General features: G+C 69.5%; 108 protein-coding genes and 1 tRNA gene (1 of these 109 cut by a window edge). 48 read left to right on the forward strand and 61 right to left on the reverse strand.

The window, feature by feature from the left end; all coding sequences use genetic code 11:
* Positions 1–475, forward strand: a 475-nt coding sequence (locus tag ACWDAK_RS15665; RefSeq protein WP_449806470.1) for a tyrosine-type recombinase/integrase, incomplete at its 5' end; no start/stop codon positions are given.
* 89 nt (positions 476–564) lie between these two features.
* A complete protein-coding gene (locus ACWDAK_RS15670) occupies positions 565–1,071 on the forward strand; it encodes a hypothetical protein (protein WP_427393514.1) in 507 nt (168 codons plus the stop codon).
* Here the strand turns inward: ACWDAK_RS15670 and ACWDAK_RS15675 are convergent.
* From ACWDAK_RS15675 to ACWDAK_RS15685, 3 genes are all read right to left on the reverse strand, one after another.
* Positions 1,008–2,108: a hypothetical protein gene (locus ACWDAK_RS15675; protein WP_427393513.1), complete on the reverse strand. Its 1,101-nt coding sequence runs from the start codon at positions 2,106–2,108 to the stop codon at positions 1,008–1,010. The genes ACWDAK_RS15670 and ACWDAK_RS15675 overlap by 64 nt on opposite strands.
* A gap of 106 nt (positions 2,109–2,214) precedes the next feature.
* Positions 2,215–3,132: an NAD(P)H-binding protein gene (locus tag ACWDAK_RS15680; RefSeq protein ID WP_427393512.1), complete on the reverse strand. Its 918-nt coding sequence runs from the start codon at positions 3,130–3,132 to the stop codon at positions 2,215–2,217.
* On the reverse strand, positions 3,116–4,447 hold the full coding sequence (locus ACWDAK_RS15685) for a PP2C family protein-serine/threonine phosphatase (RefSeq protein WP_427393511.1): 1,332 nt from the start codon (positions 4,445–4,447) through the stop codon (positions 3,116–3,118). Before ACWDAK_RS15685 ends, ACWDAK_RS15680 begins: the two co-directional genes overlap by 17 nt.
* Before the next feature lie 311 nt (positions 4,448–4,758).
* Between ACWDAK_RS15685 and ACWDAK_RS15690 the strand changes: the two genes are divergently transcribed.
* Together ACWDAK_RS15690 and ACWDAK_RS15695 are read left to right on the forward strand one after the other, a co-directional pair.
* On the forward strand, positions 4,759–6,153 hold the full coding sequence (locus ACWDAK_RS15690; RefSeq protein ID WP_449806471.1) for an MFS transporter: 1,395 nt from the start codon (positions 4,759–4,761) through the stop codon (positions 6,151–6,153).
* A gap of 11 nt (positions 6,154–6,164) precedes the next feature.
* Positions 6,165–6,761: a cysteine hydrolase family protein gene (locus tag ACWDAK_RS15695; protein WP_427393509.1), complete on the forward strand. Its 597-nt coding sequence runs from the start codon at positions 6,165–6,167 to the stop codon at positions 6,759–6,761.
* A gap of 76 nt (positions 6,762–6,837) precedes the next feature.
* Here the strand turns inward: ACWDAK_RS15695 and ACWDAK_RS15700 are convergent, their stop codons facing one another.
* Positions 6,838–7,287 (reverse strand): MarR family winged helix-turn-helix transcriptional regulator, encoded by a 450-nt coding sequence (locus ACWDAK_RS15700; RefSeq protein ID WP_387630563.1) that lies wholly within the window; start codon positions 7,285–7,287, stop codon positions 6,838–6,840.
* A 77-nt stretch (positions 7,288–7,364) separates the two neighbouring features.
* Entirely contained in the window at positions 7,365–8,189 is an 825-nt protein-coding gene (locus ACWDAK_RS15705; protein ID WP_427393508.1) for a MerR family transcriptional regulator, read from the reverse strand.
* 123 nt (positions 8,190–8,312) lie between these two features.
* On the opposite strand from ACWDAK_RS15705, the gene ACWDAK_RS15710 reads away from it, so the two are divergent.
* Positions 8,313–8,699 (forward strand): nuclear transport factor 2 family protein, encoded by a 387-nt coding sequence (locus ACWDAK_RS15710; protein ID WP_387630566.1) that lies wholly within the window; start codon positions 8,313–8,315, stop codon positions 8,697–8,699.
* A 14-nt stretch (positions 8,700–8,713) separates the two neighbouring features.
* Positions 8,714–9,040: a putative quinol monooxygenase gene (locus ACWDAK_RS15715; protein ID WP_427393507.1), complete on the forward strand. Its 327-nt coding sequence runs from the start codon at positions 8,714–8,716 to the stop codon at positions 9,038–9,040.
* A 234-nt stretch (positions 9,041–9,274) separates the two neighbouring features.
* On the opposite strand, the gene ACWDAK_RS15720 is transcribed toward ACWDAK_RS15715, so the two are convergent.
* From ACWDAK_RS15720 to ACWDAK_RS15730, 3 genes are read right to left on the reverse strand one after another with little or no spacing between them, the layout of a single operon-like run.
* Positions 9,275–9,751: a hypothetical protein gene (locus ACWDAK_RS15720; RefSeq protein WP_427393506.1), complete on the reverse strand. Its 477-nt coding sequence runs from the start codon at positions 9,749–9,751 to the stop codon at positions 9,275–9,277.
* Positions 9,748–10,665 (reverse strand): metallophosphoesterase family protein, encoded by a 918-nt coding sequence (locus ACWDAK_RS15725; protein ID WP_449806472.1) that lies wholly within the window; start codon positions 10,663–10,665, stop codon positions 9,748–9,750. Before ACWDAK_RS15725 ends, ACWDAK_RS15720 begins: the two co-directional genes overlap by 4 nt.
* 8 nt (positions 10,666–10,673) lie before the next feature.
* Positions 10,674–11,213 (reverse strand): cupredoxin domain-containing protein, encoded by a 540-nt coding sequence (locus ACWDAK_RS15730; protein WP_427393504.1) that lies wholly within the window; start codon positions 11,211–11,213, stop codon positions 10,674–10,676.
* Positions 11,214–11,587: 374 nt separating this feature from the next.
* Between ACWDAK_RS15730 and ACWDAK_RS15735 the strand changes: the two genes are divergently transcribed.
* Together ACWDAK_RS15735 and ACWDAK_RS15740 are read left to right on the forward strand one after the other, a co-directional pair.
* Positions 11,588–12,121 (forward strand): RNA polymerase sigma factor, encoded by a 534-nt coding sequence (locus ACWDAK_RS15735; RefSeq protein ID WP_427393503.1) that lies wholly within the window; start codon positions 11,588–11,590, stop codon positions 12,119–12,121.
* Positions 12,118–12,855 carry a Rieske (2Fe-2S) protein gene (locus ACWDAK_RS15740; protein ID WP_427393502.1) on the forward strand — a complete coding sequence of 246 codons (738 nt, stop codon included), beginning with the start codon at positions 12,118–12,120 and terminating at the stop codon, positions 12,853–12,855. Before ACWDAK_RS15735 ends, ACWDAK_RS15740 begins: the two co-directional genes overlap by 4 nt.
* A gap of 76 nt (positions 12,856–12,931) precedes the next feature.
* On the opposite strand, the gene ACWDAK_RS15745 is transcribed toward ACWDAK_RS15740, so the two are convergent.
* Positions 12,932–13,519 (reverse strand): TetR family transcriptional regulator, encoded by a 588-nt coding sequence (locus ACWDAK_RS15745; RefSeq protein ID WP_427393501.1) that lies wholly within the window; start codon positions 13,517–13,519, stop codon positions 12,932–12,934.
* Positions 13,520–13,614: 95 nt separating this feature from the next.
* Here ACWDAK_RS15745 and ACWDAK_RS15750 point away from each other — a divergent pair, with 95 nt between their 5' ends.
* From ACWDAK_RS15750 to ACWDAK_RS15760, 3 genes are all read left to right on the forward strand, one after another.
* The gene (locus tag ACWDAK_RS15750) at positions 13,615–14,598 is read left to right on the forward strand and encodes an aldo/keto reductase (protein WP_427393500.1); all 984 of its coding nucleotides are present in this window, start codon (positions 13,615–13,617) and stop codon (positions 14,596–14,598) included.
* A 67-nt stretch (positions 14,599–14,665) separates the two neighbouring features.
* Positions 14,666–15,583, forward strand: coding sequence for an MBL fold metallo-hydrolase (locus ACWDAK_RS15755; RefSeq protein ID WP_427393499.1), 918 nt, complete (start codon positions 14,666–14,668; stop codon positions 15,581–15,583).
* 45 nt (positions 15,584–15,628) lie between these two features.
* Positions 15,629–16,585 (forward strand): SDR family NAD(P)-dependent oxidoreductase, encoded by a 957-nt coding sequence (locus ACWDAK_RS15760; protein ID WP_427393498.1) that lies wholly within the window; start codon positions 15,629–15,631, stop codon positions 16,583–16,585.
* A 102-nt stretch (positions 16,586–16,687) separates the two neighbouring features.
* On the opposite strand, the gene ACWDAK_RS15765 is transcribed toward ACWDAK_RS15760, so the two are convergent.
* On the reverse strand, positions 16,688–17,971 hold the full coding sequence (locus tag ACWDAK_RS15765) for a vanadium-dependent haloperoxidase (RefSeq protein ID WP_427393497.1): 1,284 nt from the start codon (positions 17,969–17,971) through the stop codon (positions 16,688–16,690).
* 906 nt (positions 17,972–18,877) lie between these two features.
* Here ACWDAK_RS15765 and ACWDAK_RS15770 point away from each other — a divergent pair.
* The gene (locus ACWDAK_RS15770; protein WP_387625590.1) at positions 18,878–19,381 is read left to right on the forward strand and encodes an ATP-binding protein; all 504 of its coding nucleotides are present in this window, start codon (positions 18,878–18,880) and stop codon (positions 19,379–19,381) included.
* 253 nt (positions 19,382–19,634) lie between these two features.
* Here ACWDAK_RS15770 and ACWDAK_RS15775 read toward each other — a convergent pair whose 3' ends face one another.
* Both ACWDAK_RS15775 and ACWDAK_RS15780 read right to left on the reverse strand, forming a co-directional pair.
* Positions 19,635–20,435, reverse strand: a complete 801-nt coding sequence (locus ACWDAK_RS15775; protein WP_427393496.1) for an anti-sigma factor family protein — start codon at positions 20,433–20,435, stop codon at positions 19,635–19,637.
* Positions 20,436–20,460: 25 nt separating this feature from the next.
* Positions 20,461–21,063, reverse strand: coding sequence for a sigma-70 family RNA polymerase sigma factor (locus tag ACWDAK_RS15780; RefSeq protein ID WP_427393495.1), 603 nt, complete (start codon positions 21,061–21,063; stop codon positions 20,461–20,463).
* A 723-nt stretch (positions 21,064–21,786) separates the two neighbouring features.
* Between ACWDAK_RS15780 and ACWDAK_RS15785 the strand changes: the two genes are divergently transcribed.
* Together ACWDAK_RS15785 and ACWDAK_RS15790 are read left to right on the forward strand one after the other, a co-directional pair.
* Positions 21,787–22,089, forward strand: coding sequence for a cupredoxin domain-containing protein (locus ACWDAK_RS15785; protein ID WP_449803951.1), 303 nt, complete (start codon positions 21,787–21,789; stop codon positions 22,087–22,089).
* Positions 22,090–22,190: 101 nt separating this feature from the next.
* Positions 22,191–22,652: a hypothetical protein gene (locus ACWDAK_RS15790; RefSeq protein WP_427393494.1), complete on the forward strand. Its 462-nt coding sequence runs from the start codon at positions 22,191–22,193 to the stop codon at positions 22,650–22,652.
* Between the two features lie 511 nt (positions 22,653–23,163).
* On the opposite strand, the gene ACWDAK_RS15795 is transcribed toward ACWDAK_RS15790, so the two are convergent.
* Complete coding sequence (locus ACWDAK_RS15795; protein WP_427393493.1) at positions 23,164–23,331, reverse strand: hypothetical protein; 168 nt, start codon at positions 23,329–23,331, stop codon at positions 23,164–23,166.
* A gap of 4 nt (positions 23,332–23,335) precedes the next feature.
* On the opposite strand from ACWDAK_RS15795, the gene ACWDAK_RS15800 reads away from it, so the two are divergent.
* From ACWDAK_RS15800 to ACWDAK_RS15830, 7 genes are all read left to right on the forward strand, one after another.
* A complete protein-coding gene (locus tag ACWDAK_RS15800) occupies positions 23,336–23,584 on the forward strand; it encodes a cupredoxin domain-containing protein (protein WP_427393492.1) in 249 nt (82 codons plus the stop codon).
* The gene (locus tag ACWDAK_RS15805; RefSeq protein ID WP_427393491.1) at positions 23,581–24,534 is read left to right on the forward strand and encodes a metallophosphoesterase family protein; all 954 of its coding nucleotides are present in this window, start codon (positions 23,581–23,583) and stop codon (positions 24,532–24,534) included. The genes ACWDAK_RS15800 and ACWDAK_RS15805 overlap by 4 nt, the downstream gene beginning before the upstream one ends.
* Positions 24,535–24,545: 11 nt before the next feature.
* Positions 24,546–24,959 carry a hypothetical protein gene (locus ACWDAK_RS15810; protein WP_427393490.1) on the forward strand — a complete coding sequence of 138 codons (414 nt, stop codon included), beginning with the start codon at positions 24,546–24,548 and terminating at the stop codon, positions 24,957–24,959.
* Positions 24,960–25,331: 372 nt separating this feature from the next.
* Entirely contained in the window at positions 25,332–26,555 is a 1,224-nt protein-coding gene (locus ACWDAK_RS15815; RefSeq protein ID WP_427393489.1) for a low temperature requirement protein A, read from the forward strand.
* A gap of 306 nt (positions 26,556–26,861) precedes the next feature.
* Positions 26,862–28,211 (forward strand): tyrosine-type recombinase/integrase, encoded by a 1,350-nt coding sequence (locus ACWDAK_RS15820; RefSeq protein WP_427393488.1) that lies wholly within the window; start codon positions 26,862–26,864, stop codon positions 28,209–28,211.
* A 748-nt stretch (positions 28,212–28,959) separates the two neighbouring features.
* The gene (locus ACWDAK_RS15825; protein WP_427393487.1) at positions 28,960–29,868 is read left to right on the forward strand and encodes a hypothetical protein; all 909 of its coding nucleotides are present in this window, start codon (positions 28,960–28,962) and stop codon (positions 29,866–29,868) included.
* Between the two features lie 350 nt (positions 29,869–30,218).
* Positions 30,219–31,253, forward strand: coding sequence for a hypothetical protein (locus ACWDAK_RS15830; protein WP_427393486.1), 1,035 nt, complete (start codon positions 30,219–30,221; stop codon positions 31,251–31,253).
* A 562-nt stretch (positions 31,254–31,815) separates the two neighbouring features.
* Here ACWDAK_RS15830 and ACWDAK_RS15835 read toward each other — a convergent pair.
* From ACWDAK_RS15835 to ACWDAK_RS15845, 3 genes are all read right to left on the reverse strand, one after another.
* Positions 31,816–32,706, reverse strand: coding sequence for a hypothetical protein (locus ACWDAK_RS15835; RefSeq protein WP_427393485.1), 891 nt, complete (start codon positions 32,704–32,706; stop codon positions 31,816–31,818).
* The gene (locus tag ACWDAK_RS15840; RefSeq protein ID WP_427393484.1) at positions 32,703–33,221 is read right to left on the reverse strand and encodes a hypothetical protein; all 519 of its coding nucleotides are present in this window, start codon (positions 33,219–33,221) and stop codon (positions 32,703–32,705) included. The genes ACWDAK_RS15835 and ACWDAK_RS15840 overlap by 4 nt, the downstream gene beginning before the upstream one ends.
* Before the next feature lie 210 nt (positions 33,222–33,431).
* The gene (locus tag ACWDAK_RS15845; protein ID WP_427393483.1) at positions 33,432–34,211 is read right to left on the reverse strand and encodes a hypothetical protein; all 780 of its coding nucleotides are present in this window, start codon (positions 34,209–34,211) and stop codon (positions 33,432–33,434) included.
* 274 nt (positions 34,212–34,485) lie between these two features.
* Here ACWDAK_RS15845 and ACWDAK_RS15850 point away from each other — a divergent pair, with 274 nt between their 5' ends.
* The 6 genes from ACWDAK_RS15850 to ACWDAK_RS15875 all read left to right on the forward strand — a co-directional run bounded on the left by ACWDAK_RS15850 (position 34,486) and on the right by ACWDAK_RS15875 (position 41,595).
* Positions 34,486–35,160 carry a hypothetical protein gene (locus ACWDAK_RS15850; RefSeq protein ID WP_427393533.1) on the forward strand — a complete coding sequence of 225 codons (675 nt, stop codon included), beginning with the start codon at positions 34,486–34,488 and terminating at the stop codon, positions 35,158–35,160.
* 111 nt (positions 35,161–35,271) lie between these two features.
* Entirely contained in the window at positions 35,272–36,699 is a 1,428-nt protein-coding gene (locus ACWDAK_RS15855; RefSeq protein WP_427393482.1) for a transcriptional regulator, read from the forward strand.
* A 134-nt stretch (positions 36,700–36,833) separates the two neighbouring features.
* A complete protein-coding gene (locus ACWDAK_RS15860; protein ID WP_427393532.1) occupies positions 36,834–38,531 on the forward strand; it encodes a DEAD/DEAH box helicase in 1,698 nt (565 codons plus the stop codon).
* Positions 38,532–39,231: 700 nt separating this feature from the next.
* Positions 39,232–40,104 (forward strand): HNH endonuclease, encoded by an 873-nt coding sequence (locus tag ACWDAK_RS15865; RefSeq protein WP_427393481.1) that lies wholly within the window; start codon positions 39,232–39,234, stop codon positions 40,102–40,104.
* Between the two features lie 67 nt (positions 40,105–40,171).
* The gene (locus ACWDAK_RS15870) at positions 40,172–41,131 is read left to right on the forward strand and encodes a NaeI family type II restriction endonuclease (protein ID WP_427393480.1); all 960 of its coding nucleotides are present in this window, start codon (positions 40,172–40,174) and stop codon (positions 41,129–41,131) included.
* Positions 41,062–41,595 carry a very short patch repair endonuclease gene (locus tag ACWDAK_RS15875; protein WP_427393479.1) on the forward strand — a complete coding sequence of 178 codons (534 nt, stop codon included), beginning with the start codon at positions 41,062–41,064 and terminating at the stop codon, positions 41,593–41,595. Before ACWDAK_RS15870 ends, ACWDAK_RS15875 begins: the two co-directional genes overlap by 70 nt.
* Before the next feature lie 91 nt (positions 41,596–41,686).
* Here the strand turns inward: ACWDAK_RS15875 and ACWDAK_RS15880 are convergent, their stop codons facing one another.
* The 5 genes from ACWDAK_RS15880 to ACWDAK_RS15900 form a co-directional block, all read right to left on the reverse strand.
* Positions 41,687–42,964, reverse strand: a complete 1,278-nt coding sequence (locus tag ACWDAK_RS15880; RefSeq protein WP_427393478.1) for a DNA cytosine methyltransferase — start codon at positions 42,962–42,964, stop codon at positions 41,687–41,689.
* Between the two features lie 354 nt (positions 42,965–43,318).
* Positions 43,319–44,566 carry a tyrosine-type recombinase/integrase gene (locus ACWDAK_RS15885; RefSeq protein ID WP_427393477.1) on the reverse strand — a complete coding sequence of 416 codons (1,248 nt, stop codon included), beginning with the start codon at positions 44,564–44,566 and terminating at the stop codon, positions 43,319–43,321.
* 161 nt (positions 44,567–44,727) lie between these two features.
* The gene (locus tag ACWDAK_RS15890; RefSeq protein WP_449806473.1) at positions 44,728–45,222 is read right to left on the reverse strand and encodes a helix-turn-helix domain-containing protein; all 495 of its coding nucleotides are present in this window, start codon (positions 45,220–45,222) and stop codon (positions 44,728–44,730) included.
* On the reverse strand, positions 45,219–46,196 hold the full coding sequence (locus ACWDAK_RS15895; RefSeq protein ID WP_427393475.1) for a TRM11 family SAM-dependent methyltransferase: 978 nt from the start codon (positions 46,194–46,196) through the stop codon (positions 45,219–45,221). The genes ACWDAK_RS15890 and ACWDAK_RS15895 overlap by 4 nt, the downstream gene beginning before the upstream one ends.
* A 47-nt stretch (positions 46,197–46,243) precedes the next feature.
* A complete protein-coding gene (locus ACWDAK_RS15900) occupies positions 46,244–47,020 on the reverse strand; it encodes a hypothetical protein (RefSeq protein WP_427393474.1) in 777 nt (258 codons plus the stop codon).
* 408 nt (positions 47,021–47,428) lie between these two features.
* Here ACWDAK_RS15900 and ACWDAK_RS15905 point away from each other — a divergent pair, with 408 nt between their 5' ends.
* The 11 genes from ACWDAK_RS15905 to ACWDAK_RS15955 all read left to right on the forward strand — a co-directional run bounded on the left by ACWDAK_RS15905 (position 47,429) and on the right by ACWDAK_RS15955 (position 61,234).
* Positions 47,429–48,223 (forward strand): sigma-70 RNA polymerase sigma factor region 4 domain-containing protein, encoded by a 795-nt coding sequence (locus ACWDAK_RS15905; protein WP_427393473.1) that lies wholly within the window; start codon positions 47,429–47,431, stop codon positions 48,221–48,223.
* Between the two features lie 257 nt (positions 48,224–48,480).
* Positions 48,481–48,846: a pilin gene (locus ACWDAK_RS15910; RefSeq protein ID WP_427393472.1), complete on the forward strand. Its 366-nt coding sequence runs from the start codon at positions 48,481–48,483 to the stop codon at positions 48,844–48,846.
* Positions 48,847–49,157: 311 nt separating this feature from the next.
* Positions 49,158–50,810, forward strand: coding sequence for a hypothetical protein (locus ACWDAK_RS15915; RefSeq protein ID WP_427393471.1), 1,653 nt, complete (start codon positions 49,158–49,160; stop codon positions 50,808–50,810).
* 9 nt (positions 50,811–50,819) lie between these two features.
* Positions 50,820–51,785, forward strand: coding sequence for a PrgI family protein (locus ACWDAK_RS15920; protein WP_427393470.1), 966 nt, complete (start codon positions 50,820–50,822; stop codon positions 51,783–51,785).
* Positions 51,782–53,572 (forward strand): VirB4 family type IV secretion system protein, encoded by a 1,791-nt coding sequence (locus tag ACWDAK_RS15925; protein WP_427393469.1) that lies wholly within the window; start codon positions 51,782–51,784, stop codon positions 53,570–53,572. Before ACWDAK_RS15920 ends, ACWDAK_RS15925 begins: the two co-directional genes overlap by 4 nt.
* Positions 53,569–55,983 carry a type IV secretion system DNA-binding domain-containing protein gene (locus tag ACWDAK_RS15930; RefSeq protein ID WP_427393468.1) on the forward strand — a complete coding sequence of 805 codons (2,415 nt, stop codon included), beginning with the start codon at positions 53,569–53,571 and terminating at the stop codon, positions 55,981–55,983. The genes ACWDAK_RS15925 and ACWDAK_RS15930 overlap by 4 nt, the downstream gene beginning before the upstream one ends.
* 6 nt (positions 55,984–55,989) lie before the next feature.
* The gene (locus ACWDAK_RS15935; protein WP_427393467.1) at positions 55,990–56,949 is read left to right on the forward strand and encodes a replication-relaxation family protein; all 960 of its coding nucleotides are present in this window, start codon (positions 55,990–55,992) and stop codon (positions 56,947–56,949) included.
* A 13-nt stretch (positions 56,950–56,962) separates the two neighbouring features.
* Positions 56,963–57,907, forward strand: a complete 945-nt coding sequence (locus ACWDAK_RS15940) for a C40 family peptidase (protein ID WP_427393466.1) — start codon at positions 56,963–56,965, stop codon at positions 57,905–57,907.
* 255 nt (positions 57,908–58,162) lie between these two features.
* Positions 58,163–58,882 (forward strand): hypothetical protein, encoded by a 720-nt coding sequence (locus ACWDAK_RS15945; protein ID WP_427393465.1) that lies wholly within the window; start codon positions 58,163–58,165, stop codon positions 58,880–58,882.
* A gap of 185 nt (positions 58,883–59,067) precedes the next feature.
* Positions 59,068–60,315, forward strand: a complete 1,248-nt coding sequence (locus ACWDAK_RS15950) for a hypothetical protein (protein WP_427393464.1) — start codon at positions 59,068–59,070, stop codon at positions 60,313–60,315.
* 244 nt (positions 60,316–60,559) lie between these two features.
* Positions 60,560–61,234, forward strand: coding sequence for a protein kinase family protein (locus ACWDAK_RS15955; RefSeq protein WP_427393463.1), 675 nt, complete (start codon positions 60,560–60,562; stop codon positions 61,232–61,234).
* 117 nt (positions 61,235–61,351) lie between these two features.
* On the opposite strand, the gene ACWDAK_RS15960 is transcribed toward ACWDAK_RS15955, so the two are convergent.
* The 20 genes from ACWDAK_RS15960 to ACWDAK_RS16055 form a co-directional block, all read right to left on the reverse strand.
* Positions 61,352–62,197, reverse strand: a complete 846-nt coding sequence (locus ACWDAK_RS15960) for a hypothetical protein (RefSeq protein ID WP_427393462.1) — start codon at positions 62,195–62,197, stop codon at positions 61,352–61,354.
* 116 nt (positions 62,198–62,313) lie between these two features.
* Positions 62,314–62,625 carry a hypothetical protein gene (locus ACWDAK_RS15965; protein ID WP_427393461.1) on the reverse strand — a complete coding sequence of 104 codons (312 nt, stop codon included), beginning with the start codon at positions 62,623–62,625 and terminating at the stop codon, positions 62,314–62,316.
* A 47-nt stretch (positions 62,626–62,672) separates the two neighbouring features.
* Positions 62,673–62,978 carry a hypothetical protein gene (locus ACWDAK_RS15970; RefSeq protein WP_427393460.1) on the reverse strand — a complete coding sequence of 102 codons (306 nt, stop codon included), beginning with the start codon at positions 62,976–62,978 and terminating at the stop codon, positions 62,673–62,675.
* 166 nt (positions 62,979–63,144) lie between these two features.
* The gene (locus ACWDAK_RS15975) at positions 63,145–63,594 is read right to left on the reverse strand and encodes a hypothetical protein (RefSeq protein ID WP_427393459.1); all 450 of its coding nucleotides are present in this window, start codon (positions 63,592–63,594) and stop codon (positions 63,145–63,147) included.
* A 252-nt stretch (positions 63,595–63,846) separates the two neighbouring features.
* Positions 63,847–64,653: a DUF317 domain-containing protein gene (locus tag ACWDAK_RS15980; protein WP_427393458.1), complete on the reverse strand. Its 807-nt coding sequence runs from the start codon at positions 64,651–64,653 to the stop codon at positions 63,847–63,849.
* An 854-nt stretch (positions 64,654–65,507) separates the two neighbouring features.
* Complete coding sequence (locus ACWDAK_RS15985; RefSeq protein WP_427393457.1) at positions 65,508–68,348, reverse strand: LysM peptidoglycan-binding domain-containing protein; 2,841 nt, start codon at positions 68,346–68,348, stop codon at positions 65,508–65,510.
* Positions 68,345–68,767 (reverse strand): pilus assembly protein TadG-related protein, encoded by a 423-nt coding sequence (locus tag ACWDAK_RS15990; protein WP_427393456.1) that lies wholly within the window; start codon positions 68,765–68,767, stop codon positions 68,345–68,347. The genes ACWDAK_RS15985 and ACWDAK_RS15990 overlap by 4 nt, the downstream gene beginning before the upstream one ends.
* Positions 68,764–69,204, reverse strand: coding sequence for a TadE/TadG family type IV pilus assembly protein (locus tag ACWDAK_RS15995; RefSeq protein WP_427393455.1), 441 nt, complete (start codon positions 69,202–69,204; stop codon positions 68,764–68,766). The genes ACWDAK_RS15990 and ACWDAK_RS15995 overlap by 4 nt, the downstream gene beginning before the upstream one ends.
* Before the next feature lie 27 nt (positions 69,205–69,231).
* Positions 69,232–69,633 (reverse strand): TadE/TadG family type IV pilus assembly protein, encoded by a 402-nt coding sequence (locus tag ACWDAK_RS16000; protein ID WP_427393454.1) that lies wholly within the window; start codon positions 69,631–69,633, stop codon positions 69,232–69,234.
* Between the two features lie 8 nt (positions 69,634–69,641).
* A complete protein-coding gene (locus ACWDAK_RS16005; RefSeq protein WP_427393453.1) occupies positions 69,642–69,848 on the reverse strand; it encodes a hypothetical protein in 207 nt (68 codons plus the stop codon).
* A 31-nt stretch (positions 69,849–69,879) separates the two neighbouring features.
* The gene (locus tag ACWDAK_RS16010; protein WP_427393452.1) at positions 69,880–70,770 is read right to left on the reverse strand and encodes a type II secretion system F family protein; all 891 of its coding nucleotides are present in this window, start codon (positions 70,768–70,770) and stop codon (positions 69,880–69,882) included.
* Positions 70,767–71,621 carry a type II secretion system F family protein gene (locus ACWDAK_RS16015; RefSeq protein ID WP_427393451.1) on the reverse strand — a complete coding sequence of 285 codons (855 nt, stop codon included), beginning with the start codon at positions 71,619–71,621 and terminating at the stop codon, positions 70,767–70,769. Before ACWDAK_RS16015 ends, ACWDAK_RS16010 begins: the two co-directional genes overlap by 4 nt.
* Entirely contained in the window at positions 71,618–72,937 is a 1,320-nt protein-coding gene (locus ACWDAK_RS16020) for a CpaF family protein (RefSeq protein WP_427393531.1), read from the reverse strand. Before ACWDAK_RS16020 ends, ACWDAK_RS16015 begins: the two co-directional genes overlap by 4 nt.
* Positions 72,937–73,758, reverse strand: coding sequence for a hypothetical protein (locus ACWDAK_RS16025; RefSeq protein ID WP_427393450.1), 822 nt, complete (start codon positions 73,756–73,758; stop codon positions 72,937–72,939). Before ACWDAK_RS16025 ends, ACWDAK_RS16020 begins: the two co-directional genes overlap by 1 nt.
* Before the next feature lie 7 nt (positions 73,759–73,765).
* A complete protein-coding gene (locus tag ACWDAK_RS16030; protein ID WP_427393449.1) occupies positions 73,766–74,440 on the reverse strand; it encodes an SAF domain-containing protein in 675 nt (224 codons plus the stop codon).
* 49 nt (positions 74,441–74,489) lie between these two features.
* Complete coding sequence (locus tag ACWDAK_RS16035; RefSeq protein ID WP_427393448.1) at positions 74,490–75,131, reverse strand: hypothetical protein; 642 nt, start codon at positions 75,129–75,131, stop codon at positions 74,490–74,492.
* Between the two features lie 236 nt (positions 75,132–75,367).
* Complete coding sequence (locus tag ACWDAK_RS16040; RefSeq protein ID WP_427393447.1) at positions 75,368–75,868, reverse strand: hypothetical protein; 501 nt, start codon at positions 75,866–75,868, stop codon at positions 75,368–75,370.
* A gap of 512 nt (positions 75,869–76,380) precedes the next feature.
* Positions 76,381–77,136 (reverse strand): methyltransferase domain-containing protein, encoded by a 756-nt coding sequence (locus ACWDAK_RS16045; protein WP_427393446.1) that lies wholly within the window; start codon positions 77,134–77,136, stop codon positions 76,381–76,383.
* Between the two features lie 58 nt (positions 77,137–77,194).
* Positions 77,195–77,902, reverse strand: coding sequence for a 2'-5' RNA ligase family protein (locus tag ACWDAK_RS16050; RefSeq protein WP_427393445.1), 708 nt, complete (start codon positions 77,900–77,902; stop codon positions 77,195–77,197).
* A gap of 15 nt (positions 77,903–77,917) precedes the next feature.
* The gene (locus ACWDAK_RS16055; protein ID WP_427393444.1) at positions 77,918–79,309 is read right to left on the reverse strand and encodes a helix-turn-helix domain-containing protein; all 1,392 of its coding nucleotides are present in this window, start codon (positions 79,307–79,309) and stop codon (positions 77,918–77,920) included.
* 335 nt (positions 79,310–79,644) lie between these two features.
* On the opposite strand from ACWDAK_RS16055, the gene ACWDAK_RS16060 reads away from it, so the two are divergent.
* Positions 79,645–80,232: an HD domain-containing protein gene (locus tag ACWDAK_RS16060; protein WP_427393443.1), complete on the forward strand. Its 588-nt coding sequence runs from the start codon at positions 79,645–79,647 to the stop codon at positions 80,230–80,232.
* A gap of 44 nt (positions 80,233–80,276) precedes the next feature.
* Here ACWDAK_RS16060 and serS read toward each other — a convergent pair whose 3' ends face one another.
* The 8 genes from serS to ACWDAK_RS16100 all read right to left on the reverse strand — a co-directional run bounded on the left by serS (position 80,277) and on the right by ACWDAK_RS16100 (position 90,089).
* A complete protein-coding gene (gene serS / locus ACWDAK_RS16065) occupies positions 80,277–81,509 on the reverse strand; it encodes a serine--tRNA ligase (protein ID WP_427393442.1) in 1,233 nt (410 codons plus the stop codon).
* A gap of 89 nt (positions 81,510–81,598) precedes the next feature.
* Entirely contained in the window at positions 81,599–82,417 is an 819-nt protein-coding gene (locus ACWDAK_RS16070; RefSeq protein ID WP_427393441.1) for a shikimate dehydrogenase, read from the reverse strand.
* Positions 82,418–82,441: 24 nt separating this feature from the next.
* Positions 82,442–83,980, reverse strand: a complete 1,539-nt coding sequence (locus tag ACWDAK_RS16075; protein ID WP_427393440.1) for a hypothetical protein — start codon at positions 83,978–83,980, stop codon at positions 82,442–82,444.
* 22 nt (positions 83,981–84,002) lie between these two features.
* The gene (locus ACWDAK_RS16080) at positions 84,003–85,622 is read right to left on the reverse strand and encodes a radical SAM protein (protein ID WP_427393439.1); all 1,620 of its coding nucleotides are present in this window, start codon (positions 85,620–85,622) and stop codon (positions 84,003–84,005) included.
* A gap of 122 nt (positions 85,623–85,744) precedes the next feature.
* Entirely contained in the window at positions 85,745–87,454 is a 1,710-nt protein-coding gene (locus tag ACWDAK_RS16085) for a carbamoyltransferase family protein (protein ID WP_427393438.1), read from the reverse strand.
* 12 nt (positions 87,455–87,466) lie between these two features.
* Positions 87,467–88,600 carry a Gfo/Idh/MocA family protein gene (locus ACWDAK_RS16090; protein WP_427393437.1) on the reverse strand — a complete coding sequence of 378 codons (1,134 nt, stop codon included), beginning with the start codon at positions 88,598–88,600 and terminating at the stop codon, positions 87,467–87,469.
* Positions 88,597–89,400: a sugar phosphate isomerase/epimerase family protein gene (locus tag ACWDAK_RS16095; protein WP_427393436.1), complete on the reverse strand. Its 804-nt coding sequence runs from the start codon at positions 89,398–89,400 to the stop codon at positions 88,597–88,599. Before ACWDAK_RS16095 ends, ACWDAK_RS16090 begins: the two co-directional genes overlap by 4 nt.
* A 206-nt stretch (positions 89,401–89,606) precedes the next feature.
* A complete protein-coding gene (locus ACWDAK_RS16100) occupies positions 89,607–90,089 on the reverse strand; it encodes an ATP-binding protein (protein ID WP_449806474.1) in 483 nt (160 codons plus the stop codon).
* Between the two features lie 289 nt (positions 90,090–90,378).
* On the opposite strand from ACWDAK_RS16100, the gene ACWDAK_RS16105 reads away from it, so the two are divergent.
* The 3 genes from ACWDAK_RS16105 to ACWDAK_RS16115 are packed head-to-tail and all read left to right on the forward strand — an operon-like array spanning position 90,379 to position 93,026.
* Entirely contained in the window at positions 90,379–91,596 is a 1,218-nt protein-coding gene (locus ACWDAK_RS16105; protein ID WP_427393434.1) for a helix-turn-helix domain-containing protein, read from the forward strand.
* A 28-nt stretch (positions 91,597–91,624) separates the two neighbouring features.
* Complete coding sequence (locus ACWDAK_RS16110; protein ID WP_427393433.1) at positions 91,625–92,098, forward strand: NUDIX domain-containing protein; 474 nt, start codon at positions 91,625–91,627, stop codon at positions 92,096–92,098.
* On the forward strand, positions 92,031–93,026 hold the full coding sequence (locus ACWDAK_RS16115; protein ID WP_427393432.1) for an NAD-dependent epimerase/dehydratase family protein: 996 nt from the start codon (positions 92,031–92,033) through the stop codon (positions 93,024–93,026). Before ACWDAK_RS16110 ends, ACWDAK_RS16115 begins: the two co-directional genes overlap by 68 nt.
* A gap of 20 nt (positions 93,027–93,046) precedes the next feature.
* On the opposite strand, the gene ACWDAK_RS16120 is transcribed toward ACWDAK_RS16115, so the two are convergent.
* The 7 genes from ACWDAK_RS16120 to ACWDAK_RS16150 all read right to left on the reverse strand — a co-directional run bounded on the left by ACWDAK_RS16120 (position 93,047) and on the right by ACWDAK_RS16150 (position 100,146).
* Positions 93,047–93,259 (reverse strand): hypothetical protein, encoded by a 213-nt coding sequence (locus tag ACWDAK_RS16120; protein WP_427393431.1) that lies wholly within the window; start codon positions 93,257–93,259, stop codon positions 93,047–93,049.
* Between the two features lie 363 nt (positions 93,260–93,622).
* The gene (locus ACWDAK_RS16125; RefSeq protein ID WP_427393430.1) at positions 93,623–94,861 is read right to left on the reverse strand and encodes a NaeI family type II restriction endonuclease; all 1,239 of its coding nucleotides are present in this window, start codon (positions 94,859–94,861) and stop codon (positions 93,623–93,625) included.
* Positions 94,862–95,425: 564 nt separating this feature from the next.
* Positions 95,426–95,499: transfer RNA gene (locus tag ACWDAK_RS16130), tRNA-Pro, on the reverse strand.
* 161 nt (positions 95,500–95,660) lie between these two features.
* The gene (locus tag ACWDAK_RS16135; protein WP_427393530.1) at positions 95,661–96,905 is read right to left on the reverse strand and encodes an MFS transporter; all 1,245 of its coding nucleotides are present in this window, start codon (positions 96,903–96,905) and stop codon (positions 95,661–95,663) included.
* A gap of 246 nt (positions 96,906–97,151) precedes the next feature.
* Entirely contained in the window at positions 97,152–97,937 is a 786-nt protein-coding gene (locus ACWDAK_RS16140; RefSeq protein WP_427393429.1) for a DUF1684 domain-containing protein, read from the reverse strand.
* A gap of 322 nt (positions 97,938–98,259) precedes the next feature.
* Positions 98,260–99,126 carry an acyl-CoA thioesterase gene (locus ACWDAK_RS16145; RefSeq protein ID WP_344638246.1) on the reverse strand — a complete coding sequence of 289 codons (867 nt, stop codon included), beginning with the start codon at positions 99,124–99,126 and terminating at the stop codon, positions 98,260–98,262.
* Positions 99,127–99,441: 315 nt separating this feature from the next.
* Positions 99,442–100,146 (reverse strand): alpha-ketoglutarate-dependent dioxygenase AlkB family protein, encoded by a 705-nt coding sequence (locus tag ACWDAK_RS16150; protein WP_344638247.1) that lies wholly within the window; start codon positions 100,144–100,146, stop codon positions 99,442–99,444.
* 248 nt (positions 100,147–100,394) lie between these two features.
* On the opposite strand from ACWDAK_RS16150, the gene ACWDAK_RS16155 reads away from it, so the two are divergent.
* The 3 genes from ACWDAK_RS16155 (at position 100,395) to ACWDAK_RS16165 (ending at position 103,500) form a co-directional block, all read left to right on the forward strand.
* On the forward strand, positions 100,395–101,198 hold the full coding sequence (locus ACWDAK_RS16155; RefSeq protein WP_344638248.1) for an MBL fold metallo-hydrolase: 804 nt from the start codon (positions 100,395–100,397) through the stop codon (positions 101,196–101,198).
* 264 nt (positions 101,199–101,462) lie between these two features.
* Positions 101,463–102,320, forward strand: a complete 858-nt coding sequence (locus tag ACWDAK_RS16160) for a hypothetical protein (protein ID WP_425557726.1) — start codon at positions 101,463–101,465, stop codon at positions 102,318–102,320.
* A gap of 409 nt (positions 102,321–102,729) precedes the next feature.
* Complete coding sequence (locus ACWDAK_RS16165) at positions 102,730–103,500, forward strand: hypothetical protein (RefSeq protein ID WP_425557722.1); 771 nt, start codon at positions 102,730–102,732, stop codon at positions 103,498–103,500.
* A gap of 272 nt (positions 103,501–103,772) precedes the next feature.
* Here the strand turns inward: ACWDAK_RS16165 and der are convergent, their stop codons facing one another.
* The 3 genes from der to ACWDAK_RS16180 all read right to left on the reverse strand — a co-directional run bounded on the left by der (position 103,773) and on the right by ACWDAK_RS16180 (position 107,352).
* The gene (gene der / locus ACWDAK_RS16170; protein ID WP_344638250.1) at positions 103,773–105,230 is read right to left on the reverse strand and encodes a ribosome biogenesis GTPase Der; all 1,458 of its coding nucleotides are present in this window, start codon (positions 105,228–105,230) and stop codon (positions 103,773–103,775) included.
* Between the two features lie 162 nt (positions 105,231–105,392).
* The gene (gene cmk / locus ACWDAK_RS16175) at positions 105,393–106,106 is read right to left on the reverse strand and encodes a (d)CMP kinase (protein WP_344638251.1); all 714 of its coding nucleotides are present in this window, start codon (positions 106,104–106,106) and stop codon (positions 105,393–105,395) included.
* Positions 106,107–106,266: 160 nt separating this feature from the next.
* Positions 106,267–107,352 (reverse strand): prephenate dehydrogenase, encoded by a 1,086-nt coding sequence (locus ACWDAK_RS16180; RefSeq protein ID WP_344638252.1) that lies wholly within the window; start codon positions 107,350–107,352, stop codon positions 106,267–106,269.
* A gap of 542 nt (positions 107,353–107,894) precedes the next feature.
* Here ACWDAK_RS16180 and ACWDAK_RS16185 point away from each other — a divergent pair.
* The 3 genes from ACWDAK_RS16185 to ACWDAK_RS16195 all read left to right on the forward strand — a co-directional run bounded on the left by ACWDAK_RS16185 (position 107,895) and on the right by ACWDAK_RS16195 (position 112,144).
* On the forward strand, positions 107,895–110,132 hold the full coding sequence (locus tag ACWDAK_RS16185; RefSeq protein ID WP_427393428.1) for a DUF4139 domain-containing protein: 2,238 nt from the start codon (positions 107,895–107,897) through the stop codon (positions 110,130–110,132).
* A 3-nt stretch (positions 110,133–110,135) separates the two neighbouring features.
* Positions 110,136–111,719, forward strand: coding sequence for a mucoidy inhibitor MuiA family protein (locus tag ACWDAK_RS16190; RefSeq protein WP_344638254.1), 1,584 nt, complete (start codon positions 110,136–110,138; stop codon positions 111,717–111,719).
* Between the two features lie 62 nt (positions 111,720–111,781).
* Positions 111,782–112,144, forward strand: coding sequence for a DUF952 domain-containing protein (locus ACWDAK_RS16195; protein ID WP_344638255.1), 363 nt, complete (start codon positions 111,782–111,784; stop codon positions 112,142–112,144).
* 215 nt (positions 112,145–112,359) lie between these two features.
* Here ACWDAK_RS16195 and ACWDAK_RS16200 read toward each other — a convergent pair whose 3' ends face one another.
* A complete protein-coding gene (locus ACWDAK_RS16200; RefSeq protein WP_427393427.1) occupies positions 112,360–113,340 on the reverse strand; it encodes a helix-turn-helix domain-containing protein in 981 nt (326 codons plus the stop codon).
* A 243-nt stretch (positions 113,341–113,583) separates the two neighbouring features.
* Positions 113,584–114,019, reverse strand: the final stretch of a protein-coding gene (locus ACWDAK_RS16205; RefSeq protein ID WP_344638257.1) for a pseudouridine synthase. 788 nt of this gene lie beyond the right edge of the window; only the last 436 of its 1,224 coding nucleotides appear in the window; the start codon falls outside the window, past its right edge — the gene reads right to left on this strand; it ends in the stop codon at positions 113,584–113,586.

Consider the following 114,019-nt stretch of genomic DNA (forward strand, 5'->3'; position numbering starts at 1 on the left):
GACGGCCGTGAACAACGGGAAGATCCACCTCGGCGAACCCAAAACCGAAGCCAGCCGCGCCTGGATCAGCCTCTCCCCCAGAGCCATGGCCGCCCACCACCGCCAAGCCGCCCTCCAGATGGCCGCCCACCCCGACGGCCGCCTGAAAGGCCTCGTCTTCACCCGCCCCGACGGCGACCCACTGCGCCCCCAGTGGCTCCTCGACCAACTCCGCAAACGCACCGCCGAACTCGACCTACCCAAGATCGGCCTGCACGACCTGCGCCACACCGCCGCCAGCATCATGATCGCCGCCGGCATCCCGCTCGCCATCGTCTCCAAAACCTTGCGCCACTCCCATCTCGCCATCACCGCCGACCTCTACGGCCACCTCCTCAAGAACTCCGCCGACGAAGCCGTCCTCGCCCTGGCCAAAGCCCTCGACCACGCAGACAGCACCCCCACGGTCATCCCGAACGCATGCCTGGCCGCGTAGACCCGTGCTGGCAGGACGACTTGGTCGAGGCCGGGGGCCCGCCGAAATTCGGATGGTCTGTCCGGAATCGCAGGTATGCTCCCGTTACGGTGACCGATACATCACCCCACCTGGTCGATCTGCGGGCCAGCCTGTTCGAGCGGACCACGCACAGCGTCGCGCTGACCCCGGCCGGGACCGTGCTGCTCGACCAGGCCCGGATCGCGCTGGACGCCCTGGACGCCGCCGCACGACGAGCGCAACGCGCGGCCGGCGAGGAACCGAAAGTGGTCCTGGCGGTCAAAGCCAACGCCGACGCCGGACGTCTGGAGGCGATCCTGGAGCGCTACGCGGCCGGGCCCGGGGCTGTGCCGGTGGAGATACGGCTGTGCGGATGGGGTGAGCAACCAGGACTGCTGCGCCGGGGCGAAGCCGACGCCGCCCTGGTCTACGAACCGTTCGACCACACCGGTCTGGACACCGAGCCGGTGGCCGTCGACGCTAAACGGCCCCGCCCACGGGCAGACATGCGACCTCATCGGGGGCTAATGCCTCACCCGCCGAACCGGTGCCACCGGAAACCGTGTTCGAGCAGCGGTGTCAGGGTCCCGCGGTGAAGCGCGCTGAAGCCCACGATTGCCTCGTCCTCGTCGCCGCTGACGCGGGCGAGAAGTCCCGGCGCCGCGAAAAACCGCTCGGCCGCGTAGGTCGGCATGAAGGGACTGAGGGGTATGGGGCGCAGCAGCTTCCACAGCGCGTCAAGGCGCGCGGTCGGCATGCAGTAGGTGCGAGCGCCGTAGGGGGCGACACTCATGGCTCCGTTGAGGGTGAACTGCAGGAGGAAGCGGCTCAGCGGTTCCTCTTCAAGGGTCGTCTCCGGGTTCGGATCATCGGGGTCTTCGGTGAACCACACACGTGGATCGGGCTCGTCCGGCTTATTCAGCGGCCAGGGGATGGACCAGTCCCTGCTGGCCCCGTTCCACATCGCGAAGATCAGTCGGTCGCCCAGTGGCCCGGATGCACGCCTGGGCTTCTTCAGTACTGGGTCGATGAATCTGTGGATGGCCGGTCGGAGGCGGGCCAGGCGGTGGAAGGCGGCCAACGCCTCTGGCAGGTTGTCCAGTTCGTTTGCCGTGGTCTCGTCGTCAGCCGACTCCGCTTCGGGAAACCAGCCGAGGACGAACGACTCCAAGGCCCGGCTCGGATCTGATTCCACGAGGTCGATCCAGTCCACGCCTGGCACCGGCCCAGGTGACGGGACTGGCCGGACCGCATCCAGCATCTCGCGGGTCAGCGGTTGGCTGAGCCTCAGTTCGGCACGGTCGAAGTAAGCCGGTGCCGACGGCATCGCCCTGCACTGGGCGGTGCCGAGCGGGAGGCAGCCCTCTTCCAGTCGCGCGAAGACGTGAATGGGCAAGGCACCTCGGAACTCGAACCTGGAGTGGAGTTCTGGAATCCGATCCCCGCGCAGAAGTACCCAGAGGGAGTCTTGGACGCCGCTGACCTTCGGATTGTCCCCGGACTCGACAATGACGACGGTTGCGTCAGCTCCCGCCCCGATCAAGGCCGGCCCCATTGCGTACCGAAGGAGGCCAGCTCCAGCGACAGACAGGGCCGCCTTCTCGGTGATCAGGGACGGAAGCGTTCGCAACATGCCGGTCAGCCTATCCGCGAGGACAGACAGGGCAGATTGATCGGGACTCGATACAGGCCCTAGTGGATCGGCAGGTCCAACTTGGCTGTTCAGGGCCCTTTGGCGGTCAGCTCGATTTTGGGGGCATGAAGTTCGAACCGTTGCGATCGAAGTCGTGCCTCCTGTCGATGACGAACTCCTCCACGGTCATGGGAGAGCGGTTGCCGATGACCTCGATGAGGTTGTTCGTGCCCTGGAAGATGCCGTGCTGGTAGTCGGTGGCGACATTACTCAGGTGCTGGATCAGGTGGGACGGCTTGCCCAGGCAGGCCAACCCGTCCGCGAACTCCTCGATGCTGATGGGTTCGTACGTAACGGGGATCCCGAGTGCTCGCGAGACCGCCATGGCGATCCCGTAGTGGTCCATCTCAACCGGGCCGTGCAGAGGGTAGGTCTGGCGATCGTGCGGCTCCGGCTTCTCAAGGATGGCGGCGATCACGTACGCCTGGTCAACCCCGGCCACGGGAGCGTGACGGCCGCTTCCGAACGGAAGGCGGAGCACGCCCTCGTCTCCCTGACGGCCCCACCACCAGCTGATCCATTCGGCGAAGAACGTCGGACGCAGGTGCGCGGTGAGCATCGTCGTGCGGTCGAGCAGGCGCTCGCCGAGCCAGTGCTGGCGCGCTTGGTTGCTGACGGCTTCCCGGCGGGCGGAGATCTGCGACATGTCGACGACCGATCGGACGCCAGCCTCGGTGGCCGCCTGCGCGAACGTGACCGTGGCATCGAGCAAGCCCGGGGCGATCGGGTAGCAGAAGTAAGCTCCGCTCACTCCTCGCATGGCGGAGCTCACGTCGTAGAGGTTGAGCAGGTCGCCCACGGCGATTTCGGCGCCTGTGGCAGCGAGCTGCCGCGAGCGGTCGTCCTCCCGGTGCACGAGAGCACGCACCCGGTGCCCTCGTTCCAGGAGCAGTTGCACGGTGGTCTTCCCGGTGTTCCCCGTCGCGCCGGTGATCAGGAAGAGCCGGTCATCGTTCTTCGTCATGCTCGTCGACCTCCTTGCGGATCACGCCCGTCTCGGCGGCGAAGTGGTCGCGCCAGGGGGATGGTGCGCGTGTTCCGAAGCGCTCCGGGTGGACGGCTGGAGTGTTGTGAGAGGCGGCCTGCGACCTGCGGGTGTCGGGGTGCCATTCGACGAGCAGGATGGTGGCGTCGTCACTGAGGTCGTTGCCCTGGTGTTCGAGGATCGCGTGGATGAGCAGTCGCAGGACCTCGCTTGGGTGCTGGCCGGCCGTGGAGGAGCGGATGATGAAGTCGGTGAACCGGTCCCGGCCGAACACCTCGCCGTCCTCGCTGCGGGCTTCGGTGACGCCGTCGGTGTAGAGCAGCACCCGGTCGCCGGGTTCCAGCGTCGTCTCGTGCACCTCGCGGTGGGTGGGCCCGAGCCGGAACGGCAGGCCCATCGGCGGCTGAGGGGGGCTTTCCAGGGCGTGCTCCAGCACGCGTTCGTTGCGGATCAGCAGGGGCGGCGGGTGACCGCAGTTGCACCACTGGAGCGTGCCGGTGTCCACGTCCAGCCGGCACAGCACGCCGGTGCAGGACTGTTCGGGGAGCCATTCGGCGAGCGCCTGGTCCACCGCCTCGATCGTGTTCGGCAGGTCGGCACGGGAGCGGCGGGCGTTGCGGCAGCCGGCCATCACCATCGCGGTGGTCAGCCCCGAAGAGAGGTCGTGGCCCGTCGCGTCGAAGATGTCGGCGTGCAGGATGTTCCTGGTCATCGAGTGGTCGAAGGCGTCGCCGCCGAGCGCGTAGGCGGGTTCCAGCACGGCGGTGGAGATCACGCCGGGGCGGCCGACGCTGCGTGGCGGCAAGAAGGCGCGCAGCATCTCGGTGGGCAGCGTCGTGGGCTGCGTGCGGGTGCGGGCAACGAGCCAGTCGCTGTAGGTGCGCTTGGAGGTGACCACCGTGGCCAGTATCCGGCAGCGGCGCAGCCGCACCCCGTCCAGGACGCCGGCCCGCACGCCCAGTACGCCGATACGCTCCGCGCCATCCACCATCGGTAGCCACGCCGTCCCGCCGCCCTGGGAGTCGTGGACCCGTGGCGACATTGTGCGGTAGGCCCAGCTTGCCTCGCTGGAGTCCACGGGCAGCCGGTCGGTCTGTTCGTCGAGGGGGATGAGCAGATGCTGCTGGAGGTCGGCGAGGTAGATCGTGGCACTGTCCAGGCCGAGCGCCTGGGCGCACCGGTCCACGAGCGCGGGCAGACGGTGGGGGACGATCGCATTGGCCTCGGCGAGCAGCTGTTCCAGCAGCCGCTCGTCCGCCCCGGTGGCGGCCGCCCGGTCGTCCTCGTCGGCCATGACACCACCTCCGCCTTCTCAGTCTTGCACCCATCCGTCCGGATCTCATTCCGGCCGCGCAGCGGCGGCGCTCGCCGGTGGACGATCACGATCGACGTACAGCCGCATGTCGTGTGCGGCGCCGAATATAGGCAGGCTACCTGCTAACCTGTTCGTCAGGCAGCCTGCTTACTTTCTTGGTGAGGCGTCTCCTGGATAGCCGGCCGCCCGGACACACAGAGGAGTCGCGTATGAATGTCACAGGTAGTGCCGACCCGGTGGGCCGGCGCCCGGCAAGTGACGCGGACCGGAAGCCTTTCGGTGCACGCTTCGTGACACCGCTGTACGTGGGCGCCGCACTGAACCCGGTGAACAGTTCGATGATCGCGACGGCGCTGGTGCCCATCGCGGCCGCGATGCACATAACCGTCGGCCAGACCGCGGTGCTGATCTCGACCCTGTACCTGACCAGTGCGATAGCGCAGCCCGCCGCCGGACGGCTCGCTGAGGAGTTCGGCGCGCGGCGGGTATTCCTGGCCGGCACCCTCACCGTGCTCGTGGCGGGATTCCTCGGCGGCTTCGCATGGGGCATGACCCCTTTGATCGTCGCCCGCGTTCTGATCGGCGCCGGCACGTCCGCCTGCTACCCCTCGGCGATGCTGCTGATCCGCCGGCGTGCCGCGACAGCGGGACTGCAGGAGCCGCCCAGCAGCGTTCTCGGCGGCCTGGCGGTCGCCGGTGCGGCCACCGTGGCGATCGGTCCGGCAGTAGGCGGCCTCCTCGTCGGGTGGTTCGGTTGGCGGACCGCGTTCCTGATCAACGTCCCCGCCGCCCTGCTGGCGTTGGTGATGGCTCTGGCGTGGATCGGCAAGGACCCCGCCCGTGAACGGGGGCGTTCCCCGCACACGATCGCCCAGCGCCTCGACCTGCCAGGCATGATCGTCTTCGCCGGCACCCTGATCACACTCCTGCTCTTCCTCAACGACCTGCAGCAGCCCAACTGGGTCCTCCTGGTCGCGACCGTCGTGCTGACGGGCGTGCTCGTCGCTTGGGAGCTCAGGGCGGCCAATCCGTTCCTGGACGTCCGCCTGCTGGCCTCGAACCCCGCTCTGGCCAGCACCTACCTGCGCAACGGCCTGACCCTCCTGGGTACGTACGTGATCCTCTACGGGCTGACCCAGTGGCTCCAGGCCGCTCGCGGCCTGCCCAGCTTCCAGGCGGGCCTGATCCTCATCCCGATGGGCGCCCTGTCGGCCATCACGGCACGGATCGCCTCCCGCCGCAGCGGGGTCCGGGGCTGGCTCATAGCTTCCGCGGCTCTGCTGCTGGTGGGAGCCGTCGCCACCTTGCCTCTGACCACCGGGACGCCGATCATCGCCCTGGTTGCCGTCACCGCGCTGTTCGGCCTCACGTCAGGGGCCAGCACCGTGGCGAACCAGACCGTCCTGTACCGGGAGGCCCCGGCCGAGAGCATCGGCACCGCCTCAGGGCTGCTGCGCACCTTCGGGTACGTCGGCTCCATCGCCTCGGCGGCCATCACCGGCATGGCCTTCCACAGCCGGGTCGACGACACCGGCCTGCACCACATCTCATGGGCCCTCGTCGTCATCGGCGCCGCCGTCCTCCTCATGACGGTCCTCGACCGACGTCTGGCCGACCCCACCCGTAAAGAACCCGCCGGCCAGGAGCCTCAACCGCTCACAACCACCACTGCCGACGCCCCTTAGGAACACAGGACATGACCACACCCATCCCGCCCATCATCCCCTCCCGTACCGCCCTGCTGCTGATGGACTTCCAGCCCGCGGTCCTGGCCGCGGTCCCCCACAGTGCGCACGCACTCTCGCGCGCGCAGGCGGGCCTCGCCTGGGCCCGCTCGCACGACGTCCGCGTCGTCTACGTCCGTGTCGCCTTCGCACCGGAAGACTTCGCGGCCGTACCCAGGCGCAACAAGACATTCGCCGCCGTCGCGCAGCACGGCTTCCTTGCCGACGGAAGCCCCGACACCGACCTGCACGACTGCCTCGATGTGCGGGACGACGACATCGTGGTGCGCAAGACCCGCATCGGCGCGCTCTCCGACGCCACCGGTCTCCACGAGAGCCTGCAAGCCCAGGGCATCGACACGCTCGTACTCGCCGGACTCTCCACCTCAGGCGTCGTCCTGACAACGCTCCGGCATGCCGCCGACGAGGACTACCGGCTCTACGTGCTCAAAGACGCGACCGCCGACCCCGATCCGGAGGTCCACCGGCTCCTGATCGAGAAGGTCTTCCCGCAGCAGGCAGAGATCATCGACACCGACGACCTGTGGACGCTCGGCAAGGCTGTCTGAGTTCCGTTCCGGCGGGAACGAGCGACCATTCCCGCCGGAACGACGCCGACGCCTGCGGCCAGTCAGCACCGGCCCGTCACGAGGCGCCGTCGGCGAGCCGGTTCATGAGTGCGGCGGCCTTCAACAGGGTCTTGCGCTCATCCGCCCTGAGCTGCGTTCTCAGTGCCACCTCGAGCCAGGCCTCACGGGCCGCCGGCATCGTCTCGACCAGCGCCCGCCCCTCGGCCGTCGCGTGGATGAGCGCCTTGCGCCGGTCGGTGGGATCCTCGCTGGCAGTAACCAGGCCATCGGCGCGCAGGGTCGAGAGCGTCTCAGCCATCGACTGGCGACGTACGTGCTCCGCTGCTGCCAGCGCACTTGCCGTGGTCGGACCTTCGGCGACCACTCGCGCCAAGGTGTTGACCTGCGACCAGGTCCAGCGCATTTCCTCAGGCGCCGATTCGGTACGCAGCCGGGCACGCAGGCGAGTCATCGCCTTCATCAACTCGGCGGCGATCTCTGCTTCCGGTGTTGCTGCGCTCCCCACCCGGCAAGACTAGCCGGTGAGCAGGCCGCCTGCCATTTCACCGGTATCGCGTCCAGGTCAGGCCCTTCTCGTGGCGGTCATCGGGTGGGGCGGGTGCGGAAGATCGGCCAGCCCACCTCGGTTCGCCACAGGCTGTCGTCCGCCGTGTCGGTCGGGCCGACCAGGTAGTACTCCCGGATCGGTCCTTCCACCGCCAGGGCGTGGCGGGTGACATACGCGCCGAGCGCGCCGTAAGCCCGGTCGATGTCTGCATGGGAGCCGGCGTGGACGACGGTGGCCAGCTCCACGGACGGGACGGCCAGCAGTGCGACCCGGCCCATGAGCCTGGGGGAAGGGTCACAAGGCAGGAAGACCGTGGCCTGGCCGCGGCCGTCGGCGAACAGCTCGTTGGAGAAGATCCCTCCAGCCGGGCCCGTCGGGGCGATCCCCTGGGCCGTGACCGTGGCTTTCAGCTCGCCGAGCGCCCCCTGGTACCAGGTCAGGGCGTCGCCGACGTCGACCGTGTCGGTGATCGCCGCAGCGAGGGTGACCGGCACGTAGCGGTGCTGTACCGGTCCCTCGGCTGCCGGGTGGTCCAGCAGGTTCCGCAGCGACGACACCGCCTCCTCGGTGCGGGCCAGGTTGGCCTCCAGACGGGCCAGGTGGCCGGAGATGAGCCGGTTGCGGGCTTCCACGTCCGGGGCGGTCAGGACCTTGTGGATCTCGTCCAACGGCATGTCCAGGTCCCGGAACCGGCGGATGATCTGAGCCGTGGAGATCTGATCGGAACCGTAGCGACGGTAACCCGTGTCCGGATCCACCGCGACCGGCTCCAACAAACCGATCTCGTGGTAGTGGCGCAGCATCTTGACGCTCAGATGCGTCGCCCGTGAGAAGTCACCGATGGCCAGCGTGGAGATCACCCTCCCAGTCTGAAGCCTCCCACGGTGGGAGGGTCAATCGGCGAAGCGGCCCTTGCCCCTCCCACCGGGGGATCCCGGAACCTGGGCGCAGACACCACGAGGGACCGAGAGAGGACCGAGCCCGTGCCCAGCCAGCCATCCCCGAGCGAGATCATCACCGAGCTGCCCCCGATCGTCGCCGAACACATCGCCGCCGTGAACGCCTTCGACACCGACCGCATCGTCGGCACCTTCGCCCCCGGCGCCTACGTCAACGACAACCGGCGCGAGATCTGGGGCGCCGACGCCATCCGGACGTTCATGGACAAGGAGTTCGTCGGGGACCACGTGACCATGGAAGTCCGAGAGATCTTCGACCACTACGGCGACCTCATCGTCCGGGCCAAGTACGACGGCACCTACGACAAGACCAACCTCCCCGAGGAGCTGGTCATGACCAGCTACTTCGCCATCCGCGACGGCAAGATCGTGAGCCTGACCGTCATCCACAACCAGCCCTCGCCCTACTGAGCCGGAGCCGATCCATGAGCACACTGGTCATCACCGAGCTCTTCTCCCAGCCCGGCCGCGGCGACGACGTCGCGAACCTGCTGCTGGACATCCTGGGAGAGAGCCTCAAGCACGAGGGCTGCGAAGACATCCGCATCCTGCGCGACCAGAACGACGCCAACCATGTCGCGGGCCTGACCCAGTGGACCGAGGCACACAACTACACCGACTACCTCGCCTGGCGCACCGAACACGGCTTCACCGCCACCTTCGAGGCCATGCTCACCCGCCCCCTGGTGATCCACTACTACGACGAGGTCTACCACGGCAAGGGCATCGCAGCGCGCACGGAGGAGGTCTGACAGCCGGACCGCGCAGAGGATTCGGGCACCGCACCGCCGAGTCGAAGTCCTCACCCGGGCGGACGCCCGGCAAGGCTGTCCGAGTTCCGTTCCGGCGGGAACGAGCGACCCGTTCCCGCCGGGTCGGCGCCGACTGCCTCCGGCGGTCAGCGCCGACCCTCACGAGGCGCCCGCAGCGAGCCGGTTCATGAGTGCGGCGGCCTGCAACAGGGTCTTGCGCGGCGTCGTTCGTCTTCAACTCGCGGCCGGTGGAAGGGATGCAGGTAGCTTTCCGTGCCGCACGGTGAGGTATCCGGCTGCGAGGAGCGCCAGCACGGTCGCGCATTCGGTGACGATGCTGATGAGTGCCTGCGGCGCGGGTTGCAGGCCGTGCTCGATGAATCCGAAGACCCCTGTGGTGCGTGAGGCGGCGAATCCGGCGAGCGCGCCGAGAGCGGTGCCAGCTGCGGCGAGTTGGATGAGCGCGGGCGGCCGGAGGAGGGCTCCGGCCAGCAGCGGGCCGAAGCCAAAGGAGGCCGCGGCTTGGAGCAGGAACAGCATGCCGACGGCGTGCAGGTAGCGGTAGCCGTCGAGGTAGAGCTGAGCGTGGACGACGCCGCTGGCGATGAGCGTGGCCCCGGCGGCCACGGTGAGCGCTCTCGCCGCTGCGGGCGGGCGGGCTGCGGTCATCGCGAGGATGCGCCTGGATACAAACGCGGGGGTGTCGTTCATGTCAGTTCCTGATCGGTGATCGCCAGTGAGGTGGTGCCCTCTCGGTATTCGACGCTGCGGATGCCGAGGGCGGTGTGCAGTTGCCGGGCCGGCAGCACCTGCGGGGTCGGCGCGGGGGCCTGGCCGGGCTTGGGCAGCGGGTAGGCGGTCGTGGTGGCCGAGTGGAAGGTGACGTTGCCTTCGACTCGGCTGAACAGCTGGTGGACGTGCCCGTTGAGTGCGGTGACGGAGGAGAACCGCTTGAGCAGGTTCAGCACCTGCAGCGAGTCGTCGGTGGACCACCCCCACTGCGGGTACATGGCGAACAGCGGGATGTGGCTGAACACGACGATCGGGGTGTCGGAGGACAGGCCGGCGACGTCGCGGCGCACGAAGTCGATCTGATCGGCGCCGAGGTGTCCGAGCTTCTCCAGGCTGAGGGTGTTGACGAGCGCGATGAAGTGCACGCCGTGCGTGTCGAAGCTGTACCAGCCGTCGCCTTCGGTGCCGCGCCCGAAGGCCTGCTGGTAGGCGCGGCCGTGGTCGTCCACGGAGTCGTGCTCGCCGGGGACCGTGAAGACGCGCTCGGTGCGCAGCCCGCTCATCATCTGCTTGACCTGGTCGAACTGTGCCGGGGTGGACAGGTGGGTCAGGTCGCCGGTGTGCAGGACGAAGTCCGGCCGGAATCCCAGGTTGTTGACCTGGTCGATGGCGTGGGCGAAGGAGCCGGTGACATCCGTGTTGGCGGGCCCGGTGAAGCCGATGTGGCTGTCGGAGATCTGCACGAAGCGCAGGGTGTCGGCATCGCCGGTCGCCGCGGAGGCGATGCTGTCGCGCGTGTTGGCGATGCGGCTGATGACCTCGCCACCGGTGACGCTCAGCACCACGGCGGCGCCGAACCAGCCGGCGTGCCGTGCGAGCTGGCGTCGGGTCATGGGGGCGGTCACTGGGTCACCGTCACCGTGGCCGTCATGAACGGGTGGATGGTGCACAGGTAGCCGTAGGTGCCCGGGGTGGTGAAGGTGTACGAGTAGCTCTGCCCGGTGTTGAGCGCCTGCGAGTTCAACGCTCCCGCCTTGTTCTGGCTGGTGACGGTGTGCGCGTCGGTGTCCTGGTTGGTCCAGGTCACCGTGGTGCCGGCCTTCACCGTGATGGCGGCGGGCGCGAAGGCGAAGTTCTTGATGGCCACGCTGTCGGTGGCGGCCGGTGCCCCGGCCGGCGTCTGCGCGGCCGCGCTCGCCGGCATCGTCATCGGCGGCATGGAAGCGGTTGCGGTCGGCGCCGTGGACGGCTGCGCGGCGCCGGTTCCGGTGGCGCCGGGCATCCCGGCGAGGCTCGACTGGCCGGAGCCGGCCGTGAGGGCGGTGGCCGTGGCCGACGCGGTGCCCTGCGTGGGGCTGGAGCATGCGGCCAGGGTCAGGCCCGCCGCCGCGAGCAGCGCGGCCGCGGCGCCGGCCCGGCGCCGGGGGAAGGACTTGTCCATGGTTCGGCTTTCTGATCGGCCCTGGACGGGCGCGGATGAAGACCTCGAGCTGGATTCGGCGGGTGTGGACCAGGCGATGCGCCACGGCCCGCCGCCGTCGCAAGGGGATACGGACGGGGGTTACACCCGCACCGCTTTCGCAAAGGGGATACGGACGGGGGTTACACCCGCACCGCGCACCGCTGTAACCCCGGCCCGTATCTCTGGGCGAGAAGAATCGACGAAGGGTCTATCGATGCCGAGGCAACGGGTCTGGTGTACGCCGCGCTCTATGATGAGTTGTGGTCGGTCGCGACAGGTTCGCAGCGCTCAGACGGGTCGGCCTGGGCATGGCCAGGCGGGCTGACACCGCGGTGCCGGCGACTCGCCCCCCGGTGGTGCTGCCGTCGGCGGCGTATCCCGACTGGGATGCGATCTACACCGACAACGTGGGGCGGATCTACCGGTTGATGTTCGCGAAGGTCGGCAACCGTCCCGACGCCGAAGACCTGACCTCGCAGGTGTTCACGGCCGCGTTCGGGCCGTTGCACGCCAGCGCCGAGATCGGCCAGGTACGCGCCTACCTGACGGCGACCGCGCGCACCGTGCTCGCCGAGCACTGGCGGCGCACGCTGGGCCACCAGGTCACCGAGATCGACCCCGACGCCACCGACCTGGCCGATCAAGCGCCCGGCGCCGAGGAGGCCGACAACGAGGCCGCCGGCGCGCGTGCCCAGCAAATCCTGGACGCGCTACCGGAACGGTCCCGGCAGATCCTCGTGCTGAGATTCCTGCGCGGGTACACCATCCGGCAGGCCGCGGCGGAACTCGGGGTCACCGTCGCGAACGCGAAGGTCATCCAGCACCGCGCCTTGCGCGCGGCCGCCGACGTGGAGAAGAAGGCCGAGATGGAAGGGGAAGCGCCATGAGGCGGCAGGCGGTAGACCGCTACGTGGAACGGCTGCTCGGCCGGCGCCGCCCCAAGCCGTTCGCGGCCACCGAGGAAGAGCTCGCCGTCGTGCGCACCGCCATCGATCTGGCGGCCGCCGGACCGGACGCCCAGGGCCCCACCCCGGCGTTCGTCGACCGGCTGCGCCAGCAGTTGCGCGAACAGGAGCAGGCGCAGGCTGCCACGCCCGCACCGCAGCCGGCGTGGCGCACCCCGCCGCGTCGCCGGGTGTTGGCCGCGGGCGCGCTCACCGCCACCGGCGCCGTGGCCGGCATGGCCGCGGAAAAGCTCCTGGTAGGGCCCGACGCGGGCGCGCAGGCACAGCAGCCCGGCTCGTCCGAGGAAATCGTCCCGGACATCGGCAGCTGGCAGCCGGTCGCCCGCACCGCCGAGGTTGCCGAGGGCGCCGTCGTCGCCTTCGACCTGGGCACGGTGACCGGATTCGTCCGGCGCACCGACGGGCGCGTCCGGGCCGTCTCGGGCATCTGCACCCATCAGGGTTGCCGGCTCGGCCTCGACAGCGCACGCGACCGACTCGCCTGCCCGTGCCACGGCGCGACCTTCAGCCTCGCCGGGGTGAACCTGACGCGTCCGCACCAGGCCGGGGAGCCCCTGCCCACGCTGCCGCGACTCCCCGTGCGCGAACTCGACGGCACCATCCAGATCTACGCCCCGGCGATCAGCCAGTCCCAGTCCCCGCAGTCCAGCGCGTGACGTCCGGCAGGAGACCGGCTGTGAAGGGAGCCATGCGCTGCGCAGCTGGGTCAGACCGTGCGCTGACTGGGGGCTGCTACTGGTGTGCCGCCCGTGGCTCGGTCATCCGGCGGGCGGCCTCGACGACTGCCGAGCGGTGCAGGGCCTGCAGCTCGGGTGACCATGCCTGGCCGCCCTCCCCCGCGTCGCGGCCTTCGGCGGCGAAGAACCATGCCTGGGCCACGGCGAGCACCATGGTCAGCAGATCGTCGGGCACCAGCTCCCGGGCGAGGTCACCACGCTGCTGCGCTTCGGCCACTTCAGCGGCCTTGCGCCGGAAAGCGTCGGGCTCGAGTCCGGTGGCGGAGGGGCGCTCCAGCAGTTTCCATAGCCGTAGGCGCATGAGGTCCGGCCGGGCGACGAGGTGGTCGAAGATCGCGCCTGCGTACCCGGGCAGGTCGTCGACGTCGAAGGGCACCGACTCGGCCCCCTCCGTGAGCGCCCGTCGCAGGACCTCGTCGAACAGCTCCTCCTTGTTGCCAAAGTAGACGTAGATCAGCCGCTTGTTCGCCCCTGCGGTCTCGGCGATCCGGTCCACCCGGGCCCCGGCGATGCCGTAGGCGGCGAACTCGGTGAAGGCGGCATCGAGCAGCCGGGCCCTGGTGGCTTGGGAGTCGCGTGGCATGGCCACCACCCTACCAAGTAACTATCTAGTTATTGACATTGGTGGATCAGAGCCATACGGTCATGTATCTATCCAGTTAGTTATGGAGGAATCCCATGGAACGCCACACACTCGGCCGCCAGGGTCTGACCGTCAGCGCCCAGGGCCTGGGCTGCATGGGGATGAGCGCCTTCTACGGCGCCACCGATGAAGTCGAATCGCTCGCCACCATCGACCGTGCGCTGGAGCTGGGCATCACCCTGCTGGACACCGCCGAGAGCTACGGCCCATTCGTCAACGAGCAGCTCCTCGGCAAGGCGCTGGCCGGGCGCCGGGATGCAGCCGTGGTCGCCACCAAGACCGGCGTGGAGATCACCGACGACGGCCGCGTGCTCGACCTGAACGGCCGGCCCGAGTACGTGCGCCGGGCGCTCGAACGCTCACTGCGGCACCTGGGCGCCGACCACGTCGACCTGTACTACCTGCACCGCATCGACCCCAAGGTGCCGATCGAGGAGACCGTCGGCGCGCTGGCCGAGCTGGTAACCGAAGGCAAGGTCCGCCACATCGGCGTATGCGAGGCGTCCGCGCAGACCATCCGACGCGCCCACGCGGTCCACCCGCTGACCGCCGTGCAGACCGAGTACTCGCTCTTCGAGCGCGGCATCGAACACGACGGGGTGCGCGACACCCTGGAGGAGCTGGGAATCGGCCTGGTGGCGTACTCCCCGCTGGGGCGCGGCTTCCTGTCCGGTGCCATCACCAGCCCGGACGACTTCGCCAAGGACGACTGGCGCCGTACCGACCCCCGCTTCCAGGGCGAGAACTTCGACCGCAACCTCGCGGTTGTCCGCGAGGTCCACCGTCTCGCCGCCGACAAGGACGTCACCCCCTCCCAGCTGGCACTCGCCTGGGTGCAGCACCAGGGCGCCGTCGCCATCCCCGGCACCAAGCGCCGCCGCTACCTGGAAGAGAACACCGCCGCGACCGAGCTGACCCTCACCGACCGGGACATCGCCGCGATCGAGGCGGTCGCCCCGCACGGCGTGGTCACCGGCGAGCGCTACGCGCCCGAGCTGATGCGAACGCTCAACGGTTGAGTTCACGCAAGCGCGCGGCGGTGGGCAGCCGACACCTCACACCAGTGCATCACGAAAGGACATTCCCATGCCCCGAACGGCCGATCGGATCACCATCGGCGAGACGTCGATCACCTATCTCCTGGACGGACACGGTGTACACAATCCGGACACCATGATGCCGGGGGTGGACTGGTCGGCACACCCCGGCTCCCTCGAAGACGGCCAGCTCGTCCTCACGTTCGGAGCTTTCCTCATCCGCGCCGGGGACCAGAAGATCCTCGTGGATCTCGGTCTCGGCGAGATGGACGTGAATCTTCCCGGACTCGCCCATGTGCAGGGCGGCCGGCTCCTGCAGAGCCTCGCCGCCGAAGGACTGTCCCCCGACGACATCGACACGGTGGTGTACACCCATCTGCATCTCGACCACATCGGCTGGACCAGCGATGTCGCGCCGGTTCCGAGCGCACCCGAGCCGAAAACGCCGAGCAGCCTCACCTTCGCCCGGGCACGGCATCTCATGGCGGAAGCCGAGTGGCGGCACTGGACAACTGAGGCGGCAGGCGAGCTGGGCGGGCCGGACGCCGAGGCCACGATCAAGCCACTCAAGGGTGTCGTCGAGTTCATCGGGAACGGCGACACCATCGCACCCGGCGTCGCTGTCGAGGACACGTCCGGTCACACCCCCGGTCACCTGGCGGTCGTCGTGCGGGACCCGTCGGGCGCCAGCACCGAATCGGTGTTCATCGCGGGAGACATCTTTCATGCTCCGGTGGAAATGGCCGACCCGGCCTGCGTGTTCTCTTCGGACGTCAATCCGGACCAGGCCCGAGCGGTGCGCAACCGCGTGCTCCGGCGACCGGACACCGTGATCGCCGCCGGGCACTTCACCAACGGCGTGTTCGGCCGGGTCACGCCGACCGGCGGCACGTACACCTGGACTCCCGTCGGCCACCCGCCGACTATACCCGTGACGCCGGGGAGACCGACCACCATCGGCACGTGAACCGCACGTTCGGACACCCGGCGCCCGCAGATCAGGAGCCCCCTCATGTCAGTACCTCAGACGCCCCGCACATTCGGGGCGAGCACCACCGCCGCCGAGGTGATCGGCGGCGTGGACCTGCACGGCCGTCGGGCCGTGGTGACCGGTGCCAGTTCCGGGATCGGGGTGGAAACGGCCCGGGCGCTCGCCGCGGCCGGCGCCGACGTCACCCTGGCCGTGCGGAACACCGACGCCGGTGCGCGTGTGACGGCCCGTTTGGAGGCCGAACTGCCGACCTCATCAGGCACATTGACCGTGGCACGCCTCGACCTGGCCGACCGGTCCACGGTCGAGGCGTTCGTGGCCGCCTGGGACGGCCCGTTGCACATCCTGGTCAACAACGCCGGGGTGATGGCCCTTCCGGAGCTCACCCGCACCCCTGACGGCCGGGAAGCTCAGTTCGCCGTCAACCACCTCGGGCACTTCACGCTCGCCGTCGGCCTGCGCCCGGCACTCGCGGCGGCGCAGGGCGCGCGGATCGTCTCGGTCAGCTCGATCGGCCACCTCTTCTCACCGGTCGTCTTCGACGACCTGGACTACCGCTTCCGCCCGTACGACCCCTGGACCGCCTACGGGCAGTCGAAGACCGCCAACGTCCTGTTCGCCGTCGGGGCCGCCGAGCGGTGGGCCGACGACGGCATCACCGCCAACGCACTGATGCCGGGCAACATCGCCGACACGTCGCTGGCCCGGTACATGGGCGCGGAGCAACTGGCCGGCTTCATCGACACGACCGGACTCGCACTGCCCCCTCAGAAGACCGTCGAGCAAGGCGCCGCGACTACGGCGCTGCTGGCCGCCTCGCCGACGGTGGAGGGCCTCACCGGCCGCTACTTCGAGGACTGCGCACAGGCACAGACGGTCACCGAACGAGCCGGTGCCATCGCGGGCGTGGCACCCTACGCCCTGGACCGGGAGAACGCCACCCGACTGTGGGCCGTGTCCGAAGCCCTCGTCCACTAGCCAGGCCCCAGGTACGCGCGTATCGGCGGCCGGCTGTACCCGACGTGTCGGGTACAACCGGCTCCTGGTCACGGCGCCCTGACGCCGCGCAGGTGCGGGCGGTCAGAGGTGGTGCGCCACGAAATCGGCCACCTGCGTGCCGAGTTGCTGACCGGCCTGGTTGTCGATGGCGGTGTGCTGGCCGGACCAGATCCGGCTGAGCCACGCTTCGGTGGCGGCGTCCTGGAAGCCGGCGAAGGTCCGCGTGACACCTTTCGACGTCACCGTGATCTGGTGGTGCGTGCCGTAGAACCCGGCGAGCGTCGTCGCCGCAGCTTGGCTGAGCGCGCCGTGAGCGCCGGGGTATGACGGATCCGGGGCGGTCGGCAGCAGCGGGGTCCAGCTGGGATCGCCGACGATGCCCCGGTTGTAGTGCGTGTCGCCGAGCCGGATCGCGGTCACCGGCCGCCACACGTGGTAGGCGTACTTGGCGTCGTACATCGCGATCGCGGTGTCGGCGAGCGACAGGTCGAGCCGGGCGAAGACCTTCACCGCCTGCTGCAGGCTTGCGTTTTGGGAGGTGACGAGGCCCTGCGCGACCTGGTTCCACACGTTCCAGACGGGCGCCGCCGCCCAGAACTTCGCGGCCGCGGTCTGATCGTGCGTGCGGGTGGTACTGGTCTTGCTGCCCAGGCCCTTGACCTCGTTCAGGGCACTCGCGTACGCGGCGCTGCTCACGGCCGGCGGCGCTGCCGGGCGGAACTGGCTCCCGCTGGTCAGCACGAACGGCTTGACCGCACCCCAGTCGCTGAACACCGGCATGGGGAAGGCGGGCGGCGTGGGCCGGTAGTCGCCGGGCAGGCTGCCGGGAGTGAACTGCGGCGGCTTGGTTGAGGACCCGTCAGTGGACCGCAGGCTGATCAGCTGGCGCGCGACCGCTGCTCCCACGCCGATGCCTGCCTGCTTGCCGGCGCTGTTGGCGATCGCGGACAACTGGCCGCTCAGCTGCTGGTCCACGCTTGCGCGCTTGGTGGGGTACAGGGCGGCCAGCACATCGTGAGCTGCCTGGTCCGCCGCGACGTCCGCACGTGCACCCTGAGGTGCCGGCACCGAGAACGCGTACACGGGGTCCGCGTGGGTGATCGAGGCCACCGCGTCGTACTCGGCGGCCTGGAGCAGCGCGAAGCTACGCGTGGGCTGGACGGTGGCCGGTTGGGCCTTGGGATCGCTCAGGATGCCGATGAGCTCGCGGTTCCACGCCACGACCGACCTGCCGGACCCCGCAGCGGCGGTGCTCGTGGTCGGCGACTGGGCGACGGCGGCGGTGGCCCCGAAAGCCGGGCTGGTGAGTCCGGCTGCCAGCACCGTTCCGATCAGGACGGCGAGTGTCTTCTGCTTTCCACTCATTTCGGTGGCTCCTTCTCGCTGGTGGCGGGTCGCGGCAACAGGCGGCAACGCTCGGACCACTCGGGTGCATCACGTGGGCCGCTGCGGACCAGGGAGTCCAGGTACATGGGTGTGTGCTCTCTACTGATCAGCCCGCGAGGCGGGCCGGGTGGGGGTCGGTCATTCGGTTGGTGTTTTCCGTGCCGGGCCCCGGCCTTGAAGACGTGCACAGCTTCCGGGTCAGCGCGGACGTCGTACTGCCGTACGCGGGTGGGCCGGACGTGGGGTGTCGGCTGAACAACGGGTCGGTGGCGTAGCGGAGCCCGGTGAACGGGACGTGCGCCGGTAGCTGGACGCGGGCGGGACCGGCCGCGCGGCGGGGAAGGCCCTGAGGGGCGGCGGAACCATCTCGGTCATCTCGGCTCACTCCTTGCCGGATGGAGCGAAGGAGGGGATCCCGGGGATCGGGTGCTCGTCAGATTCCACGGTTCCGGGGTCCGTGCGGTTCGGCCCGTAAGCACCTTTTGCGAGATTTCATTGATTTGTGGCATATGCGATGAGCGGCCGGGAACGCAGAGACCCGGGTGCTCCGACAGCAACTCGCTCGACCAGGTCCGCAGGCGCAGCGCCGAGACGAGCTCCACCTGCCCGAGATCGGCCTTCACGGCCTGAGGCGCACCGCTGCCACCAGCGTGATCGCCCCGCGCCATCTCCCGAACTGCCCGGACGCCTCGTGGGCACACATCGACCCTTGAGGTCGCCGCAGGTCACGGCTCCGCTGAGCGCCGTGTGCCCACCAACTGGCGAACTCTGGAGACACGAACGGGCCGAACCACATGGCGCCTGTCGCACGTGAAAGTAGACAAGCGCTGGTATTCACGAGATCTCCTCCCCATCCCCCGTCCCATCCGCAAGGAGTGAGCTGAGATGACCCAGCTACTCCCCACGAACTCCCGCCGCCGCCGCAACGCTCGGCTCCACGCCACGCGCCGAAGCCCGCAGCGTCCCCGGTTCGCATCCATCACGGGTGTGCTGCCTGCGCGAGGTTGCTGCCGCCGCCAGGCGCTGCTCACGTTGCCGGCGCAGGAAGCACTCGTCTCCGCCGCCCGTCACTTCACGGCGGAGCTGCTGGAAAGCTGGAGCATTCCCCAGGACGAGCGGGACTCCGCCGTTCTCATCGTCGACGAACTCGCCGCCAATGCCGCCCGGTACGGCCACGAGTGCATGACGCTGCAGCTGGTCCTCGACCACCACGTGCTGCACATCGTGGTCGTCGACTCCGGAGCTGACGTAGGCCGCCCCAGCCATCACATCGCCCCTGACGAACACGGTCGTGGCAACGGCATCGTCGAGTTCCTCTCACAATCGACCGAGGTCCGCCAAGCTCCGGAGGGTCGCGAAGTCCACGCCTGCCTTCAGTGGTCAGCGTGACCGCACCCGGTGAGGCTTTGGTCGCCAGGTGAGCGCGTCGCTCACCTGGCGACCGCGATGAGCATGGCATGGCCTTCGGTCTCCGGCGCGGTCGGCGATGGGGGGCGGGGATGACCGCCGTCGCCCGAACCCGCTTCCCCCGTCCCGCGGTGAACGTCGTGCCACGCGGCGTGACCTGTGCCCCGCCTGTCCGGCCGGCCCGTGCCGGCTTTGGAGGGCTGCCGGCCATGAGGCGCCCGACCTGGCCGGGGCGTCACGCCGGGATGGTGAGCAGCTTCTGGCCGTTGCCGGCGTAGATGTCGAAGTGACTGATCGTTCCTGGGGACATGGGTACGGTCCCGGAGATCTTGGCGCCACGCGGGTACTCGCCGGCCTGCCAGGTGGCGGCGGTCGCCGCGGTGCCCGTGATCCCGACCGCTTGCAGGCTGCATGTGATCCCGGGGGGTGCTCCCTTCGCCGAGACCTGCAGGGCGGTGCCCCAGGCCGCGGGCGAGACCTCGACCGTGGCGGACACGCCGGTGGTGGGGTCGGTTCCGGAGAAAGTATGGACCGGGGCCGGTGACGTCGGTGCGGGCTGCGCGACCTGGCTGCTCGTGGACACGACGGCAGCCAGCCACGTACCGCCCGACGCTGCCGCGGCGATGAGCGTCGTGGCGGCTGCGACCGCTACCAGTTGCCTCCGCACGGCGTTACGGCGTCGGGACGCTGCTTGCTGGAGCAGCCGGTCGAGCCGGCTTCGCTCGGTTTGCTGCGGTACGCCCGGCCCGGCAGCGGCCGCAGGCTGCGGCTCTGGCTGCGCTCGCGCGCGTGCGGCGGCCCGCTGTACCAATCGGTCGGCCAGCTCCTCGCCGGGCGCGGGCGCTGCCTCGCCTGCGGCCTCGGCCTCGCTGACCTTCGCGAGTAGCGCGGGCATTCCCGCCAGTTCGGCATGCTCGGCCTGACACTCGGCGCATTCCGCGAGGTGGGCGCGGACCTGCTCCGTCTCCGCCGGGGACAGCGTTCCCAGCACGTATCCGCCCAGGGAGAACCGGACGGCGTCACGGTCGCCGTTCATGGTCCGCACCTCCTCCACGACGCTGTCACGGCTCGATACCCCGTTCCTGCAGCGCTAGCCGCAGCGCTTTCAAGGCGTAGTACGTGCGCGACTTCACGGTGCCCACCGGAATGCCGAGCACCTCCGCGGCCTCGACCATCGTCCGGCCCCTGTAGTACGTCTCCAGCAGCACGGCCCGGTGTTCCGGGGAGAGGGTCCGGATGGCCTCGGCCACCGCCCAGCTCTGCAGCGCTTGCTCGATCTCGTCTTCTCCGGGCGTCTGCGCCGCGACCCGTTCCAGCGCCTCCCCGTCGACCTCGGTCGGTCTGGCCCGGCGGGCCCGGCGGGCGTCGATGACCAGGTTCCGGGCGACCGTGCACAGCCACGCCTGGGCCGGTCCGCGCTCGGGGTCGAACGCCGCCGGGTGCTGCCAGGCCCGCAGCAGTGTCTCCTGCACGACATCCTCGGCCCATTGCCAGTCTCCTGAGGTCAGTCGCAGGACGAAGTGGAGCAGCGGCCCGGCATGCTCCGCGTACAGCGTGCGGAGCAGTTCCTCGTCCGCGCGGGAAATGGTCCCCGCACCAGAGACACGGTCCCCGGAGCGATCCGGCTCACTCCCTGGACCGCGTTTCCGAAGACTCCACGGCATAAGTCGATCATCGCATATGCCTCAAATCACTGAAATCTCGCAAAAGGTGCCTACACACCGAACCGCACGACGCCCGGCACCCGTGGAACCTGACGAGCACCGATCCCCGGGCCCCTCCCCCCGTCCCACAAGGAGTGAGCCGAGATGACCCAGATGGTTCCGCCGCCCCTCGGGGCCTCCCCCACCGCGCGGCCGGCGACGCGACGCGACCAGGTGCTGCGGCTCGACGACGCGCTCCGCGAGCGCAGCGGATTTCCGCCCGTGTCCCGCCCGGCGCGCCCGCCATCACGCACGGCGACTGGAGCGTCACGGTCGGCGTCACCCGCCTCCAGCTACCGGCGCACGTCCCCGTTCGCCGTGCTCCGCCACGCCACCTACCCGGCTTACCGGCACCCCCACCTCCGGGCCGGCCGCGCACGGCAGCACGGTGGCAGCGTTGACCCGGAAGCCGTGTACGTCCTCGACGCCGGGTCTCGGCGCGGAACACCGACCGGACGACCGACCCCCGCCCGCCCCCATCGCGGGCTGATCAGTAGAGAGCAACACGCCATGCACCCGAAGTCCCTTCCATCACTCCGACGGCCCCTGGTGGCGGCCGGCCTGGCCGTTGCCACTGCGGGCACTCTGGTGCTGCTCAGCGCCTGCGGCGGATCGCCGCAGTCCTCCTCCACCGGTTCCGGCGGTGCCCCAAGCTCCGCCCCGAGCGCCCCGGCGATGCCCGGCATGAGCACGCCGGCAAGCCCTCCGGCCACAACGGCACCGGCGACCGGGAACGCGGTGACGATCCAGAACTTCGCGTTCTCACCAGCCCGCCTGACGGTCAAGGCGGGCACGACGGTGACCTGGACCAACAAGGACACCGACCCCCACACCGTGACCAGCAAGCAAGGATCGGGCGGGCCCCTGAACTCGGCGTCGCTGACGACCGGCGCCACCTACCAATTCACGTTCACCCAACCCGGCACCTATGCCTACTTCTGCACCATCCATCCCTTCATGACCGCGACCGTGGTGGTGACCCCATGAACCAGTGCCCGGACGCGCGCGGCAGGGCGCCAGGCGCCGACCTTGACAATCCAGCCGGCGGACACGCCATGACATGGCATCAACTCGGAGGAGTGATCCGCATGAACGCCAGGAAGGGACCCGGCTCCGCTATGCGTCCGGCCTTCGCGACACGCCTGGCCGTCGCCGGCACGCTCGCCGGCAGCGGCTACCTCCACGCTCAGCTCTACCTCGACGGATACCGCTTCATCCACGTCGTCGGCGCCCTGTTCCTGCTCCAGGCGATCGCCGCCTTCGCGGTTGCCGCTCTGATGCTGTTCACGGCACCGGTGCTGCTCAGGGCCGCAGCTGCCGGCGTCGCGCTCGGTGCTCTCGCCGGGTTCGCCGCCTCCCGCACGATCGGCGTGTTCGGCTTCACCGAACGCGGCCTGCAGCCCGCCCCCGAAGCCCTCCTCAGCCTCCTGCTGGAGGGCGGCACACTGCTGATCCTCGCAGCCTGGCAGGCAATCGCCTGGGCCCGTCGCCCTCGTAGCCCCCAACATCCCGTAGATCCCAACGAAAGGGCTCTCGCTCGTCGAGGCTGAGGCTCTGTCAGGAGCGCCAACGAGAGAGCTGTCACTGTCACTGGAGCACTTCGCACAGCCGCGGCCACCGTCCCTGCCACAGTCGCGCTCGGACACGCAACCACCTGGCTATGCCGGTGTTGTTGGCCCCACCCAGTGACGGCTCGAGGCGTTCCACTGCCCGCCGCCAGGGTGAAACAACGAGACTCCGCTGTTCGGTGCACGGAATGTACTGTCCGCTCACATACAGTAACCAACCGGGTTGCACCCCTCCAGGATCCCCCGGCGGGTGCAACGCGGTCGTCTGTCTGCCCGAGAAGACGGTATCCGGCTTGGTCCTGGATCACACCCGCCCGTGCGGCTGGGGACGCGTAGAAGGAACGATGGCCATGAATGCGAACTCCGCTCCACCGGTCCGACGGTCGCCTACGGTGTGCCTGGTCGCCGTCGCCGTTGCCGGAGCAGTGGGGCTGGTCAGCGCGTGCGGCGGATCGTCATCCAAACCCTCCGGCGCACTGAGTCCCGGACCCGGTCAGACGAGCCTGGCGGGATTCCCCGGCGCCTCCGGAACGAGCGGTACGGTCACGGCCAGCCCACCACCAAGCACGCCCTCGACCTCACCTACCAGCGGGCAGCCGTCCGCCACCAGCGGCCAGCCCTCGGCTGCCAGCAGCCAGGCGTCCGCTCCAGCGGCCGCCAACGCAGTGACGATCAAGAACTTCGCGTTCAACCCGGCCACCCTGACGGTCAAGGTGGGCACGAAGGTGACCTGGACCAACACCGACCCCGACGCCCACACCGTCACCAGCAAGCAAGGATCTGGCGGGCCACTGCAGTCGGCGGCCCTGGCCACCAACGACACCTACAGCTACACGTTCACCACCCCCGGCAGCTACCCGTACTTCTGCTCCATCCACCCGTTCATGACCGCGACCGTGGTGGTGACCCCGTGACCGAGGACAGCCACGGCTCCAACGGCGGGGGCGAGCACGACATGACCCGCCGCCAGCTCATGCGGCACTCCGCCTGGTTCGGTGGCGCCGTGGTCCTGACCGTCGTCGCGGGAGAGGTGATCAGTCACATCCCCGGTTCGACGAGCGCAGCCCCAGCGAGCAGCGCCGACCTGCGGTTCGTGCAGATCTCCGACAGCCACATCGGCTTCCAGGGCCCGGCCAACATGGACGTCACCGCGACGTTCGCCGCAGCGATCAACCAGGTCAACTCCCTGGGCTACAGGCCTGACTTCGTGATGCACAGCGGTGACCTGACGCACCTGTCCACCCCCGACGAGTTCGACCAGGTCAAGCAGATGATGTCGCAGCTGGACACGGACCGGGTGTTCACCGTGCCGGGCGAGCACGACTCGATCGGAGACAACGGACCACGCGCCTACCGGCAGGCCTTCGGCAGTAACACCGTCGGCGACGGCTGGTACAGCTTCGACACCCACGGCGTGCACTTCATCGCGCTGGTCAACACACTTCACCTGGAGCAACTCGGCCACCTGGGCAACGACCAGATCGACTTCGTGCGCAAGGACATCGCCGGCCTGTCCTCGGACACCCCCATCGTCATCTTCAGTCACATCCCGTTGTTCGCGATGTATCCGACGTGGGGCTGGGGCACCGACGACGCGGTGCAGCTGCTGTCGATGTTCCGCCGCTTCTCCTCGGTCACGTGCCTCAACGGGCACGTCCACCAGCTGTTCAGCAAGACCGAGGGCAACATCACCTTCCACTCGGCCCGCCCCACCTGCTACCCGTTCCCCAAACCCGGCCAGGGCCCCGCCCCACTCCCACAGGTACTGCCCGCCGGACAGCTCAAGGACGCACTCGGCATCCGCACCGTCAACTACTGGCAGGGCAACCACGCACTGGCCATCAAGGACACGAAACTCGCATGAACACCCGGAGCATGAACACCCGAAGACTGCCCGCCCTCGCCCTGCGCCTGGCGCTCGCCGCCACGCTCGCGGCGAGCGGATACATCCACGCCCAGCTCTACATCGACGGATACCGCTCCATCCACATCATCGGCTCGTTGTTCCTCCTGCAGGCCAGCACCTCCTTCGCAGTGGCCGCACTCCTCCTACTGGCGGCACCCCCGCTCCTGCGCATCGCCGCCACAACGATCGCCATCTGCACGCTCGCCGGGTTCACCGCTTCCCGCACCACCGGACTGTTCGGATTCTCCGAAAACGGCCTGCAACCCACCCCGCAGGCCCTGCTCAGCCTCATCGCCGAAACGCTCACCCTGCTGATCCTCGCGGCCTGGAAGGCATCCGAGGCTGCGGCGAAATCGAGGGCCGGGGCGGCCGAGCACGTGTAGGGCCTCGCTCACCCCGCCGACCACCGACGGCACCACGACGCCCTGTGGCTTCTCCTGCCCGCGCTGGTGTGGCCGGCCTCTACTGGTTCGGCCGCGTCCACACCCCCAAACCGCCAACTACGAAACCAGCCTCTTCAGGAACCGCGGCGACGCGAGACTGCTGAGAGCCCAAATGGGCTCCGCGCTCCTGGGCCTGGCGCTTATTCAGCCCGAAGTGCACGGCGGGACGGCGTGCGGGCAGCCAACCGGCTGGTGAGAAGGAGGCCGCGGCCGCGTCAAGGGCGCGGTCCGTTTCCATGCGCTCCCTACGCCGCGGGCACCTCAACGGGACACTTGATCTCCCGGACAGTCCCGGGGCTCTACGCTGCGGGCATGACCTCGCGACACGCACAGTGGGCCAGGCTGCGCCGGCGGTTGTGGCGGCCGCCGCGCGCGCATGGCGAGCAGCCGCGCGAGCGGGTGGTCGGTCCACTCGAGTTGTTCTACGACCTGGTGGTCGTCGTGCTGGTGGCCCAGGCCGCCCATCACCTGGCCGGGCACCTGACCTGGAGCGGGCTGGGTGAGTTCGCCGCCGTCTTCGCGCTGGTGTGGATCGCATGGTTCAACGGCAGCCTGCACCACGAACTGCACGGGTACGAGGATGCCCGCGGCCGGAGCATGTTCCTGCTGCAGATCCTGGTGCTCGTGCCTCTGGGCGCGTGCATCCCCGAGGCGGGCGGCGCGCGCGGAGTCGCGTTCGCCGTGAACGCGGGGGTGCTCTTCGCGGTACTGGCGGTGCTGTGGCTGTTCGCCGCACGCGGTGACAGCCCCGAATTCCGCCGCCCCAGCATGCTTTTCGTCACCGGAACGGCCCTCTGCGCGGTCGTCGCGGCCGTGAGCGCCGCCCTGCCGGCGGGCATCCGTGTGCTGACATGGGCTCTGCTGGCCCTCGCCTACCTGACAGGGTTCGCGGTCCTGATCGGTACGGCCACCCCGGTGCAGGCCACCGCGCTCACCGTGACCGATGCACTCACCGAACGGTTCGGCCTCCTCATCATCATCGTGCTTGGCGAAACCGTGACCGGCGTCGTCGACGGACTGGCCCACGAGCCGACCACCGCGCTCACCGTCGCCGTCGGACTCGTCGCCGTCGTCGTCGGCTTCGGCGCCTGGTGGACGTACTTCGACTTCGCCGGACATCGGCCACCAAGGCCCACCCGCACGAGCACCGTGCAGTGGATGCTGGTCCACTTGCCGCTCACGGCCGCGATGGCCGCGATGGGCGCCGCGATGGTCAGCCTCGTCGAACACGCCCACGACAGCCGGACCCCCGCCGCAACGGCCTGGGTGCTCTGCGGGGGCGCGGCCACGGCGCTCTGCGCGACGATGCTGCTGGCGGCTTCGCTGCGCGTCTGGCGGCAGGAGCGCAGGCTCTACCGGCCACTGGCCGGCATCTGCGTCATCGTTGCCATCGTGTGCCTAGGAGTCGGCGCAGCACGCCCGGCTCCACTCGTCCTTGGCCTCGCCCTCGTCCTCCTCCTCGGTGTCCCGTGGGGACTCGCCGTGGCATACCACCTGTCCCACGAAGAGGAACCCACTGCCGAGAGAGAGGGGTGAGCGTTCCGGTGAAGGCCGAAGCGCACCAGCACCACAGCCGCGGACGCTTCGCCCAACTCGTCCGCGCAGCCGCCGCACGCAACCGCGACCGGCTGATCTGAGGCACCCGGTACCCGACAGAGCCCACCCAGCGAGAATAGTCACACGCGGAATCGACGAGACCACTCAACGTTTCCCCCTTGGCGCCTGCTCAAGGGAGATCCGCAGGCCACAAGCCCCCTTCCAGGGTTGGTGGTCGCATGATGGTCGCCAGCGGCACGCTGGCTGGAAGGAGAACGACCCGCGCACCCCTTCGAGGCGATCACCATGCGCAGCTCACCCACCCCTGAACGAGGACGGGTCTACCGGCGTTGTGGCTGCCGCGACGACCAGCGTCGCCAGCTCGGCACCCGCTGCCCGAACCTCGCTGCCAACCCCGAGCACGGCACCTGGGCCTTCGCCGTCGAGGTCCCCTCCACCGACGGCCACCGCCGCACAATCCGCCGAGCAGGCTTCCCCACCGAGGTCGACGCCCGCATCGCGCTGCGGCGCTTCAACCAGTCCCTGCCCGCCTTCGTCATCATCGACCCGCGGCAGACCACCGCCGACTACCTCATCACCTGGCTCGCCGAGAAGGAACTCCACCTCAAGCCCACCACCATCGCCCGCTACCGCGCCTACATCGAACAGGACCTGATCCCCGCCCTCGGCACCATCCCCCTCGACGACCTCACCCGCCAGCACCTGAGCGCCTTCGTCACCACCCAACTGCGCCACCACCGCGGCAAGGTCACCGTCCACCGGATCATGTCCACCCTCTCCAGTGCCCTCAGCTCCGCCGTCACTGGCGAACGCCTCGCCCGCAACCCCGCCAAGCCCCCACTCATCTCACGCCCCGCCCCCGCCGAGCGGCACCTGTGGACCGAGGAGGAAGCCGCCCACTTCCTGCGCTTCACCCACGTCACCGACCCGCTCTTCGCCGACCTCGCCGAACTGATGATCGGCACCGGCATGCGCAAAGGCGAAGCCCTCGCCCTGCAATGGGACGACGTCCACTTGCGTGAGCGCACCCTGTTCGTCCGCGCCACCCTCTCCGTCATCGACAACAACCAACTCCTGCTCACCACGCCGAAGACCAAGGGCAGCCGAACCTGGGTCGCCCTGTCCGACCGCGCCGCCGACGCCCTCGACGACCGAGCCGGCTCCCGCGCCTTCGGCCAGATCACCCCCGCCGGCGGCTACGTCTTCCACCGCCACGGCCGCCCGCTCCACCCCAAGAGCGCCCTCGATCGCTTCTACCTGCTCTGCGACAAGGCCGGCGTCCGTCGCATCGCCCTGCACGACCTGCGCCACCTCGCCGCCAGCTTCGCTATGGCCGCCGGCACGCCCCTATCCGTGGTTTCCAAGACCCTGCGCCACCGCACCCTGTCGACCACCGCGAACATCTACGCCGACCTCACCCACCTCGCCGCCCGCGCAGCCGTCGACGCCATCGCCTGGACCCTCAACACCGCCGACCGCGCCATCCTGGGCGAACCGACCTGCCGAGCCCGGCGCCCCTGGCACCAAGAACCGCGCCCCCACCGGCAACTGCCCGCACACCAACACGCAGGAACAAAAGAACCGTCAGCCGCGTGGCCGATGTGGCCCGGAGACCACCATGCGACCACCAGCTGACCGAACATCAAAAAGGCCGCTCCCGCCAGAAGCGGAAACGGCCTACGACCTGCAGTTTTGCAAGTCGGGACGACAGGATTTGAACCTGCGACCCCTTGACCCCCAGCGGCGTGTCAATCCGTCAGACCTCTCCACTCTCAAAGCTATCCGAGGCCTGTCAAGATGTCTAGGGCTCCGTACAGAGCAGTTGAGGTCAACCTGATTCCACCGCTGCCGCTCCACGACGTTGCCGGCGATCCCCTCGAGCCAGAAGGCCGTTCACCGCTGTACCGCGCCGCAGTCCACCCACCCCAGACCACCTGGCCGACTCGGGCGACCTTCACCACCGCTACGGCGCCTGCGGCACCGCAATCCGCGCAGAGCCCCGGGACGCATGCCAAGGTCGGCCTCAGCACTCCGAAGGCTCGTGCCGAACCTCTGACTGGCGGCCGGTCGTCGGCGGCGCAGGTCAGCTGCAGGATCCGGCTGCCGCAAGTCCCTCGCTGTCACGATGGTCCGATGGGCAACCAAAAAGAGGCCGAACCTCCGCGGGTGGCCGATGAGCGCGCCACGCCGACCGGCTTCCTTCAGCACCAGCGAGACACGCTGGCCCGAACAGTATGCAGATCAGGGAGCGGACGTCCGTCCCGCGGCCTCCTTCGCGATGCGGCGCGCCGGCTGCGCGGACGGAGCCCCCTGGATCTGCGACATACCGACGCTTATCGCGGGCGCCGGGGACTGAGCATGCTCCGATGCTGGTATCGAGGAGGTGCTCCAGAGAAACGAAGTAGTGGGAAGGGAATCCTGCGTGCAACCGGGTGAGAGGTGGGCGCATCGGGCGGCGCCATATGACGGCACGGTCAGCGAGGTGGAAGTCCTCAAAGTTGGCACCCAACGGCCGCTGCGTGTGAGAGTGCGCTTCGTAGCTGAGGAGGCGGAGGGCCGCGAGGAGTGGGTTCCGCCGGCCCGCTTGCGAGTGCCCTGGGATCAGAAGGACGTGTGGCTTTCGAGACAGAATCGCTGGGATGCGCTGACCAGTGACGAGCCGCTGAACGACGAGGTGGTCGAGTTCGTCGCCGCAAGCATCGTCTTCGACGAATGCCCCATGGACGAGACGGTGTCGATGGGCTGGAACTACCGCGAACGCGGCGTGCTATACGTCCACGACGCCACCGCTCTCGCAGCGATGCTGCAGGTGTCCGAGGACATGTTCGCGTCTGATCCACGCAGCTTCACCGACGACGCAGGCACCCTTACAGCGCCGTGGCCCACCACACTCGCCGTCACGCCCCTGATCGCCAAAGCCCACGCCGAACAGCTGGTCGCTGTTCTCTCTCAGCGGGAGGAACAGTCGCAGCATGAGGCGGTCTATGGCCAGTACCTCGGGGGACGCGGCAAGAGTGGGGGCACATACGTCAGCGCGGAGACCTGCGCGGAGGTGGATCGTAAGTACAAGCCCGCCCGTGACCTCGTCCGGAACTGGTGCGGCTCCGAGGCAGTGGACGGCTTCGCCGAGCTCAAGGCGCTTCGCGCTGAGGTGGTCCGCGTCGGAAAGCTCATGGAGGAAGCCATCCGGTCGCTGCGCGACGCCGGCCAGGGCCGGGCCGCGGACCGCTTCGAACGGCAGCTCGGAGTACCGCTGGAGCTCCTCCGCAAGGCTTCGGCTGCCAAGGACTGACAATGCCTGCCCCTGCTCTCTGAGAGGCGTCCTGGACTGTGCCACGCAAAGTTCTCAATGACCGCCAACTCACCGTGCTCCGCCGCATCTGCGAAGGACAGAACCCAGTCACCTCAGCAGACGGGGCCCTGGCCACCACCGTCTATGCGCTGCGGAGCCGAGGGCTTGTCACCACCGCGTGGGCCGACAGCCGGTGGACGACCAACCCCACATCGGCCGGACATCGCTACCTGGGCCAACTCGACGCATCAGCCGCTTCATCAACTCCGAGCACGCGAGCAACCGAGCGTGACGGCGAAGCTGCAACAGGCGCCGTAGAGCCCAGTAAGCAGTCTGGGGCAGCGGCCGAGTTGATCACGGACATTGAGCGTGCGGGAGGCGTTTTACGCATTACCGATCCGTCGGCCGCCGAACGTCTCCGTGTTCGCCGCGCCCTGCACGCGGCAAGGGCCTTGCAGTTGGTGCCGGAGGGACACTTCCTTTCCTACAGCGGGCGCGACAAGGGCGACCTCGTTATCCGCATGACTGTCGGCGAACACCCAGCCCACACCGCAGCACACATCAACCCAGTACCCGTCATCGTCGATCTGACCGCCGAGGAAATCCACCCGACGGTCCGCGATGCCCAGGTGTCGGTCTGCACCGAATGCCAGGACCGCACCCGCCTCATCCTTCACGCGCTTGCCACCGCCGCTGAGCAACGGGGCTTCACCGTTGGCCCCGCCAGACAGGAGTCCCGTGCCAGCCTGGCGATCACCGCCCATGGCACAGCCTTCCCCCTGTTCCTAGCGGAGGGATCCATCGAGGTCCTTGATGTCGACAGCGTGCAGTACTCCTGGCAGCGCGTGACCGCCCGGACCACACAGCCCTCCCACCAGCTGGAACTCAGCATCGAGTCCACCTGGGCTCACCGGGGCCGTCGATACCGTTGGGGGGACCGGCAGCGCTGGAGGCTCGAAGACACACTCCCCCAAATCCTCCGCGAGATCGAACAGCGCGCTCAGCTCGATCACGAGCGACAGCTCGCCCGGGAACGTCAAAAAGAACAGACCCGGCTCGACTGGCAAGCAGCCATGGACCAGGCACGGCAGAAGCTCCTCGACGCGAATCGCCGCGATGTACTACGTGACCAGGTCGAGACATGGCACGAAGCCGTCCGTGTCCGCGCCTACTGCGATGCCCTCGAACAACACCTCGTTGATGCCCCTGCCGGAGAGGCAGACACCTGCGCCGTACGCGAGTGGATCACCTGGGCACGCAGCTACGCCGACCGGATCGATCCGCTGCCCACGTACCCCAGAATCCCGCCCGTCCCGAGGGCCAGTCCCGAAGATCTTCGCCCGTACCTGGGTGGATGGAGCCCACACGAGCCCAAGCGACGGTGACTAGCGAACCTACAGCCCAGGGGTGTTCCTGGTGGTTGACGCCCCACGGGTCGCCTGCCGCGGGCATGCCCCTGTCGCCTCCATACCCTGTGCCCGGCACGGCGCCGTGCACACTCTGGCCTTCGACCAGCAAACCACATGGGCCGAGAGACCGACACGCCGGGCGTGGTGTTGCGCCTGTCTACGTGTGGCGCGAACCCGTTATTCGGGGCGCAGATCGTCGCGGCAACCGGGACGCACCACTCCGCAAGCTCGACGGCCGGCTCAAGAAGACGAAGGAAACGGGACTCAGCACTGCGCTCTCCTTGACCAGCAGTGCCGGACAGCCGGGAATTGTGCGATCCGGGTAGCCTCGCCATCCACCGCCGGTGCTGCACTCGCTCCGATAATTCGGCAGCATGCACGAAACTACTGGCCCGCGCTGGACCAGCCTCGGCTTCGGCCGGCACGCGGCGCACCAGCGTCTGCCGTGCGCATTCCGCTTCTGAAGCCGTACCCATCTTCTCAGAAGAACAATCCGTCAAAGACCAGGCAGCGGTTTACTCCGTCAGCCCTCATCGGCTCAGCCGCTCCATGGAAGCTCCTCCGGACGGCGCTGCCACCACCAATTCCGCTGGGACAGCTCAATATGCGACGTAGCGAGAGCCTCGCTTAGCTCCCGACCGCCGTCATCGATCGTATTCTGGCGATAATTGCGATCAATGTCCGCAAGCGCCCGGATAAGACATTTAGAAGTCTTACTCGTCAAGCCTTCTGCAATATTCAACTTGTCCCGGATCTCAAGATCCTCTGCGTAATAACTAGCGGGATACCAGCCGTCGGGTGGCCACCCCGAGGACAAACGCACTACGAAGGCTTCCCAGGCGCCCAATCGAGTACAGGCGTGCCACTCCGCCCTTTCCTCGCTGCCATCGCCGGGGCGGTCCGGCTCCAGGCGCTGTTCAGCAAGCCAAGCAGTGAACGCGTCAGCGACAGGGGTATCAACGCGATGCTCTCTGATGACCTCAGGTAGGCGCGCCACCGGAAGGTCCGGAAGCTCGGGAATATGCTGCCCTACCGCGTCGATGGTGTATGCGTGACCGCCCTGGTCGGATTCATACAACCGGGCACGGGTGAGCATCCCGTTCGGCGCCGCAAGCCAGTAGCTGCTGGGAAGGCGCTCCTCCCCTGGAAACAACACGGGTTGCCCGAGCTGATCAGCCAAGCCGGCAGCCAGCTGCCGCTCATCTGGATGGATAGGGTGGTCCTCCGTGGCATAGATGTCGAGCGACCATGTGACATCGCCATTGACCTGTTCGTACGTGCAGCTGACGATGGCGTCCCAGTTGCGGCTGTTGAGGTCGTCGGCATCCACGACATCAACCTCGCTGGCCGGCACGACGAACTGCTCGGCGAGTGCAGCCACGATCTGGTCCCGCTCAAGTTCGCCAGTGAGGAGGAGGTTGTACGTCACTTGTAAGTCCCGTCGTAGACGGCCTGGGCGGTCGCGATGGCCTGCGGGTTGTCACGGAACCGCGGATCCCGGGTGAACTCCGGGACCTGGTCCGAAGCGCCTCCAGCCCTGGCAAGCGCCGCCAGGGCTGCGTACTCGTTGCGGTTCATGTTGACAATCCCTACGCCGGCGTCCGGGAAGACCGTTCCGTTCTCTTCAACACCATAGCTGCGACCGTTGATTTCGTAACGATGGGTCCAGGCGTTAAATCGCGCATGCCCAGCAGCGATCAGGGCCACGTCGTCACCGACGGCCTCCTCATAGCCCCGGAGGACGACACTGTTCGCCTCCCGGATGCGGCCCCGCTTCACGCCCGCAAGAAAGTGCCGCTTGTTCGGAGGGTTGAGACTCTTCCCACGCGCGGGACCAGGTATCCCGCCTGCAGCACGCCAGGGCGGCCCATCCGGCAGTGCGCTCCCTGCTGCCGGATCCGTATCGGGCCAGCTTGCGTCATCGTCGGCGGCATTCGCATCCATGTTGCCACGTTCCTCCCCTGAAGCCCGGCGCATGAGCCAGCCTCATTTCAACCAGTTGATACCGCCGTTGGCGGTCTCGCATTGCGACCGCCAACGGCGACCGAGCCCCTGAGGACCATCCCCTTCGGGCTTGCGCTCATATGCTGCGAGCGCAGGCTCTCCCGAGTTCACCGTGCCCGCTTGACGGTGGGTCAGCCGAAGGTCGAACCGTTAGGCGCCGACATCCATGGCCGCCCCGAGGAGTACCGCCACGTCGGTGAAGGACTCATCGGCGACAAGTCGGGCTGCCAGTTCCAGGACAGCCGCGACGTTGCGTCGCGCCGCGTAGTGCAATACGGAGTCGGCGGCCTCATGAAGACCAGTCTCCCGGCAGCCGGACACGAACTCCGGGATGTCTTCGACGGGGGCGGCCACCGCCGCATGGTGCATGAGCGTACGGGCGTCAGCCAGCCTGCCCGCCGTCAAGTATTGGGCCAGTTCCATGACTGCGGCGATCGGAGCTCGCTCCGGCTTGAGGCGCCGGTCGCCATCCAGCGGGGTGCCGGTCCCTGCCGCCGAGTGCTGCCGCTGTGCCGGAAACCCACCTTCCGCGGGCTCGCGGGGTGCGGATGTGCCGCCCGGCCGTTCTTCCGGGCCGTACACCGCACGGTCCGGCGCAGGGTGCCCAATCGGGCAGCACAGGCAGTGCCGGACCCGCGCAGCCCGGGCCAGCCTGAAGAGCTCGTCCAAGGTCACAGGCATGGGCACGCCGGTGGCTCCGACTTCCTTCTCGGCGAGCTCGTAGACGGCTTCGAGCTCACCGTCGCCCGGGATGCGACTGGCCTTGAGATACCCAGAGAGGGTGGACTTGCCGATGTGCAGCTCCTTACAGATGGAAGCGTGCGACGCCGGGATCACTGCGCACAGCAGACGCAAGGCAGCGGCAAGCTGCCGCTGGTCCGCTGTGCTCCCAGGGCTGAAGCCTGGGTCGATGTGCTCTGCGCGCGGCACGAAAACACCCCTCACGGGTAAGGATTTACGAGGGCAGAACGAGGACAGGTGTCCCCCGTCAATTCTAATGCGTCATCAGAGGTCTGCTGTCAAACGGGATTTCGCCATCTAGAGGTTCGCATCTTTTCGCGAACTGCCGGGCGTTCGCGAAAAGATGCGAACGCCCGATGCCGCATCAGATATACGGGGAAATCCGGATAAATGGGGCAGCGGTACGAATATCGTTGACAGTTGCCATGGGACTATGGGATTCCACGACATGGAGGTAGGCGCGATGGGAGCACCATCCTGGACGGACTCGCAGGTCGGAACCATGAGGAGGGCCGCCCTGTGGCTGGTTCAAGTGATCGGCGAAGGCAACGTGTTCACCAAGGCCCAGCTGCGCGAGGCTTTCCCTGATGTCGCCCAGATCGACCGTCGCATGCGGGATCTCCGGGACTTCGGCTGGCGGATCGACACGAACCGCGAAGACCTGAGCCTGGAGGCTTTCGAGCAGCGGTTCGTGAAAATGGGCGAGCCCGTATGGGAGCCCGGGAAGACTGCGAAGAAGCCAGGCGCTGCGCTGACTGCTGTCCAGCGGCGTGAGCTGCTGACCCGGGACGGGCACATGTGCCGCTCCTGTGGCATTGCCCCGGGCCAGACCTACGCCGGCACGTTCGAGGCCGCGCAGCTCGACATCGCCCGGCGCGAGGTACGGCTGCCGAACGGCACGACCGAGACCCAGCTGGTCATCGAATGCAACCGGTGCCGGGTGGGCGGGCGCGAGCTGACTGCCAATCTTGTGGACGTGCTCGACCGGATCAATCGGCTGCCGTCCTTTGAGCGCGGCATCCTGGCGGGCTGGATTGAGAAGGGTTCCCGGGACTTCAGCGAGCTGGAGCTCGTGTGGGCAGCGTTCCGCACACTGCCGGCTGACTCCCGCGGGCAGGTCCGTGCCGCGCTCAGCTAGGCGGGGTGTCGGCTCCCATAAGTGCACGCGATACGGTGGCGGGCCGCCCGGGCGGCCGGCCCGCCGCCGTGCCGCGTCGATCGCAATCTGACCAATGACTGTGGAGGACCAATGGCTACGGACTTCGGTGTGCCGCCCCTTGCTGAGCACAACCGGACGCTGGTGGAGGAGCGGCTAAAGGAGCTCCGCGAGGCCGGCGGCGTCAAGGAAACGCTGACGATTGAATGGCGCGGCCAGCCACTTCATGTCGAGGTCATCGACATGCCGGTCAGCGGCCTATTTTACAACCCGGGCACACACCGGATCCGAGCGCAACGAAGCCACGACCCTCTGCGCGACCGTGCGCTGGAGGCGGATCCGTGGAGCAGCGGAAGTCAGGAGTATCTGCACTTCCTCTTGCAAGCGCTGCCGAGGGATCCGTCGCTGCGCGACCCTGACTTCGATGCGCTCCTTGAGAGCCTAAAAGACTTCCGGCAGACCGACCCCGGATTGATCACACGCGACGGCATCCTGGTAAATGGCAACAGCCGGCGCGCAGCGCTCAAGGAGCTGGGCGTGTCCAGCATCCGGGTCGGTGTGCTCCCGGAGTCCTGCACATGGATGGACGTCAGCGCAGTGGAGCTCTCACTGCAGCTCCGAAGGGACCACCGCCGCGATTACTCCTACATCAACCGTCTCCTGGCCATTGACGAGCAGTTGGCCTCCGGGCGGCGGGTCGAGGACATCGCGCGCGAGTTCCGTATCCGCACGGCGACCTGCGAGCAGGACCTGTGGATTCTGTCCTGCCTGCGCGATCTGATCGCGCGCAGCAGCACCGAGGGTGCGAAACTGCGGCTGCTGGACTTTGAGGACCACCAGGAGAAGCTGCGCGAGCTCCACCGCAGGTATGTCAAGGAGTCAACGGTCAACAAGGACAGGGCCGACATGCTCAAGGAGAGCCGCCTAGCGGCGATCATCCTGGGCTTCTCCAAGACCGATGTCCGATTCATCGAACCGGACTTCCAAGGCCGTTATCTTGACCGCACCCTTCCGGAATCACTCAAGGCCGCACAGACAACGGCGTCGGCTAGCGTCGCGATCCCCGGTCTGAACCGCTCGGTCAAGGCCGCAGGCGCCGAGGTCGCGGCTGCCAAGTCCCTCACTGACTCTCTCCTCAAGGCCAGGGCTGTGGAGGCAGCAGGCGACCGCGTGCCCGCTGCACAGGTGACGGAGTCCTCGCGGACCATCGCGGCTGCACGGGCTGCGTACGACGAGGCGATCGGTAGCGCCGGCAAGGACGCCCGAGTCCGCAAGCGCAGGCAGGCCGCCCCCGACCGCATCACCGACGCATGCCAGGATCTCGAGCAGTGCATCACCGACCTGGTCATGGCCCGGGCGTCGAACAGCCTCGACGAGGAGGCCTACGACGAGGCTGTCCAGAACCTGCGCGGTGTCCTCGGCAAGCTGGCCCTTGAGTCGGCCCGCAGCATCAAGGCGCCCGGCGACGGCGTCTCCTGGCTTCTCGACGCAGTCGCCGAGAAGAAGGAGCAAGCGCTGTGACAGCTGGGGAGCCGTCGCTGCGGCTCAGCTTTGACATCACCCGTACGCGCGTCGTCCTACGCGCATCCATCGAGCACCAGAGCAACCTGGCCCAGCTGACGGCCCGTTTCCCTGCAGGCTGCCCACGCGGTCCCATGGCTGCCGAGATCGACCTCGACGATTTCCTGGTGGGGATCAGCGAGCTCGGGATGTGGCCGGAACCGGAGAGCGTCGAGTGGGAGCCGGCGCTGCTCGACCTCGTTAACGGGGTCCTCGACGACGCCGAGGCCGCCGAGCGGCAACTAGAGGGTAACCACGGAGACGCAGACAGAGACGCCACCTCCGAGGACATCCCAGCGCTGCTCGGTCCCGACTGGATTGCCGACCTGACCTCCTTTCAACGGCGGGACCTCGCCCGGCTCCTGTCCCTGGGCCACGGTGCGAACTTCAGCGTGCCTGGCGCCGGAAAGACCCGAGTCGCCCTCGCGCTGTACTCCGCGGTGCGGGAGCGCGGAGAAGCCTGCCGTGTCCTGGTCGTCAGCCCGAAGTCAGCGTACGAATCGTGGCTGTACGAGAGCAGCACGTGCTTCGCGGAGCCGCTCCGCACCCAGGTCATGGACAGGTCGCCGGATCCCGGCGCGGAGCTCCTCATCGTCAACTATGAACGGCTCGATCGGTCGCTGGCCGCGCTCGCCGACTGGCTGCGTGCGGCACCGTCGATGCTCGTACTGGACGAGGCCCACCGGATGAAGCTCGGAGCGAGCGGAACGTACGGCTCGGCATGCCTGGCTCTCGGACCACTGGCCCGCCGCCGTCTGATTCTCACCGGCACGCCGGCGCCGAACGGCGCTCGGGACCTGGAGAACCTACTGTCTTTCGTCTGGCCCGGGCACGGGCGCCGCGTTGTTACAAGCGCCGTCGCCGGCGGCGATCTCGCGTACGCGAGCGCAGTGCTGCGCCCGCTGTTCACCCGCACCACCAAGCATGAACTGGACCTACCGCCGTTCGAGCCTACGATCCGCTATGTCGATCTCCCCCCACTGCACCGGGAAATCTACGACGCCCTGGTCGGCCGGTACTCAGCCCGCGCCGAGCTGTCCCGCCACGACTTCGACGCCCTCGGCAAGGCCATGCTGCGCCTGCTGATGGCTGCCACCAGCCCAGCGCTGCTAGTTGAGGCCACCAGCCGCTACGAGCCACTCACCTACCGAGTGCCGCCCCTGCAGGTTCCGCCAACCGACTCTCTTTATGTCCTGCTGCGAGACCTCCCCAGGTACGAGCTGTCGCCGAAATACCAGGAGACACTGAGCATTGTGGCCGCGAACGCGGCGGCCGGGCGGAAGACGCTGGTCTGGACAACCTTCGTCCGAAGCCTTGCCACCCTGGAACAGCTGCTTGCTGTCTACAGTCCCGCCATCGTGCACGGCGGCAGTAAGGACCGCGAGGAGCAGCTGCGCCGGTTCCGGGAAGACCCAGACTGCTGGGTGCTGCTCTCTAACCCGGCCACTCTGGGCGAAGGCATCAGTCTGCACCACGTCTGCCACGACGCCGTCTACGTGGACCGGGACTTCATGGCCGGACGCTTCCTGCAGAGCCTCGACCGCATCCACCGCCTCGGGCTCGCAGCGGGGACGGAGACGCGGGCCACAGTCCTCGCTGCGTCCGGCACGATCGACGAGGTGGTGGCGCTGCGGCTGGAGGAGAAGCTGCAGTTCATGGGACGGATCCTGGACGACCCGTCAGTCCAGCAACTCGCAGACTTGGTCGAGGAGCCATCCGTGGCCGGGGGGATGGACATGGCCGATGTCCGGGCGCTCCTCGGCCACATCGACAAGATGGCCGCCCGCGTGTAGCTCGGGCTCCGGACCGAGCCGGGGCCCCCGGTATGCCGCAACACACCCAGTGAGGCGCTTCAGAAGTCCCGTTCACCAGGAGGTGCTGGATGACGTTGGCTTGGACGCGCAGAACAATGCGGGCATCGCTGTACGGAAGCAGGCGGTTACCAGGCTCGAGGCTGAATTCCGCACCGCTGCTCTTGCCGTGGTCTTCAACGTGGCGGAGCCTGCACACCCTCCCCAGCGATCGACCAAGTCGGAGACCGAGGTAAAGCAGCTCCGCCGGGGCATCCATAGTTGGCCTACTCAAGCGCTGGCCCCGCGCTACGGCTGGACACCGCCTGCTGCACCCGTCGTCGACCGGCGGCGGGCGGCCTCCGCAAGCGGCGGCGTGCCTCCGCGCCCGGCACTCCTTGCGGGTGGCAACGCCCTGGCGAAGCCCACCAGCGCGTCGAGCGGTCCCGGCGGCACACTGGGACGGGCTGCCGTGTCCACCTCGGAAGCCATCGCGGCGGGATCCTTGCCGTCCCATGAGGTCTAACGGATGAGTCAACTTTGACGGCGACGGTCAGAAATCACGCAGGGCATATGCGGACAAATCTACACCTTTTCAATGGGCGGCATGAGAAACCTTCTTGTGGATCAATGTCAAGCCGCCTACGGTGACCTACGAGTCGAAAGGGCTCCTCCGATCCGACGTGATCAGCAAGAGGACGAGATGGCACACGCCGAATTAGACAGCGAGCGTCAGCTGCCCGATCCCAAGGACCCGTCGATCGACGAACTCTTCAGCAGCCGGGAGACTGCAGAAGCCTGCCGGTTCCTCCTCATGCGACGGGATAGCCCCCCGACGATGACAGAGTGGCTGGCTCGGTCGCAGCAGGTTTTCGGCAAGTCCAACGTGCACAGTCAGCGTCGGCTGCGCGAGGTCCGGAGCCACTTCGTGGTGGAAAGCCGACGCCGTACTGCTGACGGTGAGTGGGCTTACGAGCTGCTCGGGTGGAAGAAGGAAGCTTATACGGCCGTGAAGATCTCGCCGCGGCTGCAGGCAGAGGTCTTCAGCAAGAAGGGCCGCTTCTGCCAGATGTGCGGGCGCGGCCCGAAGGAGGGTGTCCGGCTGCAGATCGACCACAAGGTGCCCGAGTCGTGGGGCGGCAAAACGGAGCTCTCGAACCTGGAGCCGCTCTGTGAGGAGCACAATCACGGGAAGCAGGCGTTCTTCGCCTCGTTCGACGACGTCGGCCCAGTTATCGGACGTGCGCTCCTACGCGGTGATCCCTGGGAGCGCATCGGCGAACTGCTCGTCGCCTTCCAGGAGATGGGGAAGCCAACGCCGGTCGAGCTCATCGAACTGGTCGCGCAGGACACCCACAAGGGCGACCCGAAGAAGCGCCTGCGTGAACTCCGCTTCGTCCTCGGCTGGGACATCGTCGCCCACCGCAGCAAGACTGACGGCGTCACCGAGGTGACCTACGAGCTGATCAGCTCCCAGGCCTGGCCCGCGGACGGCGCAGCTGCCGCGATTGCCGCGTATGAACGCAGGCGCAAGGAACGCAAGGCCGCCGAGCGCGAGGCAGCCACAGCCGACTGACGTGGCTCCGCGCCCGGGTCGACTTCGCGACGTCTCCACATTATCGATCCAAGAGAATTGAGTTGACATGGCGCCAGCGGACACCCTGTTCTCTGTCTCCCCTACTCTGCCCCTTGATGCGGAGCTGATCCGCGTCCGCGCCGCGATACTGGCGGCCGACCCGCAAGGCGAGATCTTCGCCGCGTCACTGCGCCGCACCTTCGACATGCTCCTCGACGGCCAGCACACAGGCAGGTTCCGTTGGGAGGATCTCCACAAGACCGAGAAGACGCACGCCGGCACCCTCGTAGAGATCAACCTCCAGCGCGCCTTCGACTTCGCTGATGGCGACAAGATGGACTACTCGATCGACGGCATCGACGTGGACTGCAAGTACTCCCAGGACCTGGGCCGCTGGATGATCCCGCCGGAGGCGATGGGACATCTGTGCCTCGGAGTGTGGGCCAATGACAACGCTGGGCTCTGGTCGGCGGGGCTGTTCCGGGTCACCGATGAGGTGCTTACAAAGAAAGATGGGAACCGGGACGGCAAGCGGTCTCTGACCGCCGCTGCCCGCAAGACCGCAGTGCACTGGCTCTTCGAGGACGCGCCGCTCCCCGAGAACATCCTGCTGCGCTTGTCCGAGGAGGACATCGCCGCGATCTTCGCGTCGCGGTACGGCACCCAGCGGGTGCACGAGCTGTTCCGGCGTACCCAGGGCCGTATCGTTTCTCGCGGTGTGGTCGCCACGGTCGCGCAGCAGGACGACTTCATGAAGCGTGTCCGGTACAACGGTGGCTCCCGCTCGGCACTCCGCCCGGAGGGGATCGTGATCCTCGGCCAGTACGGTAATCACCAGGCGGTAGCCCAGGCCCTCGACCTGCCAGTGCCAGATGCGGGTGAGTCTGTGAGCGTCCGGCTGGCACCCTGGACTCCAGAGCACGTGGACGCACTTTGGGTGGAACTGGAGGGCACCAAGTGGGTAGTGGCGCGGGAAAGCGACCCGGTCGTCGAGGCACCGCTGCTCCCGGAGCCGCGGGAACGGTAGGCGCAGATGCTGCCGCATGGGTTGCCCCGGAAGGGTCGTGGGCCTCGTCGGCTGGCAGGCGGCGCAATATGCAGGCGATCCGGAGCCGGGACACCTCGCCCGAGCTCGCGCTTCGCTCCCTTGTCCACGCAGCGGGACTTCGGTACCGGGTGGGAGCAAAGCCGCTACCTGGCATGCGGCGGACGGCTGATCTCCTGTTCCGTCCCACCCGGGTGGCTGTATTCGTCGACGGGTGCTTCTGGCACGCGTGCCCCGAGCACTTCGTGCGGCCGAAGACCAACCCGGGCTACTGGAACGAGAAGATCGACCGGAACGTCCGCCGGGACCGTGACACCGACACGAAACTGGCCGAGGCTGGCTGGCTCGTGCTCCGTTTCTGGGAGCACGAGCCACCAGCCGAGTGCGCAGCTCTGGTCGTCGACGCTGTCCGCCAGCGCCGCGCGAAGGCTACACGGAGGACGTGAGCGCTGTCGGGCGGCAATCAGCAAACCAGAGCCCTCTGCCCTGAGAACCGCCCGTGGGCCGATACCCGCGGGCGGTGGCAGTCGATCGCGCTCAGCTGATCTTGGCCTTGTTGGCCTTGAACAGCTCGTGCCGCTCGTGGCCCTCTTGTCCGACAAAGGCCTTGAAGTCGCCGAGCCGGTAAGCCATGGCGCCGTCCTGGCCGGCCTCGGTCTCCTCGATGTGGAAGTCGCGGCCGAGGTGGGAGAGGCGGCGCTCGACGTCGTGCATGCCCATAACGACTTCGAGCTTGCTGAGTTCAGTGACGATCTGCGCTGCGGTGAGGGCTTCGTTCTTCCCGCGAAGGAACCGGTACACCGGGTCGTGGGTGGTCTCGACCCGCTCGCGGGGGGTGCCCTCCTTACGGAGTGCCCGCGCGATGGACAGCCCGACAGCCTTGGCGACAGGCGGCGGGAAGGCGTTTCCGATCTGGCGGTATCCGGTGGTCTTTCCCCCCGCAAACTGCCAGTCGTCGCTGAAGCCCTGGATCCGCGCCGCCATCTTGCTGGTCAGCTTCGGGCCACCCCGGACTTCTCCCTTCTTGCTCACTGCCGGCTTGAAGTCCGGCCCCGGCGCCTCGTTGGCGATGCCCCAGGCGTCGACCCCCATGGCCGCCCAGGCTGCCTTAGCCCGCGACGGGCCGAGGTCAGCCCCGCCGTGCTTCTTGGAGCCACCGACGATCGTGGGGGCAATGTCGTTGGCCCTGGCAACCCATGCCTCGACGTCTGGCCAGCCGTTTGCCGCCATGAGGTCCTTCAGCGTCTCGCCAACCGTAGGCGCAGGTCCTTCGTGGGGCTCCGGCCAGTGGAAGTAGTCGGCGAACTCATCCTGGAGCGCGACCAGAACGAACCTCGGACGGAGCTGCGGCACTCCGAAGTCGGAGGCCTGGAGCAGACGCCATTCGCCCACGTAGCCGAAATCACGGAGCGTATCAAGAACGTGCTGCCGGTACGCCGAGAAGCGGTTGGCGCTGAGGCCTCGCACGTTCTCCAGCATGAGGGCCTTGGGCTTCATGCGGCCTGCCAGCTGCACTGCCCAGGCGAACAGGTCGCGCTCGTCAGTGGCACCGAGCTGCTTCCCGGCGATGGTGAACGGCGGACAGGGCACACCTCCCGCAAGCAGGTCGACGCCCTTGTGGTCGTCAGGGTTCCAGACCGACTCGTCCGCGACGTCGCCCTCCGCGACCTTCCACTTCGGACGGTTGAGCCTGAGCGTCGCGCATGCGTTCGAGTCAAGCTCGACGGCCAGCCGGTGCTTGAATTTTGCCTGTTCAAGGCCGAAGGCCTGCCCGCCTGCTCCTGCGCAGATCTCGACAACCTCAAGGGCAGACATTCTTCCTCCGTACAGCGCGCGCCGAGCCTGCGTAGCGGAGGGCGCCGGCTGCCGAGCAGAGCGCGAACACAATATCGAACAAGCTAGCGACCTCCCTTCGGGGTACGACCTTGCCACTACAGCCTCTGCCGGTCCAATACCTGGCCGACGAAGTGCCGTGTGCGGTCGGGCTACATGAAGTGGCCAGTCTAATTGCGGACTCAGACATTCCGGCCGGATGGGGTCGACTCATGGTGGCTGTCCGCCCCTGTACAACGCAGAGCCACGCAGCGGGACACGCACGGCGCCCCATCTGCCACATCTGCCGTGAGCAGATCCCGGATCGGAAGCGTGCAACGGCAACAGCCGCGGGGGTCACTCGCCGTCCTCCGGAGTGATCTCGGTGCTGGCAGCGCCGTCCAGGGCGCGCTGCCAGCGCGTTTCCAGGGCACCGAGGAGGCGCTGCTCGACGCTGGCGGCGACGTGGGAGTAGACGTCGTCGATCTTGTCCTGGAGGCGGTGGCCGAGTCGGCGGGCCTGGGCGACATCGGGAATGCCGTCCTCGATCATCCAGGTCTTGTGGGAGTGACGAAGGCCGTGGAAGGTGAGACCGGGCTTGATCGGCTTCCAGACGGTGCCGTCGGGGAGGGTGGTGCCGTTGACAGCCGGAGCCCACAGTCGGCGCTGGAAGCCAGATCGGCGCAGGTGCTTGCCGGTGATGGTGGTGAAGACGGGCTTGGCTCGAGAGCGGATGAGTTCGGCGGCGAGGAGTGCCGCGAGGAACGGCGGGAGAGTGACGGTCCGGGCACTGCTCGCGGTCTTCGGCTGGCCGTACGAGAGCTGGCCGTTGATCTCGTGAAGGGCACCCACCTCGGGGTCGATGACGATCCGCGGGTTGAGGGCCCCGGTGTGGCAGCGCTCCCGCCGGAGCCCCGCGAGCTCTCCCCAGCGCATCCCGGTGTACGCGGCGGTGATGATGAGGAGGGCCTGGTTGGGTCCGGCGAGGGTGAGGATGCGGCGGGCGATCTCGTTGACCTCTTGCTCGGTGGCCCAGACGCGCTCGGTGCGGGGATGTGCGTGCCCGCGGCCGCGGTGGCGCCGGACCGGGTTGCCATCGCGCAGGCCGTTGTCGGCGGCGTCCGCCATGATCAAGGAAAAGAGCTTGCGGATGGCGGTGACGGTGCTCGGCTTGTAGTTCTCGCGGAGCTGCTTGGTCCACTTGGCGACGTCGGCCGCAGTGATGTCGGCAATCGGCGTCGTGCCCCAGCGGGGCAGGATGTGGTTCTTGGTGATGCTGCGGTACTGAGCGAGGGTGTTGTCGCCGATGTCGATGGTGTCCCACCACTCCTCGATCCACTGCGCAACGGTGATCGGGGCTGCCTCGGCCGGGTGTGCGGGCTGTGCTTGGACGGCAGGCGTGTCCGCCGGGATGGCAGGTGGCGGGGTCTGGGGCTGCGGGGCGAGGAAGACCGCAGGCGGCGGGCCGGGGGTCCCGCCCAGGGTGGCGGCGTGGGCGCGGGCTTCTTCTTCAGTGGGGAAGGTGCCGGGGACGGTTGCTGCGGTGCCGTCGCTGTTCCAGTAACGGACGCGCCAGCCGCGTCCGTGCTTCTCGATCCAGGCCACGGGTGCCTCCTGTCAGATCGGGGTCGGCAGGGTTTGCCGCCGGCCCGCGTTTCCACGGGCCGGCGACGACGATGGACGCTTGGAGGCGGCGATGAGGGCAAGACCGTCGGCGGATGTTCGCCGTGAGCAGATCTGCGCTGGTCAGGCCATGTCCGAGGTGGTCATTTCCTGGGACTCGGGGACCGCGCGCCGACTCTGATGATGTCGTCAAGATCTTGGCGGCTGAAGCGGAGGTGTCGGCCGACGCGGGTTGAGGGGACAGCTCCGGAGGCGGCCTTCTTACGCAGCCAGGAGGCAGGGACCTGAAGGAGGGCCGCAGCCTGCTCCGGAGTATGCAGGAGGCGATCCCCCGCAGCGTGCACGGTGTCGGGCCGGGCAGCGTCGGACAGGTCGCCGGACTTGCCAGGCGTCCTGCGACGCCTGGGGCGCTGCCGGTCCCGGGGGGCGGGGTGGCCAGTGTCAGTGGTGGCTGGCGGGAGACCGAGAAGTTCGGCGAGGCTGCTGCCCTGCTCTGCTGCTTCCGGGGCCTGCGAGGCGTTGTAGTCCCTGGGCTGCCCGGCGGTCCCGATGTCAGTGGTCGGCTGGGACTGCTGCCTAGGGCACGGAGACGACCGGTCGGAGGCGTCCTGTGCGGACGGGAACAGGCGGCGGGTCACGACGCCTGCCAGGCGGCCGCGTCCGGCCAGTCCGGGCGGACCGGGGCTGGACGGTGCTTGGGCTTCTGGAAGACGAGGACGTCCTCGTGGACGATCAGGTGCATCGGCACGCCGGCCGCGCGGGCGGCGCGGATGTTCTTGAGCTGGAAGAATGACGGGCGGGCCACCAGCTGTCCGTCGCGGACGCCGGCGAGGAGGGCGACGCAGCGCTCGACGGGGGTGAGGCCTGCGGCCTGGCCGGCGGCGATGACGGCGGCGGGCAGGTCGACGAGTTCGCCGTGGTGGCGCCAGGGGCGGGCGGTCACGGCGACGTACGCGCCGTTGGCAAGCAGCGGCAGGCAGCTGGTGAGGATGGTGGTGAACGCCTCCAGGAGGTCGTCGGTGGCGGCGTGGGCGAGGTTGGCGGGGTTGTTGCCGTAGGTGCCGTCGAACTTGGCGATTCCGGGCTGGCCGCTCTCGCGGCTGGAGACGACCTGGCCGTGCAGGGAGGCGCCATAGGGCGGGGAGGTGAGCAGGAGCTGCACCCGGCCGTACTGGTCGGGGCCGACGAGGGCATGGGTGCGACGGGCGTCGCCGGTCTTGACGCGGGCGTGGCCGACGGCACCCTGGGCGCGGGCGTGGTTGAGGTTTCCGCGGGCGACGGCGGCCCAGCGGGCTTCGAGTTCGACGCCGAGGCCGTTTCGGCCGAGGTGCACGGCCTCGACGAGGGTGGTGCCGATGCCGCACATCGGATCGAGAACGAGCTGGCCGGGGGCGGTGTAGGTGGCGACGGCATGGGCGGCGATGGCCGGGAGCATCTTGGCGGGGTGGGCAGCGGAGGCGGGGCTGTAGCGGCCACGGCGCTGGTTGCGGGCGTCCTTCTGTGCGGTGACCCAGACCGAGGTGGGCAGCTGCGCCAGCGTCACCGCGCCGGGTGCGGCCGACGGGGACCGGGGCGGGGTGACGGCGGGCTTCGTGTCGGGGCTGGTGGTCATGCGGGCGCTCCTCGTGGGCTTCGGACGGGCGGCGGGCTGGCCGGTTTTCAGGGCTTGGTGAAGACCAGGAGGTCGCTGTGGATAAGGGCGTGGCGGCCCGGTCCGGGCCGGGGGTGGTGGCAGGCGCAGCCCGGGCGATGCTGCGTGACGGGTGCCAAGGGCACGAGGCCGGCCTCGTGGGCGGTGGCTTCGACGGCGGCGATGTGCTGCAGGTAGACGAGGCCTGCGGCACGGGCGTGGGCGACGACGTGGCCGGCGGTCTCCTGGCCGCTGGTCTGCCGCGTGCAGATGACGAGGACGCCATCCGGCCGGAGTGCGCGCGTGCAGGTCTCGGCGAGTGCGGTGAGCTGTCCGGGGGTGGCGGAGTCGTGGGGTGCGGCGATCGCGAGGCGGGCGCGCCTCTGGTGGCTGTCCGCCCTGCCGGAGGGATGCCCCGGGGTGCCGCGTTGAAGAACGGCGAGGGACGCCACGGCGGGGGCGGTGCTGTGCAGGGTGTCGTAGGCGAGGTTCGCGCTCTGGTGGCTGGGGGCGAGGGCGCGGACCCTTCGGCCTGCCTGGACGGCGGCGACGAGGGCGGCGGCGTTGCCGACATCGGGGATGAAGACGAGATCGCCGCGGGCTGAGAAGGCCACGACGATCTGCCTGGCCAGGCCGGACGGGATCCGCTGGGCACACGCCGCGTTGGTGGGGTTCTCGCAGGTCGGGCAGCAGCCGACGGGCGGTTCGGTGAGCCAGACCGACAGTGGAACGGCCTTGTTCGCGTTGCTGGAGGTGATCTTGGGCTGCTGGGGGTTGGCGGCAGCTTCAGGTGCGGGGTGGTTCATGGGTCTCGGCCTGATGGCCGCCGCAGGACGCTGACATCCAGAGAAACGCGGCAGAGGGCGGCTTTCTAACGCCCGCCCGAGCTTTTCGGTGACCTGGCGCTTCCCGGCATTGAGTCTGTCTCCCTGCTGCAAGGGGAAGAGGCCTGGAGAGATTTCTTTGAGGAATTTCCTGGGGCGTCACCTCGGGGCTTTCGAGGCGGTCACGGACAGCGTTTTCGCAGGTCACCGCAGTAATGGAGGTGAGGTGGAGGCCTGTCGACTCCGCCTCGCCTACATGTGACCTCCGTGCTGGCGCCTTGCCGTCTCTGGACCGTCTGGAGATCTGCTCCGGAGCGGCTCTACGGGCCTTGGCGCACTCGGTCCACTCGGCGATCACCGCCGACGACAACGGACCGAAGGAGCACCAGCATGAACTTCCGTACGATCTCGAACCGGCCGGTCGAGCCGCTGCAGCTCGTGGAGCTGGAGATGCAGCGCCTGGTGGAGCGGCCGGTGCCGCTGGCCCTGTACGTCGGCGACCTGGGCGAGGGCCTGCCGGACAGCTGGCTGGACATGGCGGCTCTGCGGGCGCTGCTGCTGCGCCCGTCCGTCGGATTCCAGGCGCGCGGAGCGGTGTGGCTTCGGCTGCTGCACCTGACCCGCGCCGACGGTCAGGCCGGTGAGGACTGGCGGGTGGCGACGTGCGGGATGGCCCTGCCGGGGCTGTGGCGGATCGCCGGCCGGATGCGCCGGGAGGTGCCGGAGCTGGCGGTGGAGGTGCAGCAGGTGATGCTGGCCGGGTTCTGGGAGGCGCTCATCTCGCTGCGGGAGCGGGCGCACGCGATGACGGCGCCGGGCACGATCCCGGCTTCCCTGTGCTGGTCTGCGGACCGAGCGGCGCGCACGTTCCGGAACCAGGAGACGGGCCACATCCGCAGGACGGCTGACCTTGGCGAGCAGGAAGCGCAGCATGCCGCGACTCCGAACCCGGAGGCCGTGCTGGAGCTGGCAATCGGCCAGGGTGTGCTGTCGCGGGACGCGGCCGAGCTGATCGCCCGCACCCGCCTGGAGGGCATGCCGGTCCGGGTGCTGGCCGAGCAGCGGGGGTGCACGCCGGAGTCACTGGGGATGAGGCGGCGCCGGGCGGAGGTGAAGCTCGCCGAGGCCATCCGCAGCGGCAGGCTCGACTGTACGGCCACGGTCGATCTGATGATCGAGCGTTAGAAAACGCCAGTTGATGGCGTTTTGAGCAGGTGAGAAGGGGATGCGGCCTCGCCAATCCACGGGCGGGGCCGGCATCCGTCAGTCCCGAGGACTCCGCCGCAGACGCTGACACCGCTGCCACCCGCCGCCCGACCCGCGAGGGGAGGTGACGGCCTGATGGAGCCCCCGGCCAGGTGCCCGACCGACCGCATCCCCTCTCTCCGCGGCCCAGCCGCTTCGCCTTTCTGCCCGATGTTCGCACCCATGCGGGAGTCCCCGTGTCCGCTCGTCCGCCCCAATCGCGCCGTCCACCCGCCTCGCCCTACGCTCTGCCCGCCGTGCTCGCCCTCGCCGCGCTGCTGGTGATCCTGGTCGCCGGATCAGCCTTCGCCGAACCGCCGGCCAAGCCACCAACGCTCGACCAGGTGCTCGGCAACATCACCACGTGGATCACCGGGATCATCGCGGCGGTCGCCACCACCTTCCTGACCATCGGGGGCCTGCGATATCTGCTGGCCGGAGGCGATCCGGGTGAGGTCCAGAAGGCGAAGACTGCCCTCCAGTCCGCCGGGATCGGCTACATGATCGCCATCCTGGCCCCGGTGATCCTCGACATCCTCAAGGGTCTGGTCGGAGCGACGTGACATCGCTTCAGACACCGGGCTGGCGCTGGTGGCCATGGATCGGAATGTCCGTCGCCACGATCGGGATGCTCACCGTCGTCCTGGTCATGTCGCCGCGGGCTCACGCCGACCCGAGTCCCGCTCCCGGCGCCGGGCCGTCCGCGCCTTCTCCCTCGCCGCCGAAGGCGGACCCGGGGACTTCGGGCCAGGATGCCGGTCTCATTCCTTCTCCTCCGGCCAAGGTGCCGCCTCGGCCGATGCCGACACCGGCTCCGTCGCCAGGTCCCTCGCCCACGCCTCCGCCCGAGCACGGCAGCGGGGGCGGGGAATCGGTGTCGTTCTGGGACATCCCCGGCCAGATCCGCCAGGCGATCACGCACTGGTTGGCCGACCTGATCCGGCCGTTCGTCACCCCGCTGATCAACTCCATGGTCCGAGCCCTGCTCACCACGCCCAATCCGGCCGAGCAACCACGGGTGCGCGAGCTATGGGAGAGCATGCGACTGGTCTCACTCGGCGTGTACGGGCTGTTCGTCCTCGCCGCCGGGATCACCACCATGACCCACGGCAGTGTCCAGCAGCGCTGGGGAGCGCAGGACGTCATCCCGCGACTGCTGCTGGGCATCGCCGCCTCGAACCTGTCACTGACGATCTGCTCCACCACCCTCAGCGTGGCGAACGCGGTCGCGGCGGCCGTCTTCGGCGAAGGCATCACAGCCGAGGACGTCGCAGGCACCTTCATCGGGCTGCTCCTCGCCCAGATCTCTTCTCCGACCGCGCCGCTGTACCTGCTGGTGTTCACACTCGCCGTCGCCGTACTCGGCTCGGCGCTGCTGATCACCGCACTGGTGCGCACCGCCGCCACGATTGTGCTGACTGTCGCGGCCCCATTGATGCTCGCCTGCCACGCGCACCCGCTCAGCGACGGCATCGCCCGGCTGTGGTGGCGTGCCTACCTTGGCTGCCTCGGCACCGAGATCGCGCAGGCGATCGTCTTCCTCGTCTGCGTCAAGGCCCTCCTGGACCCGGGCAACTACGGGCTCGTGCCCGTCCCGGACTCCGCCGCGCTGATCAACCTGATGCTGCTGTGCTGCACGCTCTACCTCCTGATCAAGATCCCCAGTTGGATCCGTCGCATCGTCACCACGCCAGCGCGAACGGTCACAGGCGGAGGCGGCCCGAGGATCGGGGGCCTGCGTACCGTGCGCAAGATCGCTCTTGGCGCCCTTGGGATGCCTATGGGTCCGTATGCGTTCGGTGCCCAGCTCGCCGGCAGGCTCCGCGCTGCTCGAAGCGCCACCGGGGCAGCCTCTTCCACGGCCCGCAGTGTCCCCCGCATGGGCCGCTCCCGCGCAGGAGGCTCGGGTGGCAGCCCGGCAGGAGGTCGGCCACCCGGCGGTCCGACGGGACCCACCGGTCCTCGTCGCCCTGGCGGACCGAGAGGTGGACCTCCCGGGGCAGGACCTGGTGGTCGCACCGCCGGACGTGCCCCGGGCAGGGGCGCTCCTCCGTCGCCAGGATCGGGCTCCGGCCCCTCTGCTTCCGGCCCCTCGGCTTCCAGGCCCTCTACTCCCGGCTCCTCGCCGACCGGCGGAGGCAGCGGCGGCTCGGGCTCGGTCCCGCAGTACCAGTGGGGCACCCCGTACAAGACGGCCTCCCGCCCGCCGAACACCGCGCAGTCCGGCACGACAGGGGCCGCGATCGGGCCGGCTCAGGCCCCCCAGGCGCCCGGCGGCGGGACCGGCGGAGCGGGTGGAGGCCGCGCGCCAAAGGGATCAGGCGGTCCGCACGACAAACCGTCCGGCCCTTCACCCAGCACTCCGCCGCCGGGCCCCAGCGCCCCGCCATCCACTCACCGCTCCTCGTCGGCGGCCAACCTGCGACCCGCCCGAGCCGATCTCCCGCCGCCGATCCCCCGCCCGGCACCGCTTCGCCCACCGCTCGACGACAACGGCGGCAACAGCCGCCGCCCGGGAAGGAGCTGAACCTCAAGAGTGAGCAAGTACTCCCGCGACGAAGGCGATTGGCCCTCGCTCGTCAAGATCCCTGCCGACGTGGACAGAGAGGACACCGTCCTTGGCCCGCTCACCGCGCGCCAGGCCCTTCAACTGGCCGCAGTCGCGATCATGCTGTGGCTCGGCTACCGAGCGTTCAGGCACGTGCTGCCACCCGTCTTCTACCTCGCTGGTGCCCTGCCTATCGCCACAGCCGCAACGCTCGCCGTCCTCACGCGGCGCGACCATCTTCCGCTGGACCGGTGGCTGCTGGCCGCGTGGCGCCACCGCCGAACGCCTCGCCGGCTCTCCCCTCACTCCGCTCCGAACGCCGCGTCGATGCCTTGGCAGGACCTCGTATTGGGCGAGCAGGCTCCGGCACGCGCCACCAGGCTCGTCCTGCCGGTCGCTGCAGTCGGCGAGAACGGGGTGCTGGACGTTGCCGGTGCCGGGCGTGTTGCGCTCAGCCGGGCAGGCACCGTCAACTTCGCTCTGCGCACGGGCGGCGAGCAGCAGGTGCTCCTGTCCGCGTTCGCCCGCTGGCTGAACGCGCTCACCGAGCCGGTTCAGATCCTGGTCCGTACCCAGCGGCTGGAGACCGGAGCAGCCGTGGCGGCTCTGGAACGTTCCGCCCCGGAACTTCCGCACCCGCTCCTGGAGGTTGCATGCCTTGAGCACGCTGCTTTCCTCGCGGACCTGGCTGCCGAACAGGACCTGCTGTCCCGCCAGGTGCTGCTCGCACATCGCGAGACGGGCCTCGACCGCGCAGCAGCCCTGCGGTCCTTGCGTCGCGCCGAGGAGACAGCCGGCCTGCTGGCCGCAGCGGAGATCCCGGTACGGGTGCTGACCGGGAACGAGGCGTTCGCGCAGCTGGCTGCCGCCACTGCGCCGGACACCCCGCTCCACCCGAACCCCGCACTCCCTGACATGCCCATCACCTATTCCGAGGAAGGGAGTGCCTGGTGAAGCGCCGACATGACCTCCGCGCCGACGAGCCGACCGGACTCGGCCTAGGGCCGGACAGCATCCAGATTGAGCCCCGCGTCCTGTCGGTCGGCGACCTGCTCGCCACCACGCTCATCGTCACCGGCTACCCGGCCGAGGTCGGACCGGGCTGGCTGGAACCCCTGCTGACCTACCTGGGCCGGCTCGACGTCAGCCTGCACATCGAACCCTTGCCTCCCGCGATCGCGGGCCAGCGGCTGCGCAAGCAGCGCGCCCGGCTGGAGGCCGAGCGCCGGACCAGCTACCAGCGGGGACGCTTGGAGGACCCGGAGACGGAGGCCGCTGCGCAGGATGCCGCCGAGCTCGCCTGGCGCGTTGCGCGAGGCGAAGGCAAGCTCTTCCGCCTCGGCCTCTACCTCACGATCTATGCCACCACGCGGGAGCAGCTCGCGGACGAGTTGTCCGCGGTGCGGGCAATCGCTGAGTCAATGCTGCTGCGCTGCCACACCGCGACCTGGCGAGCGCTTGAGGGCTGGACGACCTGCCTGCCGCTCTGCGTGGACCAGCTGGACACGAAGCGCACATTCGACACGGCTGCCCTCGCGGCGTGTTTCCCCTTCGCCTCACCCGATCTTCCCTCCGGCGGGACCAGCTCTGCTGCGGGGGCGGGGGTCGGACCGGTTCTGTTCGGGCTGAACGCCGCCGCGTCCGGTCTGGTGCTGTGGGACCGGTTCGCGCAGGACAACCACAACTCGGTGACGCTCGCGCGGTCCGGGGCCGGCAAGTCCTATCTCGCCAAGCTCGAAGCACTGCGGCTGCTCTACCAAGGCGTACAGGTCTTCGTCATCGACCCAGAGGACGAGTACACCCGCCTCGCCGAAGCCGTCGGCGGCACCACAGTCCGCCTCGGTGCCGACGGCGTGCGGATCAACCCGCTCGACCTCGCCGACGCGGATCCCGGCACGGGTGACGGTCTGACGCGCCGAGCACTGTTCCTGCACAGCTTCCTCGCCGTCCTGCTCGGCGAGGCACTCGACAGCGCAGACAAAGCGCTGATGGACACGGCGATCCTCGCGACGTACCGCCGCGCCGGGATCACCTCGGATCCGCGAACGCACACGCGCCCGGCACCGCTGCTGTCCGACCTCGCCCAGACCCTCGCCGACACGGAGGATCCGGCGGCGAAGCGGCTCGCCGAGCGCCTCGCACCGTACGCGACGGGCAGCCACCGCAGGCTCTTCGACGGCCGCACCACGCACACCGGGCGCAGCCATCTGACCGTGTACTCGCTGCGGGACGTTCCCGACGAGCTGAAAGCCGCAGCCACCATGCTCACGCTCGACGCCATCTGGCGGGTCGTCACGGATCCAGGCGATCGACGACCGAGGCTGATCATCGTCGACGAGGCCTGGCTGCTGATGCGCGACGAGCACGGCGCCCAATTCCTCTACCGCATGGCCAAATCCTCGCGCAAGCGCTGGGCAGGCCTGTCCGTCATCACCCAGGACACCGCCGATCTGCTGGCCACCGACCTGGGCAAGGCGATCGTGGCGAACGCCGCCACCCAGATCCTGCTCCGCCAAGCACCGCAGGCCATCGACGCGGTCGCCGAAGCCTTCCGCCTGTCTGCCGGCGAGGCCGCCTACCTCCTCGCCGCCCTCCAAGGCCAAGCCCTGCTCTGCGCCGGCCCCGGCCAGCGCGCCGCCTTCACCACCACGGCCTCCTCAACCGAGCACAGGCTGATCACCACCAACCCCGCCGAAATCCCCGACCCTCACCAGGCCCACGGCACTCAGGAACAGCGGTGAGCGGCCAGCAACCGGGCGGCCCACTGGCCCCGTTTCTCATCGATCCGTCCAGCTGGTGGCACGGCGCCACCGAGGCGGTCTGGTCCGCCGTCGCTACCAGCTGGCCGTTGCTCGCCGTGGCGGCGGCAGCGGCAGCCGTGACTTGGCAGACGACCAGAGTGCGGGCCCACCGTGCGCGGCAGAGCTGGCTGACCGCCGGGGGCACCGTGCTGGCGATCCTGGTCCCGCCGACCGTCGAGCCGGCTTCGGCCGAGGCGCTTTGGAGCCACCTCGTCGGCCTGCTGCGGCCGTGGTGGCGCAGGGTCGGCAAGGGCCAGCCACACCTCGCCTTCGAATACCGGTTCACCGCCGACGGACTGCGCATCCGCCTCTGGGCACCGGCCTCAGTGCCGCAGATCCTGCTGCGGCGCGCGGTCGAAGCCGCCTGGCCCGGCGCCCACACCAGGCTCGAATACCCCGGTCCCCGCCTCGCCAAGGGCACCCAGTACTCCACCGGCGGCCGGCTGCGACTCGCCCGGCCGGAGATCCTCCCGCTGAAGACGGACCACGCCGCCGACCCGCTGCGCGCCCTGCTCGGCGCAGGCCTCGGCGCGGAGACCGGCGAGGAGATCACCGTCAGCGTTCTCGCCCGGCCCGCCACTGGTGCCCGCATCCGCCGGGCCAAGCGCCGGCTCCAGCACCTGCGAACCGGTTCCGGACACCCAAGCCGTGCGGGACGGCTCTTCGACCTGCTCACCCATCAGCCGTCGCGCACCACACCCGCTCCCCGGGACCCCGAGCAGAGCGGCGAGCTGCGCACCGCACTGGCCAAAGCGGCAGGTCCGCAGTGGGAGACCTGCGTCCGCTACTGCGTCACGGTGCCCATCGCGGACGCCCCGGACGGCGACAAGGCGGCCCAGCGCTCAGCCCTGAACACCGCCCGCACGCAGGCCCGCAGCCGGGCGCATGCTGTGGCGTCGGCGTTCGCGGTGTACTCCGGCCGCAACTGGTATGCCCGTCACCGCCTCCGCCGGCCCGCCGAGACGACGGACGAGCGGCACTTCCCACCGCGGGGCGACCTCCTGTCCGTCACCGAACTCGCCGTAGTCGCCCACCTGCCCGCCGACCCCGCGGCCCCCGGTGTCGAACGTGCCGGCGCGCACTCCGTGCAGCCCACCACTGCGATCCCCGTGCCCGGTCCGTCGGTCAAGCCGCTCGGCACCGCCGACACCGGCCTCGCCCGGCCGGTCGGCCTGTCGGTGGCAGACGGCCGCCACCACGTCCACATCATTGGCGCGACCGGCTCCGGCAAGTCCACCCTGATGGCGAACATGATCCTCGACGACGCTCAGGCCGGGCGAGGCGCGCTGGTGATCGACCCGAAGGGCGACCTCGTCCTCGACCTGCTCAGTCGCATGCCGGAGTCGGCGCTCGGCCGCACCGTGCTCATCGACCCCGACGACCGCGGCCTGCCACCCCGCCTCAACGTCCTGGAGGGAGCGGACGCGGATGTCGTCGTCGACAACCTCGTCGGCATCTTCCGGCGGATCTTCGCCGCCTTCTGGGGCCCTCGTACCGACGACGTCATGCGCGCTGCCTGCCTCACCCTCATGACCAGCACGACCACCCGAGGCACGGTCACGCTCGCCGACATCCCGCCCCTGCTCACGGACACGGTCTATCGCCGCCGCGTCGCCCACGGCATCAACGACAAGGTGCTGCGCGGATTCTGGCACTGGTACGAGCAACTGTCCGAGCCCTCACGGGCAGCCGCCATCGGACCGCTCATGAACAAGCTCCGTACGTTCCTGCTCCGCCCGTTCGTCCAGAACACCATCGCCGGCGGGCCCTCCACCTTCGACCTCGACAGCGTGCTCAACGGCGGCATTGCCCTCGTCCGGCTGCCCAAGGGCGTCCTCGGCGAGGAGACCGCCCGCCTCCTCGGCTCCTTCACCGTCGCCAAGACCTGGCAGGCCGCGACCAGCCGCGCCGCACGTCCCGAGGACACCCGCCGCGACGCCGCCCTCTACATGGACGAGTGCCACAACTTCCTCACCCTGCCCTACCCGCTGGAGGACATGCTCGCCGAGGCCCGCGGCTACCGCCTCGGCTTCGTCCTCGCCCACCAGCACCTCGCCCAGCTCCCGCACGACCTGCGCGAAGGCATCTCCGCCAACGCCCGCTCCAAGGTCGTCTTCAACGCCTCCCCCGAGGACGCCCGGGACCTGGAACGCCACATGCGCCCCAACCTCACCGCCCACGACCTCTCCCACCTTGGCGCCTACCAGGCCGCGGCCCGCCTCGTCGCCCGCTCCGCGGACGCCCCCGCCTTCACCCTCCGCACCACTCCGCTGCCGCCCAGCATCCCCGGCCGCGCCACCGAAGTCCGCCGCTCCTCCCGCACCACGTACGGCCCCGCCACCCGAAAGTGAGGCCCCATGCCCAGCCCCCTCGTGCCCAGCCCCCGCCCCCGCACCACCCGCCGCCAGCCGCCGCTGTACGCCCTCGCCTCCCGCCTGACGGCCCGCGACCTGTGGCTGCTGGAGATGCTGCTGGAGCACTCCGTCCTGACCACCACCCACATCACCGACCTCTCCTACACCTCCCGCCGCTCGGCCAACCGGCGCCTTGCCACCCTCACCGGCCTCGGCCTGCTCACCTCGTTCCGCCCCCAGCTGCCCATCGGTTCCTCCCCCGCCCACCACACCCTCGGCCCCACCGGCGCTGCCCTTCTCGCCGCCCGCCACGCCACCACCCCGGCCGCGCTCGGATGGCACCCCGACCACTGCACCCGCACCGCCTTCTCCCCCACGCTCACCCATGACCTCGGGGTGGCCACGTCCCTCACCCAGCTCATCCAGGGATCCGCTCCCACTGGGTACTTGAGCGCCTGGTGGTCCGAGCGCCGCTGCCGCGAGCAGTGGGGCGACCTCGCCCAGCCCGACGCCTACGCCACGTGGACGGCCTCCGGCGGCGAGATCTCCTTCTTCCTCGAACACGACACTGGCACGGAGTCCCTCACCCGCCTCGCCGCGAAGCTCGACAACTACGCCGAACTCGCCATCGCGACTCGCAGCCGACCGCTCGTGCTGTTCACCCTCCACAGCCAGCGCCGCGAGGCCAACCTCCACAAGCGCCTCACCAGCCACGCCGCCCTCGACTACCTGGCCGCCGCCACCTTCAGCCGTGACCAGCTCACCACCCCGGCCGGACCGGTCTGGCTGCCCGTCAGCGCCCTCTCGCGCCGCCTGCACCTCGCCGAGCTCCCCGACGGCTGGCCAGCCGACCGCTGTCCCTCCATGTCCCCGCTCGCCGCCACCGGCACCGTCCACCCGGGCAGCCGGCCAGCTGTGCCACCGCCCCACCCACTACCGCCCGGCCACCCCGCCCGCGCCTGAATGAACGGCGCCGATGGAATCCGCGGCGGCCCGCGCGACCACCGCAGCTACCGCGGGCTGCCTCGCCGCCTTCATTCTCCTGGCCGCTGCCGCCGGGGCCGCACTGTCAGCCGCCACCGGCGGCCTCCTCGATCTCCTCACCGACGACAAACCGGCCAGCAGCAATGCCCTGGCCGACATTCCGCCCGGCATGGCGCCCCTCTACCAGCAAGCCGCGCTCACCTGCCCCGGACTGCCCTGGAGCATCCTCGCCGCCATCGGCAAGATCGAGACCGACCACGGCCGAGCGGCGAACCAGACCTCCACCGCCGGGGCCGTCGGCCCGATGCAGTTCCTCCCCAGCACCTTCGCCCAGTACGCCGAACCAGTCCCTCCCGGAGGTGCCGTCCCGCCCACCCCCTGGGACCCAGTCGACGCGGTGCACGCCGCCGCCCGTCTGCTCTGCGCCAGCGGCGCCCGCAACGGCAGCGACATCCGCGCCGCCGTCTTCGCCTACAACCACGCGAACTGGTACGTCGACAAAGTCCTCGTCCAGGCCCGCGAGTACGCCGGCGCCGACCCGCTCATCCTCACCGCCCCTAACCGGGCCGCAGCCACCGCCGTCGTCTTCGCCCGCTCCAAGATCGGCACCCCGTACGAATGGGGCGGTACCGGAACCGATGGCCACGGCTACGACTGCTCCGGCCTCACCCAGGCTGCCTACGCCGCCGCCGGCATCCCCATCCCCCGCGTAGCCCAGGACCAGTACAACGCCACCACCAAGCTCCCACCCGGAAGCGCCCTACTCCCTGGCGACCTCGTCTTCTACGGCACCTCCACCACGGACATCACTCACGTCGGTCTCTACGTCGGAGGCGACCAGATGATCGAGGCACCCCGCACTGGCATCCCCGTCCGCCAAGCCTCCTACCGGCCTCCTGGCCTCAGCTTCGTCGGCGCCACAAGGCCGGTCCGATGAACACCGGGGCACCCCCCGTTACCGCGCCCAGCCGAAGGCTCCCACTTGTGATCGGACCGGGGATGGCGAGCGCCGCCGGTGCGCGCCCGGGCAGGAGAAAACCGCTCTGCCCGCGATCGAACTCACAGGAGCCCAGGACCCGTGCACAGTACCCTCCCCGCCACCCCGCCCACCCACTCCGAACTCCGCCGAACCGGCAGGGTGCTCACCACGGGTACGTGGGTTCTCATCGGTGCGGTGTGCACCTTCTCCGCCATGACCGGCGCCCACTTCATCGGTGCGCACACCCCACAGCCCTGGGCAGGCTGGACACTCGCGGGCGCCATCGACATTGCCTTCGTCATGGCGCTCCAGGCCGACGCCACGCTCGCCCGCTACGGCTCCAACGGAGGCGGCTGGCCCACTACATTTCGCTGGCTCACCGGCGGGTTCTCCGTCTTCGCCAACATCGGCGACGCCGCACTCGGGGGAGACACCGTGGGTATCCTGGTCCACCTCATCGCCCCCGCCCTGCTCCTCGTACTCGGGGAGGCCGGACCTGCCTGGCGCCGTCAACTGGTTAGCCTCAGCCGAATGCCCCCGCGGCTCCTTGACAGCTGCTCAGCCCTGCCCCGTGCACACCTGCACACCTCCGGTCTGCCAGTCTCCAATGCCGACACCGACGACCAGCCTGAAGTGCCCACCCGGCCGGACTCGTCAACCCAACGCAACCGCCATGCGGACGCGTCTCTGCCGACAGCCGCGAGCCGAGTGCGCACCCATACCCTGAACACCCCTGTCGATGCCGCTCCCCCGGCCAATGCGCAGGAGGCCCGGGCTCGCATTGTCAGAGGCCGTCTTGACGGTCTCAGTCAGCGGGAGACCGCTCGCCGGGCCCACCGCAGCCCCGCATTTGTCCGCAAAGTCTGGACCGCAATGGACGAAGGTCCGGATACCCCCAGGACGCCTGAGAAAGGCCCAGGTGCCATGAAATAACCAAGTGACCGGCGCCCGCCGCGCATTCTGCGTCTAGCACCGATACCTTTTCCCGACTTCAGCAATTGACGGGCAAAGGCCACGGGATCAGATTATAGACCGGCCTTCCCCCCGGCTCCTGCCTCTTCTCGACGTACGCAGCGAGCACCTGCCGAATAACCTCCGAGAGACTGCACCCTTCGGACTTGACCACCGCCTTGGCGCTATTCCAGAGATCGTCGGGAACGCGGATGTTCTTCAACGGCGTGGCCGGTTTGTTCGGCACGTCAGGACACCTGGTGAAAGCCTTCGGGATGGCGGCCGGGGCCACCCCAATATCGCAACGGGCACGTCACGGATCTGAGTTCCCGCACGGCAACCCGCTTGACTTGTCCGCACCGACCAAGCGTCCATGGAGCTGGCCCGAACGACGCGGATGCGCACTGCGCGGGCCGGGCAGCGCCGCTGCCCATTCCCGGCCGGGGACCCTTTGTCCGTTCTTGCGGAGCCTGGAGGCCCCTCTCATGTCCGACACCTTGAGCAGCATCAACCGCCCCATCGGGCGACCGGTGACCGCCGTGACCGGCGCCGTGGCCGCCATCTACACCGAACTGTGCGGCCAGGACCGCGCGACCGCCGCCGCCCTGGCCCTCGCCGCCGGGGTCAGCCCCTCCGCCGCGCGGAAGGCCCTCGTGGCCCTGGAGGAGCGTGGCCTCGCGCAGCGCACGCAGGGCGGGAACGACCGTACGCGACGTCTGCCCGACACCTGGTACGCCACGGCCCCGAAGTCAGCCGAGGCCGATGACCGCTCGGCCCCCGCCGCGTCTGCCGACAGCCGCTCGGCCGAGGCGGAGGGCGGACACGCCGACCGGCCCAACGCCTCCGAGCCCGAGTCCAGGATGACCGACGGTGACGGCAGCGACTCCCCGGCGCCGACGGAGCTCGAGGCACACTTCGACGACGATCAGCCGACCGCGGCCGCTGAAGACAGCGGCGGTGCCACGAAGCTCACACGCGAGGCACCGGCTGTGGGCACCACCTCGGCGCTGCCGGAGACCAGCGCGAACACTCCGCAACCGGCGGACGACCCCAGCCCAACCGGCAGGGCAGTGGCTGCTACTGCGGCGGCCGACACGCCCACAGAAGCCGTCGACACGCCCGTTAGCGCGGTCCCGGCGGTGTGCCCGGCCTGCGGGGCGCAGCGGCGGCCTGCGCCCCGCAGGCCCGCGGCCGTCGGCACCGGTTCCCGGCTCGGGTCCGGGCAGTTGCACCAGATGATCCTCGAGCACCTGCAGGCGAACACCGAGCAGGACTGGTCCCCTACGGGAATCAGCAACGCGCTCGGCCGGTCCGCCGGGGCGATTGCCAATGCGCTGGCCACCATGGTCAACCGAGGCGAGGCGGAACTGACGAGTGCCAAGCCCCGGCGATACCGGGCCACCACCACTGAGTAAGAGGCCCCAGGTGGCCGACCGAGCAGCACCTGCTGCTCGGTCGGCCACCTTTCTCTGTGTGATCTACCGCGGTTTCGGCGAGGATGGGCAGGTGACTGCCTCCCATCCTCTCCTCGGTGTCGACGCCGTGCCGGCCCTGCGGCCATATCTGGACCAGGCGGGGCGCGTGTTCGCCTCGTTCACCGATCAGGACTCGCAGTGTGTGTCATACGGCGTCGAAGTCGGGGACGGGAGCAGGTGGTTCGTGAAGGCGGCCACTACCGCGAGCTCGGCCGAGTCGTTGCGCAGGGCCGACCGGTTCCACGAGGCCGTACGGCATGAGGTGATCGTGCCGCAGTTGCACCAGTTCACGGTGGGCGGTCTTCCGGCTGTGGTGATGCCGTGGTTCGAAGGCGAGGTCCTCTACGCGGCCACCCGGACGGGAGGCGAGGACCGGACGGCGCCGAGCAGTGCCATGGCGCGTTTTCGGACGCAGCCGCTGCAACGTGTTCTGGACGCGGTGGAGTCGGTGCTGGAGGCCCACCTCGCAGTAGAGGAGGCCGGGTTCGTTGCGGTCGACTTCTACGACGGCTGCTTGCTATACGACTTCACGACAGGCCGACTGCGGCTGTGCGACCTCGACGAGTACCGCCCAGGACCGTTCACCGTGGAGGGCGAGCGATTGCCGGGCTCGAAACGCTTCATGGCACCGGAGGAGTTCCGGCGCGGCGCCGAGATCAACGCCCGGACGACGGTCTTCAACCTGGGCAGGGCGGCCAGGCTACTGCTCGACGCAGGGGACACCGAGAGCCATTGGCGCGGCAGCACTGCACAGTTGGCAGTCGTCGTGAAGGCCACCGACTCGCGGCCAGAGCTCCGGTACAGCTCGGCTGGCGAGTTGCTCGCCGCCTGGCGGGCAGCAGGCCCACCAGGCGGCTGAGTCGTGCTGGTGATCTGTCTCTTCGAGCAGGTCGATTCAGGGCGGGACAGTCGGCTTCATACCGCCAGCAGGCGATCTGGGACCCCGGGCAACCCGGCCGACCCAGGTGGCCGGGTCCTACCTGCGGCCGACGCATCCCGCGTGGCCGCAGCCGCCGCAGAACCCTCCGCGCGAACATGCGCAGCCGCAGGCCCCGCTGCTCTGTCGGGGAACCCTGGTGAGGCGGCGGGCAACCTGGGTGGCCGACGTCGCGGCTCCCGTGGCCACTGGCCGGAGCGCGCCGAGGATCAGGTCGGCGAGGTCGGAGCGGCTGACGTTGCAGGTGGCGTGGGCGAGCGCGAAGTCCAGGCCAGGGGTCAGCGCTCCGTTCGCGGGCAGGTTCAGGGTAAGGGCGAGACGCAGGGTCATCTCGCGCTCGATCAGGGAGTCGTAGCCGGGTGGCAGGTAACGGGCGGCATCCCGGGCGCCGATGTTGATCGTCTTGGTGAGCGAGCAGACAGTGCCGCTACGCAGCTGCATGGCAGCGACCTGGGCTGCCGCGCGGATTGAGCCGTGGAGTCTGTCGGTGACGGAGGCGGGCGTGGCGGTGGGGTGGGTGGTGGGGCGCAGGGTGCGGCTCGGGATGTGGGGCAGCTGAGCCGCCGCGCACAGGAGGGCGTCGCGGCGAACCGGGCGGGGCCAGAGCCGGTCGCGGCTCTCCAGCGAGGGCATGGGGTCGGAGGCGAGGAGGCCGTGGGGGTAGAGCTGGGCGGCGTGGGCGAGTCTGAAGATGCATTCGCGACGGATCAGGTCCATATGGCCGGGCGGCTGGTCGCCGGTGGGCGTCGCGGGGCGGATGGCACTGTGGGCGTCGGCGAAGCGGTCGCCCGTGGTCAGGGCGTGGGTGAGGGCGGCGGCCAGGGTCGTTGCGGTGAGGGCGCGCAGGTGGTGGAGGTCGGCGGGCGTGCCGGGCTGCGTGGTCATGGTGGGGTCTCCCGACTGGGCAGGTGGGTTGGGGCCGGGGCGGGGTCGCCCCGGCCGGGCGTGTCCGGTCGGCAGACATTCGAGATCGGCCGGCCGGTGCTGGGGGTTGGGGGTAGCTACGTGGGCGTGCCGTCCGGGCCGGAGCTGTTGTCCGCGAAGAGCGCATCGAGCCAGGTCTCGGTGGCTTCACGGGCGGTCTGCTCGGCGTACTGGAGTTCCAGGCGCAGGAAGGCAAGGGTCTCGGGGCGGCGGTCGGCCTGAAGGGTGTCGAGGATGTGGCGGATGCTCTGGGTGAAGGTGTGAAGGGCAGCGATCAGGTCGAAGTAGCTGGTGTCGTCGCTGGCGAGGAGTTCGCCCTTGGCGAGGCCCGTGACGTTCTCGAAGTGCTGGATGACCGCGGCGAGGGCTTCTCGGAGGTTGTGGTGCATGGCCGGTCGCTCCTGGGTAGAGGGTCGGGCGTCGGCGGAGGCCGTGTTCAGGCGGCGCCAGGCAGGTCGCCGTAGGGGTCGTGGTGAAGCTCGACCCAGGCCTCGGGCGGGAGGTAGCCGATCTGGCCGCCGTCCCTGATCCACACCACCCCGCTCGGCTCCTCACTGGGGCCGGGCAGCGGCTGGTCGTCGCCGGGCCCGGTGCTGGGCTGGATGTGCGGCGTACCGGTAACCGGGCCGACGTAGTGCTCGAACGGCCACTCGGGGGACAGGGCGAGACGGACCGGGGTGCCGGGGTCGAATGCCTTCAGGCTGGTGATGAGGTCGGCGACGGTCAGGTGGCGCTGCACCATGGTGGCGTCATCCTCCTTGCAAGTCCGGGAAGTTGGAGATTTGGTCCGGGAGTCTTCTGCAGCCGGTCCACCTGGGGATCGGCTCGCATGGCGGGCAATGGGCCGCCCCGCCCCGGCAGCCGGGCGGGTGCACGGCCGCCAAGGCGGGATGGGTTGTGGTGAGCCGTCAGAGATCGGAGGTGCCGTTGCCCTCGGCCGGGGCCGCGGTGTTGAGCCGCTGGTAGGCGCGGGCGAGGAACCTGAGCTGGTGCGTGAGGGTGCCGGTGATGGCGGCGAGGATGTCGAGGCTGGCGCCGGTGGCGGCGAGGGCCGGCTGGGCGTGGCACGGGGTGAGGGCGCCGCCCGCCGCGATGGTGTCCAGGTCCTTGTGGGCGGCATTCAGCAGGCGCTCACTGTCCGCGACGGTGCGGTCGAGCTCGTCGACGGTGCTGCCGATGATCAGGGCGAGCTCGTCGAGGGCTTCGCCCCGGTCGGTGCCCGCGTGCGGGCGGCTGGAGTGGTGGGTGTCGATGAGGGCCAGGACCGTGGCGCGACCCGGCCAGGACATCGGGGGGACCGCCGTGGTGGAGGTGGTCGCGGCGAAGGCGTCGGGGCCGGGGTTGGGGCTCGTGGTCACAGCAGGTGCTCCTTGGAGGTGATCGCAGGTTGCTGGTGGTACGCCCTGACGGCCGGGCGCGCGGGCCTGCGGCCGCCGGGTCTAGCGAGCCGGTGCTGGGTGGGCAGCAGGCGGCGGGACCGGTGGTCCAGGGACCGGAGGTGGCTCGCCCAGTCGGCCTGGGTGCACTTCCTCCAGTCAGTGGCGGTTGTGGCAGGCTTGGTGGCGGTACCGCCCCCGATTCGAGCGGGGGCGGTACCGCCTGGCCCGAGGTCAGGTGCGGGTGACGTGCTGCCAGGCGGCACGCGGGATCATGTGTTCCTCGCGCATCAGCGGGTCGGTGGCGACCAGGGCCTTCACGAACGCGGCTACCAGGTCGGCCGGCGTGCCGGTGGTGAAGGTCGCCTCCCACACCGGGCGGCGGTACGGCGCAGGGGCCGCCCAGATCGTCCATCGGGCATAACCCTGGAGGGTCTCGTGTTCCGGCGAGTTGCGCACCCAGGTACGCAACTCAATGGCGGCACGGCCGTCGGGTGCGGTGAGGCGCTTGAGACCGTTCTCGGCGAAGTAGTCGTGCTCCCACCCGGCGTCGCCCGCGACCCTGAGGACCTTGTCGATGGCCTGGCTGTCGGTGTCGCCCGGCGCCGCGAACCCGTCGTCGTTGGCGTTGTAGCTGGCGGCCCAGGCGGTGGTGAAAGCCTGGATGAACTCGTAGGGGGCCTCGTCGCCGAAGGCGGCCATCCAGGTGCGGGCTCCGTGGTGGCTCGGGCGGACCCAGGCCTTCCAGAGTCCGACGTGCTCCGGGTTGGGCTCGGGAAGGAAACCGAGGTAGCCGCGTCCGCAGGGACTGGTGAGGTCGCAGTTCGCGAGCTCGTCCACCCAGTGGTGCCAACCGGCCTGGCTGATCAGGGGGTTGAAGGCGTCATCGGCCTCCAGGCCACCTCCGGCGAGGTAGCGGGGGCTGACGAGGACCTCTCCGTCAGGGCGGCTGGCCGACTCGTAGACCGAGGCGGTCTCGGCGATGTCGGGAGACTCGGGCGGCGCCTCGGCGGCGGTGTCGGCGGCGGCTGTGTCGGTCATCGGCGGAGCTCTCCTTTGGATTCAGTCGGCAGGTCAGGTGACGCGTTGTCGCGTCGGCGTGCGGAGGCAGGCGGCTATTGATGCCCGGCCATTCCAGGCCAGACTCCTCAATTCCCCGCCCTCCGCAATCACTGGGCACAATTGACCCGCGAAAGGAATTTCAGGGTTTTGATGAAACTTCCGCCGCCCGATCCCTCCGGGCACATTTCAAAGATAGCTCGACCGCGGGGGCATGTGAAGCCGAAACCAAGGCTGGAAAATGCTGGAATTCAAGGCATTTCACGACGCCTTGCGTCGTGAAATACAGCGTTCTCGACACCTCCTGTCGTGAGTTCCAGATTGCACGACCGATTCGCAGGAAATGCCCCCGTAGCGCGGCCGGAACATCACCCGATCGGGCGATGTTCGCGGGCGGCCCCGGGCAGGCGGCCCCAAACAGGCGGCCCCGGGCAGGCGCCACCCCACCGCTTCGCGGGGGCCCGCGCCCCCCGGGACCAGCAGCAGGTCCCAGTCCGAGTTCTGTACGGGTTCGGACAAAGTACGAGCAATGAAGAGCCGTAGTTGAAGCAGCGACAGACCTACGACAACTGGCGGGGGCTCCGGGAAGCACGGCGGGAGCCGGGCCGCCGTCACGCGCGTGTGGAGACCGGGAGATACCTGCCCCGGTTAGGCAGTCTGGCCTTCCAGCCGGGCTCCGTTCGGCCCCTGACCTGCGGGTTCAGCGCCAAAGGGCCCGTCCTTCTACTAGGCGGACACCCGAGTGGACACCCATGGATGGACATCCATGAACGGACACCCTGCCTGCCAGATATTCAGTTCGAAGTCGCTACACGGTTACCCAGGTCCTCGGCCGCTCAGGGCCTTCCTGCCTGGCCCGGTAACGGACCGGCGGCGCGGTGTGCCGATCGCGCCCGCGGCCCTGCGTACGCCGGCCTGGAGACTGGATGGAGAAGTTCCTGAAGCGCCTTGGCGACGGCCGGTGTGGGCTTCTCTCCGAGCTCCACGAGACTGGAGGCCAGGCGTTTGGAGGTGGCGCGAACCGCGTCGAGGCGGCCAAGAGCAGCTTGGAGCTGCGCAAGACGGAGGTGGAGCTGCTCGTTGTAGCGGTCCAGGCCAATCGCCTCGTCGAGAAGAGCGATTGCCGCGGCGGGATCGTCGGGAGCAGCAGCGGCTGCCATTGCTCCAAAGGCATCGAGAGCGCGCCGGCGAGCTTCCTCACGAGTGGCCTCAGCCCACTCATACGCGGCTCCCGCACAGAGCTCGCCCGTATAGAGGTCAGCGACACGCCGGTGGGCGAGAAGGCGGCTTGCCGCGTCTGGAGCCGCAGCGCCCGTCCGGGAAGCAGCGAAGAACTCTGCGAGGTCGGTGGTGATGAGCTCAGTGTTCAGGCGGGTCAGGTCGCCGGTTGTCAGGATGGCGTTGACGGAGCTCGTGGCGCCGAGTGCGTTTCGGAGGGCGGTACGGATGCTGGTCTTCGCTGTGTTGAAGGCTTGCGTCCCGGCCTGTGGCGGCCGTTCCGGCCAGATGGCCTCCAGGATCGCGTCCTTGGTCATGCCGGCTGGGTGGACCGCGAGGTAGGCGAGGAGCTCCCCCGCAAAGCCGATGAGGCCTCGCGTGACGACTTCGCCCCGCACTGTGACAGTAAGGGGACCAAGCAGACTGATATGAACTGGTCGCTTTGCCGAGTCATCCGACGCTTTTCCTTCTTTCCGGACCGTGGCGCAATCTGCGCTGTCTTGCACATGGCTAATCCGCGGCGGCGCGACAACCACCGTGTCCGCTGGCAGAGGAGTCGGCCGACTGATTGCCGACTCGACGACTTCCTCTGCTGCGGGGTTTGCCGGGATTTCCTCCGGTGGTTCTTCTGGAATTCCTACGCGCCAGAGGCCAACTTCCGATTCTTCCGCTCCTTCGCCCGGACCGTGCTCATCTACGAGTGCGCCGACGGAGGTACTGAAGACTTGTCCCGCACCGTCGGGCAGGAGGCTGAGCAAGGTGTCGGCGGCCGCGGTGCTCAGATGGAAGAATCGGGCGGTGGTGCTGGCGGCGCTGCCGACGGGCGGGTTGAGTGTGGCAGTGCCATCGGCCTCCACCATCGCGGTCACGGCCCAGGGTGCGGGCGTGCTGGTCAGTAGCACTGCAGCCAGCCTCCGGGCTCGTCCGGATTTTAGAAGAGCGGACATCCTCGGCAGCTGATGCTGCTCGACATCGCCGAGAGCGAGCACAACAATCTGTTGACCCGCTGGCTGACCAGGGTGGCTCCCCCCGCCGCGCTGGGCTCGCGCCCTTGCGAGGAGGCGTTCTTCCAGGATGTTGAACGCCTCCTCGGTATCGCTGGTGTGTACGCAGCCCGGCCATGGGCGGCGGTGCATCAGCGCCGGGGCAAGCCGTGCGGCGAGCAGGTCGGGCAGGATGAGTTCGGCTGCCTCGGGGCTCGTCGCGGCTGCGACGAGCAACGACCGCAGTGCGTCCTCCGCGCCAGGGCCGTCGAGGGCGAGGGTGTTCTGATCCTGGCTGGTGAGCAGCTCCAGGAGCCCGAGTTGGGCCCCGTCTCGTGTCGCGATCGGGACGTCGGCGTTTGCCTCGGTTCCGGGCCCGGACGCAAGGCGGCTCGTGCGTCGCAAGGCAGCGGCCAGGGAAGAGTCCTCTGGCCGGAGGGGCTCGCTCTCGTCCGGTTGGGTGGGCGCGCCCGGGCGGTAGGTGCGGCGGCGTCGGAGCATCCGGGCAGAGGCAGCCGCACCGAGTCCGATGACAACGGACAGGGCCAGGAACCCGGCTGCTCCAGGAAGGTGGATCCCGGGCGCCGTAGCGGTCTCCCGTTCGTCTGCCGGTTGTTGCCCGAGAGTCTGGGCTTCGGGTGACGACGACGGGTGCGGCGCCGGTGACGGCGGGATATTCGGGGTGGCTGGCAGCGCGGAGTTCCCGCGCTGGGCTTGATTGATAGTTACCGCAGGCGCGGGCTGACGGACGGTGGCCTGCTGGGCATTGGTGGGAAGGTGGAGCGTCCAGCCAGGGTAGATGCGATTGGGATCGGTCAGCCGTCCACCGTCGTCTTGGAGGAGGCTGGCGTTGAGGTCGTAGATCTCGTTCCAGCGCAGCGGGTTGCCGAGGTGGCGGTCGGCGAGGCCCCAGAGTGTGTCACCCGCCTGCACCATCGTGTCGTCAGCCGATCCCGGGCTCTGGTCGGTGCGGTCGGTGCCTGCGCCTTGAGGGCTTGGGCCGGCAGCTGCGCTTGCTGTGGCGACTGGCAGTGGTCTGCCAGAGAGTGAGCCCGCGGCGAGCGCCGTCGACGGCCGGTTCAGAGACAGAACGCCGAGAGCGATGCTGACTACCAGGGCTCCGGTGATGGTGGAACGTGCGCTCAGGAGCTGCTGGCCGGCCGGTCCTGCGTGGAACGCACTTGGGAGTCTCGCCACGCACCAGACGATCTCGTAAGTGGTCTGGGCCAGGATCGTCAGCCACAGGGCCCACCCGAGAAGGACGAGGAGCCGCATCAGCGTGAACACCGAGGGTGCACCGGACAGTTCGGCATCCAGCTCGTCCCAGCTGGGTACATGGGTCAGGTCGAGCGGTGCGGCACAGGCGGTGAGGGCGTACGGCATTCCGACGAGGAGCGCGGCAAGCAGGAATGCTGCAGCGAACGCGCGGACGACGGCGCGAAGTCGGCCCGTGACCGGAACAGCCGCGAAGGTCATGAGGTGCCCTCCTGCCAGGCGGCACGGGCAGTCGCCGTGGCGGTGACTCGCAGGGAAGTGATACCGACAAGGGAGAGCAGCTGCGTGCGCTGGGTACGTTCGACCGTGACTGTTACCTCCTGAGTGGTGGCGCGGACCTGGCCCGTGGCACCTGCTGCTCGCAGATAGGTGTCGGCCGCAGACTGCGCCTCCCCCGGGCCGAGTTGCATGGTGCGGTCGGTTCGGAGCTTGGCCAGGTCAAGATTCCGGGCTCCGGCACGGGCGGCTTCCTGCGCCTGGCCGGAGGCCTCGACCTTGGCGGCGAGGACGAGTCCGCCGTCGGTAACTAGACCGAGCAGTGCGAGGAGGCCGGCGGCGATCGCGATGGTGAAGGCCGAGACCATTCCCGCGTCGGATCGCGGGCGGCGGAGTAAGGTCATGGGCGGTCCGAAATGTAGGTGTCGACCGGCGCGGTGAACCTTCCCGTGACGGTCTGTTGGCCGGGCAGCGGTACTGCGCCCAGGTCCGCGAGGGCGACGTCACAGCTGACGGTGACGGTGACCTGGCCGCCTGCGCGGAATCCGGAGGTGTCTGTGCTGGTGCGCGGGTCAGGGCACGAGGTCCCGGCATGGGCGAGAGCGTCTGAGGCCGTCCGGCTGGCGCTGGCTCTCGCCTCTTCCAGTGTGCGGGCGAAGGATGCGGCACGGGCTGCCTGGTGCGCCGCGTCATTGATGTCGAGGCGGGCACCGGCGAGACGCCCGAGTCCAACAGCGAGAAGAGCAAGCGCAAGGAGCAGAGGCGCGACCAGGGCCAGCTCAGTGGCGACGGAGCCCGCGTCCGACGCCCAACGACGCCTTGCCGCCTTACTGATTGACACGGTGCTACCTCCTTGGACGATGCCGGATCAGGAGCCTGCGAGGTGCTCGACCGGGCCAGCGGCATGGGCCTGCACCGGCAGATGCAGGAAGGGCAGGAGTGCGACGACGGTGCCCCGGACGTCGGCGGTGGCCTCGGTCGCGGTCCGTTGGACGGTCACGGTGGGCTGGTGGAGGCTCCCGGAGCCGATCTGTGCGAGGAGTTCTTCACCAGCGCTGCGGCCTGCTGCGGCATCGGAGTCCTCGACCCGTGCCGCAGCCAGTGCCCGGGCAGCGGCGGCCTGGGCGATGTGGTGGGCGTGAGCGACAAGCGCGAACTGCACGATTGCCATCAGCAGGAGCATGAGGAGCGGGGCAGCAATGGCGAGTTCGGCGCTCGCCGCGCCACGGTCCCGCCCCGGTGCCACCCTCCGGTTGGAGAGCTGGCGCATAACGGATGTCAGAAGGTCAGTCCGTTCGCCTTGTCGGTGACCTTGGCCGCGAGGATGCCGAGAGCTGCGATACCGAGGCCGATGAGGAGGGCCGTGATGATGACGGTCTCCGTCGTGTAGCCGGCGTCGGACCGCTCGCGTCCATACCGGGCCTTGAGGTGCCTGCGCACCTGGTGCCAGGTGCGGTGGATCGCGTCGGTGATTTCGGTACGCACGTTGAGGTCTCCAGTTCTGGGTGGCTCGGGATCAGAGGCCCGTGAGGGCATGGGTGAGGGCCGGGTAACCGAGGAAGAGCAGGAAAGCGGCGAAGAGCGTGACCACAGGCAAGCTCATGCGTTCGGTGGCGGAGGCAGCCTCTGCTTCGGTCTCGGCGAGAAGGTGGCCGCGCAGGCTGGCTGCCTTGGTGGCGAGCGACGCCTTGATCCGTGCTCCCTCGCTTCCGGCGAGGGCTGCGGTCGCCGCGAGCTCGGTCAGCTCGCTGACGCCGAGCCGACTACCGAGTTCGCCGAGCGGTCCCCAGGGGGCGCTTCGGGTGACTTCCGCCTGCTGCAAGGCTCGGCGGAAGGCGGCGAAGCCCTCCCCTTGCCCGGCGCGGGCGGCGTCGGCGAGGGCTTGCTCGACGCCGGCACCTCCGGACAGCGCGACGACTGTCAGGTCCAGCAGGACGGAAAGCGCGTGCCGGATCTCGGCTCGCCGCCGGCTGGCCTTCTGTCTGACCGTCAGGTCGGGGATGAAGAACAGCACTGCGCCGAGCACCATCCCGGCCCACACGGGAACCGCCCAGCCGGGGCCTGCGCCTGCGAGCGCCATCAGCGCGGTGACCGGAAGTGGGATGAGCAGGCCTGCCAGTGCCGCCGTGGCCTTCTCCGCGAGATGCCGCTCGACGGGAATCGACAGCGCGCAAAGGTCGGCTGAAAGCTTGGCGCCGGGCAGCCGGCAGCGTCGCAGAAGGGGGACGACGGCCGTACCAACCCGCGCGGCCCAGCCTTCACTGTCAGGCCGCGCGACTGGACGCTGAGGTGTAGCAGCGGCCGGGGCAAGGGCGTCGGCAAGGTCCCGGCGAGGCGGGCGCGCGCCAAGCCAGAGTGCGCACGCACCTGCACCGAACCCAGCGCCGCAGATGACGGCGGCGATCACGCTGCCTCCGTTTCGGCTGGCGGCGCGAGGAGCCGGGCAGGTTCGCTGAACGCGGCGATCTTGCGCAGCCACACGAACGCCGCCGCGAACAGGCCGCCGACCAGGAACAGCACCAGTTGCCCCTCGAGGCTGTCGAACGGCTGCAGGTACGGACGGTTCAGAACGACGAGCCCGACCGCCATGGCCAGGGTGGTACCGACGACAATCCGTACCGAGGTTCGGACACGGGCGCGGGAGGCGGCGGTCCGAGTGCGCATCGCCGCGTGTTCGCGCGCCGAAGCGGCCAGCCCTGCGAGCAGATCGCCGAGGCGACCGCTCTGTCTGGTGCTCGCGCCGAGCAGGGCCAGGACGACCAAGTCGCCGAGCGGATCGGCAAGGTCTGCCGCCAGCTGCTGCAGCGCGTCGGGTAGGCGTTGCCCGCGCCGGATCCGCTCGGCCAGCGCGCCCACTTGGCCGCGAACGCATGCGGGCGCGGTGCGGGCCGTGACGAGAAGTGCCTGCTCCAGGCCAGCAGCCGCGGAAAGGGTGTCGCGCAGTTGCTCCGTCCAGGAGGCAATCGCCTCAATCCGCTCGATCGCGACCTGTCCCTGGCGGTCTCGCCCGAGCAATCCCGGCAGTGCCCACACAGCAAGCCCGGCAAGCACGCCCGCCACGGGCCAGCCCGTCACCGCCAGGGAGGCAGCCGCTGCCACCGCGGAGACAACCAGCTGCCGACTCGGTCTGATTCTGAGCCGCCACGCCGCGGGTCCTGCCGAGTCGGTGCTCACCTCGCCTGGACGAAAGGCCGTGCAGACGGTCCAGAGCCCAGCGCCGAAGCCGGCGCCGAGCAGCGTGACGGCCGCGGAGATCACGGCGACCACTCCCCGTCCGCCGGGCCCGGGCAGTAGCCGACTGCCTCCAGATCGGCGAGGGTCTCGGTGCGTAGCGGCGTCGCGTAGACCGCGCGCCGGGCCGGGCCCGGCCGGAAGACCTCGTTCGAGATCAGCTGGGCGCCGTCCGCACCGATGATCTCCCGGATCGATGACACTGCTCTGCGCCCCTCGGTGTCCCGAGCCAGGTGGATCACGAAGTGGACCGCGGACGCCACCAGCAGGTTGGTCGCCTCCAAGCTGAGTCGCTCGGGCGCCTGCACGGCGTACGCCGCGAGCTTGGTGAACACTCCGCGGGAGGTGGAGGCGTGGATCGTCGACAGGGAGCCGTCGTTGCCCTGCGACATGGCGTTGCACATCGGCACGACCTCGGCGCCGCGGATCTCGCCGACGATCACCCGGTCCGGTGCCATGCGAAGGCCCCAGCGTACGAGCTCTGCCTGGTCGATCGCGCCCTCGCCCTCGATGTTCGCCTCGCGCGCCTGCATCGGTACGACGTCGCCGTGGAGGCCGTCCTGGTGAAGCCCGAGTTCGTAGGTGTCCTCGATGGTCACCAGCCGCTCGGCCGGCGAGATCTCCGACGCCAGCGCGCGCAGCAGCGTTGTCTTGCCCATGTTCGTGCCGCCCGCGACGATGATGTTCTTCCGGGCCTGGACAAGAGCGCGGAGCAGGGACTCCACTTCCCGGTCGAACACTCCAAGACCCCTCAGCTGCGGCAGCGTCGCGCGCGGATACCGGTGCCGGCGGATCGACAGCGACACGCGATCTGAGACAGCCATCACCGCGAACATGCGTGAGCCGTCGGGGAGCTGCACGTTCAGTCTCGGCACTGCGCGGTCGAAGCGGCGTTCCTCGGCACCACCACGCGCCGCGACCGTGCGGATCAATTCGACCAGCTCACTGTCCGAGGAGGCGATCGGCGGGGCCTGCTCCTTGCGGCCGTCGGCGTAGCGGACGAACACGCGATCGCAGCCATTCACGTCGATGTTCTCGACGTTCGGATCATCCAGGAGCCGCTGGAGTCCGCCAAGGCCGAACAGCGCATCGTGCACCGTTCGGACCGCGCGCTGCTCGATTAATGGGTCGAATGCCGGAAGCCCCGTGGACAGCAGCCGCTGGGTGTAGCGTTCGAGCGCCTCCGAGATCAAGCGCTCCCCCAGTGCGCGGCGCTGGCGCCCGCTCAACGGCGCCTGGCCGGATGTCTCGGCTTCCTGCGTGTGGGCAACCAGCAGCTGCCCGACTTCTGCCCGCAGCGCGTCGACGAGCTCGTGCTCGCCGAGACCAGCCTGTGCGGCCATCACGGCTTATGACCTCCCAACATCGCTGCCAGCCCCGACCGTTCCGGCTCTCCAGAGTTCCCCGCCCGCGCCTCGTCGGGCTGTGGGAGAAGCTGGGAGAGGCCCAGAGCAAGGTGGTAAGCGGCATCGAACAGCGGGTTCGGCCGCCGCCGTCGCCTCAGCCAGCTGGGCCGGACCGACGGCCCTCCCCGCAGCACCCCGGCGGTCGCATGGTCGACCGGCAGAAGGTGGCACTGATCAGCGCCGAGCACGTGGGCGATCTCCTGCGGTGGCCACGCGCACGGCCCGACGACCGTCACGACCACATGTTTTACTCCGGGTCGTAGACGGCCCACGGCCGCCTCCGCATGCGCCAGCTCCTCAACAGAGCCGCACGTGACCAGGACCGCAGCATCAGCGGCACCTACGAGCTCTCCCACCGGACCAAGCGGTGCGCCGAGCCGCCCGATGTCGGCCACGACCGTGCCGGAGGCAAACTCGCCCTCGGCCCAGAGTGACTCGAGGGCAGCGAGCGCCGCAGTGCTTTTCTCAGCCGCAGCGGGGGCGGGTACGACCAAGACGCCGCCCTGCAGCCGCTGGGCGTGCGCGCGTACGACCTCCTCGCTCAAGCCAGTCCGGCGAGCAGCAGCCGCCAAGGTGACCAGGGACAGCGAATCGGGCAAGCCGAAGCGGAGCATCACCTCACCACCTGCCGGGTCGGCCTCCACCACCACGGGCTTGCCGAACCCAGGGCCCTGGCCGGGCCAGGTGACGGCCAGGGCCAGCGCAACCGCGCTCGCACCCGGTGATCCCTTGGCCGAGCACACCACGATCAACGCCATCTCGCCGTCATCTCCCGGGACCCGGAGCCTGTGCAGGCAGCACGATCACAGCTGGCTCCTGCAGCTGTGCGACACGGGCCGCCTGCCCCTGGTCGCACAGCACCGTGACCGCGGTAACAGCCGCACCTCCGGCACCCGGCCGGACATCGAGCACCGTCCCACGTACACCGGCCTCAGCCCCTGAAGCAGGACCAGAGCCGGAGACCTTCGTCTCGGAAACCACCACCTGCGCACCTGGGTTGACCATCGGAGGCACCTTGCCGGCCTTGACCGACACCGACACCAACGCCTGCCCTGGCCCAGGCACCGCCGATACGAGCACGCCCTCCGACAACAGCGATCCGGCCGGGAGCGCCGACCCAACCACTCGGCCGACCAGGTCGGCGCGCTGGGACGCCGGAACCACCGGCACCTCGAGATGGCTCCCGATCGTGACCACCCGCAGGTCGCCCGCGGCCAGCACCTGACCGTACGACACTGGCCGGGCCAGGGTGACCACCGATGCCTGATCGCTCGATGCGAACGCCGTCACCCAGAACCCCGCTGCACACACCACCATCACGCCGGCGCCCGCCAGCATCCGCATGCGATGTCTGCGCCGCACAACGCCGATCCGTCCACGGCCGAGCGGATCACCGCCGACCTTCGGACCCCGCGCGCTCGGCACTACCGTCGTCGCCAAAGCCATCTCCTGCTGCCATCCGGAACCGTCCTGAACACTCCTTGGCCGACTACTTCGTCACCAGGCTCTGCACCTCCACCGCCCGCACGGTCAGCTCCGACGTCGTCGCCAGATCCGGGTACGTTCCGCCCTGTCCTGCACCTGACCAGCTCACCGACCAGTGGACCGTCACCGACACCGTGAGCGCCCCATCCGGCCGCCCGGCCGACGGCCGCAGATACGTGTAGCCGCAGTCAGGCGACGGCGACGCCGCGTCGAAGGTGGCCGAATAGGGCGTGCCCGCTCCCTTGCACTCCACTGTGGAGCCGTCCCCCATCGCCCACGTCACCGACGCGGGGCTGGCAACTGCCACGACAGACACCCCCGGCACTTCGGCCGTCGCCTGAACCGGCTTCCACTGCCGCGACTCCACCCACAGCCACGTCGGAACCCGCACCACCTGCGGCCCTTGAGCGCCCGGGCTGAGCCGAACCTCCGGCTTCGGCAGGTCGAGGGAGGAGACAGCCTTCTCCGCAAGCACTTTGGGATCGACTGCCTTCGCAAGCTCCGTCCCTGTGCCGAGCCCTGCCCAGAGCGGTACGTCCGACGGGACCCCGGGACCTGCCGCGCCCTCGTAGAAGCCGCGTCCGCAGTCGAGCAGGTACCACTGCCCGCGCTCGCCGGAGGGCAGGGGCACGACCTCGGAGGTCAACACCGTGGAGCAGACTGGCTTGGAACCATCTGTGCCGGAACCCGGTGACGCAACGTGGGGAGCACCGCCTTGGCCATTGGCAGCACCGCCGCCCTGCGCAGCAGCGCTCAGGTCGCACCGGGTGGCGCTGCACAGTGCGGCTCCCGTGGTCGTCAAGGTGTCATCCTGGCCGCCGTCGGCTACCGGGGCCAACAGGGCAAGCGCAAGCATCGACGGGCCCAGCAGCGCTCCGGGGATCAACACGTTCCCACTTCGCCGATGAGCTGCTCAGACACCACCCAAGACCCGTCCCAGCGCTTCGTGATCGCTGCGGCTGACCGGTGGCGGCCACCACCTGCGTCCGCGGCCAACTGCCCGTCAACGGTGAAGTGCTGCCAGTGACTGGAGTCGAGGCAGTCGGTGACCTCCACCCGGTTCGGCGAATCCTGCGGCGATACGGATGTGACCACCGGCTTCGAGGTCAGCAGCCCCTTGCTGACCTTCCCCTTGCTCTGGTCCTTGGCAAGCTGCTCCGTCCAGAAGGTCAGCGGCTTGCCCATCATGTGCTTCGCGATCCGGGGATCGGTATAGGCGGAAGTCTGAGCCACCGCCATGATGTCTTCCCACATGGCGCTGTACGCGGCCAAGGCCTCCGGCGGCGCCGGCACTCCCGACCAGGACGGCGCGGCATCATTCGTCGGACTTGTCTGGGCCGCTGACGGGGAGATCGGTGCTCCCAGCGACGACGAGGTCTTCACGTCCGCGTCCTTGATCCGGGCAGCACCCTGACAACCAGCAGCGCATCCGAGCACGAGGACGAACGCCGCCGCTGCCATCCGTCGCCGCCGACTGCCGACGCAGACCCTCATCACGTTCCCTGGCCTCCCAATCCGCCACCTGATCCGCTGGAGCCATCGCCAGTGCGAACCCGAGGGCACTGAACTAAACGTTCGCCAGGCTCACTCGGATGCAACCATCGTCTGCATTCACACCGATGAGTGAGAAATCAGACGAAATGCCATCGCATTGGACAAGCCACCACCAGGCGAACCTCCTCGGTGTCCGAGGAACCTGCTGGCGACGACCCGACTCGCTTCGGGTGTAGCCACGACAGCATCGGAACAATCCTGGGTGAAGGTGTCGTTCACGGACACGAAGGACAGCCCACTGGCTCTAACGGTGCTGGCAGGACCAATTTGGCTGGCCAGCCGGAGTCAGGCAGTCTCTGACGATCGGAATCGCTCGGCAGAGACCCACCCTGCGGCTGGGGTCAAGCTCGGGCTGTCACCACCACTGCTGTCTCGGCGAGGAAGAAGCGTCCGTGATCTGCGGCGAGTCGTAGCGCCTCGTGCCAGGCCTCGATCTCCGTAAGAGACACAGAACCCCGGCCCTTCGACGCGGCACTGGTCAGCGCCTGCCGAATGTTCTCGATCCGGCGGCCGGCATGACCGCTCAGCTCGGTCGAGCTCGTCACCCATGGGTGGACCCGTTCTACCAGCAACGGCGAGTCCTTCACCAAGCCGGGCAGCTTCCGCCCGATCCTTCCGTCCGCGTAGTCCATCCACGGCTGCTGGTCATCAGTGAAGGCGTGGCAGATCCGCCTGTCGAGGTCGCGGGTCGCGCCCGAAATCACGAGGGAGTCGAAGTCGACGTGTGCCACCACCGCCCGGCCACCGGGCTTGAGAACGCGCGCAATCTCCGCGAGAAACGCAGCAGGATCCGGAAGACACTCAAGGACGTTGTACGAGACCGCGGCATCAACACTGCCATCGGACAACGGGAGCCTTTCGGCCAGATCTGCCACCTCGATCTCGGCGCCACCCTTGTGGTCTGCCAACAGGCCCCGGGTGGCCTCGACGCTCTCCGCCGATCGGTCGAAGCCGATCAAGCGGGCACTGGGGACCCGACGGGCAAAGGCCGCCAGGGTAGGGCCTGTTCCGCAACCCAGATCCACGACGCATCCGCCATCGCGCACCGCCGCTGAATCCACCAGGTGGTCGTGGATCAGCTCGTCAGCGTCTGACATTCGCTCTCCCCTCTCAGCCTCGCCTATCTCGCGAGGAAGGCCTCCAGCGCGGCCCGGATCACCCGCCGAGTCGCACCCGCGCAAGGCTCGTCCACCAATAGCGCCGACCATCCCGCCGGAGCTCGACCAATTCGACGCTGGGCACCGCGAGTTCCACTGATTCCAGATTACGCAGACCCGCGATCACCTTCCTTAGCGGTTCGGCCGGCGCCTCCTGGTTGCAGTAGCCGATGCCCAGATGCGGCCTCAGTTGATCCGCCGTTGTCCTCACCTCCGCGCCGACAGCAGCTCCGGCCTCTACCAGCACGTCGGTAAGGCGCAGGATTGGTGTCCAAGGCGCGAGGCTGAAACGTACGGCGCCACGCGAGCCTGCGAGAGGGAGGACTTGGAGCGCGAAGGGCTCCAGCTCGGCACAAAGTGCCCGGGCCGAGGCCACCAGGGACTCAACCTCCTTGTCGTCAGCCACCGCAACGCGGCTGAGGGTGATGTGCAAGCCGTCGACGGGAGTGAGGTCCAGCTCTGGTCTGGACAGGTGCTTCTGGCAGTGAGCCGTCAGTGCGTGCACCGACCGCGCATCGTCCATCGTGATGAACCAGTAGAGGCGGCGCCGGCCGGGCGCCCACGCTGGCCTGTCCCAGTGGTTGACCATCGTGGTCACCTCCGAGAAGGCTTTCCAGTCATGATCCGCGATGACCTGAGGGTCGGTGAGCGAGGGTGGCTGGTCAGCTGGGAAGACGGAGGCCGCAGCGGGCGCGCTCGGGTGCATCGAGTCTCTCTTTGCTTACGGTGTGCGGGCGGCGGAATCGGAGGACACCGCCTCGATGACGTACGCGGCTTTCTCCGCCCTCCACTGTGCAAGCTCCGCAGCGTATTCGACCACGGCGTCGAGCCCGGACCAGGGCTCGGCAAGTGAACGAAGTTCGTGGGCTCGCTGAACGACAGAGCGGATCGGGTTCGCCTCTCCCGACCGGAGCGCTGCTCTGCCGAGCTCCATCGCCCGTTCGACATCCGGGTTCGAGCGCTGCAGGTGGGAAGCTGCGACATCGAGGGTGATCAGAGCGCGGCTCCATGCCGAATCGGCCTCGTGAACGTAGTGATCGATCTGCTCGGCATAACTGACGACCTTGGGGGTATCCCCGAGCGCTAAGTAGGCCGTCGTCGCGTTTGCCAGGATCCGCGCCATACCGTAGGGCTCGAAGGAGATGCAGGGGGTGAGGCCCGGCGGTGTGCCTATCCGCTCGGCCAGTATCAGGGCCTGCCCGACGGCCCGCTCGGCGCCCTGTCGATCGTTGATCTTCCCAAGGGCGCGTGCCTGCCCGTTGACCAGTAGCCGAATCGCTTGGGGGCTGGCGGGCGCAACGTGGACGCCGACCTCCGCGAGATCGTTCGCCTCCTGGTATCGGCCCGCGTAGTAGGCCTCCAGCGACTGCGTCCCGCGGACCCACGCCATCAACTCGGCGTCCTGGACCACATCAGCCAGCTCGTACGCCTCGGTCAGGTACGCCTTGGCGGAAGCGGGGCGGCCAGCATTGACGGCCATGTAGCCGAGGAGTCCGGCTGCGCGAGCAGCGAGGACGTATAGGGACTGGCGCTGCCGAGGATGCTGCCGCCCGGCCAGCAAGTCGTGCACCGACGCCCGCAACTTCGAGCCGACCGGCGCGAGGGCCTGCGGTCCGCTCGCCTCGTAGGACGAGACAAGGACGTCGATGGAGTGCTCGAGCCGCTCGAGGTGCGCGAGGTCCACGTTCACCGCGGTGATCGCACTCAACTGACTTGCGATCGTCGCCGGATCGTCCCAGCCCGGCAGGGACGCCTCACTGTCTCGCCCGAAGGTCTCACTCCGACCCAGCGAGGGCAGGGCAGTCGGCAACGCGGCGATCAACTGGTCAGGGATGCCAAGGCCGGCAGCCCACTGCCGCAGCTGGTGCCGGTCGCGGATCGCCTTCTTCCCGTTCTCCAGCCGGCTGACCTCGGCCTGGTCGATGCTCACGAGACGGGCGACCGCTGCCTGGGACAGGCCCGTGTGCCGCCGGTAGGAGCGGACGACCGCGCCCAAGTCCCAGCGCTGCAGAGCGGCCGCCACCTCGGGCAGCTCCCAGAAACTCCCGTCTACCTTCGCCGCCGTCCCGCGCCCGCACGCTGCGCATTGCCGCTGAGCGTTGTAGCGGCTCAAGGTCGCGCCGCACCCTGTGCAGCGCTGCCGCAAACTCTCCACGTCCCACCCCACTCGGTACGTGACCAGATGACTCCGCTGAGTCCAGACTGCCACAGCCGCCAAAGTGATTTCGTGCGATAAACAGACCCCCATGGCCAGCCCTTGGAATCGGGCGGGTGCGGCGGCAGCTGGAGGCGCTTCGGGCCCGCGGGCCGCACGACGTTCACCCAGTCGGCGTATTTCCCGATGCCCGTCCGTGGTTGATCTTGTCGGATGGTAGTCAGGCCCCGTCCGAGCTGCGTTCGCGCATACGGATCGCGCCGACCGCTTCGTCCACACCGTGGGAGGCCGGGATGGACACATCCTTCTCAGGGGTGGCCAGGCGATACCAGCTGGAGCCGTATGCCACCCAGGCCGAGCCGTACTACGCCGCCAAGGATCCCGCTCACGACTTCGTGCACATCCGGAGGATCCTGGAACGGCTTGAGCTGCTGCGCGACGGGGAGGAGCTCCGCCTCGACCTGCTGTACTTCCTGGCCTGCTACCACGGGCTTGCCCGACAGCTTGATCACTCAGGGTTCCGTGAGGATACGGCGTCCTCGCTAGACGCACTCGGATGGGAACCCGACGAGATCAGCCAGGCGTTCGCGTGCCTTAAGCGCCATCTGGAGGACCCCGAGCTCATCGAAGAGCAACTGGTCCATGATGCCAACTACCTCGAATCAGTAGGGGCCTTCGGGATCGCCAAGGCGTTCACAACCGGCGGCGCCCGAGGACAGCACTACGAGGAGACAATCGAGCGCGCCAGGTTCTTCATCAACCGTCCGGTCTTCCGTACCGCGGCCGGCAAACGCGTGGCTGCCGAGCGCCGGGCCTACGCACACGCCTTCCTTGACGCCCTGGAGGCCGAACTCGGCCCGAATGCCGTCCGCCCGAGCTGAGGTGCTCGGGTGGACGGCTTGCGCGCGCGCACTCTCCGGGCCGATCAGCCGGCCTTGCCGAGCGTGGCCGGCGCGCCGTACTGCTGGAGCACCTCTGGGACCGCGACGACGCCGCGCTCGTCCTGGAAGTTCTCCATTACCGCGAGCAGGGCCCTGGCAGTGATCCCAGTGCCGTTGACCGTGTGAAGGAACTCCGTGCCGTTCTCGCGCCGTACGCGAGCGTTGAGCCGACGGGCTTGGTAGTCGGTCGTGTTGGAGCAGGAGGTCACCTCGCGGTACCGCTCCTGGGCGGGGAACCAGGCCTCGATGTCGTACTTCTTCGCGGCTGGGTTGCCCAAGTCGCCGACGGCGATGTTGACGACGCGGTACGGCAGGCCGAGCGTCTGGATGATCTCTTCCTCGTACGCCAGGATCTCGTCGTGGATCTGCTCCGACTCCTCGGGGAGGCAGAAAACGAACATCTCGACCTTGTCGAACTGGTGGACGCGGAACATCCCGCGGGTGTCCTTGCCGGCCGACCCCGCCTCGCGCCGGAAGTTCGTCGAGAAGGCGGTGTAGCGGGCCGGCAGCTCGTGCTCCTCCAGACGCTCGTCCATGTGGAAGCCGCCCAGAGCGACCTCGGAAGTGCCGCTGAGGTACAGCTCGTCCTTGTCGAGGCGGTAGAGGTTGCTCTCGTCGGTGGGCAGGTAGCCGGTGCCGTACATGGCGCGCTCGTTGACCAGCACCGGCGGCAGGAGGTAGGTGAACCCCTTGCTGATGACCTTGTCCAGCACGAAGCGGTACAGCGCCTGTTCGGTCAGAGCGACGTCACCGACCCGGTACGCGAAGCGCGCTCCGGAAAGCCTGGCGCCCCGCTTCATGTCCACCCATCCTGTGCGCGAGGCCAGTTCGAGGTGGTCCTTGGGCGTGAACGAGAACTCCGGGATGTCGCCCCAGGTGCGGACGATCTCGCCCTCGTCCTCACCCCCGGCAGGTGCGGTCGGGTGCGGGAGGTTCGGAATCGTGTCGAGAAGCCACTGACGCCGGGTGCTCAGCTTCTCCAGCGCCTCCTCCGCCGTGCCCAGTTCCTCCTTGAGCTTCTTCAGCTCCTCAATCTGCTCCGGCGTCGGCGCGCCCTTGGGGCGCTTCTGAGATCGAAGCCGGTCGACTTGGTCCACAAGTTCACGCCAGGACGCGTCGACCGTGAGAAGGTCATCGAAGTCCTGAGCCGCGCCCCGCCGGGCGAGGGCGGCGCGGAAGAAGTCGGGCGCTTTGCGAGCGGCTTTCAGATCAATCACCCTGGTCATTGTAGTGACCTGGCGCCGGTCTGGTGACATCAATATTCACCACAGCTCCTACGGATGTTCGAGATTGATTGATCATCAGATCAACAACTCAATGCGCCGAGGACAGCCGCGCTGGCAGCGCGCATAGCTTCGATCGGGGCTTCGCGGCACCCGGTCTGAAGGACGACCTGGCGCGCGGCCTGGTGCAACAGCATTGGCAGCCCTCCGATGACCTGTGTGCCCTCTCTGGCCGCGGCCAGCGCAAGCGGTGTCGGCCACGGCTGATAGAGCACGTCGAGCAAGGTCTTCGGCGCGGGAAACCGACAGCGCGCCAGTCCGTCTGTGGCCCCAGGTGGTAGAGCCGAGATCACCAGGTCCGCCTCCAGATGCCGAGGGGCTTCGTTCCACGGCTTGAGGTCGACGGAGACCCCAAGCCTGTCAGCGGCCTCCAGAAGTGGACCAGCTCGGGAGTGATCCCGTGCGACAACGGATGCGCCAGAGCACCCAAGTGTTCGCAGTACTGCGAGTGCTGTCGCCGCCGTGGCACCTGCTCCAAGAATGGCCGCCGTGGCAGGCCGCTCGACGCCGGACTCGCGGATGGCTTCAGCCATGCCGTGCACGTCCGTGTTGTCGCCGACCTTGCGCCCGTCCTTCACGATGACGGTGTTCACCGCACCGACGGCGCGTGCGAGCGGAGTGAGCTCATCGAGCAGTGGCAGCGCGGTGCGTTTGAGCGGCATGGTGAGGGACAAGCCGCCCCAGGTGTCGTCCAGGGCGGCGAGGAAGCCTCCGAGTTGCTCGGGACTGCATTCGATCGCTTCATAGGTCCAGTCGAGGTCGGCCGCCCGGTACGCGGCCCTGTGGATGACGGGAGACAACGCCCCGCGGATCGGCGATCCGAGGATGGCGACCCGTTTCATGACGTGCGGCTCCTCTCGCCGAGGTCAGATGAAGAGGTTCTCGTACTTCCAGTACTGGATCTCCCACTGCGTGGCCAACGGATCCTGCGCTGCCTCGGGATTCAGCAGTCCGCGCTCCACCAGCGTGTCCTGGAGCTTGCCGAACTCCCGCCACCCCCAGGTGAGGAACTCCCGAACGTCGGCGACCAGAGCTGCTGGCCGCAAGACGGCATCCTCGAACGGCAGGGCTTTCAGGAAGGCCAGGCCCGAGGATCCGTAACGGTGCAGGGGCGGGAGGTGGCCGTCCTCCAGCATGGCCAGGGCTTCGAGCAGCTGGTCGATCACCTGGAGCTGGTACCACCGGCAGGTAAAGACCTGGCACCGCTTGGCCGCCTTGTCGACCACACGCAGCTTCCTCCAGATGACGAAGTTGACGAACCGCCACCTACGCTTCTGCAGCTCGACGCCTAGCGATCCACTGTCCCTCTGGGCGAGGCCAGCCAGCCATCGGAACGGCTCCGCCGTCCGCATGAGCCCGTCGTATGTTCTGCTCACGACGCGGTCGGAGCCCAGCTCCGACGCGAGGTAGACGACCTCACCGGCCCTGGCTGCTTCGCGAGCAGCTTTGTGGAACGCATTGCCGGGTGCCCGGTCCTTGGCGACCCAGATCGTGCCGAGGTCATCCGTGTAGGGCGTCGCGAGATGCTCCAGTGCTGACGCCCAACCGCCGACGGCGGGCCCAGCCCCGTCGAGACCGAGCAACTCGCTGTGTTCCAGCAGAACGGCTTCCAGATCGGGAACCGTCCACTGCGCCAGGGCGAGGTAGCCAGCGAGCCTCCGGTGGGCGTCGAACGTGCTTGAGGCTCGTCGATTGCCGCCCAGCATGGCCTCGGCATAGGTACTCCGCCACTTGGGGTGCGGCGCGTACCGCCCGGCATCCAGGTAGGCGAGCTCCAATGACGCCGTAGCGGACCGAAAAGCACTGCGGACGGTTGCGAGTGTCAGCCCCTGCTGGTCGGCGAGGCGGCGGGACGTCTCGCTCCAGGTGACAATGCGGGTGCGCGCGTCGTCCTTGCGGGCCTGCAGGACGTCAGCTGGCCAGTGTCCGGCGCGGCGCAGCAGCCTGGCGTGGATCCCAGCCGGATCGTGGATGGGATAGGAGTCGAGAAACCAGGTGAGGAGCCACTCACTCTGCCGGTGCCAGTTCTCCCGCCGCTCCGGGTGGTGGAAGAGGGCGCTCAGATCCGCGCGTTGAAGGCTCTCGATCTCGAATCGCATGCCCTTGTCGCAGACCTCGCCGTAAAGGGTGGAGAGGTCGAGGCTGTCGATCAGCTGCTGAAGGCGGGCGACATGCCGGAGGTAGTCCCGCTCGCGTTCGAACATGATGAACATGTCGAGGTCGGAGTGCTGGTCGGCAGCGCCGTAGGCGACCGAGGAAGTGATCACGACTGCGATCCGGTCCTCGATCGCCGGCAGGTGTCGGCGGATGGCCGGGAGCACGTGGTCACGGAATGCTTCGGTGGCGCTCTCGCGCAGCCGCAGGGAGTCCCTGGTCGGCTGCGCGAGAGCAGGTGCTTCGGTCATGGGGCTGTGTCTCCCTGGTGGCTCAGTCCAGCGTCTGGTGTCCGATGGAATAGGAGAGCGTCCGCGGCCGGGCCGAAACCTCTCCGAACAGCAGCTGCCGCTCGGTCTGGCTCGGCCTGTGCCACCAGGTGTCGTTGATCGACCCGCGGGGCCTGACCTGCTGGAAGAGGTCGTCGATGAAGAGCCGGTTGAAGCGCTTGGTGTACTGGCAGCTGCGCAGGTCGATGGCCATCTCGTCGCCGGTGTGGACCATGGCGTCGTAGGCGCAGCCGTTGCCGCACATGCCTCGGGCCTGGCAGCCGTCGCAGTGCGTGTAGTAGATGGGCGACCGCTTCCGCCACTTGTCAACGATGGTGGAGCGGTAGGCCTCGACGTCGAGTTGGCGCATGGAGAGGCGGTCCATGACGAGGAAGCTCTTGCACGGGCCGACGTTGCCCTTGGCGTCGACGTTGAGGTTGGTGCCGCCGGCCGCGCCGCAGTCGTGGAACCGGTAGCGCTGCTGCACGAACGGCTGGAGCTTCCGGTAGACGAGCTCCAGGAACAGTCCCCGGTCCCGGAAGGTCTGGTGGATGCCGTACATCCGGTCGGCGTAGCGGTCGGGGTCGACCAGCTGGTCGAAGTCCTTCTGGTCGGGGGTGGGCGGCTTCATGAAGTTCACGCCGAGCCCAGTGGGCTGGTAGGTGTCGAGGAACCACCTGATGATCTCTTCGGAGCGGTCGAGGTTGTGCTGTCCGAGCACCATCGACAGGGAGACCTCCGCGCCCGCTTTCCTGAGCTGCCGCACACCGGCGTCAACCATGCGCCAGGAGCCGCGGCCTCCGTGGTTGCGGCGGAGGGCGTCGTGTACCTGGGCCGGGCCGTCCATGGACACGATGCACTTGACGTCGTGTTCGGCGAGGAAAGCGGCCTGGCGTTCGCGGATCAGCGTGGCGTTGGTGCCGATGACGAACCAGAAGTTCTCTCCCGGGCGGGCAGCCCGTTCGGCGGTCTCGACGATGTGCCGGACCTGGTGGAAGAACAGCGTCGGCTCGCCGCCGGTGATGTGGATGATCTTCGGCCGGTCGACTTCGGAGTGCGTGAAGAAGAACTGGATGACCTCGGCCAGCCGGTCGGCATCGGTGGGCTCCGCTTGCGGCGCGAGCACGTTGGGGATGACCTTGCAGTACGAGCAGGAGAGGTTGCAGACGTCCGTCAGCAGGATGCGCAGCAGGGTGAAGGAGACCTCCATCTCCGTCTTGCTGTCCTCCTGCCGCATCAGCGACCGGTGGAACGTCTCTGCGTGACCGCCCGCTGGTGTGACGAAGCCGTGCGTCTGCATCGCCTGGGCGAGCACGGGGTCGGCGGGCTGCCGGTCGGCTTGGATGTCCTCGAAGGTGTCCCGCAGGATGCGTCCGCCGTACAGCTGTTCCTGCCGCAGGGCGTTGTTGAGGCACCAGGCTCCACCGCCGAGGTAGAGGAGCTGGGTGTTGGTCTCGGCCTGCGGCCCGGTGTAGCGGACCGGCGCGGCGGGAAGGGCGTCGGCGCCGGGGTACACCTGTGTGGTGGCGATGCTGCTGCCGCTGAGGATCGGAAGGCCGTCGCGGCCGTAGCCGTCGGTGTCTACGGTGGTGGCCGGCCGGACGCGCGGGATCGGGAGGAGCACCTGCGCGTGAGTCGTGGCGGTCGGAGGGGTGCACGAACCGCATCCGTCCGCTTCGATCCTGAATGTGGGTTCCATGGCGGCTCCAAGGGAGTTGCTGCTGGATGTTCGCTCGCGGAGCGGATTTACCGGCGGGTGATGAGGAGGTCGTCGAGGACAAGGGCGTCCAGGCCCATGTCGAGGAACTCGGCGATGGCGTCGGCCGGGGTCTCCACGATCGGGTTCCCGGCGGCATTGAAGGAGGTGTTGAGGAGGACCGGGACGCCGGTCAGCAGCCCGAACCGTTGGAGCAGAGCGTGGTATCCGGGGTTGGTCTCCGGGCGTACGACGTGGACTCGGGCCGATCCGTCAACGTGGACGACCGCGGGGATTCGCTGCCGAACCGCGGGCCTCACGCGTGTGGCCTGCAGCATGAAGGAGGCGGGAGCGCCCGGCGCGAGCTCGCTGGGCAGGAGGTCGAACCAGTCGGACGCCGCGCCGGCAGTCACGCTCGGAGCGTACGGGCGGAAAGGCTCACGGCACTTGATGTCGAGGTCCAGGCGGGCCTTGGTCTCCGGTCGCCTGGGATCGCCCAGGATGCTGCGGTGTCCGAGCGCCCTTATCCCGTACTCACTGCCGCCCTGGTGCCACCCGATGATCTGCCCTTCGGCAAGCATGGCCGCGGCGGCACCGGGGAGGTCCGCACAGGGCTCGACCCGGACCCTCGCACCGAAGCCGCTGACAGCGCGCCTGACCTCGGCAGCTGAGTACCAGCGCCCGAGTTCGGTGCTGCACATGTTCCACAATCGCGGCTTTCCGAGGTGGCAGTGCCATGTCCAGAGAGCGTTTCCGAGAGCCTGGCCGACGTCCGATGCGGCGGGCTGGACGAAGAGCCCTTCGAGGCCGAGCTCACAGGCAATCCTGTGGTTGGCAACGCAATTCAGCGCTGTACCACCTGCGAGGCAGACCGTTCTGATGCCGGTCGCTTCCACCGAGCGGCGCACCAGGTCGATGAGGGCTCGCTCCAGCGCGGACTGGACAAGGCCGGCGACCTCGTGGTGCAGGTTGGTGATCGGTCCGCCGGGATCGCGCCCTTCGTCGTACGGAATGCCGACCTCGGCGGCGAGCCATTCGGCGACAGCCTGCCTCTTCGCGTGGTGGCGCTGGGGCAAACGGCATCGCAGCCGTTCCTCGTCCCACGTGAAGAGCTCAATGCCTTCCCACTTGCCGGTCGAATGAGCGGCAAGGGCCATCGTCTGTCCGGCGTCGTGGTAGCTGGAGAAGCCGAGCCACTTGGTGATGTAGTTGTAAGCCCCGCCGAGCGAGATCTCGTTGGGTCCGTCGCCATGGCTGGCGATCTGCTGGAACCTGTTGTCCGGTCCACCTCGGCAGAGCCAGACGCTCGTCCGCTCCAGGCGGTTGAGCCAGTAGTTCTGCCTGGTCCGGGGCGAAAGGATGTTTCCCTCGTTGTCGGCCACCACGGTGATCGCGTGCTGGAACGGGCTGGCGAGGAAGGCGCTGGCGGCGTGAGAGAGATGGTGGGAGGGGACGACGACAATCTGGTCGTCCCGTACGTCGAGTCCCTGGTTCCGCAGCTCCTGCGCCGCCCAGTCCGCCGACGGCGGCACGTCGCAGCAGATGCTCACCGCGACTTGGTCGACGGAGCGGATGTCGGTGCCGGCCGCGTCGAGGCAGTACCGGCTGGCCAGCCGGACGGAGCCGCAGTGCTTGGCCCGCGTGAGCCGTTCCTCTGCGATCGCGGCCACGGGGACGCCGCTGCGGAGCAGCACTGCGGCACCGTCGTAGAGGTCGACGCCGGTCGAGGTCCGGGTGAGATTGACGCCCAGAATGTCCACGGCCATCTCCTCTCAGTGCCGCTGCTCGGTCTGACCGGCCGGCTCGAACGCAGCCGATGCTGACCTGGCGCTTCGAGGCCTGCGGGCCGGTTCAGGTGTGAGCATGCGGCCTCCGAGCTCGGCGGAGCGGGCGGCGGCCTCCAGCACGCTCGTCACGGCCACCAGGTGCTCCGGTCCGGTGACGGTCGGCTTGCCGCTGCGGCAGGCCAGCGCGAACTCCTCCAGCTCGGCCTTCAGCGGCTCCCGGTAGCCGTGGAGCCCGCCGCGCGGGCTCTGCTGGCAGCCCTCGGCGAGCAGGTCGTCGATCTGCCGCGGTCCCTGCGGCCCCGATCGGGTCAGCGTGTCTTCGCCGTCCAGATGGCCATGGCGGTACTTGATCGCCCAGTCCTCGCCCAGGAGGCGCAGCGACCGCTTGGCGCCCGGGTGCCTCCAGCCGAGGTAGACCTCACCGCGGACACCTGATGCGAAACCGAGGTCGAGCGTGACCCCGTCGAGGTGTCGGCCGCCGGGGAAGCGGTGCCCTCGGGCCGTTACCTCGGCCACTGGCTCTGCGAGCAGGTGCAGCAGGATCGACACGTCATGCGGACCGAAGTTCCACAGCACGTCGCAGTCCTCGCGCCGTTGGCCACCGAGCCGCTCACTCCGCACCAGCCAAGGCCGGCTGGGTGCCGCCTCCCGCAGCCAGCGTGCCAGGTTCCGTACCGGCTGGGTGTAGAGGAAGGTGTGGCCAGCAGAGAGCTGCACTCCCCGTGAATCCGCCTCGGCCGCGATCGCACGGGCCTCGGCAAGGCTCATCGCCGCCGGCTTCTCGACGAGTACGTGGCGGCCGGAGTGCAGGGCCTCGCGTACCACTTCGGTATGGGTGGCGGCCGGGGTGGCGATCACGACGGCCTCAATACCGCGGTCGTTCAGGGCCTGCTCCAGACTTGCGAACGCCGGAACTCCGCAGCTCTGCTGGGCGGCGTCCCGAGCGGAGGGCCGGGGGTCGACGACACCCTGCAGCGCGATGCCGTGTGCCGCTGAAGCCGCGCGGGCGTGGTTGGCACCCCACCGGCCATAGCCCACGATCACCAGCCCCACCGGGGTGAAGGGCGCGGCAGTGTCTTCTGCAGGGAGTACTTCGGCGGTCGTCACGATCGCTGTCACAGGGCCACCCACTCGCGCAGCGCGGTGATCGAGCGGTCGATCCCCTCCAGGTCGCCGCGAAGGTGCGACTCCAGCGTGACCGTGCCCGTGTAGCCGAGGCTTCGGAGCCTTTCGAAGATCTGGGCCCAATGAAGGTCTCCCTGGCCCACCGGCACGTACCGACTCCCCTGGCGGTCCTTCACATGCACGTCGACCGTGCGAGCGGCCAGCTTCTCGCTCAGCCGGTCGAGGCCGTCGTAGCCGGCCGCAATAAGGTGGTTGCACGGGTCGACGATCGCGGCGAGACCGAGCGCCTCCGTGAAGTCCTCAAGCTCCGGAAGCGTCCGGACATGGCAGACGTACTCGTTCTCCACCGCCGCGGAGACCAGCCAGTCCTGAACGGTCTGCCGGATCAGCTCGGCCGCCTGTACGGACACGCTGTCCCCAGCACTCGCCGCGAGGAAGGTGAAGATCCGCACAGTCGGCGCCCCGAGCGCGGCAGCGATCGCCGGCAACCGGTGGGCGGCCTCCAGGTGGGCCTCCAGAACGGGCGGGAAGCCGACGAAGTGCGGATCCACCGGCGCCGACTCGCCGCCGCTCGCGGGCGGGCACTTGAAGAGGGGCGACATGACCGACGTGACGGCCACGTCGTACCGGCCGAAGAGCTCGACGAGCCGCTCGATGTCCGAGCCGTCGCACTGCAGGATGTTCTTGCCCCAGACCGAGCGCACGGCAACCTGCCGGACCCCTCGCTCGACCGCGAACTTGACGGCTACCGCCGGGTCCTGGGAGATCTCATCGGTGATGATCGATAACCTCACGTTTCCTGGTCCTTTCTGGCTTCAGAGCAGCACTCATGACTTGCGAGAAATGCCGCGACGCTGATGGGGACAGGACACGACTGGCGTCCGAACGACGGACGCGCCGGATCCTGCCTTCAACTGACCGAGGTGGGGGCGACGGGCTGCAGCGAGCCCCGTTGAGGGCTCTCCTGCCCGCCCTCACACGTCTACCGGCCAAGGAAAGATCAGTGGCCGATGTCCAGGCCGGACACCTTGCACGGCGCGGTCGGCAGCGTTGCCCACACGGTTTTCCCTGTGTCCGACCAGTGCCAGCCCCACGACGTACAGAGCCGTTCCACGAGTAGCAGGCCCCGGCCGTCCTCGTCCTCCTCGGAAGGACAGCGAGCCTCGGGTGCGGCCGGGCAGCCGTCAACGACCTCGACGAGCAGCGCATCGTCCGCCGGCCGGATGCGCAGAAGTACCGTGGCATCGTCCTCCGTGACCTTGCTGGCGTTCGAGACAAGCTCGGTGAGGACCAGCTCCAGGTCGTCAACGGCCTCCGGGGAGATCTCCCCGTCGAACCTGCCGCGGGCCTCCAGCCTCGCGGTTCGCGCGGCCGCCAGCCCGGCGGGAATCTCCCGTACCAGCAGGGGCTCTACCTCCGGCTCGTGCAACTGGGACAGCGTCGGAGCGGTGCCGTACCCAGTGGTCGTCGTTCGCAGCAGCACCTGCTCGCCTCCTCATCGCATTACGGTGGCCGCCCCAAGAGTGGGGGCGGGCGAGGACACGGCTCTCCCGACGGTGTCCCCGCCCCCATCACGATCGCTCTCAACTCCTTTCGCGGCTATGAGCGTTTATGAGTGACGCGACCATCTGCATCCGCCCTAGACTGAGAGCGAACGATTCGTCAGTTCCGAAGTCCGATTCAGAACGCTACGGCCGACGGGAGGCTTCGACCCGGAAAGTTCTTCCGGGGTCCTCACCAAGGCCCTGGCGGCACGCCGGGGGGCTCATGAAGTGACAGCAGAGTTAGGCATTGGCGATCGCATCGCCTGGTACCGACGACGCCGGGGCATCCCCCAGGAGGCACTGGCCGGCCTTGTCGGGCGGACCGCAGACTGGCTCAGCAAGGTCGAGAACAACCGCATCGCCCTCGATCGTCTCTCGGTGATCCGGAACCTGGCCGACGCGCTCGGCGTCCAGCTACACGACCTGCTGGGAGATCAAGCCGCCGTCGGCCACCGACGGGCAGACCTGGCTGATGCTTTGGCCTCGGTACGGGAGTCCCTCACGGACTACCGCACGGTCTCGCCGCTTCTCCGTCGTCCCGCGGACGAGGCGCCAATCGACCTCAACACCCTCGGGACGCGTCTCCGGACAGCGTGGGACGCCACCCAGGACGCCCGCTACTCAACGATCGCTCCAGGCCTCGCCAAGCTCCTCGCCGATGCGCATCACGCGGCGAAGGAGCACTCAGGAGACGAACAGCTGCGCGCCTACGCGCTCCTGGCCATGGTCCACCAGCTCACGGCCACCGTGCTGACTCGGACCGGGGAAGCGGAGCTCGCTTGGATCGCCGCCGATCGCGGCCTGTCAGCTGCACACCTCTCCGGCGACGAGTTCGTCATCGGTTCGCTCTTCCGGTCCGTGGCGCACTGCCTCCTCGGCTCCGGCCGCCTCACCGCAGCACAGGACCTCGTCACGGATGCCGCTTGCTATCTGCGAAATGCCGACGGCCTCAACTCCCCCGCCGGCCTGTCGGTCTACGGCACGCTCCTCTTCGTAGGGAGCATGGCCGCGGCCCGCTCAGGCGACCGGATCGGTGTCCGGGGCTGGCTGGCGGAATCGTCGCAAGCCGCCGAACGGCTCGGGACCGACGCCAACCACCTCTGGACTGCCTTCGGCCCCACCAACGTCGCCATCCATCGCGTCTCAACAGCCATGGAGCTCGGCGATCTACAGGTCGCTCTGGACATCGGTCCGCAGATTGACGTGAGCAGCCTCCCCGTCGAACGACAGGTGCGGCACCGGCTGGAGCTGGCCCGGGCCCATCACGCCCGCCATGAGGTCAATGCCGCCGTCCAGATCCTCCTCGATGCCGAGCGGCTCGCACCCGACCAGGTCCGCCACCATTTCATCCCCCAGAAACTGGTCGCCACCTGGATACGTGCCCAGCGAGGAAGGCCGAGACCGGAGTTGGCCGGTCTCGCACAGCGCCTGAAGATCGTCGAATAGCGATGCCCGACCCGCTACAGTCACAAGGATGACCGACACCCAGTCCGCCGAAGCAGTCGCCCAGCCCCGCGTCGCCGCCGGTGTGCTCTTCTTCAACACATCTGGACACGTCCTGCTGGTCAAGCCCACCTACAAGGAGGGCTGGGAGATCCCCGGCGGCTACGTTCACCCGGGTGAGACACCCGTGGAGGGTGCGACACGCGAGGTCCTTGAGGAGCTCGGCATCAAGCCCCCGATCGGCCAGCTGCTGGTGGCCGACTGGGCGCCTCACCCGCGAGAGGGCGACAAGCTGCTGTTCGTCTTCGACGGCGGTGTGCTTGCCGACGATCTCCGCGAGCAGATCATCCCCGATGCCACCGAGATTGGCGACTACGCCTTTCACCGTGCCGATGATCTCGACAGCCTCCTGATCCCCCGCCTCGCCCGCCGCGTCCATGCAGCGATCAACGCCAGAGAAAGCTCTCGTACTGACTACCTCGAACAGGGCGTATCCCGCCCCTGAACGCTCGGCCCCCGCTCCCGCCGTCGCCGTACCTGGATGGCCGGGACCCGAAGCACGGGAACGAAGCTCTCAACTGAACTGCCGCTCTTGCCGATCCGCCAGCAGTACTTCCTCTGGAAGCGAGGCAGTCTTGTACCTCGTCATCACCGGCAGCGCAGGCACCATCGGCACCGCTCTCATCAACGCACTGGTATCCGATGGGCATCCGATCCGGGCCCTGGACCTGCAAGTCCCAGAGCAGGCCCCTCCTTGCGTGGAGAGTCTCCAGGTCGACATCCGCAACCTCGCGGCGGTCACAGCCGCGCTCGCCGGCGCGACAGCCGTCATCCACCTCGCCGGCATCACCCAGGAGGCCCCGTTCCCCGACCTCTGCGAGAACAACATCCTCGGCACCTACCACGTACTCGAAGCAGCGCGCCGGACCGGAGTTCCCCGCGTGGTCCTGGCCAGCAGCCACCACGCCGTAGGCCTCCACCCGGTCAACCGCGCGCTCGGCCCGGACACCAACCCTGCGCCGGATACCTTCTATGCCGTCAGCAAGCTCGCCGGGGAACACCTCGGCTACCTGTACGCCCACAAGCACAACCTCGAAGTTGTTGCCGTCCGCATCGGCTCCTTCCGCGAACAGCCCACAGAACCCCGCCACCGCCACACCTGGCTCAGCCCCCGCGACGGCGCAGCCCTCCTGCGCTCCGCCGCCACCGCTCCTCTGGCCAACCCGTACACCCTGGTCTACGGCACCTCCGCCAACAACGCCCGCTGGTGGCCTGACGCCGGCTGGGATGACATCGGATACCAACCACGCGACAACGCAAGCGACCACCCAGACCTCGGCCCGCTGATCGACCGCTGGCAGGCGGCGAATGCGCAGAACACCCAGGTCCATAGCAACGCCACGCCCCTCGCGGGCAGAGCCGCCAGCACCTGATCAGCGCGGTTGTCGGTCTGTCAGAAACTTCCGGCACTATGGTCCGCATGAAACTCCCACGGATCGCATGCCCTGTGTGCGGGCGCACGATCGCCGTGACCCCCATCGAGGCGATCGGGGTCGGCGCCGTCGTCGACCACAAGCGCGAATCCCGCCGCCTTGTGCTCTGCGAAGGTTCCATGCAGCGCGTCCCCCTGCCCGGGCACCCGGCGCAGCAGCAGGAACTCGGACAAGGCGACCACCCTGCCAGGCAGGCAGCAGTCCAGGACTCTCTGTTCGAAGCAGCGCCGGTCTCCCTACGGAACCCTTCAGCACCGTAGGCGGACGAACCCCGCACCCAGTCCGCTCCGCAGCCACATGCTGAACCGCGGCGGACAGCCCCGAACAGCAGCAGACCGAGAAAGCCACCCTTGACGAACCGCCAAACAGCCCCAGGTCGCGCTGGAACCTGTTTGTGCTGGTCAGGGAGCTCTCGATGCAAGCCAAATGACCCGTCCACACCTGTCCCGGTCCGGGGCGCGCACAGCGTGTGGTTCCGCGAACCACGGCCCGGCAACAGGTCTGACACCCGATCCTCAGGAACGCCCCTTACTTGTTCAATCCATTGGCCCATCGATCTTTCGGCTATCAGGAAGATCAGGCGCAGGATTCGTCGGCTCATTCCCACAAGCGCGTGCCCAGAACTGGCCGTCCAGTGAGAACTTCGGTCGAGCATCGTCACGGGAGACAGGAACGAGGCGGGTGGAGATCCACTCGCCCTTGATCGGTACTGGCAGTTCGAGCGCACGGGCGGCGTGTGGATGTGACCCTTGATGGCCCAGCACGACGATACCTTCCGGGCGCAGATGCTCCCGTGCGCCGCGGGCACGCTTCGGCGAGTCGTCCTGCTGGCCGACGGTCAGCACGGTCTGTCGGCCGACGATCCGGTCTTGCACCTCGCGGAACAGCTGGTTCAGCCGCTGCTGGCCCGACGAGGGTCGGCGCGGCAGCGATGCTGTGAGGATCCGCTCGCGTGCTTCGGGATCCAGGTGGCGCAGCAGGTTCGTCGGCAGATCTGTCTGGAGGCCACCCCAGAGCCAGTACACCTCAGACTTGGCGCGGTCGGAGAGCTTGCGCTTGTTGTCTCGGTTGTATGCACGGACGCGGTCGCCGTTTGCGTCCAGCTCCTTCTTCCAGCGCAGGCGCTCATCGGTGATCCGCACGATGCCGGCGGCCCACTCGCTCGTGTCGTCGTTCATCCAGGTCACGACCGCAGCATGGTTGGTATGACCACCCCGCTTGCCGTGGTCGGCGCAGAGATACATCTCCATCGGGATCTCCCAGCCGCCGAGATCCTTTGAGAACTTGCAGTCGATGTCGAGGCCGGCGATGGACCAGTCGAGGTCCTCGCCGTTGGCGATGTCGAACTCCTTGGTGAGGTTCACCTCGACGGCCGTGCCGAGATACGTCTTCTCGGTCTTCGTCAGGTGCTGGTACGCCCAGCGCCCCGTCCGCTGCCCATCGAGCAACTCATCAAGGGAGTCACGCAGCGCCCATCGGAAGCGCTCTCGCGCCTCCGGCTGCTTGTTGAACCACTCCACGAACGGGGCAAGGTCACCGGGGACCTGCTGCGTAAGACCGGTCTGAATCCGCCACTCGCGCGGTATCTTGCTCATGGCCTCGCGCGGGAGATCCCACGTGCGGAACGTGTTGCGGCGCGAGTGCATCGCCGCCAACGCTCGTGAGTCCTGTATGCCAGCCTGAGCAGCATCCTGCGGGAACGGCGAGCTCTCTTGAATCGTCACACGCTGCAGTCTGGCAGCAGGCACCCGGCGCAGAAGCAGGAACTCGGACAAGGCGACCACGCTGCCGGGCAGGCGGCAGTCCAGGACTCTCTGTTCGAAGCAGCGCCGGTCTCCCTACGGCACCCTTCAGCGCCGCATGCGGACGAACCCCACTCCCAGTCCGCTCCGCAGCCACATGCTGAACCGCGGCGAACAGCCCCGAACGGCAGCGGACCGAGAAGGCCGCCCTTGACGAGCCGCCAAACATCCCTCGGACAAGGGCGCTCCCAGCCCTGAGGTCCGAATCTGTTGACGGGTAACGCTGCTCCCAGTCAAAGGACTCTGGGAGCAGCAGGTTGGCGCCCTGCCACCCGTTGCGCGTGAACACCCACGCACCCCAGGAAGCGCCCCGCGCCCCCGTCGATCGCGAAAAGATCTTCCCGAACTCGACCTGATCGGGTGACGTACACCGGCGTCGCATTGACCTCTGGGAGCAGACTGGGAGCACATCGCTCCCATTTACTCCCAACACTCCCAGCCTGATGCTCCCAGAAGCAGCACCCGAGAACGGCGAAAGGCCGCATCCATGAATCCGGATACGGCCTCTGACCTGCGACTATGGACATCAGTCCGAAGTCGGGACGACAGGATTTGAACCTGCGACCCCTTGACCCCCAGTCAAGTGCGCTACCAAGCTGCGCCACGTCCCGTGGTCCTGACGCCTCCGACTGGTTGCCCTGCGGCCTCCGGTCTTCGGCTTCTTGACCTTGTCCCCGGTGTCCCGGCGACGTGGAAAACAATACAGCACAACGGGGGGTGCTCGCTGCCAGGTGTCGCTACTGGCGTGCTGGGGGTCGGTGGGCGGCGCAGGTCAGGGTGTCGGGTGATGGGCGTCGTAGCGGAGGAAGGCGGGGCGGCGGGCCGCCAGGAAGAGGACGGCGGCGAGGCAGGCGAGGCCGCCGGTGATCACGGAGACGGCTGGGGAGGTGAGGGAGGCGACGGTGCCGGACTCGAAGTCTCCTAGGCGTGGGCCGCCGGCGACCACCACGATGAAGATGCCCTGGAGGCGGCCGCGCATCTCGTCGGGGGCGGCCACCTGCATCATCGTGTTCCGGAAGATCATGCTGATGGTGTCCGCACAGCCGGCCGCGGCGAGCAGGGCCAGGCCCAGCCAGAGGTTGTGGACCAGGCCGAAGGCGGCGATGGACAGTCCCCAGGCCGCGACGGCGGCCAGGATGGCGACGCCGTGCCGCCGGACCCGGCCGACCCAGCCGGAGAACGCGGCCCCGAGCAGTGCCCCCACGGCGGGGGCCGCGACCAGCAGGCCGACGGTACCGGGGCCACCGCCGTAGAAGCCGACCGCGATGGCGGGGAAGAGGGAACGCGGGAGGCCGAAGATCATGGCGGCGAGGTCGGCGAGGAAGCTGGTGCGCAGGTTGGGCTGCTCGCGGAGGAAGCGCAGGCCGTCCAGCACCGAGGCGCGCCGCCTGCGCTCGCCGTCGCCGCCGGGCCGCATCGCGGGCAGCCGCCACATCGCGTACAGCGTGGCGCCGAAGGCGAGGGTGTCCACCAGGTAGGCGGCCCGGGCCCCGTACGCGCCGATCAGGACGCCGCCGAGCATCGGGCCCACGGTCGAGCCCAGGTTCATGCTGATGGTGTTCAGGGCGTTGGCGGCGGGCAGCTGACGGCTCGGCACCAGACGGGGGATCATCGAGGACCGGGCGGGCGAGCTGAGGGCGAAGAAGGCCGCCTGCACGGCCACCGCCGCGTACAGCACCGCGACCGTGTGCGAGCCGAGCACCGCCTGCGCCGCCAGGACCGCCGAGACCAGGGCGAGACCGCCCGAGCCGACCAGTCCCAGCAGTCGCCGGTCCACCGTGTCCGCGATCGCGCCGCCGTAGAGACCGAAGACGACCAGCGGCACCAGCGCGAAGAGACCCACCAGGCCGGTGGCGAAGCTGGAGCCGGTCAGTTGATAGACCTGGACGGAGACCGCGACGGCGGTCATCTGCTGCCCGACCGAGGAGACGGACTGGCCGAACCAGACCCGGCGGTAGTCCGGTATCTCCCGCAGCGGGGTGAGGTCGGCGAGCGCTCCCCTGGTCAGCCGCCGCAGCCGCCCGCCAGAGCGGCCTGCGGCCGGACCGGCGTCCCGGACGGACGCTGACGCATCGGAGCCGGAGCCGGAGCCGGAATCGGAATCGTGGGCGGAGGCGGAGGCCGTAGCCGAGGAGGACGGAGACGGGGACGGAGATGCGGACAGGGACGAGGGCGGAGGCGGAGGCGGATTAGTCGACACGGGAACTCATGCTCGGCCACACCCCGCCCTCGTCGCCACCGCCCCCGCTCGCCGCGTCGGCGGTCACCGGCTCAGCACCTGCTTCTCCCCGGCCTCCACCGCGATCGTCAACCGGTTGTCGGGTGGCGGGAACGGGCAGATGTAGTGGTCGGAGAAGGCGCACGGCGGTAGGTGGGCCCGGTTGAGGTCGAGCACGGTGTGCCCGCTCTCGTCGGGTTCGGGCAGAGTGATGAAGCGGAAGCGGTACGTGTCGCTGCCGCTGGTGGCATCACTGATCACGCCGCTGAGCCACCTACCCGCGCGGCTGACGGTGAGCGTGTGCGGCTCACCGGCCAGGGTGAAGGAGATCTGCCCGGTGACCTCCAGGGGGCGCTCCCGCCCGTCGGCGTTGGGCACGCTGACCGTCTTCTCCGCCTCGAACGGGGTGAAGACGGCCGGTACGGCCCACTCCGGGGCGTAGGGATAGACGGTGATCCCGGCGAAGGCGGCGCGCCGTGCCGAGTCCGGATCGAAGACCCGCAGGGCCAGCTCGCCCTCTCGCTCGATCGGGGCCAGCAACCGCTCCCCCAGCTCGGCCAGGTCGGGGCTGCGCGCGGTGTCCGGACGCAGCGCGACCTCGCCGTCCACCGGCGCCTCCGCACCCTTGATCCGGATGTCGTCATCGGCCTTGGCGCGCAGCCGTACCAGGCCTTCGGAGGCCCACCAGAGCCCGGGCAGGCCCGAGATCTCGATGGGTTCGGAGTCCAGCCAGTGGGTGCCGGTGAGGGCGAGCTGGCCGTGCGGTGCGGTCACCGAGGCGGTGCGGGCCTCGGTCCAGTGGTTCCATTCCTCGGTGGCGGTGGCGGTCACGGTGCGTGCCTCCCGGGTAGCTCGGTACGAGGGTTCGACTCGAGGCGACGGTTCGACTCGGTGCGGCTCGGTACGGCTCGGTACGACCTTTCCGGTCGGTGCACCACGGTCGGTGCACCACGGTCGGCATACGACGGGCGGCGCACGACGGTCCGGGGCGAGGCACGACGATCCGCACACGAAGGTCCTGGTCGGCGTGCGACGATCCGGCTCGATGTTGCGGTCCGGGTCGAGGCGACGGTCCAAGTCAATGCGAGGGTTCGGTCGATGCGACAGTCAGATGGTTCAGCCGTTCGTCGGATCGGGTGATTCGGGGCCACGGTCAGCCGCGGCCGGTGAGAGGCCGGAACAGCCCCTCCTGTACGACGGAGACGACCAGCCGGCCCTTCCGGTCGAAGATCTGACCGCGTGCCAAGCCGCGCGCGCCGTGGGCGATCGGCGACTCCTGCTGGTACAGCAGCCAGTCGTCGGCGCGGAACGGGCGGTGGAACCACATCGCGTGGTCGAGCGAGGCCATGTCGAAGTTCCGCTCGCCCCACAGCGGTTCGATCGGGGCGCGGACGGCGTCCAGCAAGGTCATGTCGCTGGCGTAGGTGAGGGCGCAGACGTGGATCAGCGGGTCGTCGGGGAGGGCGCCGTGGGTGCGCAGCCAGACGCCGCTGCGCGGTTCGACGTCGGCCAGCTCGTCCTTGCTCCAGCGCAGACGGTCCACGTAGCGGATGTCGAAGGGCTGGCGGCGGCTGATGAAGGGCGGCAGCTCGCCGAGCTTGGCGCCGACCTCCTCCAGCGCGCTGGGCAGGTCCTCGGGGTCGGCCACGTCGGGCATCTGGGCCTGGTGCTCGATGCCGCCCTGCTCTGGCTGGTGGAAGTCTGCGGTGAGGGCGAAGATGCTGCGGCCCTGCTGGATGCCCAGCACCCGCCGGGTGGTGAAGGAGCGGCCGTCCCTGATCCGGTCGACCTGGTAGACGATGGGCACGCCGGGAACGCCGGGCCTCAGGAAGTAGGCGTGCAGCGAGTGCACCGGCCTGCCACCCTCCACCGTGCGACCCGCCGCAACCAGGGCCTGCCCCGCGACCTGGCCGCCGAAGGTGCGCTGCAGCGCCTCCTCGGGACTCCGGCCACGGAATATGTTGTGCTCGATCTGTTCCAGGTCGAGCAGGTCGACAAGGTGATCGACGGGTGTCTCCATGGCCACACTTCCTCTCTCGACGGGCTCGTGGGGCACGGTTCACCCGACGACCGCCTCGTCTACACAGAAGTCTGCTCGGCCCGCCGTAATTCCCGCCGCCCGGGGGTACGCGTCGGGCGCGCGTCGGGCGCGCGTCGGATGGAGGTCGGCGGCAGCCCCGTTCGCCCCACGGCCTGCGGGTACTCCTGGCCACCGGTCCGCCGTACGGACCGGGTCCCGGCTCGCCGTAGGGACGAACTCCCCCGGCTCGCCGTACGGACCGGCTCCCCGACGCCCGGCCCGCCGTACCGGCCTACCCGGGACGTACGCCCCCGCTCACGTCAGGCCCGACTGCCGAACGGTGATGTTCAGCCGCCCGACCAGCCCGAGTGCCGGGTCGGCGGTGCCCGGCACGGTCCGCAGCACTCCGTGGTACGCGAACCTGGAGGGGCCGCCGAAGACCAGCAGGTCGCCGCTGCGCAGTTCCAGGTCGGTCCAGGGGCGGGTGCGGGTCTCGGCGTTGCCCAGCCGGAACACGCAGCTGTCACCGAGCGAGAGGGAGACCACCGGGGCGTCGATGCGTTCCTCGCGGTCGCGGTGCAGGCCCATCTTCGCGCCGTGCGGATAGTGGTTCACCACCCCGATGTCGGGCCGGTAGCCGACCGCCCCGGCGATCTCGGGCAGCCGCGGACCGTACGCCTCGGCGAGTGCGCGGACCGCGAGCGCGCCCAGCTCGGGCGGGAACGGCTTGACCGGCGCGCCGTCGCCGTCCACCACGGTGCGGGCGTAGCCGTACGGGTACCAGTGCCAGCCGAGGCTGAGCATCCGTACCGACATCTCGCCACCGCGGGGCATCCGGACGGTGCGCAGCCCGGCCGGCGGGCGGGCCCAGGCTCGGCAGGCCTCGACCAGTCCGCGCTGCTCGGGGAGGGAGAGCCAGTCGGGGACATGGACGGTGCCCGGCGCAGGTTCGGAGCGCTCGCGCGGCTCCGGCGGGAACAGCGACTCCGCGGGGAAGAGGGGGAACGTCTCGCCGTCCATGCACCCATCCTCGCAGCAGTCCGGCCCGCGCCGGCCGGGCGGCGGCGGCCCCGGGGTCAGCCGTTCGGCGCACGCCTGACCGGTTGCGGGTGCAGCGTGCCGGGTCCAGGGCTGAGCTGGGAGTACCCCGACCGGAGAGCCCCGATCGGGATGCCGACCGACGAGCCCGATCGGGAGCCCGACCGAGGTCCGGCCGAGGCACCGGCGCCGAGAAGCCGGTGCCGGGCAGCCCATGCCGAGGAGCCAGCATGAAGACCCTGGATTTCAAGATCATCGACCTCCCCGAGTCCTCCCTCGGCAAGTCGGCCGTGCTGGTCACCGGCCGGCACGAAGCACTCCTGGTCGATGCGGGCTTCACCCGCTCCGACGGCCACCGCCTGGCGGAGGAGGTCAGGGTCTGCGGCAAGCAGCTGACCGCGGTCTTCATCAGCCACGGCGACCCCGACTTCTACTTCGGCTCCGAGGCGATCCACCACGCCTTTCCCAAGGCCAGGTTCCTCGCCGCCCCGGCGATCGTGGCGCACATCAAGGAGACGTACCGGTCGAAACTGGAGACCTGGGCGCGGCTCGGCCCCGAACTCCCGACGCGGCTGGTCCTGCCCGAGCCGCTGGCCGGTGACGCCATCGAGTTCGAGGGCCACCGACTGGAACTGCGCGGCGCGGACTTCCACCTCCCGGACCGGCACTATCTGTGGGAGCACCGGCAGCGGGTGGTCCTCGGTGGCGTGCTGCTGTTCCAGGGGCTGCACGTGTGGACCGCCGACACCCCGACGCAGGCCGGGCGCGGCGCCTGGATCGACCTGTTGGACGGCATGGAGGCCCTCGACCCGTCCTTCGTGGCCGCCGGACACCGCAGGGCGGGCGCACCCGCCGACGTGTCGGCGATCCACTACACCCGGGACTACCTGCGGACGTTCGAGACCGAGGTCGGCCAGGCCGAGAACGCGGCGGCCGCGCAGGAGGCGCTGGAACGGCACTACCCGCAGGCCGGGTTGAAACTCGCGGTGGAACTCGGCACCAAGGTCGCCATGGGTGAACTGCGCTGGCGATGAAGGACCCCGGACCCCACAGGTCACCTACCGACGGGGCTCCCGGCAGCCCGGCGGCCGGCGCCCCGACAACGGCGGAACCCGGTGCGCTCGCATACGGCGTCGACACATTGCGTTCAGGTGTTCACAGCTCGCAGTCGGATTAGCGGCAATTCCCGTCGCGGGTGCGTTCACCCGTGACCCCTGGCCGGGCGGCCCGTTGGTAATGGCGGTCGGACGCGCCCGGCCGCCATTACCTGACGACCCGAGGAGTCCCCCTTGCCGCGCATGCTCGCTGTCAGCGACGAGGTCCGAGCCGAGATCGGCGACGACGAGGCAGACCGCCTGCTCGCCGGTGCACACGCACCCGAAACCTACGACTGCACTTCGTGCCGCGCCCCTGGTGACTCCTCCCAGGAGGCCACCAGTACCGTGCTGTTCGTCGGTGACGAGACGGCGGTACTCGCCTTCGCCCACGCCCGCTGCATTCCCTCGCAGGTGGTACCGGTCTCCGAGGCTCAGCTGCGCGGCGCCGTGGAGAGCATCAACCAGGCCCAGGGCGGCGCTCCGGCCGTCGGCGCGCCCGGGAGCGGGGGTGGTGCCGGGGGTGGCGTCGGAGCCGCTGCGGAGACGGCGCCCGAGGCCGAACGGCCCGCGCCGCCGGCCGCCGGGCAGCCCGCCGTCCTGGGGATCACCTGCGGTCTGGTGATGTGCGGTGACACCGCGCACGCCGCACTGGTGGTCGAACCGACCGGGCCGGTCGGCCGTCCCGGCAACACCTCCGGGGAGGACGAGTTCCTCTCGCTGCTGACCGACCACCACTTCCAGCAGGTCACGGACGTCGACAGGGCCCCGGACTCACCGCTGCCCGGCTGGTCGGTGCTGATGGCGATGGGCAAGCTGCACGCGATCCTGCAGCCCTCGGCGACCGGCGGCAGCTCTGCCTGGTGGCAGGCGCACCAGCCGCTCCAGGTCACCGACGCCTGGCGGCAGGCCGCCAACGCCCAGGCCACGGTGACGATGTACGCGGTTCCGGCCGGCACCGTCGGCCGCCAGCCCCGCGAGGACCTGCTGCGCCAGGCGCTCGACCGTGCCGCTGCCAAGGGCCTGCTGGTCGGTGCCATCCTGCCGCTGGCCGGGACCTGACGGTCCTCCCGCGCGCGCCGGGCCCGTCCCTCGTACCGGGCCGCCGCGCCGAACTCCCGAGCCGCTCCCCGTTCTCCGGCCCCCTCCGGCACCTCGCCACAGGGCCGGAGAACGTCCGTCCGGGCCCGGTGACGCAGCCGTCCCACCATGACCGGCTGCGGCTCCGCCCGCGCCGCGGCCGGAGGCCGGACGAGCCGAAGCCGGCGCGGGGGACTGGAGGCGAACCGGCGAAGGACCGGCACGACGGGCTGGAGGCGAACCGGCGAAGGACCGGCACGAGGGGCACGACGGGCGAACCCATGGACGAACCGGCGAACACCCTGGCGATCCCGCCACCGAGTGCCGGGAGTGACACAGGACGGCCGTCCCGGCCCCGCATCCCCCGGCCGCCTCGATCGTTGGCCTTCGTGTGTACAGCTACGACGTCGTCACCCACCGCCCCTCCGCCACCGGCGCCCGTTCCATCCCGGGCATGCGCCCGTCGTACGACGCGGAGCACCCCTCCTCGCCGACCCCCATCTACGACGCGCTGTACTCGGAGTACCGGCGACTGTTCCGGGCCCTTCCCGGTGACCGGACCGGCGAGGAGGATCTGCGCTTCACCGGCTTCGCGGTACGGGACACTCCCCGGGCGGGGTACTTCAGCCGGGACGCCCAGCCCGTCCGTGAGGCACTCCCACCCGGGGACTCGTACGCCTCGCGCGGCGAGCCGTACGGCACCCGCGCGGAGTTGACCGCGTACCCGCCGCAGCACCAGGTGTTCGACACCTACGCGGGGCACGCCCAGGGCACGCCGCAGTTCATGCCGAGCCAGCAGGGCGGCGGCAACGGCGGGCAGTACGGGAGCGGGCAGCACTCAACCGGGTCGTTCACGCCGGGGCAGGTGACGTCCGGCCAGTTCAGCGCGGGTCAATTCCTCGCCGCGACCGGGCAGTTCGGGGCAGCGGCGGCTGCCGCAGGGCACCCCGGCGCCGCTCGGCCCGCCACCACCGGCCAACCGGCCGGCAACGGCCAGTACGCGGGCGCGGCCCAGGCATCCGGCGGTCAGGGCTGGGTCGCCTCGGGCTACCTCGCCCCCGCGCAGCCGGTCGTCGGCGGGGTCGGTGAGGTGAACGGCTTCAGCGGGCGCCACCGCGGCGTGCTGTCACTGCCCCCGGGCCGCATCCCCGGCCAGGGCTGACGCCGGTCCGGCCTGCCCGGCACCGAACCACCGCTTCCGCCCATGCACTTCACGCCCGGAAACGCCACAGAGTGCCAAGAAGTGCCACGGCGCGTGCCAGCACATGCCACGGGCCGCCAGGACCGGACAGACACGGCACCGCACGACACACCTCATACGACGTGCCACGAGGCGCCGAGAACCGCCAGAAAGCGCTACGGACCCCAAGAGCCGCCGGAGGCCGGGCCCCGCAACGGGTACCCGGCCTCCGGACTGCCGCTCAGGCGGCCTGCTCACTTCTTGCGGCGCTTCTCCCGCACTCGCACCGAGATCGAGATCGGCGTACCGGTGAAGCCGAACTCCTCGCGCAGCCGGCGCTCGACGAAGCGGCGGTAGCCCGCCTCCAGGAAGCCGGAGGCGAAGAGCACGAAGCGCGGCGGCCGGGTACCGGCCTGGGTGCCGAACAGGATGCGCGGCTGCTTGCCGCCCCGGATCGGGTGCGGGTGGGCGGCCACCAGCTCGCCGAGGAAGGCGTTCAGCTTGGCGGTCGGGATGCGGGTCTCCCAGCCCTCCAGCGCGGTCTCGATCGCCGGGACCAGCTTCTCCATGTGGCGGCCGGTCTTCGCCGAGACGTTGACCCGGGGCGCCCAGCGGACCTGGACGAGATCGCGCTCGATCTCGCGCTCCAGGTAGTAGCGGCGCTCCTCGTCGATCTGATCCCACTTGTTGTAGGCGATGACGACGGCGCGCCCGGCCTCGACGGCCATCGAGATGATCCGGGTGTCCTGCTCGGCCAGGGTCTCGCTGGCGTCGATCAGGACGACCGCGACCTCCGCCTTCTCCAGCGCGGAGGCGGTGCGCAGCGAGGCGTAGAAGTCGGCACCGGCGGTCAGGTGGACCCGGCGGCGGATACCGGCGGTGTCCACGAACTTCCAGGTCTTGCCGCCGAGTTCGATCATCTCGTCGACCGGGTCGCGGGTGGTCCCGGCCAGCTCGTTGACGACCACCCGCTCCTCGCCGGCGACCTTGTTGAGCAGGCTGGACTTGCCCACGTTGGGCCGGCCGATCAGGGCCACCCGGCGCGGGCCGCCGACGGGGCTGTCGCCGAAGGTCTGCGGCGGGGCCTCGGGCAGCGCGGCCATGACGGCGTCGAGCAGGTCGCCGGAGCCGCGGCCGTGCAGCGCGGAGACCGGGTACGGCTCGCCGAGGCCGAGCGACCACAGGTAGGCGGCCTCGGCCTCGGTGGAGGGGCCGTCGACCTTGTTGGCGCAGAGCACGACCGGCTTGCCGGCCTTGCGGATGATCTTGACCAGGGCCTCGTCGGTGTCGGTGGCACCGACGGTGGCGTCCACCACGAAGAGCACCGCGTCGGCGGTCTCGATGCCGTACTCGGCCTGGGCGGCGACGGCGGCGTCGATGCCGAGGACGTCGACCTCCCAGCCACCGGTGTCGACCAGCTTGAACCGGCGGCCGTTCCAGGTGGCCTCGTAGGTGACCCGGTCGCGGGTGACGCCGGGGCGGTCCTCGACCACGGCCTCGCGGCGGCCGATGATGCGGTTCACCAGGGTCGACTTGCCGACGTTGGGGCGGCCCACGACGGCCAGCACCGGCAGCGGGCCGTGCCCGGCGGCGTCCAGCTCGGCATCGATCTCGTCGATGTCGAAGCCTTCCTCGGCGGCCAGCGCCATGAACTCGGCGTACTCGGACGCGTCGAGCTCTCCGTGCGAACCGTGCGCGGTCTCGTTGCTCATCTTCGTGTTTCCGTTTCCCGGCACCGGCCCTTCCCAGGGACGTGCCGTGCGTACCTGCCCCTCGGGGGCAGCGCGGTGCGTGACGCCCTCGTCGCGGGCGGCCGCAGGTCTGTCTGTCAGGGCCCCGGGTACGGGCCCGATGGTCCGGCCGGGGCCGGGTCGTCAGGCGGCGAGGCAGCCGGTCCGTTCCTGGACCAGGCCCACGATCCGGTCGATCACCTGCTCCAGGGTGAGGTCGCTGGTGTCCACCAGGACGGCGTCCGGCGCCTGGGTCAGCGGGTCGGTCTCGCGGGAGGAGTCGGCGGCGTCCCGGCGGGTCAGGTCGGCGGCCATCGCGGCGATGGTCGCCTCGTCCACGCCCTTCGCCCGCAGCTCGGCGGCACGGCGCTCGGCGCGCGCGGCCTGCGAGGCGGTCAGGAAGACCTTGAGAGTGGCGGCGGGGAAGACCACGGTGCCCATGTCACGGCCCTCGGCGACGATGCCGCGCTCGGCGACCTCGGCGCAGCCGCGCTGCAGCTCCACCAGCCGGGCCCGCACCTGCGGGACCGCGGCGACGGCGCTGACCTTCGAGGTGACCTCGGGGCCGCGGATCGGTCCGGAGACGTCCTGGCCGTCGACCGTGATGGTCGGGCCCGCGGCGTCGGTGCCGGAGACGATCACCGGCTTGCCGCAGGCTATGGCCACCGCGTCGGCGTCCTCGACGTCGACGTCGTTGGTCAGCATCCACCAGGTCATCGCGCGGTACATGGCGCCGGTGTCCAGGAAGCTCAGGCCGAGCCGGGCGGCGACCGCCCGGGAGACGGTCGACTTACCGGAGCCAGAGGGTCCGTCGATGGCGACGACGACCGGGGCGGACGCTCGGTCGGCAGTGTCCACGGGGCGAACCTCTCTCTACAGCCTGGGGTTGACCTCACAAGGGTAGTCGAATCCCCGGGTTCACCCATCCGGACCAGCCCGCCGGGCCGCGACCGGAGCCGGGCGGGCGCGCCGGTTCCCGGGAGCCGGGCCCCGGACGGACCACTCCCGCCCCCGGCGCTCAGTCCCGGACGCTCCACCCCTGCTCGCGCAGCGCGCCGATGAGCCGCCGCACCGCCGCCGGGGCGACCGAGAGCTGGACGAAGCCGACCTGCTGGCCGCTGGAGTGCTCGATGGCCACGTCCTCGATGTTGACCCCGAGCGCGCCGACCTCGCCGAACAGCCGCCCGAGCTCGCCGGGCTGGTCGCCGAGGACGACCGCGACCGTCTCGTACCGGGTGGGCGGAGCGCCGTGCTTGCCGGGGATCCGGGACTGACCGGTGTTGCCGCGCCGCATCACGGCCTCGATCCCGGCCGCGCCACTGCGGCGCTCGGTCTCGTCGGCGGCCTCCATCGCGCGCAGCGCGGTGACGGTCTCGCCGAGGTCCGCCGCGACCTCCTCCAGGATGTCGGCGACCACTCCGGCGTTGGCGGACAGGATGTCCACCCAGAGCGCGGGGTTGGAGGCCGCGATCCGGGTCACGTCCCGGACGCCCTGGCCGGAGAGCCTTATGGCGGTCTCGTCCGCGTGCTCCAGCCGGGCCGCGACCAGCGAGGAGAGCAGCTGGGGGGTGTGCGAGACCAGCGCGACCGCGCGGTCGTGCGCGGAGGCGTCCATCACGATCGGCATGGCGCCGCAGAGCGCGACCAGTTCCAGGGCCGCGTTCAGGGTGTCCGTGTCGGTGTCCGGGGTGGGGGTGAGCACCCACGGCCTGCCCTCGAACAGGTCCGCCCGGGCGCCCAGCGGACCGGACACCTCCCGCCCGGCCATCGGGTGGCCGCCGATGTAGTGGGTGGTGTCACAGCCCAGCGAGGCGATGTCGGCCCGCGGCCCCGACTTCACACTCGCCACGTCCGTGTACCAGCGGGCGAGCCCCCGGCGCTGGCAGTCCGCGAGCACCTTGCCCACCAGGGCGGGCGGCACCGCGACGATCGCCAGGTCGACCGGCCCCTCGGGCAGGTCGGTGGTACCGGCACCGAGCGAGGCCGCCGTACGCGCGGCATCCGGATCGGCGTCCTCCAGATACACGCTGAAGCCGCGACCGGTGAGCGCGAGGGCAGCGGAAGTGCCGATCAGTCCGGTGCCGACGACGGCGGCAGTGCGCATGGGGGTTCGTCTCCTGTCAGGTGCCGATCCTGGTGGACGCCAATCCTCTCGCACCGGGGATCATTCTTGGCCACGGGCGCTCGCGCGGGCGGGCCCGGCAGGTTTGGATCGGCTCGATCCCGCCTGCCCGGAGCGGGTGTTCACGGCAGCGGAGTGATTGCTCGGACACCCGCTCCGCCCGCCGCGGCAGAGCCGGCGAGCACCCTTCGGTCGGTACAGCCACCGCTGCGACGCCCCCGTACCGCCCTTGACGTGGACCGCCCCTGGCCGGACCACTGCCCGACCCCACCTCCAAACACTGCCCCGGCAAACCGGGTTGACGCACCACGAGGCCCACCGTCCGCCGCCACCACCTCCCGCAGTACCGCCCGCAGTACCGCCCGCCGGAAGCACAAGGAAGCCACACATCCTCCCGGCACCCTCGGCTGTGTCGCGCCCCTCACGGGACACCTGTGCGGCACGCGGGCGAAATCCGCTGACTCCTGGGCGCCCCGGGGGCAGACTGGGCCGCCGGGGGACGGCTCGGACGAAGGGTGGGCGGGGTGGCGGCTGAAGCGGTCCAGGAGGCCGGGCGGGACGCGGCGCGGAGCTGGGGATCGGTACTCGAATCGGTGGTGGTGTACGCATCGGGCGCGCTCTGCCTGCGCCGGGCCCGCGGCACCGTGCCACCGGACGGCCGGGTACGGCTGCCGGGACTGCCCCGGACGCTCTACGGCGGCTCCCTGCGCGCCCGGGTGGTCGGCCAGGGCGCCTGGCGGGTCACCGAGGCCCGGTTGGAGGCGGCCGCCGAGCTGCGCGAACCGGCGGAGCTGCCCGGACTGCGCCGCCGGGCCGAGCAGGCCGAGGAGACGCTGGAAGCCGCCCGCGAACGGCACTCCGGACTGCTCGGCCGGATAGCGGAGATCGCCGCCCTGCGCGTGATCCCGCCGGCCCTGACTCCCGAGCAGCCGCACCGCCGCACCCCCGCCGACGCCTGGCTCGAACTGGCGGACTTCGTCGACGACCGGCTCGCCGCCCTGAACGCCCGCGCCCTGGAGCTCGCCGACGAGGTCCGCCAGGCGGAGCACGCCCTGGCCGTCGCCCTGGAGGCCCTCGGACAGACCTCCACCGCGGAGCCCGCCCACCCGGCGGAGACCAGCGCCGTCGCCGTGCTCACCCTCACCAGTAGCGAGCACGGCGCGCGTGTCGAGGACGTCGAGGACGTCGAGATCGAGCTGGAGTACGGCGTCCAGGGGGCGTACTGGGTCCCGTCGTACCGACTGAGCCACCGCCAGGGCGACGGCGGCTCAGGATCGCTCGTGCTGCGCGCCTCCGTCCTCCAGCTCAGCGGCGAGGACTGGACGGGCGTGCGGCTGGCGCTCTCCACCGCCGACCTGAGCCGTCGCACCAACCTGCCGCAGCTGCGCTCGATCCGGATCGGCCGTCGCCAGCCCACCCCCGTGCCCTCCGGCTGGCGGGAGGCTCCGGCCGGCCTGTCCGAGCTGTTCGCGGGGTACGACGCGGCCGGCCCGCGCCCGTCGGCCGGGCGGTCCGCCCGGGCCTTCGGCGCGGCCTCCCCCGCACCCGTGCCGCGCGGTCCGCTGGCCCCCGCCGGCGGCGGGACGGCCGGGGTGCCGGAGGTCCTCGACGCCGGCCTGCACGGCTACGGCGGCGCAGCCCTCCCCCAGGCGCCCGCTGGGGCCCCCGCACCGGCACCCGCCGCACCGGCTCCACCCACTGCACCGGCTCCGCCCGGTGCCCAGGCCCCCGCCGCTCCCGTCGCATACGGGGCCCCGCCTCCCCCACCCGGCACCGCCGGCGCCCCGCCGCTCGGCCCCGGCGCGCCCGCGCCCGCGATGGCGCCGCGGATGCGGATGGCGGCCGCACCGCTCGCCGCTCCGCCACCCCTCCAGGCCCAGGCGCCCGAGCCCGCCGCACCCGCATACCCCCACCCGGCCCCCGAGTGGCTCGACTACGCCGCACTGACCCTGCGCGGCCCGGATGCCCCGCCCGCCGCCCGTGGCCGCCTGCTTCCCGACCCCGTCCTCGGCCGTGCCGGTGCGGGCCTGCCCGCCGCGGTGCCGCCGGCCCTGCCGGCGCTGCCCGAGCACGCAGTCCTCCCCCACCGGTCGGCCGGGTCGTTCGCCTACCGCTACGAGGCCGCCGCACCCGTGGACATCCCGTCCACCGGCCGTGGGTGGCACACCGTCACGATCGCCGAGGTCCCGGTCGAGCTGCGTACCGAGCACGTGTGCGTGCCCTCCGTCGAGGAGACCGTGTACGCCACCCTGCTGCTCACCAATCCGGGCGCGCAGCCACTGCTCGCCGGGCCGGTCGAGGTGAGCGTGGACGGCGAGTTCCTGCTCACCGCCGCACTGCCGACCCTGGCGCCCGGCGACACCCGGCGGGTCGGCCTCGGCGTGGCGGAGGGCATCCGGGTGGCCCGCCGGACCGAACTGCGCGAGTCCACGGCGGGCCTGCTGAACAACACCACCGTGCTCGACCACCGTGTCCATGTGGAACTGGTCAACCGGCTCGGCCACCCCGTCACGGTCGAGGTCCGCGAACGCGTACCGGTCACCGCCGACGCCGAGATCCGGATCGAGGAGCGGTCCGGCTGGACGGCCCCGAGCAGGCCCGACGGACCGCGACCCGGCACCGAGCCCTCGGACACCTACCCGCCGAGCACCCGCGTGTGGCGGGTGGAACTGCCCGCCGACGGCACCGTCGAGCTGGACGGCGGCTACGAGATCCGAATCCCGGCCGGCAAGGCCATCCTCGGCGGAAACCGGAGGAACTGACCCATGACCAACCCGCCCGCCACGTCCTCCGTCCCGGTCCGCCCGCTCCCGGTCACGGCCGTCACCTGTCTGGAGGACCGCACCCTGGTGATGCGGACCACCACCCTCGATCTGCACCCGGGAGTGCAGCGGCTGCGCCTCGGCCCGATCACCGCGCTCGCCGTCGACCGCTCGCTGCGCGCCGACGTGACCGGCAGCCGGGCCGGGGCCGCCAGGGTGCTGGACGCCCGGATCATCCGCTCCTGGACCCCGCGCGCCCCGCTTCCGCCCACCGAGGCCGACTCGGAGTTGCGCCGCCGGGTGCACGCCCTGGAGCAGGAGCAGCTCACCGAGGACGCCCGCCGCCGCCGGCTGGAGGCCCGGCAGGCCCTGCTCGCCCAGCTGGCCGCCGATCTGCTGCGCGAGATCGGCGAGGGTGCGGGCCACGGCGAGATCGAACGGGCCCGCTGGGGGCGCGAGTTGGACCGGGTGGACGCCGAGCGCGAGTCGTACGGGGAGCAGCTGCGTGCGGTGTGGTCACGGCTGCGGGCCGTCGAGGAGGAGCTGCGGCAGGCCCAGTCGGCGCTGGACCAGGCCGAGGAGGAGCCCGTCGAGCTGCTCGGGTACGTGGAGCTCACGGTCGAGGCCGCCGAGGCCGGCCCGCACGGGCTGACGGTCTCCCACCTCGCGCCGTGCGCCCTGTGGCGGCCCGCCTACCGGGCGACGCTGGGCGAGGAAGGTCTGCTGCTGGAGACCGAGGCGGTGGTCTGGCAGCGCACCGGCGAGGACTGGTCGCAGGTCCGGCTGACCCTGTCCACCGCCCGTTCCGCCCTGCCCGGCGAGCCGCCGCGGCTGGCCGAGGACGTGCTCGTGCTGCGCGACAAGTCCGCCGAGGAGCGCCGCACGGTCGACGTCGAACTGCGCGACGAGGAGATCGGCAGTACCGGGCCGGCCGCGGTGGACGGCCTCCCGGGCGTGGACGACGGCGGCGAGGTGCGCACCCTGCGCGCTCCGGGGCCGGCCTCGGTGCCCGGCGACGGCCGTCCGCACCGGGTGCCGCTCACCGCCTTCACCGCCGGCGCGAGCAGCGAGTACGCCTGCGCGCCAGAACTGTCCCCGCTGGTCACCCAGGTGGTGCGGTTCCGCAACGGCGCCGGGCACGCGCTGCTGGCGGGCCCGGCGGACCTGGTCCGCGGCAGCGGTTTCGTCGGCCGCGCGGAGCTGCGTTTCACCGCCCCGGGCGCACCGGCCGAACTCTCCTTCGGCAGCTCGGACGGCTACCGGGTGATCCGGGAGACCGAGGAGACCAGGGGCAGTGCCGGACTGGACCGCCGCACGGTGCTCACCCGTACGGTCCGGCTGCACCTGTCCCGCCTCTCCGGCCCGCAGGAGCAGGGCGAGCAGGTGGTCGTGGTGCGCGAACGGATCCCGGTCTCGGAGGTCTCGGCGGTGGAGGTACGGCTGCGCAAGGAGGCCTGCTCCCCACCACCGGACGAGCTGGACGCCGAGGGCATCGTCCGCTGGGACGTGGCGCTGCCGCCGGGCGGCCGACGGACCGTCACCCTGGTGTACGAGGTCTCGGCGGCGGCCAGGGTGGCCGGGATCTGACCGGCCCCGATCGGCATCGCACAGAACCATCAACTCCGGTGCGAATCAGGTAAAACAGACACATGATCTACCATCTCGCACCCCTGGACGACTGGCTCCGTGACCCGGGGCGGCCGTACGCCACCACCTCCCTGCTGACCGACGGGTTCATCCACTGCTCGGCCGACGAGCAGACCGCGCTGGCCGTCGCCAACGCCTTCTACCAGGACTCGCCGGAGCCGCTGATGGCCCTGCTGATCGAGGAGAGCCTGGTGGAGCCGATGGTGAAGTGGGAGGCGCCGCACGGCGCGCCGCCGCCGGGCGCGACCCCGGGCGTGCTGTTCCCGCACATCTACGGGCGCCTCAACCGCACCGCGGTGGTCGGCCTGGAGAAGGTCGAGCGCGGCCCGGACGGCCGCTGGGCCGCCCTCCAGCCCTGGAGCTGAGGCCCCGTTCCGCGCGGCCGGGGAAGCGGTTCACGCAGCAGTTTCACGACCGCGGAAGCGGTTCACGACCGCGGAAGCGGCTCAAGGGCGGCGAAGCAAGGGCGGGGAAGCGGTTCAGGGGCGCGGGGAACCCCGCCCCTGAAGGCCTCCGTTGGGAAGTCCTGCCCGACCGCCCCGTGCCTACCGCCGCCCACCGCGCGGCCCGTCCGTGCGGCTCACAGCCAGCCGCGCTCCCGGGCCGCCATGCCCGCCTGGAACCTGGTGGTCGCGCCGAGCTGGCGCATCAGCGTCTGCAGCCGCCGCTGGGTGGTCCGGGCGCTCCAGCCGAGCGACCGCGCGATCGACTCGTCGGTGAGCCCGGCCGCCAGCAGGCCGAGCAGCTTGCGGTGGTCCTCCTCGGGGCCGGAGCCGTCGTCCCCGTCGCCGATCGCCGCCTGCAACGGGACCGCCCGCTCCCACTCCGCCTCGAAGAGCGCGTCCAGCCCCTGGAGCAGCGCCGACGGATGGACCACGTACGCGGCGTCAAGCACCGCGTCGCCGACGCTGATCGGGATGATCGCCATCCGGTCGTCGGCCATCATCATCTTCATCGGCAGTACCGGCCGGACCTTGCACTCCTCGCCGTCCGCGACCCCGGGCAGGATGTCCTTCTCCAGCCGCCCGGGCCAGGCCACGGCCTCCTTGTCGTAGATCGCCCGGAACTTCAGCCCGGCCCGCAGCCGCTGGCGCTGCCTGGACAGGCTGGCCACCGGGTCCTGGATGTAGGGCGGGCAGTCGAAGCCGCGCACCTGGTACTGGGCCGTCCCGACCAGGTGCTCCAGCCGCTGGGCGATGGCTTCGGCGCCGGTCAGCACCTCGACCGAGTGGGCGGGGTCGGTGAACCGGCTGGCCTCCCGGAAGGCGTCCATCAGCCGGTGCATCTCGGCGCGGGCGTCCCGCAGCTGGGCCTCGCGGTGGCCGATCAGGGTGCCGATGGCGACGTCGGGGGCTACGGAGAGATAGCGCTCGCGGTCGACCGGACTGCGGGTCACCATGCCCTGCTCGGCCAGCCGGTCGAGGGACTCCCGACTCTGTCGCGGGGTCAGTCCGCACTGCTCGGCGAGCTCTTCTGCGGTGGACTGGGGTGCGGCCACCAGCGCCGCGTAGACCTGTCCGTCCGGCCGGCCAAGACCGAGCACTCCGAATGCGTCGGGCACGACGTTCCTTCCCCCCACTGCTCACCCCGGTTGGCGCACTCCCGCCATCCGGCCGGGCGCCAGTTGCTGGCCATCGTGCGCCACGGATCCACGGGCTGACAAGCCGGGGCAACGGGGGTGCGGCCAGGCTCACACCACATCCCCGCAGTACAGCAGAGGGCCTCCCCGCCGATCGGCGGGGAGGCCCTCCTCATCAGGTACTACAAGCCCGGCGGCGCCGGATGGCGGGCCGGCGGCAGGTCCCTACAGGCCGACCTCGCGCATCAGCTGGCCGACCTCCGGGTTGGTGAGCCGGCGCAGCCAGCCCGACTTCTGGTCGCCCAGGGCGATCGGACCGAAGTGGGTGCGCACCAGCTTCTCGACCGGGAAGCCCGCCTCGGCGAGCATCCGGCGGACGATGTGCTTGCGGCCCTCGTGCAGGGTGACCTCGACCAGGTAGTTCTTGCCGACGTTGGAGACCACCTTGAAGCTGTCGGCGCGGGCGAAGCCGTCCTCCAGCTCGATGCCCTGCGCCAGCTGCTTGCCCAGGTCGCGCGGGATCGGGCCCTGGATGGCCGCCAGGTAGGTCTTGGTCACGCCGTAGCGGGGGTGGGTGAGGCGGTGGGCCAGCTCGCCGTGGTTGGTGAGCAGGATGATGCCCTCGGTCTCGGTGTCCAGCCGGCCGACGTGGAACAGCCGG

The organism is Kitasatospora sp. NPDC001175, from assembly GCF_053598215.1.

Bases quoted from the DNA above. Each gene is read 5' to 3' on its own strand.
- ACWDAK_RS16160 (WP_425557726.1), top strand. From the start codon at position 101,463: ATGCTCGCTGTCAGCGACGAGGTCCGAGCCGAGATCGGCGACGACGAG.
- ACWDAK_RS15935 (WP_427393467.1), top strand. From the start codon at position 55,990: ATGCCCAGCCCCCTCGTGCCCAGCCCCCGCCCCCGCACCACCCGCCGC.
- ACWDAK_RS15720 (WP_427393506.1), bottom strand. From the start codon at position 9,751: ATGAACGACACCCCCGCGTTTGTATCCAGGCGCATCCTCGCGATGACC.
- ACWDAK_RS15715 (WP_427393507.1), top strand. From the start codon at position 8,714: ATGAGCACACTGGTCATCACCGAGCTCTTCTCCCAGCCCGGCCGCGGC.
- ACWDAK_RS16070 (WP_427393441.1), bottom strand. From the start codon at position 82,417: ATGAAACGGGTCGCCATCCTCGGATCGCCGATCCGCGGGGCGTTGTCT.
- ACWDAK_RS15985 (WP_427393457.1), bottom strand. From the start codon at position 68,348: ATGACCTTCGCGGCTGTTCCGGTCACGGGCCGACTTCGCGCCGTCGTC.
- ACWDAK_RS16195 (WP_344638255.1), top strand. From the start codon at position 111,782: ATGATCTACCATCTCGCACCCCTGGACGACTGGCTCCGTGACCCGGGG.
- ACWDAK_RS16145 (WP_344638246.1), bottom strand. From the start codon at position 99,126: ATGGAGACACCCGTCGATCACCTTGTCGACCTGCTCGACCTGGAACAG.
- ACWDAK_RS16155 (WP_344638248.1), top strand. From the start codon at position 100,395: ATGAAGACCCTGGATTTCAAGATCATCGACCTCCCCGAGTCCTCCCTC.
- ACWDAK_RS15680 (WP_427393512.1), bottom strand. From the start codon at position 3,132: ATGACGAAGAACGATGACCGGCTCTTCCTGATCACCGGCGCGACGGGG.
- ACWDAK_RS15695 (WP_427393509.1), top strand. From the start codon at position 6,165: ATGACCACACCCATCCCGCCCATCATCCCCTCCCGTACCGCCCTGCTG.
- ACWDAK_RS15960 (WP_427393462.1), bottom strand. From the start codon at position 62,197: ATGACCACGCAGCCCGGCACGCCCGCCGACCTCCACCACCTGCGCGCC.
- ACWDAK_RS16190 (WP_344638254.1), top strand. From the start codon at position 110,136: ATGACCAACCCGCCCGCCACGTCCTCCGTCCCGGTCCGCCCGCTCCCG.
- ACWDAK_RS15870 (WP_427393480.1), top strand. From the start codon at position 40,172: ATGGCGCCAGCGGACACCCTGTTCTCTGTCTCCCCTACTCTGCCCCTT.
- ACWDAK_RS15940 (WP_427393466.1), top strand. From the start codon at position 56,963: ATGGAATCCGCGGCGGCCCGCGCGACCACCGCAGCTACCGCGGGCTGC.
- ACWDAK_RS15765 (WP_427393497.1), bottom strand. From the start codon at position 17,971: ATGAGTGGAAAGCAGAAGACACTCGCCGTCCTGATCGGAACGGTGCTG.
- der (WP_344638250.1), bottom strand. From the start codon at position 105,230: ATGAGCAACGAGACCGCGCACGGTTCGCACGGAGAGCTCGACGCGTCC.
- ACWDAK_RS16025 (WP_427393450.1), bottom strand. From the start codon at position 73,758: ATGGCGTTGATCGTGGTGTGCTCGGCCAAGGGATCACCGGGTGCGAGC.
- ACWDAK_RS15905 (WP_427393473.1), top strand. From the start codon at position 47,429: ATGAACTTCCGTACGATCTCGAACCGGCCGGTCGAGCCGCTGCAGCTC.
- ACWDAK_RS15760 (WP_427393498.1), top strand. From the start codon at position 15,629: ATGTCAGTACCTCAGACGCCCCGCACATTCGGGGCGAGCACCACCGCC.
- ACWDAK_RS15740 (WP_427393502.1), top strand. From the start codon at position 12,118: ATGAGGCGGCAGGCGGTAGACCGCTACGTGGAACGGCTGCTCGGCCGG.
- ACWDAK_RS15970 (WP_427393460.1), bottom strand. From the start codon at position 62,978: ATGGTGCAGCGCCACCTGACCGTCGCCGACCTCATCACCAGCCTGAAG.
- ACWDAK_RS15780 (WP_427393495.1), bottom strand. From the start codon at position 21,063: ATGCCGTGGAGTCTTCGGAAACGCGGTCCAGGGAGTGAGCCGGATCGC.
- ACWDAK_RS16180 (WP_344638252.1), bottom strand. From the start codon at position 107,352: ATGCGCACTGCCGCCGTCGTCGGCACCGGACTGATCGGCACTTCCGCT.
- ACWDAK_RS15855 (WP_427393482.1), top strand. From the start codon at position 35,272: ATGGCTACGGACTTCGGTGTGCCGCCCCTTGCTGAGCACAACCGGACG.
- ACWDAK_RS15990 (WP_427393456.1), bottom strand. From the start codon at position 68,767: ATGACCTTACTCCGCCGCCCGCGATCCGACGCGGGAATGGTCTCGGCC.
- ACWDAK_RS15790 (WP_427393494.1), top strand. From the start codon at position 22,191: ATGAACGCCAGGAAGGGACCCGGCTCCGCTATGCGTCCGGCCTTCGCG.
- ACWDAK_RS15725 (WP_449806472.1), bottom strand. From the start codon at position 10,665: ATGACCCGACGCCAGCTCGCACGGCACGCCGGCTGGTTCGGCGCCGCC.
- ACWDAK_RS15820 (WP_427393488.1), top strand. From the start codon at position 26,862: ATGCGCAGCTCACCCACCCCTGAACGAGGACGGGTCTACCGGCGTTGT.
- ACWDAK_RS15865 (WP_427393481.1), top strand. From the start codon at position 39,232: ATGGCACACGCCGAATTAGACAGCGAGCGTCAGCTGCCCGATCCCAAG.
- ACWDAK_RS15900 (WP_427393474.1), bottom strand. From the start codon at position 47,020: ATGAACCACCCCGCACCTGAAGCTGCCGCCAACCCCCAGCAGCCCAAG.
- ACWDAK_RS16150 (WP_344638247.1), bottom strand. From the start codon at position 100,146: ATGGACGGCGAGACGTTCCCCCTCTTCCCCGCGGAGTCGCTGTTCCCG.
- ACWDAK_RS15880 (WP_427393478.1), bottom strand. From the start codon at position 42,964: ATGTCTGCCCTTGAGGTTGTCGAGATCTGCGCAGGAGCAGGCGGGCAG.
- ACWDAK_RS15675 (WP_427393513.1), bottom strand. From the start codon at position 2,108: ATGTTGCGAACGCTTCCGTCCCTGATCACCGAGAAGGCGGCCCTGTCT.
- ACWDAK_RS16045 (WP_427393446.1), bottom strand. From the start codon at position 77,136: ATGTCAGACGCTGACGAGCTGATCCACGACCACCTGGTGGATTCAGCG.
- ACWDAK_RS15945 (WP_427393465.1), top strand. From the start codon at position 58,163: ATGACCGGCGCCCACTTCATCGGTGCGCACACCCCACAGCCCTGGGCA.
- ACWDAK_RS15860 (WP_427393532.1), top strand. From the start codon at position 36,834: ATGGCTGCCGAGATCGACCTCGACGATTTCCTGGTGGGGATCAGCGAG.
- ACWDAK_RS15980 (WP_427393458.1), bottom strand. From the start codon at position 64,653: ATGACCGACACAGCCGCCGCCGACACCGCCGCCGAGGCGCCGCCCGAG.
- ACWDAK_RS16075 (WP_427393440.1), bottom strand. From the start codon at position 83,980: ATGACCGAAGCACCTGCTCTCGCGCAGCCGACCAGGGACTCCCTGCGG.
- ACWDAK_RS16020 (WP_427393531.1), bottom strand. From the start codon at position 72,937: ATGGCCGCACAGGCTGGTCTCGGCGAGCACGAGCTCGTCGACGCGCTG.
- ACWDAK_RS16110 (WP_427393433.1), top strand. From the start codon at position 91,625: ATGACCGACACCCAGTCCGCCGAAGCAGTCGCCCAGCCCCGCGTCGCC.
- ACWDAK_RS15850 (WP_427393533.1), top strand. From the start codon at position 34,486: ATGGGAGCACCATCCTGGACGGACTCGCAGGTCGGAACCATGAGGAGG.
- ACWDAK_RS15775 (WP_427393496.1), bottom strand. From the start codon at position 20,435: ATGAACGGCGACCGTGACGCCGTCCGGTTCTCCCTGGGCGGATACGTG.
- ACWDAK_RS15840 (WP_427393484.1), bottom strand. From the start codon at position 33,221: ATGGATGCGAATGCCGCCGACGATGACGCAAGCTGGCCCGATACGGAT.
- ACWDAK_RS15685 (WP_427393511.1), bottom strand. From the start codon at position 4,447: ATGGCCGACGAGGACGACCGGGCGGCCGCCACCGGGGCGGACGAGCGG.
- ACWDAK_RS15750 (WP_427393500.1), top strand. From the start codon at position 13,615: ATGGAACGCCACACACTCGGCCGCCAGGGTCTGACCGTCAGCGCCCAG.
- ACWDAK_RS16050 (WP_427393445.1), bottom strand. From the start codon at position 77,902: ATGCACCCGAGCGCGCCCGCTGCGGCCTCCGTCTTCCCAGCTGACCAG.
- ACWDAK_RS16115 (WP_427393432.1), top strand. From the start codon at position 92,031: ATGCAGCGATCAACGCCAGAGAAAGCTCTCGTACTGACTACCTCGAAC.
- ACWDAK_RS15815 (WP_427393489.1), top strand. From the start codon at position 25,332: ATGACCTCGCGACACGCACAGTGGGCCAGGCTGCGCCGGCGGTTGTGG.
- ACWDAK_RS15785 (WP_449803951.1), top strand. From the start codon at position 21,787: ATGAGCACGCCGGCAAGCCCTCCGGCCACAACGGCACCGGCGACCGGG.
- ACWDAK_RS15895 (WP_427393475.1), bottom strand. From the start codon at position 46,196: ATGACCACCAGCCCCGACACGAAGCCCGCCGTCACCCCGCCCCGGTCC.
- ACWDAK_RS15810 (WP_427393490.1), top strand. From the start codon at position 24,546: ATGAACACCCGAAGACTGCCCGCCCTCGCCCTGCGCCTGGCGCTCGCC.
- ACWDAK_RS15965 (WP_427393461.1), bottom strand. From the start codon at position 62,625: ATGCACCACAACCTCCGAGAAGCCCTCGCCGCGGTCATCCAGCACTTC.
- ACWDAK_RS16060 (WP_427393443.1), top strand. From the start codon at position 79,645: ATGGACACATCCTTCTCAGGGGTGGCCAGGCGATACCAGCTGGAGCCG.
- ACWDAK_RS15730 (WP_427393504.1), bottom strand. From the start codon at position 11,213: ATGGACAAGTCCTTCCCCCGGCGCCGGGCCGGCGCCGCGGCCGCGCTG.
- ACWDAK_RS15745 (WP_427393501.1), bottom strand. From the start codon at position 13,519: ATGCCACGCGACTCCCAAGCCACCAGGGCCCGGCTGCTCGATGCCGCC.
- ACWDAK_RS15755 (WP_427393499.1), top strand. From the start codon at position 14,666: ATGCCCCGAACGGCCGATCGGATCACCATCGGCGAGACGTCGATCACC.
- ACWDAK_RS16000 (WP_427393454.1), bottom strand. From the start codon at position 69,633: ATGCGCCAGCTCTCCAACCGGAGGGTGGCACCGGGGCGGGACCGTGGC.
- ACWDAK_RS15770 (WP_387625590.1), top strand. From the start codon at position 18,878: ATGACCCAGCTACTCCCCACGAACTCCCGCCGCCGCCGCAACGCTCGG.